Origin of the sequence: Flavobacterium hydrophilum (assembly GCF_003202405.1) — a bacterium.
Classification (GTDB): Bacteria; Bacteroidota; Bacteroidia; order Flavobacteriales; family Flavobacteriaceae; genus Flavobacterium; species Flavobacterium hydrophilum.
On the sequence record NZ_QJHL01000001.1, the window covers coordinates 57,528 to 172,870 of the forward strand.

Annotated in this window: 97 protein-coding genes (2 of these 97 cut by a window edge); 58 read left to right on the forward strand and 39 right to left on the reverse strand. The window is 33.4% G+C overall.

Annotation, left to right across the window (positions count from 1 at the left end; translation table 11 throughout):
• From DMB68_RS00320 to DMB68_RS00340, 5 genes are all read right to left on the reverse strand, one after another.
• Nucleotides 1–2,027 carry the 5' portion of a cation:proton antiporter domain-containing protein gene (locus DMB68_RS00320; RefSeq protein WP_110344707.1) on the reverse strand. It extends 211 nt beyond the left edge of the window, so the window shows 2,027 of its 2,238 coding nt (coding positions 1–2,027); the start codon lies at nt 2,025–2,027; the stop codon falls past the left edge of the window.
• A 234-nt stretch (nt 2,028–2,261) separates the two neighbouring features.
• Complete coding sequence (gene purB / locus DMB68_RS00325) at nt 2,262–3,608, reverse strand: adenylosuccinate lyase (protein WP_110344708.1); 1,347 nt, start codon at nt 3,606–3,608, stop codon at nt 2,262–2,264.
• Nucleotides 3,609–3,686: 78 nt separating this feature from the next.
• Nucleotides 3,687–4,379 (reverse strand): sterol desaturase family protein, encoded by a 693-nt coding sequence (locus tag DMB68_RS00330; protein WP_110344709.1) that lies wholly within the window; start codon nt 4,377–4,379, stop codon nt 3,687–3,689.
• Entirely contained in the window at nt 4,376–5,077 is a 702-nt protein-coding gene (locus DMB68_RS00335; protein WP_110344710.1) for an SIR2 family NAD-dependent protein deacylase, read from the reverse strand. The genes DMB68_RS00330 and DMB68_RS00335 overlap by 4 nt, the downstream gene beginning before the upstream one ends.
• A gap of 14 nt (nt 5,078–5,091) precedes the next feature.
• Nucleotides 5,092–6,402 carry a BNR repeat-containing protein gene (locus tag DMB68_RS00340; protein ID WP_231131553.1) on the reverse strand — a complete coding sequence of 437 codons (1,311 nt, stop codon included), beginning with the start codon at nt 6,400–6,402 and terminating at the stop codon, nt 5,092–5,094.
• A gap of 152 nt (nt 6,403–6,554) precedes the next feature.
• Between DMB68_RS00340 and DMB68_RS00345 the strand changes: the two genes are divergently transcribed.
• Nucleotides 6,555–7,217, forward strand: a complete 663-nt coding sequence (locus tag DMB68_RS00345; RefSeq protein WP_110344712.1) for a TrmH family RNA methyltransferase — start codon at nt 6,555–6,557, stop codon at nt 7,215–7,217.
• 87 nt (nt 7,218–7,304) lie between these two features.
• Here DMB68_RS00345 and DMB68_RS00350 read toward each other — a convergent pair whose 3' ends face one another.
• From DMB68_RS00350 to DMB68_RS00380, 7 genes are all read right to left on the reverse strand, one after another.
• Nucleotides 7,305–8,903 carry a PepSY-associated TM helix domain-containing protein gene (locus DMB68_RS00350; protein ID WP_110344713.1) on the reverse strand — a complete coding sequence of 533 codons (1,599 nt, stop codon included), beginning with the start codon at nt 8,901–8,903 and terminating at the stop codon, nt 7,305–7,307.
• Between the two features lie 93 nt (nt 8,904–8,996).
• Complete coding sequence (locus DMB68_RS00355; protein ID WP_110344714.1) at nt 8,997–11,156, reverse strand: TonB-dependent receptor; 2,160 nt, start codon at nt 11,154–11,156, stop codon at nt 8,997–8,999.
• 93 nt (nt 11,157–11,249) lie between these two features.
• Entirely contained in the window at nt 11,250–11,594 is a 345-nt protein-coding gene (locus DMB68_RS00360; RefSeq protein ID WP_110344715.1) for a hypothetical protein, read from the reverse strand.
• 160 nt (nt 11,595–11,754) lie between these two features.
• A complete protein-coding gene (gene secA, locus DMB68_RS00365; protein WP_110344716.1) occupies nt 11,755–15,096 on the reverse strand; it encodes a preprotein translocase subunit SecA in 3,342 nt (1,113 codons plus the stop codon).
• 86 nt (nt 15,097–15,182) lie between these two features.
• Nucleotides 15,183–15,404, reverse strand: coding sequence for a DUF2795 domain-containing protein (locus tag DMB68_RS00370; protein WP_007138072.1), 222 nt, complete (start codon nt 15,402–15,404; stop codon nt 15,183–15,185).
• A gap of 152 nt (nt 15,405–15,556) precedes the next feature.
• Nucleotides 15,557–16,126 carry a cob(I)yrinic acid a,c-diamide adenosyltransferase gene (locus DMB68_RS00375; protein WP_110344717.1) on the reverse strand — a complete coding sequence of 190 codons (570 nt, stop codon included), beginning with the start codon at nt 16,124–16,126 and terminating at the stop codon, nt 15,557–15,559.
• 70 nt (nt 16,127–16,196) lie between these two features.
• Nucleotides 16,197–16,883 carry an ABC transporter ATP-binding protein gene (locus DMB68_RS00380; protein ID WP_110344718.1) on the reverse strand — a complete coding sequence of 229 codons (687 nt, stop codon included), beginning with the start codon at nt 16,881–16,883 and terminating at the stop codon, nt 16,197–16,199.
• A 289-nt stretch (nt 16,884–17,172) separates the two neighbouring features.
• Here DMB68_RS00380 and DMB68_RS00385 point away from each other — a divergent pair, with 289 nt between their 5' ends.
• Nucleotides 17,173–17,829, forward strand: coding sequence for a DUF6565 domain-containing protein (locus DMB68_RS00385; RefSeq protein WP_110344719.1), 657 nt, complete (start codon nt 17,173–17,175; stop codon nt 17,827–17,829).
• 56 nt (nt 17,830–17,885) lie between these two features.
• Here DMB68_RS00385 and DMB68_RS00390 read toward each other — a convergent pair whose 3' ends face one another.
• The 3 genes from DMB68_RS00390 to DMB68_RS00400 all read right to left on the reverse strand — a co-directional run bounded on the left by DMB68_RS00390 (nt 17,886) and on the right by DMB68_RS00400 (nt 21,127).
• Nucleotides 17,886–18,665, reverse strand: coding sequence for an O-methyltransferase (locus DMB68_RS00390; protein WP_110344720.1), 780 nt, complete (start codon nt 18,663–18,665; stop codon nt 17,886–17,888).
• Nucleotides 18,666–18,689: 24 nt separating this feature from the next.
• Entirely contained in the window at nt 18,690–19,160 is a 471-nt protein-coding gene (locus tag DMB68_RS00395; RefSeq protein WP_110344721.1) for an FKBP-type peptidyl-prolyl cis-trans isomerase, read from the reverse strand.
• Between the two features lie 104 nt (nt 19,161–19,264).
• Entirely contained in the window at nt 19,265–21,127 is a 1,863-nt protein-coding gene (locus DMB68_RS00400; protein ID WP_110344722.1) for an ABC-F family ATP-binding cassette domain-containing protein, read from the reverse strand.
• A 696-nt stretch (nt 21,128–21,823) separates the two neighbouring features.
• Between DMB68_RS00400 and DMB68_RS00405 the strand changes: the two genes are divergently transcribed.
• Nucleotides 21,824–22,222, forward strand: coding sequence for a helix-turn-helix domain-containing protein (locus tag DMB68_RS00405; protein ID WP_110344723.1), 399 nt, complete (start codon nt 21,824–21,826; stop codon nt 22,220–22,222).
• Nucleotides 22,223–22,411: 189 nt separating this feature from the next.
• Here the strand turns inward: DMB68_RS00405 and DMB68_RS00410 are convergent, their stop codons facing one another.
• Complete coding sequence (locus DMB68_RS00410; RefSeq protein WP_110344724.1) at nt 22,412–23,386, reverse strand: T9SS C-terminal target domain-containing protein; 975 nt, start codon at nt 23,384–23,386, stop codon at nt 22,412–22,414.
• A gap of 516 nt (nt 23,387–23,902) precedes the next feature.
• On the opposite strand from DMB68_RS00410, the gene DMB68_RS00415 reads away from it, so the two are divergent.
• The 22 genes from DMB68_RS00415 to DMB68_RS00525 all read left to right on the forward strand — a co-directional run bounded on the left by DMB68_RS00415 (nt 23,903) and on the right by DMB68_RS00525 (nt 46,980).
• Nucleotides 23,903–24,520 carry a hypothetical protein gene (locus tag DMB68_RS00415; RefSeq protein WP_110344725.1) on the forward strand — a complete coding sequence of 206 codons (618 nt, stop codon included), beginning with the start codon at nt 23,903–23,905 and terminating at the stop codon, nt 24,518–24,520.
• A gap of 30 nt (nt 24,521–24,550) precedes the next feature.
• Nucleotides 24,551–24,976, forward strand: a complete 426-nt coding sequence (locus DMB68_RS00420) for an adenylyltransferase/cytidyltransferase family protein (protein WP_110344726.1) — start codon at nt 24,551–24,553, stop codon at nt 24,974–24,976.
• 6 nt (nt 24,977–24,982) lie between these two features.
• Nucleotides 24,983–25,933: a GDP-L-fucose synthase family protein gene (locus DMB68_RS00425; RefSeq protein WP_110344727.1), complete on the forward strand. Its 951-nt coding sequence runs from the start codon at nt 24,983–24,985 to the stop codon at nt 25,931–25,933.
• 71 nt (nt 25,934–26,004) lie between these two features.
• Entirely contained in the window at nt 26,005–27,087 is a 1,083-nt protein-coding gene (gmd, locus tag DMB68_RS00430) for a GDP-mannose 4,6-dehydratase (RefSeq protein WP_110344728.1), read from the forward strand.
• A 56-nt stretch (nt 27,088–27,143) separates the two neighbouring features.
• Nucleotides 27,144–28,172: an acyltransferase family protein gene (locus DMB68_RS00435; protein ID WP_110344729.1), complete on the forward strand. Its 1,029-nt coding sequence runs from the start codon at nt 27,144–27,146 to the stop codon at nt 28,170–28,172.
• Between the two features lie 143 nt (nt 28,173–28,315).
• Nucleotides 28,316–29,326, forward strand: a complete 1,011-nt coding sequence (locus DMB68_RS00440; RefSeq protein ID WP_110344730.1) for an acyltransferase family protein — start codon at nt 28,316–28,318, stop codon at nt 29,324–29,326.
• A gap of 27 nt (nt 29,327–29,353) precedes the next feature.
• Nucleotides 29,354–30,664: an MATE family efflux transporter gene (locus DMB68_RS00445; RefSeq protein ID WP_110344731.1), complete on the forward strand. Its 1,311-nt coding sequence runs from the start codon at nt 29,354–29,356 to the stop codon at nt 30,662–30,664.
• Nucleotides 30,657–31,256: an acyltransferase gene (locus DMB68_RS00450; protein ID WP_110344732.1), complete on the forward strand. Its 600-nt coding sequence runs from the start codon at nt 30,657–30,659 to the stop codon at nt 31,254–31,256. Before DMB68_RS00445 ends, DMB68_RS00450 begins: the two co-directional genes overlap by 8 nt.
• Nucleotides 31,257–31,263: 7 nt before the next feature.
• The gene (locus tag DMB68_RS00455) at nt 31,264–32,379 is read left to right on the forward strand and encodes a glycosyltransferase family 4 protein (RefSeq protein WP_110344733.1); all 1,116 of its coding nucleotides are present in this window, start codon (nt 31,264–31,266) and stop codon (nt 32,377–32,379) included.
• The gene (locus DMB68_RS23225) at nt 32,380–33,630 is read left to right on the forward strand and encodes a hypothetical protein (RefSeq protein WP_124019378.1); all 1,251 of its coding nucleotides are present in this window, start codon (nt 32,380–32,382) and stop codon (nt 33,628–33,630) included. It abuts the gene before it with no gap.
• 21 nt (nt 33,631–33,651) lie between these two features.
• A complete protein-coding gene (locus DMB68_RS00470) occupies nt 33,652–34,644 on the forward strand; it encodes a hypothetical protein (protein ID WP_110344736.1) in 993 nt (330 codons plus the stop codon).
• A gap of 15 nt (nt 34,645–34,659) precedes the next feature.
• The gene (locus DMB68_RS00475; protein WP_110344737.1) at nt 34,660–35,367 is read left to right on the forward strand and encodes an acyltransferase; all 708 of its coding nucleotides are present in this window, start codon (nt 34,660–34,662) and stop codon (nt 35,365–35,367) included.
• A gap of 9 nt (nt 35,368–35,376) precedes the next feature.
• Nucleotides 35,377–36,207, forward strand: coding sequence for a glycosyltransferase family 2 protein (locus tag DMB68_RS00480; RefSeq protein WP_110346301.1), 831 nt, complete (start codon nt 35,377–35,379; stop codon nt 36,205–36,207).
• A 25-nt stretch (nt 36,208–36,232) separates the two neighbouring features.
• The gene (locus tag DMB68_RS00485) at nt 36,233–37,405 is read left to right on the forward strand and encodes a glycosyltransferase (RefSeq protein ID WP_231131554.1); all 1,173 of its coding nucleotides are present in this window, start codon (nt 36,233–36,235) and stop codon (nt 37,403–37,405) included.
• A gap of 69 nt (nt 37,406–37,474) precedes the next feature.
• Nucleotides 37,475–38,047, forward strand: coding sequence for an LbetaH domain-containing protein (locus tag DMB68_RS00490; protein ID WP_110344738.1), 573 nt, complete (start codon nt 37,475–37,477; stop codon nt 38,045–38,047).
• A 3-nt stretch (nt 38,048–38,050) separates the two neighbouring features.
• Nucleotides 38,051–39,715 (forward strand): GMC oxidoreductase, encoded by a 1,665-nt coding sequence (locus tag DMB68_RS00495; protein ID WP_110344739.1) that lies wholly within the window; start codon nt 38,051–38,053, stop codon nt 39,713–39,715.
• Nucleotides 39,702–40,538 carry an aldo/keto reductase gene (locus DMB68_RS00500; RefSeq protein ID WP_110344740.1) on the forward strand — a complete coding sequence of 279 codons (837 nt, stop codon included), beginning with the start codon at nt 39,702–39,704 and terminating at the stop codon, nt 40,536–40,538. Before DMB68_RS00495 ends, DMB68_RS00500 begins: the two co-directional genes overlap by 14 nt.
• Nucleotides 40,539–40,565: 27 nt before the next feature.
• Complete coding sequence (locus DMB68_RS00505; RefSeq protein ID WP_110344741.1) at nt 40,566–41,393, forward strand: glycosyltransferase family 2 protein; 828 nt, start codon at nt 40,566–40,568, stop codon at nt 41,391–41,393.
• Between the two features lie 27 nt (nt 41,394–41,420).
• Entirely contained in the window at nt 41,421–42,167 is a 747-nt protein-coding gene (locus DMB68_RS00510) for a glycosyltransferase family 2 protein (protein ID WP_110344742.1), read from the forward strand.
• 41 nt (nt 42,168–42,208) lie between these two features.
• On the forward strand, nt 42,209–43,627 hold the full coding sequence (locus DMB68_RS00515) for an undecaprenyl-phosphate glucose phosphotransferase (protein ID WP_110344743.1): 1,419 nt from the start codon (nt 42,209–42,211) through the stop codon (nt 43,625–43,627).
• Between the two features lie 149 nt (nt 43,628–43,776).
• Nucleotides 43,777–44,568: a polysaccharide biosynthesis/export family protein gene (locus DMB68_RS00520; RefSeq protein WP_110344744.1), complete on the forward strand. Its 792-nt coding sequence runs from the start codon at nt 43,777–43,779 to the stop codon at nt 44,566–44,568.
• 18 nt (nt 44,569–44,586) lie between these two features.
• Nucleotides 44,587–46,980 (forward strand): GumC family protein, encoded by a 2,394-nt coding sequence (locus DMB68_RS00525; protein ID WP_110344745.1) that lies wholly within the window; start codon nt 44,587–44,589, stop codon nt 46,978–46,980.
• Nucleotides 46,981–47,063: 83 nt separating this feature from the next.
• Here DMB68_RS00525 and DMB68_RS00530 read toward each other — a convergent pair whose 3' ends face one another.
• Nucleotides 47,064–47,801 (reverse strand): tyrosine-protein phosphatase, encoded by a 738-nt coding sequence (locus DMB68_RS00530; protein WP_110346303.1) that lies wholly within the window; start codon nt 47,799–47,801, stop codon nt 47,064–47,066.
• Nucleotides 47,802–48,307: 506 nt separating this feature from the next.
• On the opposite strand from DMB68_RS00530, the gene DMB68_RS00535 reads away from it, so the two are divergent.
• The 12 genes from DMB68_RS00535 to DMB68_RS00585 all read left to right on the forward strand — a co-directional run bounded on the left by DMB68_RS00535 (nt 48,308) and on the right by DMB68_RS00585 (nt 57,084).
• Nucleotides 48,308–49,471: a glycosyltransferase family 2 protein gene (locus DMB68_RS00535; protein ID WP_110344746.1), complete on the forward strand. Its 1,164-nt coding sequence runs from the start codon at nt 48,308–48,310 to the stop codon at nt 49,469–49,471.
• An 83-nt stretch (nt 49,472–49,554) separates the two neighbouring features.
• Nucleotides 49,555–50,868 carry a dihydrolipoamide acetyltransferase family protein gene (locus DMB68_RS00540; RefSeq protein WP_110344747.1) on the forward strand — a complete coding sequence of 438 codons (1,314 nt, stop codon included), beginning with the start codon at nt 49,555–49,557 and terminating at the stop codon, nt 50,866–50,868.
• 168 nt (nt 50,869–51,036) lie between these two features.
• The gene (locus DMB68_RS00545; RefSeq protein ID WP_110344748.1) at nt 51,037–51,807 is read left to right on the forward strand and encodes a 3'-5' exonuclease; all 771 of its coding nucleotides are present in this window, start codon (nt 51,037–51,039) and stop codon (nt 51,805–51,807) included.
• A gap of 65 nt (nt 51,808–51,872) precedes the next feature.
• Complete coding sequence (locus tag DMB68_RS00550; protein WP_110344749.1) at nt 51,873–52,484, forward strand: fumarylacetoacetate hydrolase family protein; 612 nt, start codon at nt 51,873–51,875, stop codon at nt 52,482–52,484.
• Complete coding sequence (locus tag DMB68_RS00555) at nt 52,484–52,828, forward strand: Hpt domain-containing protein (RefSeq protein WP_031456097.1); 345 nt, start codon at nt 52,484–52,486, stop codon at nt 52,826–52,828. The genes DMB68_RS00550 and DMB68_RS00555 overlap by 1 nt, the downstream gene beginning before the upstream one ends.
• Before the next feature lie 208 nt (nt 52,829–53,036).
• Entirely contained in the window at nt 53,037–54,287 is a 1,251-nt protein-coding gene (locus DMB68_RS00560; RefSeq protein WP_110344750.1) for a CinA family nicotinamide mononucleotide deamidase-related protein, read from the forward strand.
• Between the two features lie 74 nt (nt 54,288–54,361).
• Nucleotides 54,362–54,598 (forward strand): 50S ribosomal protein L28, encoded by a 237-nt coding sequence (rpmB, locus tag DMB68_RS00565; RefSeq protein WP_007805815.1) that lies wholly within the window; start codon nt 54,362–54,364, stop codon nt 54,596–54,598.
• 27 nt (nt 54,599–54,625) lie between these two features.
• Complete coding sequence (rpmG, locus tag DMB68_RS00570; RefSeq protein WP_007805817.1) at nt 54,626–54,808, forward strand: 50S ribosomal protein L33; 183 nt, start codon at nt 54,626–54,628, stop codon at nt 54,806–54,808.
• 75 nt (nt 54,809–54,883) lie between these two features.
• Nucleotides 54,884–55,036, forward strand: a complete 153-nt coding sequence (locus DMB68_RS00575) for a DUF4295 domain-containing protein (RefSeq protein WP_072961632.1) — start codon at nt 54,884–54,886, stop codon at nt 55,034–55,036.
• A gap of 271 nt (nt 55,037–55,307) precedes the next feature.
• Nucleotides 55,308–56,261, forward strand: a complete 954-nt coding sequence (gene ftsY / locus DMB68_RS00580; protein ID WP_110344751.1) for a signal recognition particle-docking protein FtsY — start codon at nt 55,308–55,310, stop codon at nt 56,259–56,261.
• A 15-nt stretch (nt 56,262–56,276) separates the two neighbouring features.
• Nucleotides 56,277–56,441: a hypothetical protein gene (locus tag DMB68_RS23250; RefSeq protein ID WP_165830070.1), complete on the forward strand. Its 165-nt coding sequence runs from the start codon at nt 56,277–56,279 to the stop codon at nt 56,439–56,441.
• A gap of 31 nt (nt 56,442–56,472) precedes the next feature.
• Nucleotides 56,473–57,084 carry a Zn-dependent protease gene (locus DMB68_RS00585; RefSeq protein ID WP_110344752.1) on the forward strand — a complete coding sequence of 204 codons (612 nt, stop codon included), beginning with the start codon at nt 56,473–56,475 and terminating at the stop codon, nt 57,082–57,084.
• A 17-nt stretch (nt 57,085–57,101) separates the two neighbouring features.
• On the opposite strand, the gene DMB68_RS00590 is transcribed toward DMB68_RS00585, so the two are convergent.
• On the reverse strand, nt 57,102–58,166 hold the full coding sequence (locus tag DMB68_RS00590) for a serine hydrolase domain-containing protein (protein ID WP_110344753.1): 1,065 nt from the start codon (nt 58,164–58,166) through the stop codon (nt 57,102–57,104).
• A 228-nt stretch (nt 58,167–58,394) separates the two neighbouring features.
• On the opposite strand from DMB68_RS00590, the gene DMB68_RS00595 reads away from it, so the two are divergent.
• Both DMB68_RS00595 and DMB68_RS00600 read left to right on the forward strand, forming a co-directional pair.
• Nucleotides 58,395–58,835, forward strand: coding sequence for a hypothetical protein (locus DMB68_RS00595; protein ID WP_110344754.1), 441 nt, complete (start codon nt 58,395–58,397; stop codon nt 58,833–58,835).
• Complete coding sequence (locus tag DMB68_RS00600) at nt 58,816–59,112, forward strand: DUF721 domain-containing protein (RefSeq protein WP_110344755.1); 297 nt, start codon at nt 58,816–58,818, stop codon at nt 59,110–59,112. Before DMB68_RS00595 ends, DMB68_RS00600 begins: the two co-directional genes overlap by 20 nt.
• 169 nt (nt 59,113–59,281) lie before the next feature.
• Here DMB68_RS00600 and DMB68_RS00605 read toward each other — a convergent pair whose 3' ends face one another.
• The 3 genes from DMB68_RS00605 to bshC form a co-directional block, all read right to left on the reverse strand.
• Nucleotides 59,282–59,701, reverse strand: a complete 420-nt coding sequence (locus tag DMB68_RS00605) for a nucleoside-diphosphate kinase (protein ID WP_031456090.1) — start codon at nt 59,699–59,701, stop codon at nt 59,282–59,284.
• Nucleotides 59,702–59,877: 176 nt separating this feature from the next.
• On the reverse strand, nt 59,878–61,149 hold the full coding sequence (locus tag DMB68_RS00610) for an acyltransferase family protein (RefSeq protein WP_110344756.1): 1,272 nt from the start codon (nt 61,147–61,149) through the stop codon (nt 59,878–59,880).
• Between the two features lie 169 nt (nt 61,150–61,318).
• Nucleotides 61,319–62,908, reverse strand: a complete 1,590-nt coding sequence (gene bshC, locus DMB68_RS00615; RefSeq protein ID WP_110344757.1) for a bacillithiol biosynthesis cysteine-adding enzyme BshC — start codon at nt 62,906–62,908, stop codon at nt 61,319–61,321.
• A gap of 262 nt (nt 62,909–63,170) precedes the next feature.
• Between bshC and DMB68_RS00620 the strand changes: the two genes are divergently transcribed.
• The 4 genes from DMB68_RS00620 to DMB68_RS00635 all read left to right on the forward strand — a co-directional run bounded on the left by DMB68_RS00620 (nt 63,171) and on the right by DMB68_RS00635 (nt 67,684).
• The gene (locus DMB68_RS00620; protein WP_110344758.1) at nt 63,171–64,448 is read left to right on the forward strand and encodes an MFS transporter; all 1,278 of its coding nucleotides are present in this window, start codon (nt 63,171–63,173) and stop codon (nt 64,446–64,448) included.
• A 593-nt stretch (nt 64,449–65,041) separates the two neighbouring features.
• On the forward strand, nt 65,042–66,433 hold the full coding sequence (locus DMB68_RS00625; RefSeq protein ID WP_110344759.1) for an RtcB family protein: 1,392 nt from the start codon (nt 65,042–65,044) through the stop codon (nt 66,431–66,433).
• Nucleotides 66,434–66,436: 3 nt separating this feature from the next.
• Nucleotides 66,437–67,126, forward strand: coding sequence for a peptide chain release factor H (gene prfH / locus DMB68_RS00630; protein ID WP_110344760.1), 690 nt, complete (start codon nt 66,437–66,439; stop codon nt 67,124–67,126).
• A gap of 33 nt (nt 67,127–67,159) precedes the next feature.
• Complete coding sequence (locus tag DMB68_RS00635) at nt 67,160–67,684, forward strand: tetratricopeptide repeat protein (protein ID WP_110344761.1); 525 nt, start codon at nt 67,160–67,162, stop codon at nt 67,682–67,684.
• A gap of 43 nt (nt 67,685–67,727) precedes the next feature.
• Here the strand turns inward: DMB68_RS00635 and DMB68_RS00640 are convergent, their stop codons facing one another.
• Entirely contained in the window at nt 67,728–71,789 is a 4,062-nt protein-coding gene (locus tag DMB68_RS00640) for a DUF7948 domain-containing protein (protein ID WP_110344762.1), read from the reverse strand.
• A gap of 123 nt (nt 71,790–71,912) precedes the next feature.
• Here DMB68_RS00640 and DMB68_RS00645 point away from each other — a divergent pair, with 123 nt between their 5' ends.
• Nucleotides 71,913–74,117 (forward strand): B12-binding domain-containing radical SAM protein, encoded by a 2,205-nt coding sequence (locus tag DMB68_RS00645; protein WP_110344763.1) that lies wholly within the window; start codon nt 71,913–71,915, stop codon nt 74,115–74,117.
• Nucleotides 74,118–74,126: 9 nt separating this feature from the next.
• Here the strand turns inward: DMB68_RS00645 and DMB68_RS00650 are convergent, their stop codons facing one another.
• The 4 genes from DMB68_RS00650 to DMB68_RS00665 all read right to left on the reverse strand — a co-directional run bounded on the left by DMB68_RS00650 (nt 74,127) and on the right by DMB68_RS00665 (nt 77,518).
• Nucleotides 74,127–74,657 (reverse strand): hypothetical protein, encoded by a 531-nt coding sequence (locus tag DMB68_RS00650; protein ID WP_031456080.1) that lies wholly within the window; start codon nt 74,655–74,657, stop codon nt 74,127–74,129.
• 100 nt (nt 74,658–74,757) lie between these two features.
• On the reverse strand, nt 74,758–75,522 hold the full coding sequence (locus tag DMB68_RS00655) for an MBL fold metallo-hydrolase (protein WP_110344764.1): 765 nt from the start codon (nt 75,520–75,522) through the stop codon (nt 74,758–74,760).
• Between the two features lie 54 nt (nt 75,523–75,576).
• The gene (locus DMB68_RS00660) at nt 75,577–76,260 is read right to left on the reverse strand and encodes a response regulator transcription factor (protein ID WP_031456078.1); all 684 of its coding nucleotides are present in this window, start codon (nt 76,258–76,260) and stop codon (nt 75,577–75,579) included.
• Entirely contained in the window at nt 76,253–77,518 is a 1,266-nt protein-coding gene (locus tag DMB68_RS00665) for a sensor histidine kinase (protein WP_031456077.1), read from the reverse strand. Before DMB68_RS00665 ends, DMB68_RS00660 begins: the two co-directional genes overlap by 8 nt.
• 165 nt (nt 77,519–77,683) lie before the next feature.
• On the opposite strand from DMB68_RS00665, the gene DMB68_RS00670 reads away from it, so the two are divergent.
• Entirely contained in the window at nt 77,684–78,097 is a 414-nt protein-coding gene (locus DMB68_RS00670) for a DUF1573 domain-containing protein (protein ID WP_110344765.1), read from the forward strand.
• A gap of 131 nt (nt 78,098–78,228) precedes the next feature.
• The gene (locus DMB68_RS00675; protein ID WP_110344766.1) at nt 78,229–79,806 is read left to right on the forward strand and encodes a L,D-transpeptidase family protein; all 1,578 of its coding nucleotides are present in this window, start codon (nt 78,229–78,231) and stop codon (nt 79,804–79,806) included.
• Between the two features lie 146 nt (nt 79,807–79,952).
• Here DMB68_RS00675 and DMB68_RS00680 read toward each other — a convergent pair whose 3' ends face one another.
• The gene (locus tag DMB68_RS00680) at nt 79,953–80,465 is read right to left on the reverse strand and encodes a C40 family peptidase (protein ID WP_110344767.1); all 513 of its coding nucleotides are present in this window, start codon (nt 80,463–80,465) and stop codon (nt 79,953–79,955) included.
• A gap of 186 nt (nt 80,466–80,651) precedes the next feature.
• Between DMB68_RS00680 and DMB68_RS00685 the strand changes: the two genes are divergently transcribed.
• The 4 genes from DMB68_RS00685 to mgrA all read left to right on the forward strand — a co-directional run bounded on the left by DMB68_RS00685 (nt 80,652) and on the right by mgrA (nt 86,827).
• Nucleotides 80,652–81,746: an SGNH/GDSL hydrolase family protein gene (locus DMB68_RS00685; RefSeq protein ID WP_110344768.1), complete on the forward strand. Its 1,095-nt coding sequence runs from the start codon at nt 80,652–80,654 to the stop codon at nt 81,744–81,746.
• A complete protein-coding gene (locus DMB68_RS00690) occupies nt 81,736–83,112 on the forward strand; it encodes a sialate O-acetylesterase (RefSeq protein WP_110344769.1) in 1,377 nt (458 codons plus the stop codon). Before DMB68_RS00685 ends, DMB68_RS00690 begins: the two co-directional genes overlap by 11 nt.
• Before the next feature lie 322 nt (nt 83,113–83,434).
• Nucleotides 83,435–85,732: a beta-glucosidase BglX gene (gene bglX, locus DMB68_RS00695; RefSeq protein WP_110346304.1), complete on the forward strand. Its 2,298-nt coding sequence runs from the start codon at nt 83,435–83,437 to the stop codon at nt 85,730–85,732.
• Between the two features lie 138 nt (nt 85,733–85,870).
• Entirely contained in the window at nt 85,871–86,827 is a 957-nt protein-coding gene (gene mgrA / locus DMB68_RS00700) for an L-glyceraldehyde 3-phosphate reductase (protein WP_110344770.1), read from the forward strand.
• A gap of 92 nt (nt 86,828–86,919) precedes the next feature.
• Here mgrA and DMB68_RS00705 read toward each other — a convergent pair whose 3' ends face one another.
• From DMB68_RS00705 to DMB68_RS00740, 8 genes are all read right to left on the reverse strand, one after another.
• Nucleotides 86,920–88,896 (reverse strand): glycoside hydrolase family 97 protein, encoded by a 1,977-nt coding sequence (locus DMB68_RS00705; protein ID WP_110344771.1) that lies wholly within the window; start codon nt 88,894–88,896, stop codon nt 86,920–86,922.
• A 102-nt stretch (nt 88,897–88,998) separates the two neighbouring features.
• Nucleotides 88,999–90,288, reverse strand: coding sequence for a glycoside hydrolase 5 family protein (locus DMB68_RS00710; protein ID WP_110344772.1), 1,290 nt, complete (start codon nt 90,286–90,288; stop codon nt 88,999–89,001).
• Between the two features lie 136 nt (nt 90,289–90,424).
• Nucleotides 90,425–91,678, reverse strand: coding sequence for a glycoside hydrolase family 26 protein (locus tag DMB68_RS00715; protein WP_110344773.1), 1,254 nt, complete (start codon nt 91,676–91,678; stop codon nt 90,425–90,427).
• A 10-nt stretch (nt 91,679–91,688) separates the two neighbouring features.
• Entirely contained in the window at nt 91,689–92,711 is a 1,023-nt protein-coding gene (locus DMB68_RS00720) for a carbohydrate binding domain-containing protein (protein ID WP_110344774.1), read from the reverse strand.
• Between the two features lie 28 nt (nt 92,712–92,739).
• Nucleotides 92,740–93,927: an AGE family epimerase/isomerase gene (locus tag DMB68_RS00725; RefSeq protein ID WP_110344775.1), complete on the reverse strand. Its 1,188-nt coding sequence runs from the start codon at nt 93,925–93,927 to the stop codon at nt 92,740–92,742.
• Between the two features lie 7 nt (nt 93,928–93,934).
• Nucleotides 93,935–95,125: a glycoside hydrolase family 130 protein gene (locus DMB68_RS00730; protein ID WP_110344776.1), complete on the reverse strand. Its 1,191-nt coding sequence runs from the start codon at nt 95,123–95,125 to the stop codon at nt 93,935–93,937.
• 25 nt (nt 95,126–95,150) lie between these two features.
• Nucleotides 95,151–96,542, reverse strand: a complete 1,392-nt coding sequence (locus DMB68_RS00735; RefSeq protein WP_110344777.1) for an MFS transporter — start codon at nt 96,540–96,542, stop codon at nt 95,151–95,153.
• Nucleotides 96,543–96,580: 38 nt separating this feature from the next.
• On the reverse strand, nt 96,581–97,717 hold the full coding sequence (locus tag DMB68_RS00740; protein ID WP_110344778.1) for a glycoside hydrolase family 26 protein: 1,137 nt from the start codon (nt 97,715–97,717) through the stop codon (nt 96,581–96,583).
• 302 nt (nt 97,718–98,019) lie between these two features.
• Here DMB68_RS00740 and DMB68_RS00745 point away from each other — a divergent pair, with 302 nt between their 5' ends.
• The 8 genes from DMB68_RS00745 to DMB68_RS00780 all read left to right on the forward strand — a co-directional run bounded on the left by DMB68_RS00745 (nt 98,020) and on the right by DMB68_RS00780 (nt 110,271).
• Nucleotides 98,020–98,898, forward strand: coding sequence for an AraC family transcriptional regulator (locus tag DMB68_RS00745; RefSeq protein WP_110344779.1), 879 nt, complete (start codon nt 98,020–98,022; stop codon nt 98,896–98,898).
• Between the two features lie 306 nt (nt 98,899–99,204).
• Complete coding sequence (locus DMB68_RS00750; protein WP_110344780.1) at nt 99,205–102,369, forward strand: SusC/RagA family TonB-linked outer membrane protein; 3,165 nt, start codon at nt 99,205–99,207, stop codon at nt 102,367–102,369.
• A 10-nt stretch (nt 102,370–102,379) separates the two neighbouring features.
• Nucleotides 102,380–103,945, forward strand: a complete 1,566-nt coding sequence (locus DMB68_RS00755; protein WP_110344781.1) for a RagB/SusD family nutrient uptake outer membrane protein — start codon at nt 102,380–102,382, stop codon at nt 103,943–103,945.
• Nucleotides 103,946–103,965: 20 nt separating this feature from the next.
• On the forward strand, nt 103,966–105,033 hold the full coding sequence (locus tag DMB68_RS00760; protein ID WP_110344782.1) for a hypothetical protein: 1,068 nt from the start codon (nt 103,966–103,968) through the stop codon (nt 105,031–105,033).
• A 72-nt stretch (nt 105,034–105,105) separates the two neighbouring features.
• Nucleotides 105,106–106,374 (forward strand): fasciclin domain-containing protein, encoded by a 1,269-nt coding sequence (locus DMB68_RS00765; protein WP_110344783.1) that lies wholly within the window; start codon nt 105,106–105,108, stop codon nt 106,372–106,374.
• Nucleotides 106,375–106,468: 94 nt separating this feature from the next.
• The gene (locus DMB68_RS00770; RefSeq protein ID WP_110344784.1) at nt 106,469–107,701 is read left to right on the forward strand and encodes a glycoside hydrolase family 27 protein; all 1,233 of its coding nucleotides are present in this window, start codon (nt 106,469–106,471) and stop codon (nt 107,699–107,701) included.
• Nucleotides 107,702–107,711: 10 nt separating this feature from the next.
• A complete protein-coding gene (locus DMB68_RS00775) occupies nt 107,712–108,677 on the forward strand; it encodes a glycoside hydrolase family 5 protein (protein ID WP_110344785.1) in 966 nt (321 codons plus the stop codon).
• Nucleotides 108,678–109,245: 568 nt separating this feature from the next.
• Nucleotides 109,246–110,271, forward strand: coding sequence for a porin (locus DMB68_RS00780; protein WP_110344786.1), 1,026 nt, complete (start codon nt 109,246–109,248; stop codon nt 110,269–110,271).
• A 574-nt stretch (nt 110,272–110,845) separates the two neighbouring features.
• Here DMB68_RS00780 and DMB68_RS00785 read toward each other — a convergent pair.
• The 4 genes from DMB68_RS00785 to DMB68_RS00800 all read right to left on the reverse strand — a co-directional run.
• A complete protein-coding gene (locus DMB68_RS00785) occupies nt 110,846–111,757 on the reverse strand; it encodes an N-acetylmuramoyl-L-alanine amidase (RefSeq protein WP_110344787.1) in 912 nt (303 codons plus the stop codon).
• 28 nt (nt 111,758–111,785) lie between these two features.
• The gene (locus DMB68_RS00790) at nt 111,786–112,319 is read right to left on the reverse strand and encodes a hypothetical protein (RefSeq protein WP_110344788.1); all 534 of its coding nucleotides are present in this window, start codon (nt 112,317–112,319) and stop codon (nt 111,786–111,788) included.
• 45 nt (nt 112,320–112,364) lie between these two features.
• Nucleotides 112,365–113,678 (reverse strand): 30S ribosomal protein S12 methylthiotransferase RimO, encoded by a 1,314-nt coding sequence (gene rimO, locus DMB68_RS00795; protein WP_110344789.1) that lies wholly within the window; start codon nt 113,676–113,678, stop codon nt 112,365–112,367.
• 220 nt (nt 113,679–113,898) lie between these two features.
• Nucleotides 113,899–115,343: the 3' portion of an OmpP1/FadL family transporter gene (locus DMB68_RS00800; protein WP_110344790.1), read on the reverse strand. 64 nt of this gene lie beyond the right edge of the window; only the last 1,445 of its 1,509 coding nucleotides appear in the window; its start codon lies beyond the right edge, outside the window; the stop codon is at nt 113,899–113,901.

Sequence of the window (115,343 nt, forward strand, 5' to 3'; positions counted from 1 at the left end):
ACTTCAGATTCTTGTACATTTTTAGGAGCTTCAATTTCATTTTGGTTCAAATAATTATTAAACTCGGTAATTTGAGCATCGGTACCAATTACAGAAATTTCATCGCCCGGAAATAAACGTTCGGTTTTAGTCGGAATCGGAATCGTGACTTCTCCACGTCTGATGTACGCAATATTAATTCCCATTGATTCTCTAATGCGCAATTCTTCTAATGTCTTCCCGGCAAGGTTCGACTCTTTTCCAATTTCAAAAATAGACATGTGGCCATCCCAGGGCATTAAATTGGCATATCTTCTGTCTATTTTTTTGTTTTCACGATCATTTAAATTTTTCAAAAAGTGATTTTCGATTTTATGATATTGTTCATTTAGTTTTTTCGGGAATATTTGATAAGCAACTATAGCTATAATCAACGCTACAAAAGCCACTGTTGGCGAAAAGAAGATGTTTAGTAAAAATCCAACAAAAAATAATCCCAAACTCATTCGGATTAAAATAAGCATTAAAAGAGCGCCACGATACTTGCGTTCTTCCCATAAAATTTCAACTTCATCGACTTTTACACGACGCAGGGAAAGTGCCCATAAAAACGGAGCAATTATAACTAAAGTTAATAAAGCGGCTAATGTATTTCCGAATCGGGTATCGGCAACCGAAGGCGCTACAAATTTTGACGACAATAAAATGATAGCAGTAATGATTATGGTATGAAGTATAATTTGTGTTACCGAAGACCGAAGCACAATTTGCCAGGTACTTACCGATTTTATAGCCTGTGCATTAACACTATAGCGGTTGATGTTTTTAACCCATTTTTTAGGCATTTTTTGTTCTAAAACCAGTGCAAAGGATTCAGAATATTTGATTAAAAAAGGTGTTGTAAAGGTTGTAATGGCGGATACCGCAACAATTATTGGGTAAAGGAAATCACTTGTAACTTTAAGTGTCATTCCTAATGTTGCAATAATAAAAGAGAACTCCCCAATTTGTGCCAGACTCATTCCGGTTTGGACGGATTGTTTAAGGGGCTGTCCGGATAAAAGTGCACCAAAAGAAGAACTCAATGCTTTTCCAAAAATAGTTAACAATGTAATAATGGCTACTGGTAATGCATACGTAATCAGGGTATCCGGATTAATCAACATTCCTACAGACACAAAAAATACGGCTCCAAACAAATCTTTTACCGGCTGAATTAAATGTTCTATTTTCTCAGCCTGAGTAGTTTCTGCAATGATAGATCCCATTATAAAAGCGCCTAAAGCAGGAGAAAAACCAACATTTGCGGCAAAAATTACCATCATCAAACACATGGCCAGTGAAATAATCAGCAGCATTTCATCTGTCAGAAGATGTTTTGCTTTTTTGAGTATCGTAGGAATAATAAAAATGCCTCCCAGAAACCAAATGATTAAAAAGAAAATTAATTTTAAAACAGATTGCAATAATTCTGTTCCGGAAACCTGATCGCTTACGGCAATAGTAGAGAGTAATACGAGCATTAAAATCGCAACGATATCTTCAACAATCAAAGCTCCAAATACAATTCCAACAAACTTTTTTCCTTTTACTCCCAATTCATCAAATGCCCTTATGATAATCGTTGTGGAAGAAATCGAAAGTGTCGCACCAAGAAAAATACTGTCCATTTTTCCCCAGCCCATCCATTGGCCAACACAATAACCAATGAGCACCATAAATATAATTTGTGTAATGGCGGTAATAGATGATGTTCCGCCCACCTTCATCAGTTTTTTAAAACTAAATTCGAGTCCTAAACTGAAAAGCAAAAAGATTACCCCAATTTCAGCCCAGACTTCCACACTTTTCATATCGGAGATCGATGGGAAAAAGTCAAAGTGATTTCCTGCCAGAAATCCGGCAATCAGATATCCTAAAACCAAAGGCTGTTTCATTTTTTTAAAAATAAGAACAGCAATTCCGGCAGTCATCAGGATTAATCCCAGATCACTGATTAAGGGTTGTAAGTGGTGAGTAGTTTCGGCAGCGGCGTTTAAGGCAAGCATAAATGGTATTTTTTTGTTCAGGAGCTATTCCGGCTTTCCATTTCAAGCTTTTGTGCAAAAAACATATTTTTAAAGCAGTTTCAGGAGCTTCCGCTGGTCGCTCTGTCCCTGCAAAAAAATATGGTTTTTTTACAAAAGGCTTTCCATTCTAATCCGGGCTAATTCTAATAAATTCAATAAAAAAAGCTATCCCGATAAAGATAGCTTTTTTTGACAAAATATTTTAGGTTTTCTTTAAATTCCTGTGTAATTACTAGGAGTTATCGCCATTAATTCGGCTCTAACGGAATCAGAAACTTCTAAGGTTCTAATAAAATTATGAATTGCGTTTTTATCAATCGCTTCATTCGTTCTGGTTAATCCTTTCAACGCTTCATATGGGTTTGGATACGCTTCACGACGTAAAATAGTCTGAATAGCTTCTGCCACTACAGCCCAGTTTTTTTCTAAGTCTTCGGCAAATTTACTTTCGTTTAAAAGCAATTTGTTCAAACCTTTCAAAGTAGCTTCAAAAGCAATAATGGTGTGTCCAACAGGAACTCCAACATTTCTTAGGACAGTACTGTCAGTTAAATCACGCTGTAATCTTGAAATTGGTAATTTAGCTGATAAATGTTCAAAAATAGCATTTGCGATTCCTAAGTTTCCTTCCGAGTTTTCAAAGTCAATAGGGTTTACTTTATGCGGCATTGCAGATGATCCAATTTCTCCTGCTTTGATTTTTTGCTTGAAATAATCCATCGAAACATATGTCCAGATATCACGATCTAAATCGATAATGATATTGTTGATTCTTTTTAAAGCATCAAAAAATGCCGCAAAATGATCATAATGCTCGATTTGTGTTGTTGGAAATGAATGTTGTAAACCAAGATCAGTTTCAACAAATTTAGTTCCGAATTGTTTCCAGTCAATTTGCGGGTATGCTACATGATGTGCATTGAAATTTCCTGTTGCCCCGCCAAATTTACCTGCAAACGGGATATTGAATAACAAACGCATCTGTTCTTCTAAACGCTCTACGAAAACCAAAATTTCTTTTCCTAAACGGGTAGGAGAGGCCGGCTGTCCATGTGTCCGTGCCAGCATTGGAATGGCTGCCCATTCAACACTTAATTCTTTCAATTTAGAAATCAAAGAAATTAACGAAGGCATGTAAACCTTTTCAAAAGCTTCTTTTGTAGAAAGCGGAATGGCTGTGTTGTTAATATCCTGAGAGGTTAATCCGAAGTGAATGAACTCTTTATATTGAGATAAACCTAATTTTTCAAAAGCATCTTTGATAAAGTATTCAACCGCTTTTACGTCGTGGTTGGTTACTTTTTCAGTTTCTTTAATCCAAAGCGCATCTTCAGTCGAAAAATTTTTGTAGATATTACGAAGGCTTTCAAATAAATCTGAATTAATGCCTTGCAATTGCGGCAATGGAATTTCGCACAAAGCTATAAAGTATTCAACTTCAACTAATACACGATATTTTATTAAAGCTTCTTCAGAGAAGTAAGGTGCTAAATTTTGGGTTTTACTTCTATATCTTCCGTCAATTGGTGATATAGCATTCAATTCGTTTAGAGTAGTCATCGTTATGTTGTTTTTTCGAAAGGTGCAAATATAAGGTATTGTTAAAACTTCTGAAAATTACTGAAGCTATATTATGCTTTAAATTATGGTTTTGAAAATTTTATCCCAAATCGTAAAGTAAAATCCATAATTACGAGATTCATTTTTATGATGATCATTGTGGAATTTTGTGGTTGAAATCCATTTTGTAAAATAGTTTTTATACCAATAATCCGGAAAAATATCGGTCTTTAAATGCCCAAATATTCCGTATGACAAATTTAAAATGAGATAAATAACGATGCTTAAAAAGTTGAACTTTAAAAGCGTAATTAAAAACAGCCATATAAAACCAAAACCTAAAGTTTCTACAGGATGAAGCACATACAGACTGTAAACACTGGTGTCAACATGGGTATGGTGAAGTTTGTGAATAGGATTGAACCATTTTAAGCGATGCGCCAGAAAATGAAAGCAGAACATAAAAAAGTCCATTAAAAAAATCAGCAATAAAGTATCAAATAATAAAGACAGGATTGATGCTGAAAAATCTACTCTCAGGATTCCTAAACGATACAATTCAAAACCCAATACTGTTATAAACGTATTACAAATGAGGGTTGAAAACACCCATTTTTGATCAGTCTTTTTTAATACGGTATTTTCTGGTTCAATAATTTTACCGATTAAAACAGATAAATAAATCAAAACTAAATTTTCAATCAGAAAGAAAACCGACAGATAAATCAGGTTGAATTGGGATAATTGATCGAGCCAGTTTTCGAAAATCATATTGCTTTTTCTAAAATCAATAGTTTTTCTCTCAAATCAGCTACTCCTTCTGAAGCAAATTTTGCAATCGTTTCTACTTTATTTTGAATATTCGGAATCGCAATTGGTTTTGGGTCAATATAAAAAACCGGAGTAATACTATAGGTGTAACTGATTAATCCTGCAGCAGGATAAACTTGCAGAGAAGTACCGATTACGGCAAAATAATCTGCCTCTTCCACAATTTTTATTGCTTCTTCGAGAGCAGGAACTTCTTCGCCAAACCAAACAATATGTGGGCGAAGTTGATGTCCATTTTCGTCAAAATCTCCAGTGAACAGATCTTCAGTCCAATTTAAAATCAGTTTTTTGTTTTGAACGCTTCTTACTTTTAGCAATTCACCGTGCAGATGCAGGACTTTTGTGCTTCCGGCTCTTTCGTGTAAATCGTCTACATTCTGGGTGATAATATGGACATCAAAATCTTTTTCTAATTCGGCTAAAATTACGTGTCCTAAATTGGGTTCGACTTCTTTGAGCTGTTGGCGTCTTTTATTATAAAAATCTAAAACCAGTTCTTGATTTTTACGCCAGCCTTCAGGAGTTGCTACTTCCATTACGTCATGACCTTCCCATAATCCATCGCTGTCACGAAATGTTTTGATGCCGCTTTCGGCACTTATTCCGGCTCCGGTTAACACCACTAATTTCTTTTTCATTTTTTGTATTGCAATTATTTTGGTAATTGATTCACTTCTAATATTCGTACCATTGTTGGCTCTGATTTTGCCAAACCTTCTCCGTCCACCTGATTTACATTTTGAAGAAAGATATGAAGTTTTTTTTGTTTTTCCCAAAGCGAAATGTCATAATTGGGTTCCCATTGACCTATTGATGTTGTTGTTAAATCTGTTATTTTCCAATTACTGTTTTTATCTAAATTCGTGTAAGCCATTGAGACTTTGTTTTCTCTTTCGCTGTCTCTAAATAGAAGGTACAAATAGCGATTTTCCCCTTCTTCTTTAATTAATAAATCAGGTCTGGAAATTGGGATTTTTTTGGTGCCGCCGCCTCCCAAAGAAAAAGGAGTTGTTCGAAAAGCTGTGTTTGTTTTTTTCCAGACGCCATTTTCTAAATAAACAATCTGAAACTGCGGAATAGTATTTTCACTCCAATAGTTAGCAATATAAGGATTTCCATTTTCATCAGCTGTCATCGAAGTTTGGTTGATCAAATTCGATTTTTCCGGAATGTTCCATGCAATTTCTGCCGATGCGACAGTTATTGGCAAATTGTACTTTTCTCCGTTTGATTTTTCCCAACTCAAACCACCATCAGAAGAGCGGGCATAACAGATGTCATGATTCGTCGATACATCCCAGCTTTCTCTCCAAACCCATGAAAGATGTATTGTGCCTTTTTTATCTACTTTGGCTTGCCAATACGCACTTCTTTTGTCTTCGCCATTTAATAGATTGCTCTGAATTTGCGACCATTTTTTGTCTTTTACAGAATAGGAATTAATAATCATGTTACCTCTTCCGGAAGCACCTGAACGATAAAAAAACAATAAATTTCCGTTTGGTAAATTATAAAATTCAGGATAGGTTACTTTTTGCTCGGCAATGCCGGTCATTGATTCTTCATTACCCAAATCTAAACTTAAAGGTGCTTTACTCTTTGCATACCGAAGTTTAGTATCATGATGATCCCAGCTGATGTGGAAGAAACCATCTCCGTCCACAGCAATACTAATGCTGTTATGAGCATCTCTTGAATTACCGGAATAAGGTGTTTTTACGGTTTCCCAAGTGTATGTATTAAGTTTTCTTTTGCCTAAGACTACTGAGCCACTATCATCGTAATAGGCTGTAAACTGAAAGTTTTTAAAAGTAGTTACAGCATTTTTTCTGAATTTAACCGTATTAACAGAATTATTGCTCCAGCCATATCCAACAGAAATTTCTTTAGCAGGTTTTGTTGCACAGGCAAAAAGGGTGAGAAATAAAGCACACAAAATGCTTTTGTGAAAATGCTTGTTCATTAATGTCATTTTTATGAGGCAGTTAGTAATTAGTAAAAATAACCGATTTTTAGAATAGTATGAATTAAAACATACCAGTTTAGATTGGGGGCTTTTGGTTATTTTACTCGATATGAAAAATATTACTATTTTTGCCGCAAATAAACACCAAAATGATTGATTTAGATTACTTAGCTTTCTTAGAAAACATACTAACAGACAACCGCAAAGAAAGATTTCTGAATGTTCTGGGAAATCGTACCAAACATTTTACGATTGCTGTTGAAGATGTTTTTCAGATGCACAATACGAGTGCCGTAATGAGAAGCTGTGAAGTTTTTGGAATTCAGGAACTGAATGTAATTGAACAGCGTTACGGTAAAAAAATCGATAAAGAAATTGCAATGGGCGCTCAAAAATGGGTAGATATCAATCAGTTTGATTCGGTTGCCAATTGTATTTCTACTTTAAAAAATCAGGGGTATCAAATTATTGCTACAACACCTCATGAAAATGATTGTTTGCTGGAAGATTTTGACATAACCAAACCAAGTGCTTTATTTTTCGGAACAGAGCGCGACGGACTTTCGCAGGAAATATTGGATAAGGCCGATGGTTTTCTAAAAATTCCGATGGTTGGTTTTACCGAAAGTCTGAATATTTCTGTTTCGGCAGCCATCATCATTCAGAATTTAACCAACAGATTACGAAATTCAGATATCAACTGGCAATTATCAGAACAAGAAATTTTAGAAAAGCGTTTGTCATGGGCGAGAAATTCGATTAAGGATATTAAGCGAATTGAAGCGCGTTATTACGAGGAGAATCCCCGATAAATTGATTAATCTCGCAAAGGCATAGAAACGCTAAGAAATAATATTAAAACTAAACTTTGCGACTTCGCGACTTTGCGAGATTCTTTTTTACTTCTTCAAAAACAAAATAAATCCAAGAATACTAACAACTAAAATAGTCAATGCAGCCAAAACCATTGAAAGGTCACGGATGTTCTTTCCTGCCCAGTCCATGAATAAAAATTTGTGGAGAATGGCAAAAGAATACCCTTCAACTTTATCTGAATTATTGATAACCGCGGCTAATCTTGACGTTGATGTTTCAATAAAATAAGTTGTTTTTTCAGGCGTATCATAAGCCAGTTTTATTACCGGAAGCCTTTTGTTGACAAACCCATATTCCCTGCTTTCGAAATCAGTTATGATTTTTGATTCTAATAATTTTACATTTTCCAGATCAGGCTGAGGTTCGTGATCACTGCTTTCAATCATTTCACAGCAGGCTTCCTGTGGCGCACCGCCTGTAAAATAATAGGCTAAATATTCTGCATATTGTAAATCGATATTGGGAGCTATTTGATTAGTAGCCGCATTAATATAGACTGTTTCTGATTTTTTATCGCCTTTTTTATTCCATTTTGAATTCGAGTCAGATTTTGAGGTTTTATATTTTTGTTTTTGAATCAACTGACAACGATAGTAAATAGTATCGTTAAGTGTAATAATTCCCATGTTCTGAAAACGATCCCAGTCTAAATTCAGGTTGTTATTTGCAATCTGAATTTCCTTTGTTGAAAATGTCGGTTCATAAACCATTTGCGATAAGGTGTATGGCTCCCATTTTGTGGTAGCGTGATAAGCACCGCTAAAAGCAAAGGTCAAAGTAAAAAGCGAAACCCATATTCCGATTTGGCGATGGTATTTTCGAAGTCCTTTTTTAGGTTGTACAATATCAGTTTTTTTGAATTGTTTCCACAGCAAACCGTAAATTAAAATTCCGCTCAAAGCAGAAAATCCAATAATGGATAGAAGGAAAATCATCGTTATAATTCTTATACTATTGTTAGAAATAGCATCTACAAACGACCAGTTATGAAATACATCAAAAAACCAAATGAACCATTGTCTTGAAGCCGGATTGAAAGTAGCGAGTTTGCCTGATGAGGTTTCAACATAAACTTCCATAGTGTCCGGGCGATCAAAACTTAATTTGTAAACAGGTAAATAACGGTTTACGTATTTGTATTGCGAAGTAAATTCGGTTACAACTTCACTATTTTTGACTGCACTTTTTTGATCGTCCAGAAAATATCTTGAAAGCCATTCAGCATATTTCTGGTCACCGTTTTTGAGTTTTTTTGCATTTGATGTGTCAAAATACAATAAATCACCTGGAATCATTTTTACCTGATAATAGGTGGTATTATTGAATTGAACGATTCGGAAATTTTTGAAATCATTGATAAAGTTTTGTTTCAATACTTCCTGAATCGACAAATGCAGTTGACTTTTATCTATAATCTGCTGTTCCAGTTTATCATGTGCAATTTCGGGTTTAAAAAAATGCGCCATGAATGGATGCATTAAACCGGATAATGTCCAGAAAATGACAGGAATAATGGTGATTAAACCAATAACACGATGCCATTTGTACATGTGTTGTTTGATTTTTTTTATAAATTTTGAATCTTTCTTTTTAGATTTTTTGGCTGTTATTTCTTTGCTCATTGTTAGTTTTTTTAGCCCCGATCGAAGCGATATCCTTTTGTGGCGGGGTTCGCCACAAAAGATATAGCGTAGAGCGGGATTAGCTCCTGATACTTATTTTTTTAATGATAAATTATATTGAATTCCGAATACGAAAGTTCTGGGTGCTGCAGCCGTGTAAGTGGGTTGTGCGTTTGCAACATTCGATCTCGAAACATTATAGGCGTATAATTTATCGGTTAAGTTCATCACATTTCCGTAGACCTCAATTTTTCTCCATTGGTAGCCAATTCTCGCATTGAATAAATTGTAACCATCGTATTTTACGGTATTGATCTGGTCCTGATAGTAACTCCCTACAAGCTGCCACTCAACAGAAGTTCTTAAGTTGGGAAGCCACTCTGGGTAATAACTTAATTCTGAATTTCCAGACCATCTTGGAGCGGCCGGCATTTCTTTTCCGTTTAAATTCTGTACCGGATCTGATGGCTTGTCTGAAAGTTTAAAATCGATATAAGTATGCTGTGCGTAAGTCCCGCCAAGACGAATGTTCAATTGTTTTGAAGGTCGGTAAGAAGCGCCAAATTCAATTCCTTTATGTCGGGTTTCTCCAGCCGAACGATAATCGGTTGAATTATCAGGAAGTTTGATGCTTAATAATTCATTTTTACCTTCCATATAGTAAAAAGCATAATCAAAATTTAATTTATTTTGGAGGAAAGAAAGCCATCCGCCAATTTCATAGTTGTCGAAATCTGCCGGTTTTAAGTTATAATAAAATTCGGCAGGAACACCTGTTGTACCACCAGTTCCCGGTTTAGTCCTGAAAATGGAAGTAATTCCCGGAGGGGCAAAGCCTTGAGAATAATTGCCATAAAATCCAGCGAATTGTGTTGGGTTGTAATTGGCACCAGCTTTAAATGTAGCTTTATCATAAACTCTACTTCCTGAAGAAAGATCGAGAGCGTTATCATAATCAACTTTCATATTGTCATAACGGCCGCCCAATGTGATGATTAGTTTTTCAATCAGATTAAAACTCAATTGCGCATAACCTGCTGTATTGAAAATATCTGCCGAATAATCTGCCAGTTTTGAATCCGGATGTTCTGCGATAATTTCATACGAATCTACGGTTTGTTTGCCTGCTTCTCCCGGATTTAGATTGGCTTTTAAATCGATTACATACGACCAATAGGTTACAGGTGAATAATCATATAAGGCCCCGGCAACCAATTTTGTATTTAAGAAATTAAATTGTTGGGTATGCTGTCCAATTGCTCCGTAGCTTTTGAAGTTGTTTGAATTGACTTCTCCTTTAGCCGTTGTGGGATTTACAGCCTGATTCCATTTGATTCCGTATGAAGGATTTTGGCCTAATTTGTTATCACGCAAATAACCGGTAATATAACTGCTTGAATTGCTGTTCCAGTCGTGCTCTAATGTTAAGCGTGTTCTTAAGGCATCCGATTTTCTATAAGTGAAATCAGTAGTACTTTTATAGGTTCTGTTGTTAAAAGCTTCCTCATTCACACTTCCACTCATGTCTGAATAATATTTTCCGTACATGGTGTTGCTGATTAATCGGGTAGAAGGCGAGATGTTGTAATCGATTCTCGCGTTCAGATTGTCTTTATTGTAATCAGAATAGGTCATCCAGCCGTTTTCCTGTAAACTGGATATTCCGGCAATATGAAAACCAACTTTCCCGATTGTAGCACCACCAGCAGCCTGAAATCTGTGATATCCATAATTATCAGCCTGAACGCCAAATTTAAATTCCGGATCAACAGGTGGTTTTAGTGAAATTAAATTGATTGTTCCGCCAACAGCTTCCGGACCATATAAAGATGAAACGGGACCTTTTACCACTTCTATACTTTGAAGGTTGAACTGATTAATTTCTAACAAAGCATTATGATTGAAGATTCCCATTGGCCGAATTGGCAATCCGTCTTCTAAATATAAATAATAAGCATTCGTGGTCATAGGCTGGCGAATCGACATCATATGCTGTTCGTTCCCTAAATTGACCATTAAAACTCCAGGCGTTTTGTTGATGATTTCGTAAACCGCTGTAGCTTTAGCCTCGTTGATGGTTTTGGCAGTTAATTTGCTGATAGCAACAGGGGTTTCTTTGCGTAAAGTTGCGGTACGATTAGCAGTTATAAAAACATTTTCAAGTTCTTGTGATTTAGTTGTGTCTTGCTCTGTTTTATTTTGTGCAAGGACACATTGCCCAATGATGAGTAAGGTAAAGTATATTTTTTTCATTTTAAATTATATAAATTTTAAAAGTAGCATGTTATTTTCCTGACATTGAGACAAGAAAATCTTTTCAGTTTGAATTGAAAAGTGTACTAAAACTTATATAAAATAGGATGGAGGATGAAAAGTACTATTGGAAACCGAAATCGGTTTTGCATCAAAAGAAGCAAAAAGTTGTGCTGTTGATGCGATAGGTGTAACTAATTTGAAATTAGCTAAAGGAATATTTTGAATGTAAACAATCTCTGCTTTTTCTTTTAGATTGTTTTGCATTCTTTTTTCGTTATCAGCGTATTTTTTTAAACTTTTTTGAAGTTCACAACGTCCGTTACAACTATTAAAAACCATTTTGCGTTGTACACAGATGGTTTTTGAAATTTCTTCCTGATTTAATTTAAATGAAGTATAAACAAAGAAACTGCCAAAAGAGGGAACTAATAGCATGCAGGAAAGAAATATGATAAATAACCTTTTCAAGTTGTGTTTTGTTTTCGAATGCAAAAGTACAGTTTATTCGTTTTATAAAGAATAAATATTCGTTTTTTTGAAAAAAAAATCCCCAATTACAGTAATTGGGGATTTAGAATGTATTTTTTAGAAATTGTTATTTCACAAGAACCCATGTGCCATTGGCAATTAGGGTTTCTGCTTTTTTAAATTTCATTGTTTCAGTTTTACCTGTAGCAACTTCCTGAACCGTTACAGTATCATTACGATTGATTTTTGGCATATCTCTTACGATAGTTTCTGTAACCTGACGTTGTTGTGTTTCTCCGGCTTCACGATTGATATCCTCGCTGTTTGGAATTTCGTCTTTGCTTAATTTAAAGTTTTCTTTTTGACGAACTTCTCTTGCTTCGTGAATTTCAGGAACGTTTTGAGCAGGTAAATCACCTTTGAATAAGAATGAGATAACTTCCTTATTAACGTTATCCAGCATTCCTCTAAACAAATTAAAAGCTTCTAATTTGTAGATAAGCAATGGATCTTTTTGTTCGTGAACAGCTAATTGAACTGATTGTTTCAATTCGTCCATTTTACGTAAGTGCTTTTTCCAGGCTTCATCAACAATAGAAAGTGTGATGTTTTTCTCGAAATCAGCAATCAGCTGAGCACCTTCGCTTTCATAAGCTTTCTTTAAATCTGTAACAACATTCAGCGTTTTGATTCCGTCAGTAAAAGGAACTACAATGCGCTCAAAATGATTGTTTGGCTCTTCAAAAACTCCTTTAATGATTGGAAAAGCTTCTCTGGCACTTCTTTCTGTTTTTTCTGTATAGAAAGCCAAAGCTTCTTTATATACTTTTCCGGTGACTTCGATTTCGGATGATTTAGAGAAATCAGCTTCAGCAATTGGAGATGTGATTCCGAAATAACGAATCAAATCAAATTCAAAGTTTTTGAAATCGTTTGTTACTTTATTTTGGTCAACAATCACTTCGCAGGTATCATAAAGCATGTTTGCGATGTCAAGTTTCAAACGCTCACCAAATAATGCGTGACGACGACGTTTGTAAACTACTTCACGCTGCGAGTTCATAACGTCATCATATTCTAATAAACGTTTACGAACACCAAAGTTATTTTCTTCTACTTTTTTCTGAGCACGTTCTATAGATTTGGTCATCATAGAATGCTGAATAACTTCACCTTCCTGTAATCCCATTCTGTCCATAACTTTAGCAACTCTTTCAGAACCGAATAAACGCATTAAGTTGTCTTCAAGAGAAACATAAAATTGAGAACTTCCCGGATCTCCCTGACGTCCCGCACGTCCACGTAACTGTCTGTCTACACGACGGGAATCATGACGCTCAGTACCCACGATTGCTAGACCTCCGGCAGCTTTTACTTCTGGAGTTAATTTAATATCGGTACCACGACCAGCCATGTTTGTTGCAATAGTTACAACTCCGGCTTTTCCTGCTTCTTCTACAATTTGAGCCTCTTGTTTGTGCATTTTAGCATTCAAAACGTTATGGGTAACGCCTCTCATTTTCAACATTCGGCTTAATAATTCTGAAATTTCTACAGAAGTTGTTCCAATTAGAACTGGTCTTCCTGCATTTGATAGTTGGGTAACATCTTCGATTACAGCGTTGAATTTTTCACGTGTAGTTTTGTAGATATAATCTTCTTTATCTTGTCTTGCAATTCCTTTGTTGGTTGGGATTTCTACAACATCCAGTTTGTAAATCTGCCATAACTCGCCAGCTTCTGTAACAGCTGTACCGGTCATACCTCCCAATTTGCTGTACATTCTGAAATAATTCTGTAATGTAACAGTTGCAAATGTTTGTGTAGCAGCTTCAATTTTTACATTTTCTTTAGCTTCGATCGCCTGGTGAAGACCATCAGAATAACGACGTCCGTCCATGATACGACCTGTTTGCTCATCGACAATCATAATTTTGTTGTCCATGATCACGTACTCAACATCTTTTTCGAATAAAGCATACGCTTTTAAAAGTTGCGTTAAAGTATGGATTCGCTCGCTTTTTACTCCAAAATCCTGGAATAATTTTTCTCTTGCTTCCGCTTCAGCATCTTTATCCAGTTTTTGTCTTTCGATAGCAGCAATTTCAGTTCCGATGTCCGGTAAAACGAAGAAATCAGAATCAGTATCGCCAGAAAGGTATTTAATACCATTGTCTGTCAATTCTACCTGATTGTTTTTTTCTTCAATTACAAAATACAAAGCTTCATCCACTTTATGCATTTCGCGATTGTTATCCTGCATGTATTGATTTTCAGTTTTTTGAAGCAATTGTTTGATTCCTTCTTCACTCAAAAACTTAATTAATGCTTTATTTTTAGGTAAACTTCTGTAAGCTCTTAATAATAAGAATCCGCCTTCTTTAGTATTTCCCTCTTTGATTAATTTTTTAGCTTCAGCTAAGAAACCATTTGCCAACTGACGTTGTTGTGCAACTAAGTTTTCGATTTTTGGTTTCAATTCATTAAATTCATGACGATCACCCTGAGGAACCGGTCCTGAAATAATAAGCGGTGTTCTTGCATCATCAATTAATACAGAATCGACCTCATCGACAATGGCATAATTGTGTTTTCTTTGTACCAAATCGCTTGGCGAATGTGCCATATTATCTCTTAAGTAGTCAAAACCAAATTCGTTGTTGGTCCCGTAAGTGATATCGGCGTCGTATGCTTTTTTTCTTTGTTCTGTACTTGGCTGGTGATTATCGATACAGTCAACACTTAAACCGTGGAATTCGAATAAAGGTGCTTTCCAGGTACTATCACGTTTTGCCAAATAATCATTCACGGTTACTAAGTGAACTCCGTTTCCGGTTAAAGCATTTAAGTAAAGAGGAAGTGTTGCAACCAAAGTTTTACCTTCACCCGTTTGCATTTCGGCAACTTTACCTTCGTGCAAAACCATTCCGCCAATTAACTGAACATCATAATGAATCATGTCCCAGGTAATTTCTTTACCAGCTGCATTCCATTTATTTGCCCATATAGCTTTGTCGCCATCAATTTCGATATACGATTTTGTTGCAGAAAATTCGCGGTCTTTTGCAGTAGCAGTAACTTCAATATGAGAGTTGTCTTTAAAACGACGGGCTGTTTCTTTAACAACAGAAAAAGCTTCCGGAAGAATTTCCAATAAAGTTTTTTCTGAGATTTCGTAAGCTTCTTTCTCAAGAGTATCAATAGCATCATAAAGATCTTCTCTTTTGTCGATGTCTTCGATGTTTTCAACTTCCGCTTTAAGTGAAGCGATTTTAGCGTCTTTATCAGCTCTGGCTTCTTTTATTCTTTCTTTAAAATATACCGTTCTGGCTCTTAATTCGTCGTGAGACAAACTTATCAAGCTGGTTTCGAATGTTTTAATTTTGTTTAAATACGGTTGTAAAGCTTTAACATCTTTCTGTGATTTATCACCTACAAAGACTTTAATAATACTGTTTATGAAACTCATGATTTATTGTATTTCTTTATTGTATAATATGTATTTGAACCAAAAAAAAAGCCTCGTTGATGAGACTTTTTCCTTTGGTTTATTTTTTAATATTCATCCTCATTCCAAAGATAATCTTCGTCTGTTGGATAATCAGGCCAAATTTCTTCCATTGATTCATATATCTCGCCTTCGTCTTCAATCGACTGTAGGTTTTCTACTACTTCTAAAGGAGCTCCTGCTCTAATAGCGTAGTCAATAAGTTCGTCTTTGTTAGCAGGCCACGGCGCATCACTTAAATAAGATGCTAATTCTAATGTCCAATACATCTGTTGTCGATTTAGTTTGTGCAAAAATAAATTTTTTACTGAAAAAGACAAGTAAATTTTGATTTATTTTAAGAAAATTTAAGAACGTCTTGTTAATTACAGATTTTAGATTGTTGATTTTAGATTTTGGAACTGCTTAAAAATCTAAATTTTTATTTCCTCGGAATCCATTTTACTTCCTCTGCTTTTAAGTCTGAGGACAACTTCCGTGCCAAGACAAAAAGGTAGTCAGAAAGTCGGTTTAAGTACTGAATTGCGATTTCAGGGACGTGTTCATTATGACTTAAATGTACGGCGAGGCGTTCTGCGCGACGGCAAATACAGCGTGCGATATGACAATGTGACACGGTTGGGTGACCGCCAGGTAAAATAAAATGAGTCATTTGTGGAAGCGTATCTTCCATTGTATCAATTTCATTTTCCAGTAATTCAATATCCGAATCGATTATTCCGAGATTTTCTAATCTGAGTTTGCCGTTTTTTAAAACTTCTTTTTCCTGCGGAGTTGCCAAAATGGCACCAACAGTAAAAAGACGATCCTGAATTTCGATTAAAATAGTTTTATAGTGAGTATTGATTTCCTGATCACGAATTAATCCTATATAGGAATTTAATTCATCGACGGTTCCGTAACTGTCGATGCGAATATGATCTTTAGGTACACGGGTTCCTCCAAAGAGAGCGGTTGTCCCTTTATCTCCGGTTTTAGTATATACTTTCATTTTTTTTAGATTTTAGAGTTCAAATTTTAGACTTTAGATTAATCTTAACTCTAAAATCTATAATCTAAAATTATTTAGATGTGTCACTTTCAATTAATCCGTCTCTTAAACGAATAACCCGATGCGCATAAGCGGCAATATCTTCTTCGTGAGTTACCAGAATTACAGTGTTTCCCTGAGCGTGAATATCACCAAAAAGCTTCATGATTTCTACAGAAGTTTTACTGTCTAAGTTTCCGGTTGGCTCATCTGCCAGAATAATCGAAGGTTTGTTGACTAAAGCACGTGCAATAGCGACACGCTGGCGTTGTCCTCCTGAAAGCTGGTTAGGCTGATGGTCCATCCTGTCAGCAAGGTTTACTTGTTTTAATACTTCTACCGCTCTTGTGTTGCGTTCTGATTTAGAATATCCGGCATAAATCATTGGTAAAGCTACATTGTCTAAGGCCGTTGTTCGTGGTAAAAGATTGAATGTCTGAAATACAAAACCAATTTCTTTGTTTCTAATTCCGGCCAGTTCATCATCTTTCATCTGGCTGACATCTTTATTGTTTAAAACATAATGCCCGGAAGTTGGTGTATCGAGGCATCCCAGTAAGTTCATCAAGGTTGATTTTCCTGATCCTGATGGCCCCATTAAAGCTACATATTCTCCTTTGTTGATTTCTAAATTAATTCCTTTTAAAACATATACGATTTCATTACCCAGTACAAAATTTCGTTTGATGTCAGTTATTTTAATTAATGGATTTGCCATTTCGTTTTACAATTTTGGATTTAAAAGTACAAAACACTTTTCAATAAAAAGTATAAGTAGTTTAGAATCGGATTTTGTTACAAAAGCTCTTTTATAAAATGTATTAAAATTGTATGTTTTTATAAAAGAAAATTGTTATACTTTTTTTTGTTGATTTTGCATAATTATCATTATTCTGTGTCTTTTATATTTTTAATATGTTTTTATTTTTTAAAACATGATAATGATGTAATTTATTGGGAGTGGTATTAAGTAAATTTGGTTAAATAATAATTAAATAATCAAGATTATGAAAAACATACAAATTTTATCAGGAATTGTATTAATAGCATTAGGTTTTACATCGTGTAAAGACGAAAAACAAGAACAGGCAAAAAAAACAATTGATTCTTATGTATCCTATGTGGATTCAGTAAAAAATGTTGCAGCAGATGATCTGAAAGCAGATTGGGCAGCTGTAGAGGCAGAATATGACAGAAGAGCAGAAAATGCAAAATTGGCCCTTGCAGAAATTAAAGATAATGCAGCAGAAACAGAAAGAATAAATACGAGTAAGGTTAAGTATGAGGAATTTAAAAATGAGATGACTGCAAAACTTGCTCCGCCTGTAAGTTCAAAACAGCAATTGCGTAATGCATTATTCGGAGAAGGAAAAATTGGTGATGACGTGAGTTTTGCCTGGGTGAATGCTCAAAATATTCATAGCGTTTACCAACAATTTGTGCATACTGTAGAAAATAACAAAGACAGTTATTCTCGTGAAGACTGGGATGAAATTAAATTATTATATGAAGCACTTGACAGTAGAAAAAATACTGTTGAAAAAGAAGGGCTTTCATCAGAAGATAACAGAAAAATTGCAGGTTTAAAAATCAAATTTGCGCCTATGTATACTGTAAACAGAATGGGAGCAAAATCTGAAGAGAACAAAGAAGCTAAGAAATAGGTTAGTTAGGTTTAGATTTTTTTTTAAAAAAGACAATCAGAAATGGTTGTCTTTTTTTATGTCCTGATTACAAAATGTTCTTTTTTCTGTTCGTATCTGAAGAAAACAAAGCCCCATTGATAAGTGTCAATTGTTACGGTTACTTTAGCATGCTCTTTTATAATTTTCCAAGCTTCCTCCATATCCGAAGACCAGTGAATATCATCAAAAATCCACACGGAATCGTTATGAATGGTTGGTAGTAAAAGATCAAAATAAGCTAAAGTTGCTTTTTTGGAATGATTGCCGTCAAAATATATTAGATTGTAGGTTTTGGATTGTAGATTTTCTGAAATTAGAAAAGATTCAAACTCTGAAATTACATTTTCAATATTTTTACAGTTAAATTCATTCAACTGTTTTTTGGCAATACTCGCTGTATTGGAACAGCCTTCAAGTGTAATTACTTTTGCTTTCGGATTTCCTAAGGCCAAAGCAGAAGTTGCTAGGCCTAAGGATGTACCTATCTCAAGCATATTTTCAGGTTGAAAATAATTGGTTACACGAAATAATAATTCAGCCCGTTTTGGTGAAATTCCCGCCGTTTTTGCAATTTTAGAAATTTGTCTTGTATTCGATTTAAAAACTCTTGAACCGGCACCAAAGTCAGTTACTTCAATGAAATTTTTATTTTCAAGTAATGACTTCCTGTAGTTTTTCAGGATCGAATATTCAGATTTAGACTTATTGTCGTAAAAGCATTTTGTCAACAAACTAAAAACAAATGGAGAATGTACCCCGTGTTCGTTTTTGGAGTTCCAAAGGAATTTTAGATATGACTTTATTTGAAATAGCATTTCAATACAGTTTTTACCTGAAATTTAGTTGGCTACTTTAGTTAATTTGATCTCAAAGATTAAAACAGAACCAGAAGGAATATTCTGTACAGGAGTATTTCCGTATCCTAAACGCGATGGAATTAATAAGATTCCGCTTCCTCCTTCTTTAAATTTAGTTAATCCTTCCTGCCAGCCTAAAATAAATCTGTTTAGAGGATATGTTATTCCAGTAGTACTTTGGTCAAATACTGTTCCGTTAGTCAAAGTTCCTTTGTAAACAACAGTTACAGTTGATGCACTTGTCGGACTTTCTCCAGTCCCTTGTTCTTTTACAATATAACACAATCCGGTTGACGTTTTAGTGGCAGTTAAATTGTTTTTAGTCAAATAATCCTGGATTTCTTTGTCATTTTTTTCAGTATAATCTGTGGTGTCTGGTTTTTGTAAACCTGAATCGCTTGAACAGGAAATAAAAAATGTCATGACCATTAAGGCAGATAAAAATTGTTTCATTTTATTGTAGTATTTGTTTTAAGATAATAAATATAGGTAAATAAAGTTTTCATTCCCGGTCGCAGGTTGATTTCGATTTAAACCTGAAACTTTAAGCAAAAAAATTACCCTTCAATTTTAGCCGAAAGCTCAAACCAGCGTTCCTCTTTCTGGTCTATTTTATTAATGATATTTTGTAATTCATTTGCTTTTTTCTCAATATCGGCATCGGCAACTTTTCCGTCAGAGAATAACTGCTCGATTTTAGTTTTGTCGATTTCAAGATCTTTTATTTCTCTTTCCAGTTTTTGATATTCTTTTTGTTCGTTGAAACTTAAATTTCCTGTTGGGTTATTTTGTTTCCAGTCTTTCTTTTCTGCTTTGTTCTCTTCTTTCTGAGCAACATCGGCACTATCTTCGTATGCTCTGAAATCAGAATAGTTTCCTGGAAAATTTTCGATTTCACCTTGCCCTCTAAAAACAAATAAATGATCGACAATTTTGTCCATAAAATAACGGTCATGAGAAACAACCAGTAAACATCCCGGGTAATCTAAAAGGAAACTCTCTAAAACGTTTAGCGTTACAATATCTAAATCGTTTGTTGGCTCATCAAGAATCAAAAAGTTAGGATTCTGAATTAAAACCGTACATAAATACAAACGTTTTAATTCACCCCCGCTTAATTTTTCTACAAAATCATATTGTTTTTTCGCATCAAAAAGAAAACGCTCTAACAACTGTGAAGCCGAAATCATTCTTCCTTTTGCAAGTGGGATATATTCTCCGTATTCTTTAATAATGTCAATAACACGCTGACCCGGTTTCGGATTGATTCCGCTTTGCGTATAATAACCAATTTTTATAGTGTCACCTTTTACAACACGACCACTGTCTAGTGGAAGAGTTCCGGTAAGAAGATTTAAGAAAGTCGATTTTCCGGTTCCGTTTTTACCAATAATTCCGATTCGTTCACCACGCTGAAAATCAAAACTGAAATTGTCAAGAATAACATGATCTTTAAACTTCTTAGAAATTTTGTGAAGCTCGATAATCTTGCTTCCCATACGTTCCATATTAATTTCAAGTTCAACCTTATTTTCTTTTCTTCGGCTTTGGGCTTTTTCCTTTATTACATAAAAATCATCCTGACGCGATTTAGATTTTGTCGTTCTCGCTTTTGGCTGACGTCGCATCCATTCTAATTCTTTTACAAATAAGTTTTTAGCTTTGTCAACGCTGGCATTTTCAGAAGTAATTCGCTCTTCTTTTTTCTCTAAATAATACGAGTAGTTTCCTTTGTATTGGTATAATTTACCATTGTCCAATTCCAGTATTTCATTACAAACACGTTCCAAAAAGAAACGGTCATGTGTTACCATAAATAAGGTAATATTTTCCTTTGCGAAATAGCTTTCCAGCCATTCAATCATTTCAAGGTCTAAGTGGTTGGTGGGCTCATCCAAGATCAGTAAATCTGGACGATTGATCAAAATAATGGCTAATGAAAGACGTTTTTTTTGTCCTCCCGAAAGATTTTTAACTTTAAGTTTGAAATCTTCCAGTTTTAATTTGAATAAGATTTGTTTGTATTGTGTTTCAAAATCCCATGCATTGTGCTGGTCCATTCCGTCAAAAGCTTTTTGATAAGCTTCTTCGTCGTTAGGGTTTTCAAGTGCTTTTTCGTAAGCTTCAATTATTTTTAGCGTTTCATTGTCAGAAGCAAAAATACTTTCTTCGATTGTTAACTCATCTTGTAAATTGTTATCCTGAGATAAGAATGCCATTCGGATGCCTTTTCTCAAAACTACTTGTCCGGTATCTGGCTCATCCAGGCCATTAATAATACTCATGATGGTTGTTTTTCCAGAACCGTTTTTAGCGATAAAAGCAATTTTTTGGTCTTTGTTGATTCCGAATGAGATGTTGTCAAAAAGCGTTCTCTCGCCAAAAGACTTCGATATGTTTTCTACAGATAAGTAATTCACTTTATGAGATATGAGTTATAAATTATAAGTTATGAAGGTTTTACAGAACACAACTTTTTTGCAAAAGTAAACTATTATATTACGATTTACGAATTATTTATTGAGATAGGAACTTAATATTGGGCTTAAATCGAAATAATGTATTTGTTGTGAAACATTCAAGACGGGTTTTCGAATCAGGGATTGCCTGCTTCCTTTCGTTTGGTGGTATACTTTAAAAATTGCGTAAAAAAAAGAGACGTTTGTAAAGTTTTTTATTAGAAGATTTTGGAGAGCTGGGGTATGGGACTTTTCACGCACTATTCATGCACTATCTATGCTTTATCTATGCTTTATCCATGCCTTTGTGTCGTCCTTGTGCCGTCCTATGTGCCGTCCTAAAATAACTATACAGATTATTAAATTAAATAAATCCTGTTATAGCTATACAAATATAATTTTTAATCCTAAACTTACTATACAGCTGTTTTTTTTAAGTCTGGAGATTTTTTACACTACAGACGAGTACCAATTGGGTTTTCATAATTTTACTTTTTTAGTTAGTATTTATCCGAAAAATTGTATTTTTGATTCCTACACCAGCAAGTAAGCTATAGATTGTACCGTACCCAAATAATGGGAATTGTATCGCACAAATGAAGATTTGTATTTTATCAAAACAGAATTTTTTTAAAGAATTTTAAATATCTTTGAACTATGAACACAGCCACAAAACCCAAACATATTGGAAGAAATATAAGCCGCATCAGAGAGCTAAAAGGTATGAAACAAGAAGCCCTTGCTAATGCAATTGGAGTTAGTCAACAGTCTGTTTCAAATATTGAAGCAAGTGAGACAATTGAAGAAGAAAAATTGTCAGAAGTTGCAAAAGCTCTTGGAGTAAGTGTTGAGGCTATTAAAAATTTCTCCGAAGAAGCAATGATTAATTATTTCAACACCTTTAATGATACTGATTTTAGTAATAGTCAAGGTGCATTTGGTCATAACCATCAATGTACATTCAACCCACTTGACAAAGTAGTTGAGTTGTATGAACGCTTAGTTCAAGCTGAGAAAGATAAAGTTGAGTATTTGGAAAAATTACTAAAAAAATAGAATATACTTTTATTATAAAAATGACTCTTAAAAAAGCTACAAAATATTCTTGCAGCTTTTTTTTGTTTTATGTCGACTCATTGATTTGCTCACTTCGTAACGTTGTCTTGTTTTAAATAAACGAGCGCCCAATTTCATTAAGTTAAGTGACGGCTGAAAAATTGTTAACTTAATGACATTGTGTCTGCGTCATGGAAATTGTTTATGGAGATAGGGATTCAATATTATGCTCAAATCCAAATAATGGATTTGCTGCCGGATATTTAAAAAAGGTTTTCGAATTAAAGCTTCATTTGTTAAGTAATAATGTAAGCCATCGTTTGTTGCAATACCTTCAATTTGATGAAAAGAAAGTTTAAGATTAATTCTTCGTTTGTTTCCTGATAGGAAATCGTGATTTTTAAAATCATATAAAAGATACAGGAAAGGTCTTCCTTTTGTTGAATAGCCACAAAGAGCAATTAATTTTTTTGATTCTATATAAGTTGCACCTGTTATTAAACCTGCTGTGTCCAGTGTCCCTTTGAGTTGTGCGATATGATTTCCCGGAATATTGGGCAAGCTGTAAATGCTGGTTTTTGATGATTTCCATTTTTTGGTAAACAGATAAATACTGTCTTTTGCAACGATAAAAGCTTCACAGTCAAAATCGGTTGTATTTGCTTTTTTTGGAGAAAGATCTGTTTGGTCAGAGTAAGCGAAAGAAATTGTTTCAATGATTGGATCTCCTTTTAAAAATGTTTCTTTTTGAATTTTCTGAATCTTCAGGTCAGTTCTGTTTCCGGCATAATTATTTCCAAAATCCCCAATATATATATGAGAACTGTCTTGTGAAATTTCCTCCCAGTCATGATTTATAATGTTTTTTAAAATTATTTTTTTTATTATTTTGCCTAAAGAGTCTAATCCGTAAATTGTTTTATCATGATCGTCGTTGTGTGTCCATAATAAATGATCAAAATAAATAAGTCCTGATGTCTCTTTAATAGAGTCATTCAAAAGCTTTGAATATTCCGGCTTTATATTGATTGTTTTATACAAACAGTTGCCATCGTTTACCGTAGCATTCGGATTATAATTTTTTGAAAATGAATCCGTACAGCCAGAAATTTGGCTGTAACTTGTAGGAATGTAAAAAAGGAAGAAAAAGAAATATTTGTTCATAACTAAATGCAATAAACTAAAATTTTAAATGTTATGTTTTAAGATTGTTTCAAATTTATGACATTAGAAAAAAATAGAACACAAATCAAATGCAAATTAGTTGAATATAAAAACTCGTTCAGGTCAGAAATTTAACACTAAAAAAAATGATTATTTTTTTTTTATATTGTTAAATTAAATTTAAAACACTTTTTTGTTAAAATATTAAACATACAATAATTTATTCGTTACGGTATATGTTTGATAATGAGATTAGTGTATTTTTACTTAACAATTATTCTTATTAGTACGTAGTTTTTAAGTATAATTTATAAAAAATGTCAATACATTTGTGCAAATTTTATTTTTCTCTAATCCTGAAATGGGACTTTGGAATGCGAAGCTGTGTTTAGACCTGTTCTTTATATGGTTTATAAGGAAAAATAGTATTATAAAATTCTTAACTGATTATAATAGTTTTAACATAATTTTTTTAATTTTTAAATAATATAAACCCCCAAAAAAAATACCTATTTTATGAAAAAAATGTTTTTTGCTTTATTATTAATTACTACGGTTTCACAAGCACAATATAGATTTAGATACGATAAGCTTTTTATGGAAGCAGGAGTAGGACTGGCTGTTCCCTTAACTCAACTTTCCCCTTCTGGTGAAAACAGACCATTATCTCTAGTACATGGCCAGGGAGGATTCCGTTATATGTTTAGTGAAAATGTAGGTGTTATGGGTGCCTTAAGTTTTGATCAGTTTAATAAAGGAATTCAAAAGAGTGATCAATTAGTCGGAAGTTTAGAACTTTGCTATAATTTAGGTAACGCTATTGATTTGTCAAGAGCTACAGGTGGACAATTTGGATTATTGGTTCATGCCGGAGCCGGAGCCGGAGTAATGTCCAGCCAATATTTTAATCGTGATAAAATTGGTGTTTTAATGGTAGGTGCCAGACCCTATATTTTTATAAACGAAAAAGTATCCTTTTTTGCAGACCTGACTTATAAATCTACCTTATCACAAAAAATTTATTATGATGGGAATTTAATCGGAAAAGAGGTAACCGGGAGTAATATAGGTCTTACCTTTGGCTTTATGGTGGCCTTGGGACAAAACCGTTTCCATGCTGATTCCGCATATTAAGAAAAAACATTTTCATACTATAAAATTATAATGAAAATAGGAATTACTTTCAGTGCTTTCGATCTGCTTCATGCGGGGCACATCACTATGTTAGAAGAAGCCAAGCGTCAATGTGACTATTTAATTTGCGCATTACAAACGGATCCTACGCTTGATCGTCCGGAAAAAAACAGGCCTACACAAACCGTAGTAGAACGTTATATTCAGTTAAAAGGATGTAAATTCGTAGATGAAATTGTACCATATGCCACAGAACAGGATCTGGAAGATATTTTACGTTCTTTTAAAATTGATGTGCGTATTATTGGAGATGAATACCGGGAAAAAAACTTTACAGGTCGTGAATATTGCGAATCTAAAGGAATTGAACTGTATTTCAATGCCAGAGATCATCGTTTTTCAAGCAGTGGGTTAAGAAAAGTAGTGGCAGAAAAAGAAGCGTTAAAGGTAATTTAAAGAGATATGAAAATTAATACAAAAATATACATTGCAGGTCATAAAGGAATGGTGGGGAGCGCCATTTGGAGAACACTTGCTGATAAAGGATTTACCAATCTGATAGGAGTTTCCAGTAAAGAACTGGATCTTCGAAATCAACAGGCGGTTCGTGATTTTATAGCCAAGGAAAAACCGGAAGTTATTATTGATGCAGCTGCACGAGTTGGTGGAATACTGGCAAATAACGATTATCCTTATCAGTTTATTATGGAGAATATGCAAATCCAGAATAACCTGATTGATTCGGCTTTGCAAAACAATATAGAAAAATTTATTTTTTTGGGAAGCTCGTGTATTTATCCAAAATTGGCTCCGCAGCCACTAAAAGAAGATTATCTTTTAACTGATACTTTAGAACCAACAAATGAATGGTATGCAATTGCCAAAATTACGGGTGTAAAAACGTGTCAGGCAATCAGAAATCAATTTGGTAAGGATTATGTGAGCTTAATGCCAACAAATTTATATGGAACACATGATAATTTTGATTTAAATACCTCCCACGTATTGCCGGCAATGATTCGTAAGTTTCATGAAGCCAAAGAAAATAATAATGCCCCTGTGACTTTATGGGGAAGTGGAACTCCGATGCGTGAGTTTTTGTTTGTTGATGATATGGCACAGGCTGTTGTTTTTGCTCTGGAAAACAAACTCCCGGATTATTTGTATAATGTAGGAACTGGTGAAGATTTAACCATAAAGCATTTGGCAGAAACGATACAACAGATTACCGGTCATAAAGGAGAAATAATCTGGGATTCAACGAAACCTGACGGAACTCCAAGAAAACTGATGGATGTTACCAAAATGCATGATTTAGGTTGGAAGCACAAAATCGAACTTCAGGAAGGAATCCAAAAAACATACGATTGGTTTCTGGAAAATAAAGATGCTTTTAAGCAGGTAAAGATGTAGTTTTTAAGTTGAAAATGTTGTAACTTCAATCTTGGGAAATTAAATAATAAAATAAAGAAATATAAAATTATATGAGTTCACAGAAAATAGCACTTATAACGGGAATCACAGGTCAGGACGGATCCTATTTGGCTGAATTATTATTAGAAAAAGGATATCAGGTACACGGAGTAAAAAGACGTGCATCTTCTTTTAACACACAACGAATTGATCATATTTACCAGGATCAGCATGAATCACATGTAGATTTTAAGTTGCACTATGGTGATCTGACAGATTCAACCAATATCATAAGAATAATTCAGGAAGTGCAGCCGGATGAAATTTATAACTTGGGTGCTATGTCTCACGTTAAAGTATCTTTCGATTCTCCAGAATATGTGGCTAATGTGGACGGAATAGGTACTTTAAGAATATTAGAAGCTGTACGAATTTTAGGTTTATGTGAAAAAACCAGAATTTATCAGGCTTCTACTTCTGAGCTTTATGGTGGTATGGTGGAAAATAAAAATGAAAGAGGGTTTTATGACGAAAACTCTCCGTTTTACCCACGTTCTCCTTATGGTGCAGCTAAAATTTATGGTTTTTGGATCACAAAAAACTACCGTGAGGCTTATAATATGTTTGCTTGTAACGGTATTTTGTTCAATCATGAATCTCCACGAAGAGGTGAAACCTTTGTAACCAGAAAAATTACGATGGCTACAGCAGCTATCGCAAAAGGGAAACAAGAATGTCTGTATTTGGGGAACCTAAATTCACAAAGAGATTGGGGACATGCCAAAGACTATGTGGAAGCAATGTGGAGAATTTTACAGCAAGATGTACCGGAAGATTATGTAATAGCAACGGGAGTTACAACTTATATTAGGGATTTCGTGATTATGGCTTTTGGCGAAATAGGAGTAACGCTGACTTTTGAAGGAGAAAATGAAAGTGAAGTGGCTAAAGTAGCATCATGTAGCAACCCATTGTACCAATTAGAAATAGGCAAAGTCGTGGTACGTGTTGATCCTGAATATTACCGTCCTACTGAAGTAGATCTTTTAATTGGTGACCCTACAAAATCAAAAACTAAACTGGGTTGGAAACCTCAATATGATTTAGCCGCTTTGGTAAAAGAGATGATAGAAAGTGATTTGAAATTGTATTAAAAGCCTATTTTTTTATAATATTTTGTATGCAATATAAATAAGATTAAAAATAAAGATTGAAAGAACGATATATTTACATTGATAGGTTAAAAGGATTTACTATTTTTTTAGTAGTGTTAGGACATATTATTCCTGTTTTAATTGATGATAAGGCTGCACATAGCAATGAATTGTTCTTATTCATTTATTCTTTTCATATGCCATTGTTTTTTTTCTTAAGTGGTTATATTGCATTTAAAACTATTAAAATTGAATCTTTAAAAAATTATTTCCAATTTATTAAAAGTAAAAGTGTTAGCTTATTAATTCCAATGTTAACTTGGCCATTAATTAAGCAATATTGTTTTACATCAAAAATTGATTTTAGTTTTGAGACTTTTTATAGTATTATTTTAGAAGAAATTACAAATCCGGGGTTATGGTTTTTAAGAATGTTGTTCTTTTTTCTAATTGTTTATTCCATTTTTCATATTGCATCTGAACGTTTTAATAAGAAAAGGTTGTTGATTTTTGATTTAGTAATAATCATCATTGATATAGCTTTTTTTCTTTTATTTTGTTATTTAATTCAGTTAGAAGCTATTTTTCATCATTTATTTTATTTTATTTTTTTAATGATTGGTGTTTTTTTATCAAAATATGATTTTCTAAAAACAATAATTACAAATAAGGTAGTTGTTTCATTATCACTGCTTTTTTTTATTGTTAGTGTTGGACATTATAATGATTTAATATATCTAATAGACTCTTCACAGAATAAAATTTTAAAGTTTTTTATATCTGTTTTTGCAATAATTATTTTTTATCATATTGCAAAAAAGATTAGTTTGTCTAACTGGTTAGACAATTCTATTTGTTTCTTAGGAAGAAAATCGCTAGTGATATATGTAACTCATTTTTTGTTTCTTAGCATTTTATCCAAGTCTATGTTACTTCCTTTTGATATAAGTTTTTTCTTTTTAGCATTGATCGCAGTTCCTCTCAGTTTAATAATGATTTATTTTTGTATTTTAATTAGTAAAGTAATTGAATTGTTCCCAATTTTTAATTTTTTACTTTATGGAGTAAGAATAAAAAATAAGTGACAGTTAATTAAAAAAATCTAAAGAATACTAAAGTTGATTAATTTGTTTACCCATAATATTTTTTTTCTAAGTTTAATCAAACATAATAGAATTACGAAGGAATATTATGAAAAAAGAAATACAAAAATAATTCAAAATATTTTATGAGTAAAAGAGCAAGATATCAAGAGCTTGATTGTCTAAGAGGATTGGCTGCCATAGCAGTTGTACTCTTTCATTTTACATTTGGATATGACAATGGATTACATATCTTATCCGAAGATAAATTTTATTTTAGATATGGCAATTTTGGAGTCTATTTATTTTTTATTATAAGCGGATTTGTAATTTTCATGACATTAGAAAATACTGCAAAAGTAAAAGATTTTGTAATATCCAGATTTTCAAGATTATATCCGGCTTATTGGGCAGCAATTTTTTTATCTGTAACTATTACAACATTATTAGGAGCACCTTTTCAAAGAGGAATTTTTTCGTTAAAACAGATTTTGGTTAACCTGACAATGTTTCAACATTGGTTTAAAGTTAAAGATGTTGATGGCGCATTTTGGACATTGGCAATAGAATTAGCTTTTTATTTTATCATGGCTTTTGTTTTTTTTCTTGGGAAACAAAAGCAAATCATTATCATCTGTATATCATGGATACTTTTGTCAATTGTATTTACTGTTTTTGATATACCATTTGAACGATATATAACGGCAATTTTAATATTAAAATTTGCTCCTTTCTTTATAGCAGGTATTTTCTTTTATTTAATTAAACACAGACCGGAAAATAAATTTCATCATTTATTGATATTGTTTAGTTTATTTTCTGAACTAATTATATTTTATCAAGTTGATTCTTCTATAATAGAATACGTGATTGTGATTTCTCTTTATATTATTTTTTATTTGTTTATATATAACTATCTAAGATTTTTGACTCATAAAATTTTAGTTTTTTTTGGAACAATTTCTTATTCTTTGTATCTGATACATGAGAATATCGGTTATGGAATAATATATTGGTTGAAAAAAGTTAATGACAATCAATTTTTTTATATAAGCATAACTTTTTTTATAGTTATTTTACTCGCTATTTTTATTACTTTTTGCATTGAAAGACCAGCAATGAAATACCTTCGAAATCATCTTAATGAAAAAAGATAATAAATATGATATTATGAATTACGTTCTATGAAAAATAAGTTAACTCGACTGAAAAGGCATCCAAAGTATAATAATTGGATGCATTGGGGAAAGTTGATAAGTATTACTGGTGGGGCTCAGGTTTTAATTCAGATTATTGGTTTTGGTTGTGGTATTTTTATAATTAGAAATTTTTCGATTGCTGAATATGCTATTTATACACTTGCTAATACTATGTTAGGAGCTATGAATATATTAGCAGATGGAGGTATTGTTTCTGGAGTAATTGCAGAAGGCGGAAAAGTTTGGCAGGATAAAGAAAAATTAGGCGCGGTTATTTCTACGGGAATGAACCTAAGAAAAAAATTTGCTATTGGAAGTATTTTAATCGCAGGTTCGGTGATGATTTATTTATTGATGCATAATAATGCTAGTTGGTATTACTCTATTTTAATATTACTCTCATTAATTCCTGTTTTTTATGCCAATCTTTCAGATTCTTTACTCGAGGTTGCTCCTAAATTACATCAGGATATAAAGCCTTTACAAAAAAACCTGGTAATGGCTAACATAGGAAGATTATTGTTGACAATTCCTTCTGTTTTTTTTATTGCATTTACACCAATTGCAATAATTGCTACTGGCATACCTCGAATAATAGCAAATTTTAAGCTAAAAAAAATTTCTAATAAGTTTGCTACTTTAAACCAAAAAGAGGATGCTCAAATCAAAAAGAATATTTTGCATATGGTCAGGCGTATTTTGCCTGTAGAGGTATATAATATTTTTTCAACTAATATAACTGTCTGGATTTTGTCAATTATTGGCGCAACTAGTTCTATAGCACAGGTAGGGGCTTTATTTAGAATTGGAGCCGTTTTATCATTGTTTACTATTGTCTTTAATACTATAATAGTACCTCGATATTCAAGATTGAATGAAGTAAAAAAAGAATTGCAAGAAAAAATGATAAAAATTCAATTGCTTTTATTTAGTGTCAGCTTCGTTATTGTATTTTTTACATGGTTTTTTTCAGCTCAAATTATTTGGCTTTTAGGTAACAATTATGAAAATTTAGATTCTGAATTAGTTTTAACAGTAATTATTTTTTGTCTCAACATAATATCAACTGTAATCTATACACTTTGTAGGGGTAGAGGTTGGGTAATAAGCCCTGTTTTAAATATAAGTATTAATTTGTTATCAATAGTTTTTGGTGCTTTTATTTTTGACATTACAAGTTTAAAAGGAATTTTAATATTTAATATCGTTACATCAGCAGTTTTGGTAGTAATGCATGGAGGATATTCTTATTTTAGATTATATCAGCTAAAAAATATGGAAAACATTTATGAGTAGAACAAAATATGAATTAGATATTCAAAATAGATCTTTGTTTCGTTATTATTTAGGGATAGGAGCAAGGTTGAAAAGATATTTTTATTATTCGTATTCCAGATATGTTGCAAGGAAAAAAGGAGCAATTATAGGAGAGAACGTGGTTTTGCCGCTTTCATTAGCAAAAAAGGCAAATAAGAATCTTATAATTGGTGAGAATAGTTCTATACAGACAGATTTAATAGATTTAAGAGCAAAAGTTACTATTGGTAGTAATGTAATAATAGGTTCTGGAGTTGAAATTCTAACTTGCAGTCATCTGATTGACTCCCCTGACTGGGAATTTAAGTCGTATGGAATAATAATTGAAGACTATGTTTGGGTAGCAACACGTGCATTTGTTCTGCCAAGCTGTAGAAAAATAGGCTATGGTGCAGTTTGTGCAGCAGGTGCTTTAGTGACTAAAGATGTAGAGGGAATGAGTGTTATTAGCGGTAGTCCAGCATTACATTTAAAAACAAGAGGGCAAGTTCATTCCAATTTAATTGTACCATCTCTTTTAGGAGGAGATTTAAAGATTTATATTAAAACTTGGAATAAAAGAAAAAAATAAAAATTTGATGAGAATAAACATAGGAGCATCACATCGATTTCATTTATTAGATTTAGCTAAAGAATTAGAGACATTAGGACATGACGTCCGTTTTTATTCATATGTACCTACAAAAAGGGCTATTAAATATGGCTTAAAAAAGGAATCAAGTTTTTCATTGTTTTTTATAATGTTACCTTTTTTAGGATTAATAAAATTATCAAAAAAACCTTCGTTTTCGTTAAAATTAATTAATTGGGCATTAGATAGTTATTTGTCCTTTTTTATGAAGCCATGTGATGTATATATTGCTTTAGGTACTGTTTATAAAAAATCATTTGTAAGTGCTAAAAAAAAATATAATGCTGTTACCATATTAGAATGGGGAAGCAAGCATATTGAAGAACAACAAAGAATTTTATCGCTTATTCCTAACGTAGTGCAACAGGATAAGTATTTTATAAATCGTTCTTTGACAGGCTATAAACTTGCTGATTATATAGCTATAGCATCTGACCATGTTAAACAAAGCTTTATTGAACGAGGTATTTCTGAACATAAACTAATTCAAAATCCATATGGTGTAGATTTGTCAATGTTTGCCCCTACAGAATTATCGTCTGAAAAAAATTACGATATTATTATGGTAGGAGGTTGGAGTTATCGAAAAGGATGTGACTTATTGATAGAGTATTTTAAAGAGACTGAATTGACTTTTCTGCATGTTGGACCTATTGTTGACTTGTCATTTCCTGATCGTAATAATATGACACATGTTGATAGTGTTGACCAAAAAAAATTAATAGATTACTATAAAAAAGCTAAGATATTTGTTCTGGTTTCAAGAGAGGAAGGACTGGCTATGGTTCAGTCACAAGCTTTAGTTTGCGGTTTGCCAATAGTTTGTACAAAAGATACTGGGGGAAGAGATTTAAGAAATATATTAAAAGATAAAAAATGGATTATTGAGATGGAAAATTTTACATTTCAAGATTTAGACAAAGGTATAAAAGAGGCATTATCCTTAGCACAAAATCAAACGGGATTTAGATCATATTCTACAGGTGTAAGTAGCTATTTGAACTGGAAAGCATATGGAGAGCGCTATAATAAAAATTTAGAGCAAATTTTAAAATTAAATTAAATGAACTTTTCCAAATTAGGAAAATATACCGTTATCTTATCAACAATTCCTGCATTGTATGTTAGTATTTATCCAGGTAAAATTGTATTAATTACTATGTTATGTTCATATATTCTTTTAATAGGAATGCTGATTATAGTAGCAAAACTGCAGGTAATAAATGAAAAAATAAATATAAACTTTGATAGCGTACTGTATGTAAAGTTTTTTCTATTTTATAATCTTTTAGTATTAATGAGAGGAATATATGATGCAAAATCTGATCAAGATTGGATAGTTATGTTTTCAGCAACAATCCCTTTATTTTTAGTAATTCATTTTTCTATTTATTTGGCAGCATATAATACATCAATTAATAGTCTTATTAAATCATTTATGACCTATGGGGTTGTTTTATCAATCTTTATTTTTTTCTTTGAACCCCCTTTGTCAATTGATTTTACTAAATCTATATCGCCAATATACTTAATGATATTTTTGATACCTTTTGTTAATAAAATGAATCGTATTTTTATTATTTTTTTGACGTTAATATCATTTTTTAGTGATTTTTCAAATCGCTCAAATCTTATTAATATTTGTATAGCATCCGTTATAACACTTAGCTTTTTTTGGAAAAAAAGAATGTGGGTATTAAGCTTAATAAAGGGCGCGAGAATTTTCTTGCTATCATCTCCAATTGTTTTTTTAATACTAGGTTTGTCAGGAGTATTTAATGTTTTTTTAATTGGAGACATGATGCAAACTTATAGTATTGAAACTAGTAACGGTAATAAACAAGATCTTTTAATAGATTCCAGAACATCCATTTATTCAGATGTTTTTTCTGAATTAAAGAAGCAAGAAGCTTTTGTTTTTGGACTTGGAGCATCAGGAAAAACAAAAACATCACTAACGGAAGTATCATATGCCGATTTTGATAAAATATATAAAGAGGGGCGTAGAAGAACAGAATCAGGAATGCTTAATTATATTCAATGGGGAGGAATGATTGGTGGATTGGTTTATTTTTTACTTTTTGTTAAGGCATCTTTTTTAGGGATTTATAGATCACGAAATTGGTTTTGTGTAATGTTGGGAATTTGGGTAGCATTTAAAGGCCTTTTTTCATTTATAGAAGATGCAACATATTTTTCAGTAAGTTCAATATTTATTTTTTTTGCGATTGGAATTTGCATGAGTAAAAAAATTCGACAGTTAGATGATTTGGAAATAAAAGTGTTCTTTAAAAAAACTTTAAAATTTAATTAAAATCTATTTAAACAAAATTGAATGAATATAAAAGATATAAGTGTTAGAGTTCTTAAAAAAGCATATAGGTTTTTTTTAATTAAAAAATTTGAAAACCCATATTGTGACATAAATAGGCAATCAGCAAATGATCAAATTTATGATTTATTAAACGATAATAAACCTTGTATGATTGCAAGATTTGGCACAACAGAGTTAATTGCGGTAAATAACTACTTATGCATCACTAGTAACGAAAAATATTATAAAAAGATATGGAATTATATTTCAGATAAAACACATTTACCATGGTGGGATGAAAAACATTTTAAGTTTATGGATGTGTTTTCAGGTATTTTTCCTCCCACAAAAGAAACTGCAGAAGAATTTTCTAAACTCTATCTCTCAGATACACCTCAAATAGATTTATTAGGATCATTTCAATATTATGAAAAATTCATGCCATTGCGTTCTGATGTAAAATATGTTCATTTAGAATGTCTATATCCTTTTTTTGTAGAAAAACCATGGACAAGAGCTTTAAAAGGAAAAAAAGTATTGGTTGTTCATCCTTTCGAAGAAACGATACAGGAACAATATAAATTAAAGAATAAACTTTTTGAAAATCCTGATCTACTTCCTGAATTTGAATTAATAACCTACAAAGCGATACAGTCTGCTGCTGGTATTGAAGTCCCCTATAGAGATTGGTTTGAAGCATTAAAATTGATGCAGGACCAAATTTCAGAAATTGATTTTGATATTTGTATTTTAGGTTGTGGAGCTTATGGTTTACCATTAGCAGCTCATATAAAAAGGATAGGTAAAAAAGCTTTTCATATGGGTGGAGGGGTTCAGTTACTATTTGGCATCAAAGGTAAACGATGGGATACTCCTAGTTATGGACGCGAATATGGAATACCTGAACTATTTGTAGAGCCGTATTGCAATTTATATAATGAGTATTGGACAAAACCATTAAAAATTAACACACCAGATAAAGCTTCCGCTATTGATGGTGCTACCTATTGGTAGTTAGATTGTTTATATATGGATAGTATAAATAAAATTTTTGCGCATAATTTTTTAGCCATCATCTATTTTAATTTTAAAATGCTCCCTTTTTCACAGGCTATTAAGCTTCCTTTTGATTTTTATTATAAAATAAGATTTGAAAATTTATCAGGTAAAGTTTTTTTAAATAGTGATAAAATAACTAGAGGAATGATTAAAATTGGTGGTAGAGGTTCAGAAATGTTTTCACGTACTACAACTATTATAGATTTAAAAGGCATTTTTAAAATAAATGGTTCTCTGGAAATTGGTCATGGCTGTTTAATACGAGTTGAAAAAAAAGGCGTTTTCTCTACAGGCAAGAGTGTGCGTATTGGAGCTTTAAGTAAGGTATTTTGCGAAAATAATATTTTGCTTAAGGATGAAATTGATTTTAGTTGGGAATGTCAAATCTTTGATACTAATTTCCATTATATTAGAAATGTTTTAGATAATTCAATAGATGATAAGGTTGGTTCTGTTGAAATAGGATCTTATAACTGGTTTGGTAATAGAATAACTGTTATGAAAGGAACTAAAACACCTGATTTTTTTATAGTAGCTTCTAATAGTTTATGTAATAAAAACTACTATAATTTTCCTCAAAACTCAGTAGTTGGTGGTTTCCCTGCAAAACTAATAGGTGAAAATAAAAAAAGAATATTTGAGAATTTAGAAGATACTTCAAAATTTGATCATGAATAAATGGATTCAATGTATAATATAGCTGTTTTATTAACCTGTTTCAATAGAAAACAAAAAACAATAAATTGTTTAAATCATCTTTTTAAATTAAAAAGTGATTTAGATGTATATTTAGTGGATGATGGTTCAACAGATGGGACTAGTGAATCAATAGTAAAAGATTTTCCACAAGTAAATTTGATTAAAGGTTCAGGGAATTTATTTTGGAATAAAGGCATGCATTTAGCTTGGGATTATGCAGCTAAAAATGATTATGATTATTATTTATGGCTTAATGATGATGTTATTATATATGAAAATTGTTTTGATGAACTTTTTTCCTGTGCTAAACTGACAGAAAGCAAAGCTATCATATCAGGAATAATTGAAACTTCAGATAAAAAAGATATTTTATATGGAGGATATGATTCTAATAAAAAACTAATAAAACCAACAGGGGAATTAAATTCTATTAGAAATATGAATGGTAATGTAGTAATGGTTCCTAAGGAAGTTTATAAGATTTTAGGCAATTTAGATATTCATTATCATCATGATTTAGGTGATGTTGATTATGGATTACGTGCACAAAACAAAGGTATTGGTGTTTTTACTACAAGAGTTGCTATTGCAAGTGGTGAAAAAAATGATATTTGCAGGGTAAGGCAAAATAATACTACGATTTCCAAAAGATTCAAAAAATTATATTCGCCTTTAGGAGCAAATCCTAAAATTATATTTTATTATAGAAACAAATATTTTGGTTTTATAAATGCTGTGTCTTATTTTGCTTTTTTGCATTTCATAAATATTATTCCGGACAAGTTGAACAAATTAATTTTTGGAAACCGTTACGTTTAGTTCATTAAAATAAACAATAAATACAATGAAAATTCTTCGTGTCATTTCATCAATGCATCCAAGTAATGGTGGACCTTGCCAGGGAATTCGTAATGCCATACCTTATTTTCAAAAAGCCGGAATAACAACTGAAGTTGTGTGTATGGATGATAAGAGAAGTAATTATCCAGTAACTGATGATTTTACTATTTATAAAGTGGGTAGTGGAAAAACTTCTTATCAATATCAGCCAGAGTTATTAAAATGGTTAAAAAACAATATTTTAAATTATGATTTTGTAATTGTTCATGGTCTTTGGCAGTATCATAATTATGCAGTATACAAAACAATAAAATTACTGAAGAAGCAAAATCTAAAAATTCCAAAAGTAATTATTATGCCTCATGGCATGTTAGATCCTTATTTTCAAAAAGCAACAGACAGAAAATGGAAGGCTTTGAGAAATGAATTGGTTTGGTCATTAATAGAAAAAAAATGTATCAGTCAGGCTAATGTAGTTTTTTATACTTGTGAGGAAGAAATGCGATTAGCAGCTACCACTTTTAAAAGTTATAGCCCTAAAAAAGTATTTAATGTAGGATACGGTGTTCAAATACCTCCTGAAAACAAAGAAAGTCTGAAAGAGGATTTTTATAAAATATACCCGGAAATTAAGAATAAAAAATATCTTCTTTTTTTGAGTCGTATACATGAAAAAAAAGGTGTTGATTTATTAATAAATGCTTACAATGAATTGTTTCAGAAAAACAAAGATTTGCCTGATTTAGTTATAGCAGGCCCGACAACTTCAGATTACGCTCAGCAAATGATCTTATTAGCTTCAAATAACCCAAAAATACATTTTTCAGGAATGCTGACGGGGAATGCAAAGTGGGGGGCATTTTATAATTGTGAAGCTTATTTATTACCGAGTCATCAGGAAAATTTTGGTATTGCTATAGTTGAAGCTATGGCTTGTAAAAAGCCCGTTTTAATAACTAAGAATGTAAATATTTGGAGTGAAATTTATGAAGGAGGTGGAGGTTGGATTGTTAATTTAGAAGAAAAAAATGAACTAAAAAACACTCTTTTAAAAATAATTAACCAATCTGAAGATGAATTAACAGATAAAGGACTGAATGCTTTTAAAACCTATCAAAATAAATTTGACATTGAAACTTGTGCAAACAAATTTATTGAAACTTTAAACAATATTTAATTAACACTTTAATTTTAAATTATTTTCTATATGAAAATATTGATATAATTATTAGTAAAAAAATAAATTATGATAAGTCATAATAAAAATGATAAAGACGCTTATAAAAGACCAATTTTTTCCAAATGGAATAAAATTAAAAGATTAATATGGCAGATATCATGGTTCGTTTTATGTAGATATACACCTGCTCCTTTTCATAGTTGGAGGAGTTTTGTCTTAAAGATATTTGGCGCTAAACTGGGAAAAAATAATTTTATATATCCTACTTGTAAAATTTGGGCCCCCTGGCTTTTAGAAACAGAAGAAGTAGTTACAATTGGTCCGGGAGTAGAAATTTATAATCCCGAAAAAGTTTTTCTGGGGCATCATTCCATCTTGTCTCAGGAATCTTATTTATGTGGTGCGACACACGATTATAACACCATTATGTTCACTTACTTGAAAAAAGAAATCATTGTTGAACCTTATGTTTGGATTTGTGCTAAAGCTGTTGTTTTGCCAGGGGTTATATGTCATGAAGGAAGTGTTTTGGGGGCGTTCTCTATTACTTCCAAAAATCTAGAGCCTTGGTCTGTGTACGCTGGTAATCCCTGTAAATTGATAAAAAAGCGTGATAATTTTCTTGTTGAAAAAAAATAATAAATGGAAATTAAAAATATAACTGAAACTCTTTATGATTTATGTATTGTAGGCAGTGGTCCAGCTGGTCTAATTGTAGCAATAGAATACGCTAAATTAAATCCTGAGAGAAAAGTTTTATTGATAGAATATGGTACAAAAGATCAAATGTTTAAAAAAAATAATTTGGACGAAACCATAATAAACACAAATCCCATTAATCATCATAATCCTTATGAATGTACCAACAAAGGTCTTGGTGGTTCTTCTGCGACCTGGGGCGGCCGTTGCGTTATGTTTGATGAGATAGATTTTATGCAACGTCCGGTTTTAAAAGGACAATGTACTTGGGATTTAGCTTTGTTTAATGAGGTAAAACATTTTCTTTCTAATGCAGCGGAATATTTTGAGTGTGGTGAACCAATGTTTGATTTAAGTAATTCAATAGATTATAAGGCTACCTCTATTTCAGAAAAATTTAAAAAAGGCATAGTTACGGATTCAGTTTTGGAACGTTATAGTATGCCAACCCGATTTGGACAACGCTTTGCTAATGATATACAAGTCTTAAAAAACCTTAAAGTAATTGAAGGTTATGAAGCAAGAGATTTTCAGACTCCTGATGATAATGGAAACATTAATTCTTTAAAAATTAGATGTGTCGCAAGTTTAGAAAATTTCACAATAAAAGCAAAATCTTTTGTTTTAGCGGCAGGAACTCAAGAAACAACAAGGGTTTTACTTCGTAATAAACAATTATTTAATTTACTTAAAAAGGTTCCTCAGGCATTAGGTAAATATTATCAAGGACATTTATCAGGTAAAATTGCTTCGGTTCATTTTATTGGAGACCCAAAAAAGACAGATTATGGTTTTTTAAAAGATAAGGATAGTATTTATACTCGTAGGCGATTTCAGTTTACAAAGGATTTACTTTTGGAAAAAGACCTTTTAAATACTGCAATATGGCTTGATAATCCTTTATATTTTGATCCAAAACATCGCAGTGGTGCAATGTCTGTCATGTATTTAATGATGTTGCTGCCAGTTATAGGAAAAAAACTTGCTCCCCCTGCTATTGCACATTCAATAACAAAAGGGAAAGTCACAGGAGTCAAAAAGCATATTTGGAATATAATAAAAGATTTGCCGGGTTCCTTAATAATTCCAGGATCTATTTTTGTTAAGCGTTACTTAATGAAACGTAAACTTCCGGGAGTTTTTCTTTATAGTCCTAAAAATCAGTATGCGCTTCATTTTCATACTGAACAAATTCCATTTGAGGAAAATAGAATGGAATTAGAAGCTGATGGGGAAACTCTAAAAATATATTATAAATTAACGGATATAGATGTTGATTCCATAATAAAAACTCATCAAATATTAGATGATTGGCTCAAAGAAACTGGAGCCGGGAAATTAGAATATTGGTATGAACAAAAAGAATTACAAGAGAGAATAAAGGAAATGTCATGTGATGGCATTCATCAGTCGGGAACTACAAGAATTGCCAATAATAGTGAGGAAGGTGTTGTAGATAGAGATTTGAAACTGTGGGGTACACAAAACGTTTTTATCTGTAGCAGTTCTGTTTTTCCAACATCAAGTCAGGCAAATCCAACATTTTTTTTAGGAGCTTTTGCAGTTCGTTTGGCAAATCATTTAACAAAAAAATATGAGAAAAGTTGAATTGATAAAAGGCATTGAGTCTTCTGCTCTAGGTTTTGGATGTGCTCCAATAATGGGTTCTGTAGATTCGAAAAAAGCCAAATATGCAATAGAATGTGCATTAGATAATGGTATAAATCATTTTGATTTAGCTCGCTCATATGGATATGGGGATGCTGAAAGATTTGTTGGTAAAATTGTCAAAAATAAACGTGATAAAGTTGTTCTGGCAAGTAAGTTTGGTATTTATGCCAATTGGAAAGCTAATTTACTTAAGCCTGTTAAACCTTTGGTTAGATATGCTCGTGAAAATTTAAAAAAAGAACACAATAAAGAAACTAAAAATAATCACATTCCTAAAATTGCTGATCATTTTCATAATCGTTTAGTGCTTCGTAAAACTGAAATGCTTAAAAGTGTAGAAAAAAGTCTTCGGGAGCTAAATACGGATTATCTAGATTACCTATTTATTCATGAGCCAATTGATACTTTAACCTATTTTGATGAATTGGCTGAATTAGCTGAAGTTTTCAAGAAAGAAGGTAAAATTAGAGGATGGGGTTTAGCTTATATGCAATCACAGCAATCTTTACATGAGACTTATTTAAACAAATTCGATGTTTTACAATTTAATAATTCATCAGGAACTTTTGAATATGACGATGTAGTTAAAAGCAGAGGATTAATGTCAAATATAATTTTTTCACCATTAAATGGAGGTGATAAAAATAAGAGTCCAAAAGAAAAATTTAATAAAATTTTTGAAGATTTTCCAAATAGTGTTGTTTTATGTTCGATGTTTGACGAAAAACATATTATTGAAAATGTTAAATTAGTTTATTAAAAATTATTTTTTTAATTTATACAATATATGATTTCAATATTAATACTCACTAAAAACGAAGAACAAGATTTGCCAGGTTGTTTGGCATCGGTAACATGGAGTGATGACATTCATGTATTTGATTCTTTTAGTGATGATCGAACTGTAGCAATCGCTGAAAATGCTGGGGCAACTATTACACAACGGGTTTTTGATAATTGGTCAGCACATCAAAACTGGGGTTTGGCTAATATAAAATTTAAATATCCGTGGGTACTTTATATTGATGCAGATGAAAGAGTTTCTGTATCTTTATTAAATGCAATAAAGGCACTCAGACCTAATGTTGATACTGAGTTTGTTGCCTATGAACTTAGAAGAAGGGATTTTGCATGGAATGGGAAATGGCTAAAACATGCCCAAATGTCCCCGTTTTATTTAAGACTGTTTCGCCCGGATAAAATGCGCTATGAAAGATTAGTAAATCCGGTTTCTATTCCTGATGGTCCAATTGATAAAATAGATGGTTTTTTAGATCATTACCCTTTTAGTAAAGGATTTAAATTTTGGATACAGCGTCATTTAAGTTATGCCGATATGGAAGCTTTAACAAGAGTGAAGGATTTGGATAGTGGTGTCACTTTTTCTTTTAGAAAAGCTTTGTTTGGTAAAGATTTTACAGAAAAAAGATACCATCAAAAAGGTTTATTTTACAAATTACCGGGACGCCCCTTAATAAAATGGTTTTACATGGTAATAGTAAGAAGAGCCTTTTTAGATGGAAGTGCCGGTTTGACTTACGCCACTTTACAATCGATCTATGAGTATTTTATTGTTCTGAAAAGCAAAGAATTACTAAGTCAAAAAAAGAAATAAAATAATTTTATTAGCTAATCATAATTTATGAAGGTTTCCGTTATTACAGTTTGCTACAATAGAAAAGCAACTATTGAACAATCAATAAAGAGTGTTTTAGATCAGGACTATCCGGATATTGAATATATAATTGTTGATGGTAATTCATCAGATGGGACTCAGGAAATTATTAGGCCATATTTGGATAAAATTGCCAAATATATTTCAGAACCTGATAAAGGGATGTATGATGCTATCAATAAAGGTTTGGGTTTAGCTACAGGCGATATAGTAGGTTTAATGCATTCTGACGATGTTTTTTATGATACAGCTGTAGTTTCTAAAATAGTAGAAAAATTTAAAAATAATTCTAATATAGACGCTATATATGGAGATGGTATCTATGTTACCAATGATGAGGAGCAGAAAATAGTACGTAACAGAATTGGGGGTGATTATGATTATAAAAGATTGAAATCGGGTTGGCTGCCATTGCATCCTACCGTTTATATCAAAAAGTCTGTTATAGATAAGTATGGAAATTATAATTTAGATTTTAAAATTGCTTCAGATACAGAATTTTTATTACGTTATCTTTTCAAACACAAAATAAGTATAGCTTATCTTAATGCCTATATTGTAAAAATGAGAATGGGAGGTTTAAGCACCAATTATAAAAGAGCTTTTGAAGTATTGCGTGAAGATTATAAGATATATAAGTTCCATCAGTTATCAGGAGCAAGAGCAGTTTTTCAAAAAAAAATGATTGCACTAATGCAATATGTAAAAAAATAAAGAATAAGAATGATGAATAATAAAAAGATTTTTTCAAGTTTATGAAGATTTTAGATGCCTTATCACGTCATCGTTTTTCCCGCTATTTTAAACTTTTGTTTGTAGTCTGGGATGTGATACTTTTGAATTTTTCTATTGTTCTATCGGCATGGGTACGATTTGGAAATTTAGATAAACTTTTTTTAAAGGAAGTGCAAACGGTTTCTTTTTTATCGAATTTGATCTGGATTGCTTTGTTATTACGTAATGATTCTTATCGTATAGTAAGAATAGAGCCTTTAGAATCTATTTTAAAGCGGACAACAAAAAAATTTATTTTTCATATTGCCCTAATTGCTTTTTTTGTACTTTTTTTAAAATACTCGCAGATTTCCAGGCTTAGACTACTTTATTTTTATGCCTTTTTCTTTTGTTTGTTGATGCTTTCCCGATTTTTATCAATGGAACTTTTAAAATATATTCGGGCAAAAGGGTATAATTTTAAAAATGTTATTATTGTAGGAGCCAATGATGCAGGTGAGAGAATTCGAAAAACATTGTCAAAAGATTTAACATACGGTTATCGTTTTTTGGGCTTTTTTGACGAAAAAGTAGATCCTTTTGCTTTTATTTCATCTCCAGTATTAGGAGGATTTGAGGATATAGAAAAATATTTAATTACAAATCAAATTGATGAAATGTATGTAGCATTGCATATTGATAATGTGAGTGTAATTAATAATTTGATTAAAATTTGCGAACACCACATGGTTCGGATTAAGTTTATTCCTGATTTTCAATTGTACACTAAGTCCAGCAAAGTCGAAATTTCATTTTACGAAAATACTCCTGTATTAATGTTTCGAACAGAGCCTTTAGAGTATACAGTGAATAGATTGTCAAAAAAAGCATTTGATATTGTCTTTTCTCTTGGCGTAATTGTTTTAATCTTTCCTTGGTTGTTTCCGATAATAATGATATTGATTAAAATAGAATCGCCAGGACCGGTTTTTTTTAAGCAAGAGCGCTCAGGCCGCGACAATGAGTCTTTTTTTTGCTGGAAATTTAGAAGCATGCGTGTTAATAAACAAGCGGATAAATTACAAGCCGGAAAAGGAGATGAACGTATTACGAAATTTGGAGCATTTATGCGTAAAACCAGTATAGACGAATTGCCTCAGTTTTTTAATGTTTTTTTGGGTGATATGTCTGTTGTAGGCCCTCGCCCGCATATGGTTAATCACACAAAACAATACACTGATTTGATTGGGAATTATTTGGTACGCCAATATACCAAACCGGGTATTACGGGGTGGGCTCAGGTTAATGGCTACAGAGGTGAAACCAGAGAATTAATAGATATGCAAAACAGAGTAGAATATGATATTTGGTATATCGAAAATTGGAGTATTTTATTAGATATTAAAATTATTATTAAAACTGTTATTAATGTTGTTAAAGGAGAAGAAAATGCTTACTAAGTTTGTTTTTTAGTTTGCAATTTTATTTTAAAAGTAGTAATTTAACGTTACAAATAATTAAAAATCAGTTTAGTTCTCTATCTGAATCAATTAAATGAATAAAAATTAAAGCTATTGCTTTATATTTGCTACATAAATCCACAATTCTAATGAGTTTAAATCTTTCCAATTTTTCAAATAAAAGCATACTTTTTATACTTTTATTTTTATTTTTCTCCTGTGCCTCTAAAAAAGATATTGTTTACTATCAAAATATTGATAGAATTAATGCCTCACAAAATATAACTTCCTATGAAGTGAAAATTCAGCCTGATGATTTATTGATGATAATAGTTTCTGCAGAAGATCCGGAAATTGCAATTCCCTTTAACTTAACATCCGTTTCAATGCCCAATGCAACTAATTTACTGGCAACAACAGGTCAGCAAACTATTCAGTCTTATTTAGTAGATAGAAGTGGAAATATTGAATTTCCAGTTTTAGGGAAATTACAGGTTGGCGGTTTAACCAGGACAGAAGTACTACAGTCATTAAAAGATAAGATTGGCATTTATATAAAAAATCCGATTATTAATCTGCGAATTATGAATTTTAAGGTTTCTTTACAAGGTGAAGTGAATTTGCCTGGTACCTATACTGTTGCTTCTGAGCGAATTACATTGATTGAGGCTTTGAGTATGGCAAAAGATTTAACTATTTATGGCAAAAGAGATAATATTTTGGTCATTCGTGAAATTAATGGGGTAAAATCCTATAATAGAGTGAATATTACTGAAGCAGATTTTATCAATTCGCCTTTTTATTATTTGACACAAAACGATGTGATATATGTCGAACCTAATAAAACCAAAATAAATGCAGCTGCGGTAGGACCTAATACTTCTGTTATTATATCAGCGATTTCAATTTTAATATCGCTTTCTGTTCTGCTTTTTAAATAAACCGATAAACAAAAACAAATGCAAGATTTTTATAATGAGGCTGTTGAAGATGAGATTAATGAAGTAAATCTTCGTGAACAGCTTGATAAATATTTAGTCCACTGGAAATGGTTTATTTTAAGTGCTTTACTTTGTTTGATTTTAGCATTTTTATATTTGCGATACACTACGCCAAGTTATGAAGCCAGTACTTCTATATTGGTTAAGGATGAAAAAAAAGGAGGAATGCTTTCTGAATTGTCAGCTTTTTCTGATTTAGGGCTAGGAGGTGGTTCTGTAAATAATGTTGATAACGAAATTGAGATTTTGAAATCAAGGACGTTAGTCGAATCTACCGTAAAAAAACTCAATTTGAATATCAATTTATTGGTTGAAGGAAATGTTGTGGATCGTGATATTTATGGAGGTTATCCTATTAGCGTTTATTTTCTGAATAAAACGGAGTTATTTGATGAGGCTAATATAACTTTAAAATTAGATTTATTATCTAATGATAGTTTCTCTTTAGAAAATGCTCTTATTGATGAAGATGTGGTAGAAAACGTTATTTTATCGTCTAAAAAACAATTTAGATTTGGTGAAAAAATACCTACAAGTATAGGGGTGTTAAGTATTGGAAAGACTGCATTTTATAAACAAAATAATATTGGAAAAAATAAGTCAATTCGAATTATAATTAGCCCTCTTGAAGCTGTGACAGCAAGTTTTAGAGGAAGATTAAAGGTTGAGCCTATAAGTAAAACAAGTAGTGTAGTTAGTGTTTCTATAACTGATCCTGTTCAAAAAAAGGCCGAAGATTTTCTGGATAATATGATTCAGATCTACAATGAAGATGCAGCTGAAGATAAAAATTTTATTTCTGAAAATACTTCTAAATTTATCGCTGAACGTCTGGCATTAATTACACAGGAGTTAGATGGGGTTGAGCAGGATGTAGAAAGTTTTAAAAAATCAAACCAATTAACTGATATAGAATCAGAAGCCAAGCTTTTTATTGAAGGGTCTAATGAATATGATAAAAAGGGAATTGAAACCGAAATTCAATTGAATGTAGTTTCGTCCTTACTGGATTTTATAAAAAAAAGTACTAATGCTGATTTGTTGCCAACTAATATTATAACAGATAATGGAGATGCAGGTGGAATGATTACTTCTTACAATCAGTTGGTTTTAGACCGTAACCGAATTTTAAAATCGGCTACTACAGAAAATCCTTCCGTGATAAAATTAGATGCTCAAATTTCATCCCTTAAAGCAAATGTAGCGGCAAGCTTGAAAAGAATGCAATCCAGTCTCCAGATTCAAAACAGGGATTTGAAAAGTCAGGAAAGAATTTTGAATAGTAAAATTGGTAAAATTCCGGTGCAGGAACGTCAGTTCAGGGTAATTGCAAGGCAGCAAAAGGTAAAAGAAGAATTGTATTTGTATTTGTTACAAAAACGTGAAGAAACCGCTATTTCATTAGCTGCTACTGAGCCTAACGCCCGTATAATTGATGCGGCAAAGGCAAATAAAATTCCGGTTAGTCCAAAGAAAAAAATTATTTATCTTGCCGGATTGCTAATAGGACTTTTAATCCCTTTTGGAATTATTTATGGGTATGATTTATTGGATACCAAAATCAAAAGCAGGCTGGATTTGGAAGGAAAGACCCAAATACCTTTTATTGGAGATATTCCGACTTCGGAAGATGCTAATGCATTGATCAAAACAGATAGCAGGACAAGTTCTGCAGAGGCAATACGGATCGTAAGAACGAACCTTGAATTTATGTTGACAAATGTCCCGGAAGGCAGGGCGAAAACCATTTTTGTGACCTCTACTTTTCCTGCAGAAGGGAAAACCCTGGTGTCTGTAAATCTTGCCGCTACATTTGCGTTGTCAGGAAGGAAAGTTTTATTAATAGGAATGGATATCAGAAATCCAAAATTTATGGATTATTTTGCGATGCCAAATTTTGGTTTAACGAATTATCTGTCGTCAAATGACACCGATATAAGCAAATATATCATTAAGCATAATGATTATGAAAATTTCTACATATTGCCTTCTGGTGTAATTCCTCCAAACCCTGCCGAATTATTAATGGGTAAAAACGTAGATACCCTTTTTGAAACATTAAAAAAAGAATATGATTATATTATTGTAGATACAGCTCCAGTAAGTTTAGTAGCAGATACATTATTAGTAGCCAAAAATGCAGATACTTTTGTATATGTAATGCGTGCCAATGTTTTAGAAAAACGTATGCTGTCTATTGCCAATACTTTTTACAGAGAAAAGAAATTACCAAATATGTGTTTGGTACTTAATGATACTGATTCTACTAAAGGGTATGGGTATGGATATGGTTATGGAGTTAAAGTACAGAAAAAAACGTGGTTTAATAGAATTAAAAAAGATATAAGTTAAATTAAATCAGTTTTTTATAAAAAAATGAAAAGGTCCAAAGTTATATTTGGGCCTTTTTTATTATTTGTAGAAAAAATTAAGTGTTAGAATTTAAAAAACTGATTATTGGATATAATTTCTTTTAATCCATCAACTGTATTTATTTTTATTTTTTGTCCAAATGCAGCTATGTGGTTGTCATGATGTACATCGGTACCTGCAAAATCATACATTCCGTTTTTTAATAACTGTTCAGAGACTTTTGTGATCTCTTCACCATAATATCCTACAACGGCTAATAGGTTTAATTGAAACAAACAACCTGCTTTTTTTAATCTTTCGTATTCAGTGAAGTTTTTATGGTAAAATAAATATCGTTCCGGATGTGCTAAAACTGGTATATATCCTGCCACCTGCAAATCGAATAAAATTTTATAAAGTTGTATTGGAGCATTCATATAGGACATTTCTACTAATACGTAATTGTCTTTTAAAGTAAGAAGCTTTTCACTTTTAAAATGCTTTTCAAACCAATCGTCCATGAAATATTCTGCCGCTGCCGAAAATGGTTTTGTAATATTACTTTCAGTTAATAATTTCTTTGTTTCAGTATGATTATCCTGAATTGCCTCTGGAGAATTATTCCATATATAATGGCTAATATGAGGTGTGGTTATAAATTGTGAAACTCCAATGTTTTCTAGTGATTTTATTAACCTCACAGTGTCAGATATTGTTTTAGCTCCATCGTCTATGCCTGGCAATAAATGCGAGTGGATATCAATATAATCACCTGATAAAAGATCCTTTAAGTATGGTTTTTGTTTGAAGAATGATAACATAGGAGCAAAAGTAGAAAAAATGACAGGAATATAAGGCTGAATTAGGGAAAGATTAGTCATATATTTTTTTAAGGAAAAATTCATTAGAAATTAAATGTTAGTTTAGAAGTAATTTCTTTATTGAAAGCTAATATTATGATTAATGATGTTAAATTTGTAAGAATAAGTTTTTCACAGGGGTATGGAGCCAATTTATAAATTTTACAAAATTTGGATTTTTTTATTTCTAATGCCTTTTGTTATGCTCAAAATGATACTCTTCTACACAAGGAAAAGATGTTGATAAATATTTTTTTTAGGTGTATTTTTTTTAGTATTCATCAGTTTCTAAGTTTGAAATTGATCAATAGAATCAGGCTTTTGGAACTGGTCTGTGGGGCAAATGGAATGAGAACAACAACAGTAATTTAGCATTAGATTACGGCGTGAGTAAAAACGACTGGTTTTTTACGTTTGGGTTTGGTTGAAAATTTTTAACTTTCCCAAATATTCAATTTAAATTTTTCATGCAATTATCGGTTATTATTCTTAATTATAATGTACGTTATTTTCTGGAACTGTGTGTGCTAAGTGTCCGGGAAGCACTTTCTGCAATCGATGGGGAAATTATTGTAGTTGACAATAATTCTGATGATGATAGCTGTTTAATGATGAAAAGCAGATTTCCTGAGGTAATTCTAATTGAAAATAAAGAAAATTCAGGGTTTCCAAAAGGAAATAATATTGGAGTAGAAAAGGCTAAAGGTAAATATATTTGTATTCTTAATCCTGATACAGTAGTTGCTGAAGATACGTTTGTAAAAATTTTGGCTTTTGCAGAAAAACAAATAAACCTTGGTATAGTTGGTTGTAAACTTATTGATGGAACAGGAACATTTCTGCCAGAAAGTAAACGCGGGACTCCAACACCGTGGGTCGCTTTTACAAAAATTTTCGGATTGTATAAGATTTTTCCAAATCAAAATCTTTTTAATCAGTATTATGCACAGCATCTGTCAGAAAATCAAACAGGAAAAGTTGATATTTTAGTAGGGGCTTTTATGGTAATGGAAAGAGAATTGTATCTGCAAACGGGAGGTTTTGATGAAGATTGTTTCATGTATGCAGACGACATAGATTTGTCCTATTCTGTTTTGCAAAAACAAAGAAATAATTACTATTTTCATGAAACATCAGTCATACATTATAAAGGAGAAAGTACTGTAAAAGACGAAAAATATATGAAAAGATTTCAGGAAGCAATGGAGTTTTTTTATCAAAAACATTTTAGGAAGTCCTTGTTTTTTTCAAGTTTTATCAAAATTGGAATTTTTCTTTTCTCGTTTGTAAAAATGTTTCAGGGGAAGCCTAAGCCAAATCAATTACCTGAAAGCTATGTTTTCTTTTCTTCAAATGAAATTTTGTGTAGTCGATTGTCTTCGGTTTTAAAAAATAAAGTTATTTTTTTGGATTTCAAAAAGGAAAAAATGGTAAATTCGTGCCTCGTTTCAAGGGGGAAAAGAATTGAAATTATTTTGGATAATCAATACGTTTCTTTTAAAAAATGTATCGAAATCTTAGAAACTTTTAAACAGAAGAGTATTACTTTTAAAATTTTACCCAAAAAGGCTAATTTTATTATTGGAAGTAATTCTAAAAATGAACGAGGTGAAATGATGAAGATTGAGTAAAAATTATATTTTACATAATTTATATTTAAAATATTTAGTAATTTCGCAATATGAAAATCAAAATCACCTTTTAGGTTAATAATATGGCAAGATTTGAATTGAGACTTCCAAAAATGGGAGAAAGTGTAGCTGAAGCTACCATCACAAGCTGGTTGAAACAGGTGGGAGATAAAATTGAAGCTGATGAAGCGGTACTTGAAATTGCAACAGACAAAGTTGATAGTGAAGTGCCAAGTGAAGTATCAGGGATTTTGGTTGAGCAATTATTTAGCAAGGATGATTTGGTTCAGGTTGGGCAAGTTATAGCAATTATTGAAATAGAAGGAGACAGTGTATCAATAGTTGAACCTGTTGAGGAGGCTATTATTACAGATGAAGCTGTTGAAATTGAAAAAACAATCGAAGTTGCCAGAGAAACTGTTTCAGTTCCTGAGGATTTCTCCGGTTCGGATAAATTCTATTCCCCGTTAGTAAAAAATATAGCCAAAGAAGAAGGTATTTCTCTTTCTGAATTAGAAAATATTGTGGGGTCAGGAAAAGATGGCCGGGTTACAAAAGAAGATATTTTAAAATATATTGAGGATCGTAAATTGGAAGGTGAAGAAGTAAAAGAAGTTGTAGCTTCTCCAAAATTAGTAGAACCAATACCTCAAAAAACTCAACAAGCAGTTCCGGTTTCTGTAAATGGGGAGGATGAAATTGTTGAAATGGACAGAATGCGCAAGCTGATTTCGGGTTATATGGTAGCGTCGCTTCAGACTTCTGCACACGTTCAGTCTTTTATTGAGGTAGATGTGACAAATATTGTCAAATGGAGAGACAAGGTTAAAACAGCTTTTGAAAAAAGAGAAGGCGAAAAACTTACCTATACGCCCATTTTTATGGAAGCTGTTGCCAAAGCAATAAAAGATTTTCCAGGAATCAATATTTCGGTTGAAGGAGATTACATCATTAAAAAGAAGAACATAAATTTAGGTATGGCAGCTGCTTTGTCAAACGGAAACTTAATTGTACCTGTAATTAAAAATGCAGACCAGCTAAATCTTGTCGGAATGGCAAAAGCTGTAAATGACCTGGCAAATCGTGCCAAAACCGGAAAACTCAAACCGGATGATACTCAGGGAGGAACTTACACTGTGACAAATGTTGGTACTTTTGGAAGTGTTTTTGGTACTCCAATTATCAATCAGCCGCAAGTTGGAATTTTGGCTTTAGGGGCAATTCGTAAAGTGCCAGCAGTTATAGAAACTCCTGAAGGTGATTTTATAGGGATTCGTCAGAAGATGTTTTTATCGCACTCTTACGATCACAGAGTTGTAGATGGTGCTTTAGGCGGAAGTTTTGTAAAACGTGTAGCTGAATATTTAGAAGCTTTTGATATTGATAGGGATTTCTAAAATAATATATTAATACTATTAAATCCGACAGAATTCTGAATTTTGTCGGATTTTTTATTTTTACAAATGAGAATTTTTAAAAAATAATTTTAACAGTTGTTTACCATAAATAGATGCATGATAATTCGTCTTTAAAAATTACATTTGTAAATATTCAAAAACAACAAAATGGAACTCAAACTCAGCAGACCAATCTGCTTTTTCGATTTAGAAACTACTGGAATAGATATCGGAAAAGACAGAATTGTAGAAATTTCAATATTTAAAGTTTTTCCAAACGGAAATAAAGAAAGTAAAACCTGGTTAGTGAATCCAACAATTCCAATTCCTCCACAAACAACAGAGGTGCATGGTATAACAGATGAAAAAGTGGCAAATGAGCCAACATTTAATGAATTGGCGCCACAAGTATACAATATGATTAAAGATAGCGATTTAGGAGGTTTTAATTCAGATCGTTTTGATATTCCTTTATTGGCTGAAGAATTGCTTCGTGCAGGTGTTGATTTTGATATGAAAAATAAGGTATCTGTAGATGTGCAGACTATTTTTCATAAAATGGAAGAACGTACTTTAAGTGCAGCTTTGAAATTTTATTGCGGAAAAAGTCTTGAAAATGCGCATTCAGCAGAGGCTGATACAATGGCGACTTATGAGATTTTAAAAGCACAATTAGACCGTTATCCTGAATTAGAAAATGATATGAAATCTTTATCGGAGTTTACAACGCGCAAAAAAATTGCTGATTTTGCCGGAATGATAGCTTTTGATAAAGACAACGAAGAAATTTTTACCTTCGGAAAACATAAAGGGGCGAAAGTTGAAAAAGTTTTAGAATCTGAACCAGGGTATTTTAGCTGGATTCAAAATGCTGATTTTCCTTTGTATACTAAAAAAGTATTGACGGCCATAAAATTAAGAAAGTTAAATACCAAGTAAGTTAATAGTTGTTTGTTGCTGGTTTTTAACTAACAACCCGCAACTGGCAACCAACAATAATTGATATGAAAATAATCTGTATCGGTAGGAATTATACCAATCATATTGAAGAATTAAAAAATGAAAGGCCATCGGAGCCTGTTATTTTTATGAAACCGGATTCAGCGGTTTTGTTAAAGCAGCATCCCTTTGTAATCCCCGAATTTTCAGAAGATATTCATCATGAAATAGAGATTGTTGTAAAAATTAATAAGGTAGGAAAGTATATTGAACCTAAGTTTGCACATAAATATTACGATGAAATAAGTGTAGGTATTGATTTTACAGCACGTGATTTACAGACTAAGCTAAAAGAGAAAGGCTTGCCATGGGAAAAAGCCAAAGCTTTTGACGGATCGGCAGTAATTGGGGATTTTTTATCAAAGACACTTTTTAATTCTGTTGAAAATATTAATTTTGAACTCACAAATAATAATAAAACAGTTCAAAAAGGCAATACAAGTCTCATGCTATGGAAAATTGATGAGCTTATTTCATATGTGTCACAGTATTTTACACTAAAAATAGGTGATGTTATATTTACAGGAACGCCTGCAGGAGTTGCTGCAGTAAAGCCAAATGATGTTTTAGAAGGATTTTTAGAAGATAAAAAATTATTCAGAATACAAGTAAAATAATGGCATTAAAATATAATTTATCAAAAGTATACGCACTTTCAGACAATGATTCGGAATTTGTAAATGAGATTCTAAAGTTGTTTGTTACTGAAGTTCCGGAAGATTTAAAGCAAATTAAAGAGGGTATTAAGAAGAAAGATCATAAACATGCCTATTCTTATGCGCATAAAATAAAACCGACGCTTGATTTGATGGGATTAAATGTTGCTTTTGAAGAGATTTTGCAAGTAGAAGCCTGGACAAAGGCAGAAGGCAAAAAGAAAGAAATTATCGAGACTTTTAAAAGTATCAAAAAGCAGGTAAATGATGCTATTAAAGAAATCAATAAAGATTTCGATTTGTGATTTTTGGGCGTGTCCTGATTTTTGACCTTTCAAATGGGGCAAAAATCAGGCCGGGTTATCTACTATATCTTTTGTTCCGGAAATTTTCGGAAGCCGGTCGTTTTCTTTTTTATAAAAGGATGCCGTTTCTACCCCTCACGCAAATTAAGGCGATAATAGCCTCTTCCTAAATAATGACTTACTTTTGTGAGCGAAATATTCTATAAATATGAAAGCAACTATAATAACAATTGGAGATGAAATTTTAATTGGTCAGATTGTAGATACAAATTCGGGTTTTATTGCAAAATCACTTGATAAGATCGGAGTCGAAATTACCGAGATGATTTCTATCAGCGATAATAAAAAACATATTTTAGATACTTTTGCAAAATTGCAAAATAAGGTTGATGTGGTTATTGTTACCGGAGGATTAGGTCCAACAAAGGACGATGTGACTAAGAAAACTTTTTGTGAATATTTTGATGATGAGTTGGTTGTTAATCCGGAAGTTTTAGCACATGTAACACAATTGATTGAAGGTTATTTTAAACGGCCAATCACTCAAATGAATAAAGATCAGGCTTTAGTGCCGTCAACCTGTACGATACTTCATAATCAGGTTGGAACTGCGCCGGGAATGTGGATGAAAAAAGAAAATACTGTTTTTGTTTCATTGCCGGGTGTCCCTTATGAAATGAAATATCTGGTCGAAGAAGAAATAATTCCAAAAATAGTTCGTGAATACAAGCGTCCTTATATCATTCATAAAACCATTTTGACTTATGGGCAGGGTGAAAGTTTAGTCGCAGAACGTATCGAAAACTGGGAGAATAATTTACCTGAATTTATCAAATTGGCGTATTTGCCAAATCCCGGACGCGTACGTTTGCGTTTAACAGCGAGAGGAGCTGATAAAGAACAACTTGAAAAAGCAATTGAAGAAAATGTAGCATCTTTAGATGCTATAATTCATGATATAATAGTTGGTTATGAAGAGAATGAAACAATAGAAACGGTAATTGGTAAATTGCTTTCGAAACAAAATAAAACTATTGCAACTGCCGAGAGTTTTACGGGCGGAAAAGTAGCTTCTCTTTTGTCTGCGGTTCCGGGTGCGTCGGCTTATTTTAAAGGAAGTGTCGTTTCTTATGCAACCGAAACTAAAATAAATGTTTTGGGAGTTTCAGAAGAATTAGTAGAGAAATATTCGGTGGTAAGTGCAGAGGTAGCATCTGCTATGGCTTTGAATGTTAAAAAGTTACTGAAAACCGACTACGCAATAGCAACGACGGGCAATGCGGGTCCTTCAAAGGGTGATTCTGATGCCGAAATTGGCGCTGTTTTTATTGCTTTGGCCACGTCAAATGAAGTAATTGTTGAAGAATTTAACTTCGGACAACCTCGTGAAAAAGTGATAGATAGGGCAACAGTTAAGAGTTTAGAAATATTGCAGAAAGAAATTTTAAAAATTGTGTAATATTTTTTTGCTACAATGGTTTATTTTTCTTTTCTTTGCACCCTGATTTTGAATAACGATAAAAGATAAGTATAATGTCAAGAGTTTGTGACCTTACAGGTAAAAGAGCGATGGTAGGAAATAACGTTTCTCACGCTATGAACAAAACTAAGAGAAAGTTTTCTGTAAACTTAGTTAAAAAGCGTTTTTATCTTCCAGAAGAAGATAGATGGATTACTCTTAGAGTAGCAGCATCTACGATAAAAACAATTAATAAAAATGGAATTTCTGCTGTTTTGAAAAAAGCGCAGTCAGAAGGATTTATCAAATAATCTTTTCCTAAATAAATATATAGCAAGATGGCAAAGAAAGGTAATAGAATCCAGGTAATTTTAGAATGTACTGAGCACAAGACTACTGGTGTTGCAGGAACTTCAAGATACATCACTACAAAGAACAAAAAAAATACTCCGGACAGATTAGAGATTAAAAAATTTAATCCTATCTTGAAAAGAGTAACAGTTCACAAAGAAATTAAGTAATAATTAGAGATTTTGTAAATCTTGATTGGTTTGGCCATGAGAGTTTTATAAAAACTTCAAAATAACATTTGAATCATGGCAAAGAAAACCGTAGCATCGTTACAAACAGCTTCTAAGAGATTGTCAAAAGCCATCAAAATGGTAAAATCTCCTAAAACTGGTGCATATACATTCGTAGAATCTATTATGGCTCCTGAAGAAGTTGATACTTTCTTGAAAAAGAAATAATTACAATCACATTATATAGAAAAGCTACTTTCATTCGGAAGTAGCTTTTTTATTTTTTATATTTGTGTGAATTTTTACAGAAGCCAAACATTTACCTTTGTTTTAATTATGGTTTCCCGTCATTCACTATATCTTTGCCTGCCTAAAGAAGGCAGACAAAGGATGCCGTTTCTGCCGGGGCTAAATATAATCAATGGGTCTTCTTTAAAGATTTGGATTTCAGATTATCTAAAAATCAGAAAGTCCTAACATCTTAAAACCTACAAAACAAATGAGTTTTTTTAAAAAATTATTCTCTACTGATAAAAAAGAGACTTTAGATAAAGGTCTTGAAAAATCTAAAACAACTTTTTTCTCAAAGTTAAGCAAAGCTGTTGCCGGAAAATCTAAAGTAGACGACGACGTTTTAGACAATCTGGAAGAAATTCTTGTAGCTTCTGATGTTGGAGTAAATACCACTTTGAAAATCATTGAAAGAATCGAGAAGCGTGTTGCCGAAGATAAATATTTGGGAACAGACGAATTAAACCAGATTCTTCGTGATGAAATCGGAGCTTTGTTATCTGAAACCAATACAGGAGAAGCAACAGAGTTCGAAATTCCGAAAGACAAAAAGCCGTATGTTTTAATGGTTGTTGGTGTTAATGGTGTAGGGAAAACAACTACAATCGGTAAACTGGCATATCAATTTAAAAAAGCCGGATATAAGGTAGTTTTAGGTGCTGCTGATACGTTTCGTGCTGCTGCTATCGATCAGTTGCAAATTTGGGCTGATCGGGTTGATGTCCCAATTGTAAGACAAAATATGGGGAGTGATCCTGCTTCTGTAGCTTTTGATACTTTGCAGTCTGCAGTGGCTCAAAATGCAGATATTGTTATTATTGATACTGCGGGACGTTTGCATAATAAAATCAACTTGATGAACGAACTTTCAAAAGTAAAACGCGTTATGCAGAAGGTGGTTGCCGATGCGCCCCATGATGTACTTTTAGTTTTAGACGGTTCTACAGGTCAAAATGCTTTTGAACAGGCAAAACAATTTACAGCTGCAACAGAAGTAACTTCTCTGGCTGTTACAAAATTAGACGGAACTGCAAAAGGTGGTGTTGTAATTGGTATTTCAGATCAGTTTCAAATTCCGGTAAAATATATTGGTGTCGGCGAAGGAATTGAAGATTTGCAAGTCTTTAATAAATATGAATTCGTAGATAGTTTCTTTAAATAATTTTTTAAGCATAAAATGAAAAATATACCTCCTATTGCATTTTATTTTGTAAGTGTTCTGTCTTTTGTTTTTGCAAATGTTTCAAAAGATAAAAGTTTGTCTTTTTATTATATTCTATTGGTATTGGGGCTCGTTTTCTTTTTTGCAGGAATGTTGAAAAGAATCCGTACCAAACGATAGTTTCTTTATAATAACTTTCTCTATTGATTTTATGAAATATTATACCTTCATTTTGCTGTTTAGTCTGCTTTCCTGCACAAACAAGAAAAATGATAGAGATGATAAAGAATTTCAAGAAGAACGGCAAAAAGTAATTGTTATTCAGCCTTTAGGAAACTTTAAGCTAAATCAGGCTGAAAAGGTTTTCAAGCAAATCAAGGCTATCAATTCGAATGTGTTTTTAAGGCAAAATATTTCTTTTCCTGAAAATTCATTTTACAAACCCAGAAACCGATACCGTGCTGACAGTATTATTAAAAATCTTAAAAATAATATTGGTGTAGATTCTGTAATTGTAGGATTAACACATACTGATATCAGTACAACCAAAAACGGAATTAAAGACTGGGGTGTAATGGGTTTAGGATATAAGCCCGGAAAAGCCTGTGTCGTTTCTGATTTCAGATTGTCAGTAAAAAATAAAAACGAACAATTTTATAAATTGGTTTTGCATGAATTGGGTCATACAGCAGGTTTGCCTCATTGTAAAATCAAAACTTGTCTGATGCGGGATGCTGAAGGTGGCAATCCTTTTGATCAGGAAAAAAGCTTCTGCAGAGAATGCAAAAGCTTTTTAAAAAGTAAAGGCTGGCAATTAATTTAAATTGTTGATTCTGTATTTTACTGATACAAAGCATTAATTTTCTGCCATAAAACTTTATCAAAATCAGATAAGGCAAGATTTTCGTCATCTGCAGCATCTCCCATTCTGATGACAACCATTTTCTTGCTCGGTATTACATATATTTTTTGATCGTTTTTTCCTAGAGCCATAAACATATCGTTTGGTGCTGTTGGGATTACGCTTCCCTGAAAAGTAAGCTGTGATTGGGGAAGATGATAATTCGCTTTTCCGTTTAGCCACCATAAATAGCCATATCCTAAATTAATGTTTTGAGATGTAGTGGTAGCTTCATTGAAATAAGCCTCATTCAAAATGGTAGTATTCTCCCATTTTCCTTTGTTTAACATTAATAAACCAAAACGTGCCATACTTCTGGTGTTGCTGGTATAAACGCTGTTTACATCTATTTGAACCCACGTGCCATTCATTCCGATTTTATCTCTCAATTTTGTATTGAAATAGGTTGACCAGTTTTGTCCGCTTGCAGCTGCAACAACATCCTGCAGTTTTACATATACATTATGATACGCCCAGCGTGTACCTGCATCGGCTTTGTAAATTAAATTTGTGGGTTCAACTTCATCTGTGCTGTCGTCAAGACCGGATGTCATAGTAAGGAGATGTTTACAGGAAATTAAATTCTCTTTCGGAAGTGTTTCGCTTGTCCAGTTGGTACCAAGATATTTAGAAACTTTATCATTGATGTTGAGTAAGCCTTCCTGTTGTGCAATTCCTGTAACGGTAGCCGTTAGTGTTTTTCCTGCGCTTGCCCAATACCAGGGTTTGGTTGCAGAATGGTCGCCGAAATAATTTTCTAAAACGATTCGGCCATTTACCAATATGATAAATGATTTGGAATGTTTAAGTTCTAAATAATCTAATAATGGCTGAACGGCATTCTGATTCCATTTTAGGTCTGAAATTGATGTTGTCTCCCATGTATTTCCGGTTATGGGAGGAAAGTACATGGTTTGTGTTGGAGTGGTTTCAGAATTGTTATCATCTTTACTGCAACTTATACACAATAATAAGATGATTAATTTGCAAATTGTTTTGGTCATGGTTTAGGTTTTTGGTTTGGGGTTTGACCAAAAATATGTAAAATAGTTTAATTGGTTTTGCTGATTTTAATTTCTTTTTCATCTTATAAGATTATCTTTGTAGTCTAATAGAATTTCTTTTGAATACCGAAGCCCTAGCCCTGATGGAAGCGGCATCCTTTTATGGCAGGTTTTGCCATAAAAGATACAGCGGACAGCAGGAAACAGCTTCTTATTAAATAATATAATATGAAAAACACTTTTATGATTTTGGTTGTATCGCTTTTGTTTGTAAGCTGCAAACAGGAAATAAAACCCGCAGATATTTCAAAACTGAATGGTTACTGGGAAATTGAAAAAGTGGTTTTTGATAAAGGTGAAGAGAAGGCTTACGGAATGAATGAGAATTTTGATTATTTTCAGATTAAAGGAACTAAAGGAACCCGAACCAAGGTAATGGCACAACTGGACGGGACTTTCCTGACTACTGATACTTTTGAAAATGTATCGGTTCGGTTTACAGACAAAGGAACTTTTTTGGACTATAAAACGGATTACGCAAAATGGAGTGAGGAGTTAATTTCGATTTCGGATGAAGTTTTTGTGGTAAAAAACGATCAGAATAAGGAATATCATTATAAAAAATCAGGACCAGTAAATTTATTAAACGATGGCAAAAAGACTAAATAACGAAAGTACAATTGGGGCTGTTTTGCAACAGATTATCCAGGTAAATAAATTACAACCGGGAATGGACCAGATTGATGTTCGGGATGCCTGGAAGGAATTGATGGGGAGCGGTGTGAATACGTATACTAAAAATGTAATTTTGAAAGGAAGTACACTGTATGTTGAACTGGGATCTGCTGTTTTAAGGGAAGAACTGAGTCACGGTAAATCTAAAATTGTAAAAATGATAAATGAAGAGTTAGGTCGTGATGTTGTTAAGGATGTGATTTTACGATAGACTTGCTTAGACATCTTAGATTTTTAGACTGGCTTAGATTTTTAGATTTTAGATTGATAAAAAAAAGATAAAATAATTAAACAACAAAACCCACTTCAATTGAAGTGGGTTTTGTTGTTTATCAAGAAATCTAAGTTAGTTTAAAAATCTAACAATTAAGATGTCTAAATTAAAATTGCTCTCTTCCGGCAAAGTGGAATGCACCTTCTATAGCAGCATTTTCATCGCTGTCTGAACCGTGAACTGCATTTTCTCCAATAGAAGTTGCGTATGCTTTACGGATAGTTCCTTCAGCAGCCTCAGCAGGGTTTGTAGCACCGATTAAAGTTCTGAAATCTTCTACAGCATTGTCTTTTTCTAAAATAGCTGCAACGATTGGTCCGCGTGACATAAATTCTACCAATTCTCCGTAGAAAGGTCTTTCTGCGTGAACTGCGTAAAAAGCTTTTGCATCAGCTACAGTCAATTGCGTTAATTTTAATGAAACGATTTTGAAACCTCCGTTTGTAATCATTGCCAGGATATTTCCGATGTGTCCGTTTGCAACTGCATCAGGTTTAATCATGGTAAAAGTTCTATTTGTAGCCATTTTTTGTGTTTTTTAAATTTGGTGCAAAAATAGAACTTTTTTGTGAATTGATTTTAATATATTCATAATTAAAATAGGTCAGAATGATGTTTTGAATAATAAAAATATAAATTATGAATCAGATACAAAAAAAGAGACGCACAACAGTGCGTCTCTACAAATACGTCGAAATGTTTTTAAACTTTAAATATTAATTTATTTCTGTAGAATATCCACAAAATAAATGTCCAGATGCAAACATAAACTAATGCACCAGCTAATGAGGCTGTCATTGGGTTACTGAAGAACGGCGCAATCCAGAAGTGGTATAAGAAATCTAAAAGATTGGTCTGCTCTTCGGGATTTTTGGGATTTTGAAACTGAATCATTACTAAAGCCTGTGGTATAATTTGAGAGCTAAAAAATACAATCATTGGATTTACACCCCAGATCAGGAAGGGTTTAAATCCTTTTTTGTAGTTGGCAATATCAATAAGATAATACAATATGGTAAAAAATACGGTTGCTAATCCTGTTGTAAATAAAACATAACTGCTTGTCCAAAGCGATTTGTTGATTGGAAAAATCAAATCCCAAAGTAATCCTAAAATGATAAGTACAGCGCCAATCCTGCCCATTTTTAGTGCTTTTTTAATTTTAGAACTATCACTTTGTAAAAACTGTCCAATTAATAATCCTATAATTCCATTTACAATTGATGGAATTGTGCTTAAAATTCCTTCCGGATCCCATGTGACAGTACCGCTGTACATATGACCTTTTAGCAAAATACTATCAAACCATGATGCCAGATTGGTTCCTTTTTCAAGATTTGCTTCTCCAATTCCGGGAACGGGAATTAGTGTCATTATTCCCCAATATCCTAATAATAAAACTGTTCCGGTTATAATTTGTGTTTTTAAAGTCGTTTTTAGATATAAAAGTGAGACTACGAAATATACAATGGCAATTCGTTGTAAAACTCCCGGAAGTCTTACATCATGATATGCTTCAATACCACTGTAAGCCAGAACCAGATAAATAAGCAGAATTGAAAAAGCTAAAATGTTTTTTACTTTAGAACTAAAACTTCCCATTAAGGCATAACCAACAGCAATAGTTATGGCTAAACGACCAATAAGAAGTGGAATTCCATCAAGCCCAAATAATTGAATTTTACCAAAAAAGTTGAAGAAAATCCCCAGACACAACATTCGCAACGAACGAATCAGGATTTTACTGAAAGTAGTATTGTCATAAAATTTGTCAGGCATTGCAAGCGGAACAGCAACTCCCATAATAAAAACAAAAAAAGGGAATACCAAATCGGTTGGCGTGCATCCGTGCCAGTCGGCATGTAACAGAGGAGGATAAACATTGCCCCAGTCTCCGGGATTGTTGACAATTGTCATTAATAAAATAGTGAGTCCACGAAAGACATCTAGCGAAATTAAGCGTTCTTTTACCATTGGTTTTGGGTAAATTGGTTAATTAATAATTTTTAAAAATCGCTATTTGGTTTAGGGAATAATAATTTTGAGAAGAGAGGTGGTTATTTGTTTCTCAAGATTATTACAAAATTATTTTTGCTGCAAATTAATCTTTTTTTGATGAGTAATTCAGTAATATATGCTCTGTTTATATTGTTATGATATCGAAATTGTGTTCTAATGGTTTTAGTTTCTGAATTAAAAGCGGAATCAGTTGTTCTCCTTTCTCTAAATAAAATTCAGAAAAATTAGCCTGACGTTCCTGTAAACTCTTATTTGGGAATAACTCAAATTGTAAATCAGTTACGCGTTGTAATTCGTCATCTAATTTTCTTTTTTGAGCTTTCAGTAAACGTTTTTCCAGATTTTCCAACCCTTTTTTCTGTTTGGCTTCCTGTGCTTTTACAGCTCCCGAAAATGATTTATCCGTTTGATCTGCTAATTCGTAAAGATATTTAAATTGTTGTTCTAATGTTTCTTTTTGAACAGATAAATCAATTGGAAATGCAGATAATTTATGTGTGATTGTATTCACTAAATCAGCAGGTTTAGTAAACAAATCAGCCCAGCTTAAATTTAAATTATCAGCTTTTCTTGCTTGTTTTTCAGTTGCTAAAAGAACGGAATTTCGAACTAAAAGTATTGGGAAAGAAATATTTACGGAATCAAAAAATGACTTCAATTCAAGCCAGTAAGCGATTTCCCCGCCTCCGCCAATGTAACAAAGATTGGGTAAAATAATTTCCTGATAAAGCGGACGCATGATCACGTTTGGGCTGAATTTTTCAGGATTGCTTTCCAGTAATTTCAGAATTTCGTCTTTTGAAAATGAAATTCGGGTATTGTTTACGTAATATTGATCTTTTTCAAAAATGATTCTTTCTCGCAGATTATCTTCGATATAAAACAAATTGATTTCGCGCGGATTTACCTGAACGCTGTAATCTCCAAGCTTTTCAATGGTTTTTTGAACTGTTTTGAAAGAAGTCTGCTTTTCTAATTCTTCTTCTGCATATGGAATAAAAGCACGTTTTAAATCTGCATCATCACCGTCTAAAATAATTAAGCCATAATTAGCAAATAAATTATTGGCTAAAAAACGTGTTGCATCAGCAAGATTATCATGTTTCAGATAAGCATCTTCAAACAGTTTTTTCAGAGTATTGGCATTCGTGCTTGATCCTAATTCCAAAGCATAAATTTCCAAAAATTCGGCTAAACCTTCAGTTGAAAGTCTCCCAACAGGTCCTGTACTTTCTTTGTTCCAACGGAATTTTTTCCCTTTGAAATTGAAATAATTGATCTCTTCAAAGTCATGATCTTCAGTTGCCATCCAGTAAATCGGAATAAAATTATTCGATGGGTATTTCGACTTTAATTCTTTGGTAAGATTAATAGTTGAAATAATTTTATAAAGAAAATATAATGGACCGCTGAATAAATTTAGCTGATGTCCTGTGGTAATTGTAAATGTATTTTCGAGCGCTAAAAGTTCAATATTTTGTTTAGTCGAATCTGAGATTTCGATATTTTGATATTGTTTTTTTAACGTATTTACTAGCGGAATTCGGTTTGCATTATCAAAATTTGATTGCTTTTCGACGATTTGTTTTTCGAAATTTTCAAGTGTTGGAAAATGATTGTACAGCGGTTTTAATTCTGGTTTCTGATCTAAATAGTCTTGCATCAATTTAGAGAAATACCCTGAGTTTTGATAGCTGATACAGTCGGTTGGCATAATTTTGAATTTATTTTTGACAGCTGTAAATTTAATGAAAATATGCAGTTAAAAATGGTTTTAACGATTGCTTATGATTTGACTTTTGATTTTTGTTTTAAAAACTTTGTAATCAGGTTTTTAGTTTTTAAGAAGTTGTGTAAAATTGAAAATTTATAAAATTTGTTAAAAAACGCGAGTGTTGTGAAACTAATTTTTCTAAAACTGAATTATTTACAATGAAACTCTATTTTTGCAAGTAAAAAAGTTATATCACAGTAATATGAAAAGTAATCCCAATCAAAAGAACTCCTTAAAGCATGTTCTGTTTGGAAGCCTTATTGGCACCACAATTGAATTTTTTGATTTTTATATTTATGCCAATGCAGCCGTATTGGTTTTTCCTCAATTATTTTTTCCCGGTTCAGATGCTACCATGGCAACTTTAGAATCATTAGCCACTTTTTCAATTGCCTTTTTATCCCGCCCGTTAGGTTCCGCTTTTTTTGGACATTATGGAGATAAAATTGGTCGAAAATTCACCTTAGTTGCAGCCTTATTAACTATGGGAATCTCGACAGTTACCATAGGATTTTTGCCTGGTTATGCCAGTATTGGTGTTGCCGCTCCTTTATTATTGATGCTCTGCCGATTCGGGCAAGGTGTTGGTTTAGGAGGAGAATGGGGAGGAGCCGTTTTATTGGCCATTGAAAACGCACCACCGCATAAACGTGCCTGGTACGGAATGTTTCCGCAATTGGGAGCGCCAATTGGATTACTGCTTTCCGGAGGGACTTTTTTAGTATTGACAGATTCAATGAGTAATGAAGATTTCATGAATTATGGCTGGAGAATTCCTTTTATAGCCAGTTCACTTTTGGTTATAGTTGGTTTTTATATTCGAACTAAAATCTCTGAAACGCCATCTTTTGAAAATTCTAAAAATGCTCATGAAGAAGTAAAAGTTCCGTTTTTAACTTTGGTGAAATCATATAAAAATCAATTGATTTTTGGAACATTAGGAGCTGTAACAACCTTCCTGGTATTTTATTTAATGACTGTATTTACCCTGAGCTGGGTTACTTCAGATTTAGGTTATGTAAAGAGAGATGCTTTGCTGATTCAATTGTTTTCGGTATTGTTTTTCGCTCTTTTTATTCCCATTTCAGCTTTGGTTGCCGATAAAATTGGCCGTCGTAAAATATTAATTTTCACTACAATTGCTATTGCTGCTTTTGGATTTTTCTTTTCGTTATTCCTTAATTCCGGAAGTCCGTTTTTAGTAACGGCTTTTGTTTGTATCGGAATGTCTCTCATGGGCTTTACTTATGGGCCTCTGGGAACATTTTTATCAGAGTTGTTTCCTACCACTGTTCGTTATTCCGGAGCTTCGTTAACTTTTAATTTGGCTGGAATTCTAGGAGCAGCATTTGCTCCCATGATTGCCATTTGGCTTGCAAGTACATATGGTTTGAATTATGTTGGTTTTTACCTGACAATTGCAGCTATTATTTCTTTAGTTTCCTTTTTAGTAATTTCTAAAAAAGTACATCAGTTTTAATATTCCTAAAAACTAATTTATAGGGAGGTAACGAGTCATTCGTTACCTCTTTTTTTTTGGAAAAATCTTAAAATAGTTGATTAATTTATGTTTCTTGAAATTTTATTTATGTATTAAGTGTTTGTATTTTAATACTTTGAAAATATTTTTAAGAAAATTTTGTGATTTGATTTGTTTATTAAAAAAATAATTCACAAAATTTGCATCAGAAAATAAGTAATTAACTATTAATAAACGAAGACAATGTTTGTATTAAACCTTACCTCTCAAAACATCGCATCAGGATCAGATTCTGTTGGCATGTGTCTTCGTGGCTTTTCTCAATCATAGCAAATCAATTTAGAGATATGAATAAGCCCGAAGGAAAATAACTTTCGGGCTTTTTTTATTCTAGACACTTCAAAAATTCCCGAATATCAGAACTGAATTTATCTGTTTCAGATAAAATGTTTATCAAAATCTATTTGCTCAGATTTTGCTTGATGTTTTGCGCGTATTCTTATGCCTTAAATGTTTTAAGATAAAGCATTTCATTTTGCGAAAAAGAAACAGACAATATTGATTTTGAAAGAATTTCAATAGTAAAAAAACAAATGGGAAATAAATTATCCGGAAAAGACCTGATTAAAATAGGCTTTCCAAAAAATAATAGTATCAATATTGCCTTGGGGCAAATCAACCGATACAGAAAAAGAGAAAAAAAAGAAAGTATATTAACCGAAGCCAAAGAAGTTTTACTGTTTCCGGAAAAATTTACCGGACACGGAACCTGGGGAAAAGTTGCCGAAGGATTGGTAAATCCGGTACAAGTGAGAATGCATCAGCTTAACAATACAAGAGCGCCTTTCTCAATTTTCGGAGAAAATGAAATTGATGAACAGGCGAAATATCAATTGTATGATGCCTTAAAATTACCAGTTTCAGTAGCAGGAGCTTTAATGCCCGATGCGCATTCAGGCTACGGACTGCCAATTGGCGGAGTTTTGGCAACAGATAATGCCGTGATTCCGTATGGAGTTGGAGTAGATATCGGCTGTAGAATGAGTTTGTCAATTTTTGATATTCCGGCTTCTTTCTTTAAAGGAAAGGAACATCAGCTGGAAGCTATTTTAAAAGACAATACCAAGTTTGGAATGTATGAAACCCACACCATTCGGGCAGATCACGAAGTGTTTAGCCGAAGTGAATTTCAGGATATTCCGCTTTTGAAAAACCTTTTAAATAAAGCATATAAGCAATTGGGAACATCTGGAGGAGGAAATCACTTTGTTGAATTCGGAATTGCAAAAATTACTAATCCGCTCAACGAATGGAAGATTGGAGTTGGGGAATATTTTGCACTGCTTTCGCATAGCGGCTCCCGGGGATTGGGTGCTAATATAGCAAAACATTACACCTATCTGGCAACTAAACAATGTCCGTTGCCTAAAAATGTGCAGCATCTGGCATGGCTCGATCTCAATACGCATGACGGTCAGGAATACTGGCTGGCTATGAATTTAGCAGGTGATTATGCAAAAGCCTGTCATGATGATATTCACCGCCGAATTGCAAAAGCGATTGGTAAACGTGTTGTTGTAACCATTGAAAACCATCACAATTTTGCATGGAAAGAAATCGTAAATGGCAAAGAAGCTATTGTACATCGAAAAGGAGCAACTCCTGCAAACGTTGGTGAACTGGGCATTATTCCGGGTTCGATGACTGCTTCGGGATTTATTGTTCAGGGAAAAGGAAATCCGGAGAGTTTAAATTCAGCTTCTCATGGTGCAGGGCGATTGTTTTCTCGTAAAAAATGCAAGGAATCATTTACCCAAAGCGAGATTAAAAAAGTCCTGAAAGCAAATGATGTGACTTTAATTGGAGGTAATATAGATGAAGCGCCAATGGCGTATAAAGACATTAATAAAGTAATGGCTAACCAAACGGAACTGGTGGATGTGTTAGGAACATTTACACCAAAAATCGTTAGAATGGACAGATAAATTATGGAAAAAATAATTCAAATAACATCAGGGCGCGGCCCGGCTGAATGCAGCTGGGTTGTGGCTCAGGTGCTGAAAACTTTTCTGGAAGAAGCAAATGACAATAAAATAAAAACAACTTTGCTTCAGCGGGAAAAAGGAATCGAAAACGGAACGGTAGAAACGGCAACAATTTTACTCGAAAGTGATAATCTAAATGAATTTGTAAACTCATGGAAAGGAACCATTCAGTGGATTGGGCAGAGTCAGTTTAGAAAATTTCACAAACGTAAAAACTGGTTTATCGGAATTTTTGAAGTTGATAAAGAAACAACGACCGAAATTGGAGAAAAAGATATTCAGTATCAGGCGATGCGCAGTTCCGGTGCCGGCGGACAACATGTAAACAAAGTAAGTTCGGCAGTACGGGCGACTCATGTTCCAACAGGAATTAGCGTAGTGGCTATGGATTTTCGATCTCAGCATCAGAATAAAAAACTGGCAACCGAAAGATTGCTTCAGAAGTTTAAGGACGAAACGGTAAAACAATTCAAAGCCGAATTTCAGGCACAGTGGATGAACCAATTGCAGATTCAGCGTGGGAATCCGATTCGGATTTTTGAGGGTTCAGATTTTAAGAAACAAAAACAAGTTAAAAATTACAAACAGGAACGGCAACGATTAAAACGGGAAGATTATTTCGACCGGGATTAATGATAGAATTTGCATTTCCAAATAGAAAAAATTATGAAAACAGTAGATAAATATCTTTTTCAGGCATTAGACAATTATCCATATTGGTTGGAAGGAACCATCGAATCTTTGGATTACGCCTTATCTTACGATGATAAAAATACTATGGCCTTGTGTTTATACGGTCAGGTTTTCTCAGATCAGTTATTGAAATATGAAGAGGCAAAAGAATATTTTCAAAAAGCACTTTCGATTAATATTTATGCTTTAGAGGTGTATCCTTTTTATATTCATACTTTAATTTTAAATGAAGATTATGAAGAAGCAATGAAACTGATTGATTTTGCATTGACTGTCAAGGGAATCAATAAAACAGAAATTCTTTTGAAGAGAATCATACTTTTAGAACGTCAGCAGGAATTTAAAAAAGCATTGAAAGTGATTAAAAAGGTAAAACTTACCACAATCAATACTTGTTATGATTATGCGATTGAAGAATCTGAAAAAAGGCTGAATAAAAAATTGAATGGTGATTCTAAAAAGGATAAGTCGGCCAAGAAGAAAAAGAAGAATAAGTAAATAAAAAAGGATGTCAACTGACATCCTTTTTTGCTTACTATTTTTATCGTTTAAGGCTAAAATGTCCTCTGTATTCTGTCCCATTAAATCTTGTAACCGTAAACCAGTAATCAGAAGCTGGCATATCCTGCCCTGTATAAGTTCCGTCCCATTCGCTATTTGGTCTTAATTCTTTCAGGAATTTGCCATATCTGTCAAAAATCCGGATTCCGGTATTGGGTTTTAAATAGGCAAAATCAATTGTCCAGGTATCATTGTGATAATCGTTGTTTGGAGTGAAAAATTTAGGGTAGGGAAGTTCCTCTGTAAAATTGATACAGTCAGCTGTTATAGCTCCAAGAATATTTATTAAAACAGGTATTCTTTCGCTTTCGCAATTATTTACGGTTTGGGAAGCGTAATAGGTAATTCCGTTTTCGAGTAAAGTTGATTCAGATAAAGAAACAGAAGACGAAATACTTTCAAACCATTGTATATTTTGTCCCTCTATATCAATATTACTAATTTTTGCATTTTTTTGGATGCAGAATGTTTGTGGGGAATCAGCAATTGGAACTTGAGTATCCTGAATTTTTACATTCACAGCCAATCTTTCGCTTTCGCAGTTGTTCAATGTTTGTGTAACGTAATATGCCTTATTCTGAAGTGAAGTTGTTTGCGTTAAAATATTTCCATTTTCTGCCGAATCGTACCATTTTAGAGCTGTTCCGGTTATGTTCAAATTAGCAATGGTTGCATTTTGATCGATACAAAATTGTTGGTTACGATTTCCGGTTGGTAATGCTGTATCGTAAACTTTAACCGAAATCGCTGTTCTGTCACTTTCACATCCTACCGTTTGAGAAGCGTAATAAGTTCTGTTGTTTTCCAGTAAAGTTGTATTTGGTAAAGCAGCCGTTGTCGTGTTTGTATCATACCACTTTATGTTTTGTCCTGCTATTTGAATATTGCCCAGTGTTGCATTTTCTTTTTTACAGAAAGATTGATTTAGATTTCCTGCGGGAGCAGAAGGCGTATTTACAATTGAAACTGTAACTCCAAATCTTGGGCTTTCGCAGCTATTTACAGTTTGCGATGCATAATAGGTTTTGCCATTTTGAAGATTTGTAGTTTCGGCTAATAAGGAACCATTATTTAATGCATCATACCATTTTATTTGAGTTCCTGTAATTTGAATATTGGCAATTGTTGGATTTTGTCCTGTGCAAAACGGCTGATTTATATTTCCTGTTGGCGGAAGAGTATTTTGAATATTTATTGTAACCGGAATCCTTGCGCTTTCACAACCATTAATAGTTTGCGAAGCATAATAGACAATGTTGTTTTGTAGTAATGTTGTATTAAGCAAAAGTGATCCTGCTGTTTGGTGATCATACCATTTTATGTTTTGTCCTGTAATTGCGATATCATCTAAAGTGGCATTTTCTTCTATACAGAATGCCTGTGAAGTATTAGCAACAGGAAGCGGTTGACTTGTTATAGTAACAGTTTGATTTTGAGAAAAATTATTTCCGTTTCCGTCATTGTAATTCCAAACAATAGTATAGGTTCCCGGAAGTGTGTATGATAATGGATTCGTAGTTACTCCTGTAATTATCCCTGCACAGGCGTCTGTGGCCGTTGGGATTGTGGTTATGCTTGTATGGCAATCGCCAGTTATTGTTGGCAGTGTTGCTAAATCTGGAATTGGTTTTTCGATATCGCCAATTAAAACATTTATTTTTATTGTGTTGTCACAGCCTACTGATCCAGTAATTAAACAGCTATATTCTCCGCTATTATTTGCTGTTGCATTTGGTATGGTTGGATTTTGGTCTGTAGATGTAAATCTATTTGGACCTGTCCACAAATAATTTGTTCCTCCAGAAGCTTTTAGCTCTAATGTTTTGCCAATGCATACAGGAGAATTGCTTTTTGCGTCAGGAAAGTTGTTTATAGCCGATTCTTCAAATTTCATTAGAAAATAATTGCTAAAATCTCCAAGCACAACAGATTGGTATGAACTTGCATCTGCAATACCATTATTTGCAGATGATATTCCGCTAACAAAAATCATATTAGTATTGTCTAGCGCTATTCTTGTAGTTTTAAATGTACTGTCTCCGCCTACATATGTTCCCCATATTAAATTCACTTCTTTGGAAAATTTTCCAATATATCCTTGAAAATCACCATTAGGCTTGTAAGAACAAGAATTTGTTAATTTAGAGTAAGATAAGCCAAAATTCGTACCTCCTATGTAAAGCGAATTGTTTTTAAAAATAATTGAATAAGGATAGACTTCTCCTAAATATGTCCCCCAAATTCTTTGGCCATTTGTATTTAATTTAGCAAAAAAACCTTTATACATAAAACGATTAGAGCTTTCGAAGCTTTGTGGACTTGTCATATTGACATCACTTGCTGTCTGACCTCCAATATAAACATTATCTTCGTCATCAATTTCTACCGAGTAAATATCATCAACTTTTTCTCCTCCATAAAAAGTAGACCATAATCTTTCTCCATTAATAGAAAATTTATAAACAAATCCATCTGGATGACCACTTTCATTATGTGCTTCTTGAAATACACCGCTTGTTGTGATGTTATTATAACTATATGTTGAACCAGCAATCGCAATATGATTGTTTCTTATGGCTATCGCTTTTATATCATCGCTGTTTTCACCTCCAACATAGGTACTCCAAATCAAATTTCCTCCAGAATTAAATTTGGCTAAAAAACCGTCAGTACTTGAAGTTTGTGGATTATTTGATTGCGTTTGAAAATTACTATTGAAACTGATACCTGTTTTACTGGTTGTTCCACCAGTTATATAAATGTTATTATCATTATCTATAGCTAAAGCATTAGAAACATCAGTAAGCTCTCCTCCAAAATAGGTTCCCCAAATCCTAACGCCCAAATTGCTAAATTTAACTAAAAAAGCATCTGTAGGTCCACTTAAATTAGGTTTGAATGATCCTGTTGTACTTATATTAGTTTGAGATTGAGTACCACCAGTTATGATAACATTATTTTGAAGATCTATTTTTATACCCGTTATATCATTAAAATCCTGTCCTCCATAATAGGTTCCCCACAAACGATTTCCGTTTTGACCAAATTTTTCAATTATTCCATTCATGGTCAAATATGCAGACTGCGGAATTGAAGTCTGGTGTGCACCTGTAGTTGCGTAGGACGAATTTGTAACAGTTGAGCTTCCTGATACATACACATTTCCAGAAGTATCAGTACTAACATTTGACGGGTTAAGAGAGATATGTATATTTCGTTCATCTCCATAAAAAGTACCCCAAAGTCTGGTTGGTACAGGATCAATAATCACAGTTTTTCCATCTACAGCATCTAATGTATCAAACCCATAAACATCTTTTTTAATCTTCCTGTATCCAACAGCAATTTCTTTTTTACAAGTGTTTTCTTCAACCCAGCTAGCAGGAAGCGTTTCTTCCATTTTTCCGAAACGAACATTCATTTGGATTTTATTATCAACCAAATCTGTTTCGGCACCATTAAATTTTAATTGAATGTCTGATATCTTTCCTTTTGGATGAACGATAAAATTATACTCAACCACTTTTTTAGGATCAGCAGGAATCGTAAAAACAATATCAATATTTGGATAAATGTTTTTATAAGTAATTTGTTTGTATTGATGAATACCAACAATTCCTTCTGGCTTGCTTGGAATATTGTAGTAATTGTCAAAATCTTTTGATTCCTGATCTGTAATTAACGCAACTTTAGAATTTGAATTAACAAAGTCAATGTCAACTCTGTGGAATTTATATTCCAGACTATATTCAGGTTCTTTGTCTTTATCTTTTTCCGGAATCTGATATGGAAGTGTTTTCGATGTTTTTGAAGGAGAAACAGGAATCTTTTTTACTTCATAAATGTCATAAGAAAATCCGTTTTTCTTTAACTGAACATTTAATCCGTTAGAGTTCAATAAATATTTTACAGCAGTATTTGGTTTTCCTTTTTGATCCATAATCTGACCTTTATTTTCTTTAAATCCAATGGACTGATTTTTGTTTTGAGAAAATAATGTAAAAGTGCTTATAAAGAAAAATAAAAGTAGCGTATGTTTCATCCCGATAATTTGAATCGCCGCAAATGTAATTAAATATCTACAAAATAAAACCAAAACAAGCTGTTGAATCTTTTCCTGAAAACAAAATAAATATCCCGTATTTTTGCAGAAAAATAACTCCTTTTGAAAACAAAACTTTTTGTAATCACTCCGCCATTTACCCAACTGAATACTCCGTATCCGGCAACGGCGTATATAAAAGGTTTTCTGAATACCAAAAATATAGAATCGGTTCAGGCTGATTTGGGTATTGATGTGATTTTGGAATTGTTTTCGAAGAAAGGATTAATTGATTTGTTTCAAGTTTCAAGTTTCAGGTTTGAAGTTGTTGAAAATGAAATTTCAGATAATTCTAAACGTATCTTTGCATTACAGGACGAATACATCAAAACCATAGTTCCTGTAATCCAGTTTTTACAGGGAAAAAATCCAACTTTAGCACTGCAGATTTGTCAGGAAGAATTTCTACCGGAAGCTTCCCGTTTTGCACAGTTAGAAGAACTTGACTGGGCTTTTGGAACCATGGGAACTCAGGACAAAGCAAAACATCTGGCGACTTTATATCTCGAAGATATTTCGGATTTCATTGTCGAATGTGTCGATGAAAACTTTGGTTTCAGCCGGTATGCAGAACGTTTAGGGCGAAGCGCCAATTCTTTTGATGAATTGTACGAAGCTTTACAACAGGAACCGACTTATATTGATTCGATTTTAATTTCACTTTTGAAAGAAAGAATAGAAGCTGTAAAGCCGACATTATTTTTAATTTCTGTTCCCTTTCCGGGGAATTTATACAGCGCTTTTCGATCTGCGCAATGGGTGAAACAAAACCATCCCGAAATTAAAATTTCGATGGGAGGCGGTTTCCCGAATACTGAATTACGTTCACTTTCAGACAAGCGCGTTTTTGAATTTTTCGACTTTATTACTTTGGATGATGGCGAAGTTCCGATTGAAGAATTAATATTCAATTTAGAAAACCCGGATTACAATTCATACAAAAGAACTTTTTTACTGGAAAACGGAGAAGTTGTTTACAAAAACAATTCTCTAAAACACGATTATAAACAAGCATTTGTAGGAACTCCTGATTATTCTGATCTGCCTTTAGATAAATACATTTCAGTTATCGAAATTGTAAATCCGATGCACCGAATGTGGAGTGACGGACGCTGGAACAAACTCACTATGGCTCATGGCTGTTATTGGGGAAAATGTACTTTTTGCGATATTTCTTTAGATTATATAAAAGTTTACGAACCCGTTGCGGCAAATTTACTTTGTGACCGAATAGAAGAATTAATTGAAAAAACAGGTCAAAATGGTTTTCATTTTGTAGACGAAGCCGCTCCGCCTGCCTTGATGCGTGCTTTGGCGCTTGAAATCTTAAGGAGAAAACTGGCCGTAACCTGGTGGACAAACATTCGATTCGAAAAAAGCTTTTCAAAAGATTTATGTTTATTGTTGAAAGCTTCCGGCTGTATTGCTGTTTCCGGCGGTTTGGAAGTGGCTTCGGACCGATTGTTAAAATTGATCGATAAAGGCGTAACAGTAGAGCAGGTTGCTAAAGTAACCCGAAATTTTACCGAAGCAGGAATCATGGTGCATGCCTATTTAATGTACGGATATCCAACACAAACGATTCAGGAAACCGTTGACAGTCTCGAAATGGTGCGTCAATTGTTTGAAGCCGGAGTTTTGCAATCGGGATTTTGGCATCAGTTTGCACTTACGGCACATAGTCCTGTAGGATTGTATCCAGAGCAATTTGGCGTGACCAAAAAAACAGAGGCTATCGGAACTTTTGCGAATAATGATATTGATTATACCGATTCAACAGGAATCAATCATGATAAATTCAGTTTCGGGTTAAAGAAATCACTTTTTAATTTCATGCACGGAATCTGTTTTGATTATGAATTACAGGATTGGTTCGATTTTAAAATTCCGAAGACAAAAATTCATCCTGATTTTATTTATAATGCTTTAGAAGAGCAAAGCGATTTCAATACCAAGCCAAATGCAAAAGTAGTCTGGCTGGGCGGGAAACCTTCGACAGAAAGTTTTACAAAATCAAAAAAAGGAAGAAGCTGGGAAATGATGTCGCTGACTTTTCATGATAAAAAAGAAAGTTTTACTATACAGACGAGTAAAGGCGAAGGCGAGTGGCTGGTCGAAATCCTAAAGAAAATCACAGTTTCAAACAGTAAAAATTATACTTTTCAGGAAGTCAAAAATGATTTCGAAATCACATTAGAAGATTTTGAATTATTTTGGTATTCTAAACCAATAAATACTTTAAGAGAATTTGGATTGCTAGTGCTTTAAAATCTGAATTTAATTTTTGGTTACCCAATAATGAAGATCTCTTTCTAAATCGTAAATCATTCTTTTTACACTTCTTCTAATAACGAAATAAGGAATTCCTAACATTACAGACATGTGGAATAAAAGAAAAGGTACAAGAAAAAAAGGGACAGCATTATCAGCAGATGAAAAAATAGTAGCGAAAATAAATATAGAATAAAACAAAATTGCTATTCCTAAAAAGAAAAACATTCTATTTCTAAAGCCATTAATCTCTGCATTTATATTTAATTGATTATGGTCTTCTGTAAATTCACCAGTTACTTTTGCAAATGAATAATTAGTGTCAAATAACTTTCTTCTTTTTCTTAAGTGAAAAACATGGTTAGTAATGTTTCCTTTATATTCATTTCTGCTCGATTGAAAAACTTCAAAAGGAACAAAACTTAAATCAGATTCATCGACATTATTTCTAAATTTTTGAATAAAATCTATTTTTGAAACCGGAAGCTGTATCTTAATATCTTTAACTAATTGTATTTTTCTTAAAAAATCGTTCATTTATATTGATTTGGTTAGCGAACCAAATATAATATTTATATGAGAAAGACGAAATAAACAATACCAAAATGATGTTCTTATTTTGGGAATTATTTCTAAACTAATATTCCACACATTCACCATCATTAGGTACAGCGGTTTTGGATAAAAGATTATTTTCAGCCAAAGCTCTTTTTAATTCATCCCTTGTTGTCGGACAATGGTTTAAAGACTCTAAATGATTGGCAAAAACTTTCCAGGGTGCCAGCGCGGTAAATTTCAGAATATCATTCATTCTCATTAATAACGGCTGTCCAAAATCTAATCTTGCAGTACCGCAGGCAACAGTTGCAATGTCAGGTTTTAATTCGGTCAAAACTTTTTCGGTATCTTTTGTGAAAATGGTATCAGAACTGATGTAAATCGTTTTTTCATTCAGAAGTTCTATAAAAAAGCCCATCACATTTCCCATTAATTTGGCGATAAAACCATATCCGTGAACGGCCGGAATACCCGTTATTTTTCCGTCAAGAAAGTTTTCAGGCTTCCAGTAGTCCAAAGTTTGCAAGACGGTTAAACCTCTTTGGGTTATCTTTTTTTCATCTTTTATACTGCAGATTACCGGAATTGATTTTCTTTTTAGAAAAACTTCACCCGCTTTATCAAGATGATCCGGATGCAAATGTGTTATCAGACAATGTGTAACTTTACTCAAAATTTCCCTGCTGTTTTTTGGAAGCGCAGTCAGCGGATTTCTTTTTGGCTGGTAACGAAAAAGGGTAAAAGGAGCTATAGTTTTCCTTTTTCCTAACATGGGGTCAATTAAAAGCACATGCTTTTCTGTTTCAATGACTAAAGTCGCATTTCGCAAATGATGCAGTTTCATATCTAAAAGTTTACTATTAAAAATACGAAATTTTTTATAATCATAATCTGTAAATTACATCACAAACCGAAACCCAATCCCATGCAGGTTTTCAATAGAAATACCTTTTTCATTTGCTAAAATTTTACGCAGACGCGAAATAAAAACATCCAGGCTTCGTCCCATAAAATAATCATCGGTTCCCCAGAGAGCGGTTAAAATTTCTTCTCTTTTTAAAACACTATTCTTGTTGTCCAGAAATAATTTCAGCAATTCGGCTTCACGTTGTGTAAGACCAATTTTTTCATCAGCATTAAAAAGAATAAAATTTTTAGTATCAAATTGATATTTGCCTATTTCATAAATAGATTTTTGGGGTTTATTATTTTTTTGTGAACGCTTTAAAAACACTTCAATTTTCAGTATTAATTCCTCAATGCTGAAAGGCTTGACAAGATAATCATCTGCACCTAAGCGCAATCCTTTGATTCGGTCTTCTTTTAAAGTTTTAGCCGAAAGAAAAATAATCGGAACATCTGTATTTAGTTTTCTAATTTCTGTTGCCAATTCAAATCCATCCATCTTTGGCATCATGATATCAAAAATGCAAATGTCGAAATCCTCATTTTTAAAACTTTCTAAACCTGATTTTCCGTCACAACAATGAATTACCTCATAATCATTTTGTTCGAGATTATCTTTGGTTAAAAACGCTAAGGTTTCATCGTCTTCGGTATAAAGAATTTTAAAATTACTCATTTTTGTATGGGATTGACAAAGTTATGGTGATGCCGTTTTCAGGGTTTTGGGTTGCCGAAATTTTCCAGTACTGCAGGTTGCAAATCTTTTTCACATAATACAAGCCTAATCCAAAACCGTTTACTTCATTACTTTTTTCGTTTTGGATTCGGTAAAATTTATCAAAAATAAACGAAATGTTTTTAGATGAAATTCCGATTCCATTATCTTCAAAAGCCAGCTTTAAAAGTTGATTTTCTGTAAAAATACGAATTGTAATTTCGGGTTTTTCATTGCAGTACTTTACAGCATTATCAAGTAAATTATAAATCAGATTCGTAAAATGAAAAGCATCCGTTTCTATTTTATATTTTTCTGAATCAGCTTTAATTTTAATAGAAACTTCCGGGTATTTTAACTGAATATTTTCGATAGTTTCTTCAATTGCAGGAATAATGAAAAGAGTTTCTTTTTTTAATTCCAGTGGAGTATAATCAGATTTGGCAATATTTAAAATCTGCTCAATATGATTATTTAGTTTGTGGCTTTGGTTGATGATAATGTCAGTGTAGGTGTAGAGTTTTTTGTCTTCTTTTATTTTATCCTGTCCGATAAGGTATTTTGAAGCAATTAAAATCGAAGATAAAGGTGTTTTAAATTCATGTGTCATATTATTAATGAAATCACGCTGCAGCTCTGAATATTTTTTTTGTTGCAAAAGAGTTAAAATAGAATAAACATAAATCAGCAAAATAAAAATCAAAACAATAGACAAAACAAACCAAAAGCGCATGGAACTGAATAAATAACTGGTTTCATGAGGAAAACGAACGGCAAAATAATAAACCAGATTTTTATGTTTCGGAAAATAAACCGATTGTTTCGCTCTTCCTTTATCCGATAATGAGATGTAATTTCCGTAGATCATTTCGTCACTCTGGCAATTGTACATAGCATATTCAAAATCGGTTGTGATATTCATTTTTTTGAATTCCGATTTCAAATAAAATTCCAGAATATCGGGTTCAAAATCATTATCAATGTTGACAATATAATAATCATTGGCAATTTTTTGAATCGGATTCTGAGCCGGCAATTCATGATTGGTGCCTTCGTATAATTTTTTTGCCACTTCTAATAAAGCGATATGCGTTTTCTGACTCAGCTTTTTTTGTTCTAAAGTAAAGGCTTCTTTTGTCCACAGCAATTGTGCAACCAATATGCCGATAATGGCAATTAATCCCAAAATAATGATGCCGTTAAGTTTGTTTATTTTCAAGAAAACGAGATTTTAGAAAGTGTAATATTAATCAAATTTAAAATTAAAAATACCACTTAACAAGTCATTAACAAACATTTGAAACCGCTTAACAGCGAATTGATTTTATGTAAAGTACATTTGAAATATAAAATTTAACTATAAACCATTTTAAATATAATAACTATGAAAAGTATCAAAATTTCTATGCTGGCTTTGGCCTTAGGATTAATGTCTTTTTCAGCAATTACACCTATAAAAGTAATCGCTTCAAAGGTTGAAACTAAGTTTGACGCTTCTACAATTGTGTGGAAAGCGGAAACAATTGATGTGGGACAAATTCCACAGGGAACACCAAAAGCAATTGTTTATGAATTTAAAAATACAGGAAAAACAGCTGTTGTAATTACAAATGTGCAGGGTTCATGCGGATGTACAGCGACAGATTATACTAAAGAACCAATTCTTCCGGGAAAATCTGCAAAAGTAACGGCTACATACAATGCAGCAAACAAAGGAGGTTTTACCAAAACAGTTACGGTTACAACAAGTGCCGAAACGACTCCAAAAATCCTTACTTTAAAAGGTACGGTTATTTAAAAAAAGGTTGATTATATAAAGGTGAAAACTCCGGACGTGTCATATGTCCGGAGTTTTTTTTATGTTCAAAATTATTTTTGGAATGAATTTGTTTTTACCAAAACTTTTCTAATTTTATTCAAAAAAATATTATGAAAATTTGGTTCCGCTTTGCTGTTATTATCCTTCTTTTTATTGCTGTTTCCTGTAATTCAAAAGCAGATAAAAAAGAAGAAAATTCAAAGGAAGCAAAAGTTGTTATTCCGGAATTAAGACTTACCATAGACAGTTTGGCGATTGCCGGATTTTATGAAACTTATCCAAAACTTAAAAATTTTCAGAATGAGGTTTTTTCTTTATACAGTAAAAAACAATCTACACAATTATGGCTTGATAATAAGGGAGTTGTTGAGTTTGGAAACACGTTGTATGACAAATACAAAGGTTTGGAAAATGAAGGGTTAAAAGCCAATTTTCCGTACAAGGAAATCAGTTCGATTTTTGAAAACAATTCGGTAAACAAACTTTCAAAAGTGAATACCGATTTGATGATTACCAATTTGTATTTCTATTATGCTGAAAAAGTATACAGAGGTTTTGACGAAAAAACATCTATTTCATTAGAGTGGCTGCTGCCAAGAAAAAAACTGAACTATCAGGTTCTGACCGATTCACTTTTTGAAAAATCCACAATTAGTGATGATAAGAAGAGTAAAATGTTTAGTCAGTATTACAAGCTCCGGGATGCACTTCATCAATACAGAGATATTGAAAAAATGGGCGGCTGGAAAACAATAGAAGCTGGTGAAGATTATAAAAATTTAAAATTAGGAGATTCTTCCGTAATTATTTCGCAAATCAGGGAAAGGCTTTTTATAACTGGAGATATTAAGGAAGATAATAAAAGTGTTGTTTGTGATACGATTTTGATGAAAGCCATTAAAAATTACGAATTGCGTCATGGCTATGTGCCAAAGAATACCATTTTATTAGAACATATAAATGATTTGAATATTCCGGTTTCAGACCGAATTAAAACCATAATTGCCAATATGGAGCGTTGTCGATGGATAGATCCTGAACTGGAAAAAGGCAAAAAATACATTGAAGTCAATATTCCTGAATTCAAATTGTACATAATAGAAGATGGGAAAATTGCTTTTACATCTCCAGTTGTTGTAGGAAGGGCTATGACCAAAACGGTTATTTTCAGCGGAATGATGAATAATATTGTTTTTAGTCCGTATTGGAATGTTCCGCCAAGTATTATCAAAAGCGAAATCAAGCCCGGAATGGCAAAAGACAAAAACTATCTGGCTAAGAAAAACCTGGAGTGGAACAATGGAGCGGTTCGTCAGCTTCCGGGAAAAAATAATTCATTAGGATTGGTTAAGTTTTTATTTCCAAACTCCAATAATATCTATTTGCATGATACACCTGCAAAAAGTTTGTTCGAAAGAGAAAGCAGGGCTTTTAGCCATGGCTGTGTCCGTGTAGCAAAACCGCGCGAACTGGCCATCGAATTGTTGAAAGTAGATCCGAAATGGACTCCGGAACGAATCGATAAGGCGATGCATGCCGGAAAAGAAAGCTGGTATACTCTGAAGAAAAAAGTTCCAGTTTATATTGGTTATTTTACGGCGTGGGTAGATCGTGATGGACAGTTGAATTTCTATAAAGATATCTATCAAAGAGATGAAAGCCTGATTAAATTATTGACGGAAGAGTAGAATACAAAGCAAACTCTTTGAGTATAATTAAAAAGTGAGTGTCAGGCTGAGCGGAGTCGAAGCCCTTTAGTTGTAAAAATCTTCGACTTCGCTCAGGATGACATTGATTTAATAATGTTTTTTAATAAATCATGGTGATTCCTGTTTTATTCAGACAAAACATCCACACATTTATAAAAACGTTTTGTGTAATGCTCTTCATCAAGTCCCGTGATCGTAACTTTTTGTGCTTTTCCGGAGGATGCGTGTATAAATTTCGATTGCATTCCGTTGGCTTCGCAGATGATGCCAACGTGTCCTATCACACTTTTGTCCTTATAACCATAAAATACTAAAACATCTCCGACCTTAAATTCTTCAGGTTTTAAGGTCTTACCTATATTCTTATAACCGCTTGAACTTCTGGGTAAGGTCAAATCAAAATTGTTGAAAACATAATAAACAAAACCAGAACAATCAAATCCTTTGTTGGGATTGCTGCTGGCATATAAATATCGTGTTCCTAAATATTGTTTTGCATACGAAATAATAGAATCCCGTTCAATTTTAGTCTGAATTTCCGTAATTGGTTGTGATACAATTTTGTTGTCTTTTTTTGAGGTAAAAGAAGATAATAAAATAGTAAGCAGAAATAATAGGGTAATAGCTGTAGTTTTCATTTCAAAAGTAGGTAAGGGGATATTAATTTCTAAAGGTAATGTCTTCAATTTTGATAATCAAAGAAAAGCTAAATTAGGTAAACGTTTTTTGGTGTTTTTTTATTGCTTTTTGACATTTTAGTATCTTTTTGCAAAATGTAATTCGGATATATTTGTGAAATGTATTTATATTTTAACAAATAAATTATGTTTATCAAAAAAATACCACTTTTAATTTTGTTTTTATTGGTTTCGACAATGTCGATTTCTCAGACAGCAGAAAAGACCTTTTTATATGCCGGAAGAGTAGATGTGTTGAGTGATAATAAAGCTGTATTAATAGGTACAGCATCTTCTGTATCGTTTAATTTTACAGGAAATGAATGCGGGGTTTCGTTACAAAGTATTGATTCGTGGGAACATCATAATTATGTTGTTCTGGAACTGGACGGAAAATATGTTGGAAAATACACAGTTCAGAAAGGTGATCCGCAGTCTTTTCCGGTGAAAGTGACTTCGAATAAAAAAGTGCATACTTTAACCATTTATAAAGGTACGGAAGCTACAATGGGAAATGTTTTATTTGTGGGAACTACTGCTAAATTAACTTCCATAACCTCCAAAAAGAAAAAGAAAATCGAGTTTATTGGAGATTCTATTACCAGTGGAGCAGCAAATGACCCATCCACAATTCCGTGTGATCAGGGCGAATATTTTGATCATCACAATGGCTTTTATGCTTACGGACCAATTTTGTCCAGAAATATAGATGCCGATTATTTATTGAGTTCTGTTTCCGGAATCGGGATTTACCGCAACTGGAACGACGAAGGTTCGGAAGTACCAATTATGCCAGCCGTTTATGAAAATTTGTATCTAACAAAAGAAGGTTCAAAACCTAAATATGATTTCACTTTTCAGCCTGAAATTATCAGTATTGCTTTAGGAACAAATGATTTTTCAAATGGTGACGGTACAAAAGAACGTTCGCCTTTTAGTCCTGAAAAATATGTTTCGAATTACATCAACTTTATAAAGATGCTATATAAACACAATCCAAATACACAGTTGGTTTTGACAAACAGTCCTATGGTTAATGGAGAAAAAGCAGTAATATTTGAAAACTGCCTGAATAAAATAAAAGCCGAATTTGATGCAGATAAAACACACAAACCAATTCTGATTTTCAAATTTAAACCGATGAATCCAAGCGGATGTTCAGGACATCCAAATATTGCTGAACATAAAATTATGGCTGCTGAATACGGACCATTTTTAAAAAAACTGCTAAATGAAAAATAATATATTTAAGTTTGTTTTCTTTCTGATTTCCGGCACTATGATGGCAAATGTTTCTCTTCCGAATATTTTTGGTGATAATATGGTATTACAGCGCAACTCTGAAGTGAAAATTTGGGGTTGGGCAAATCCAAAAGAGGAAATCAAACTCGTTTCCAGCTGGAACCATCAGGAATATAAAGTTACCGCAAATAATCAGGCCGAATGGGAGCTGGAAATCAAAACGCCTGAAGCCGGAGGCCCTTACACGATTTCTATAAAAGGTTATAATGAGGTTGTACTAAAGAATATTTTAATTGGCGAAGTCTGGGTTTGTTCCGGTCAGTCCAATATGGAAATGTCTGTAAGCTGGGGAATCGATAATGGCGAGGAAGAAGCTAAAAATGCAACCAATCCCAATATTCGTTTTTTTACCGTTCCAAAATTAACGGCAACAACACCTCAAAATAACTTACTCGGAAACTGGACAGAATCAACTCCTGAAACCATGAAATACTTCAGTGCGGTTGGCTACTTCTTTGCCAAACGCTTAAGAGAAGATTTAAAAAATGTTCCTATCGGGTTAATTTCTTCCAACTGGGGCGGAACCCCTGCAGAAATCTGGATGCCCGAAGAAGTCGTTCAGAACGATGCTGTTTTATTAGAAAATGCCAAAAAACTAAACGAGCAGGAATATGGTCCACGTCAGCCAGGTCGTGCATATAATGCTATGATTTATCCATTTGTTGGTTTTAAAATTGCCGGTACTCTTTGGTATCAGGGAGAATCGAATGTAGGTTCAGCAGTTTATGATAAAACATTGTCGGGATTGATTACTTCGTGGCGAAAAGGCTGGCAGGATGATTTTCCATTTTATTACGTGCAGATTGCACCTTTTAAAAACGGCAGTAACAATTTCTCAAATGTTATTGTAAGGGATTCCCAAAGAAAATTACTGAAAGAAGTCAACAACACCGGAATGGTCGTTATCAGTGATGTTTCGGATACGATTGATATTCACCCTAAGGATAAAAAATCAGTAGGGATTCGATTAGCAAATTTAGCATTGGCGAATACTTATAAAACCAATTCTAATATGGTAAACGGGCCACTTTTTAAAGACATCAAAATTGAGAAAAACAAAGCAATTGTTTCTTTTGATTATGGTGACGGATTATATTTTAAAAACAAAGTGACTAAACAATTTGAAGTTGCAGGAACCGATGGAACTTTTTATCCTGCAGAAGCTTCGATAAAAAATAATCAGGTGATTGTAACGAGTAAAAAAGTGATTAACCCTGTAAAAGTGAGATTTGCATGGGGAAATACAATTCAGTCTGATTTGTTTAACAAGGTTAATTTACCGGCTTCCTGTTTTATTTCGGAGTAAAAGTTTACACGCTTTTTTGTCATTTCGACGAAGGAGAAATCACACTAGTAATTCCACAATGAGAATCGCCAATCTTTGTCGAGCTACTTACGAAGATTGCTTCACCAGTTCGCTATCGCTTGGGTTCTCGTTCCTCGGAATGACAAGATTGTGGATAACAGGGATTCCTTAAAAAAACCGAAAAAGTTCTCGTTTACCCGTCGCGTGAGGGATAGAGACGGTATCCTTTTGTGAAGAGAAACGGAACAAAAGATAAAGCCGAAAGCCCGACACTTGCCTTTTTTCGGGCAAGGGACACGCCCAAAATATGAAACTAATTATCATGAAAAATAAAAAAATACTAATTATTGGGGTTTTGACCCTGTTTACTGCTGGAAATATGAATGCACAGAAGAAACCGCATCTGGATAAAAATAAAACGATCGAACAACGAATTGACCTGCTTTTGCCATTAATGACTTTGGAAGAAAAAGTGGGACAAATGAACCAATATAACGGTTTTTGGGATGTCACCGGACCGGCTCCGAAAGGCGGAAATGCCGAATTGAAATACGAACATCTGAGAAAAGGATGGGTTGGAAGTATGCTGACGGTTCGTGGGGTGAAAGAGGTTCGTGCGGTTCAGAAAATTGCTGTCGAAGAAACCCGTTTGGGGATTCCGCTTATTATTGGTTTTGATGTAATTCATGGTTACAAAACGTTAAGTCCTATTCCACTGGCAGAAGCATCAAGCTGGGATTTGGAGGCAATTAAAAAATCGGCAGCCATTGCAGCTGATGAAGCTTCGGCATCTGGAATTAACTGGACGTTTGGACCAAATGTCGATATTTCAAATGATGCACGCTGGGGACGTGTGATGGAAGGAGCAGGAGAAGATCCGTATCTGGGAAGTAAAATTGCAGTGGCAAGAGTAACAGGTTTTCAGGGAGATTCTAAAGAAGATTTGGCAAAAATAAATACTATTGCAGCTTGTGCGAAACACTTTGCGGCTTATGGTTATGTAGAATCGGGGCGTGATTATAATTTGGTTGACATCAGTAATTCTAAATTGTTTAATACCGTTTTGCCTCCGTTTGAAGCTGCCACCAAAGCAGGAGTTAGAACGTTTATGAATTCGTTTAATCTGGTAAATGGCATTCCGGCAACAGGGAATGTTTTCTTGCAAAGGGATATTTTAAAAGGCAAATGGAAGTTTGATGGTTTTGTAGTTTCGGATTGGGCTTCGGTTCGTGAAATGATTCCGCATGGTTATGCGAAAGATGGTGAAGATGCAGCATTGAAAGCAGTTACTGCAGGTTCTGATATGGATATGGAATCACATTTGTATATTGCCGAATTAGCAAAATTAGTTAAGGATGGAAAAGTAAAAGAAGCTTTGGTTGACGATGCTGTGAGAAGGATTTTGCGTGTGAAATTTGAATTGGGATTATTTGATGATCCTTACAAATATTGTGATGAAAAACGTGAAAAAGCAACTATCGGAAATAAAGCTAATAATGAAGGTGTTTTGGACATTGCGAAAAAGTCAATTGTATTGTTGAAAAACGATAAAAATTTGCTTCCGCTAAAGAAATCCGGACAAAAAATTGCTTTAATCGGCGCTTTGGCAAATGATAAGAACAGTCCGTTGGGAAGCTGGAGAATCGCTGCAGATGATAATACTGCGGTTTCAGTTTTAGAAGGAATGCAGCAATACAAAGACAATCAGCTGGTTTTTGAAAAAGGTGCTGATTTGATTGTTGGAAAAGCGACTTTTTTGGATGAGGTCGTTTTTAATACAACCGATAAAAGCGGATTTGAAGGTGCGAAAACAGCAGCCAAAAACGCAGATGTAGTGGTAATGGTTTTAGGCGAACACGGTTTCCAGAGTGGTGAAGGACGCAGCAGAACAAACCTTGATTTACCGGGATTGCAACAGGAATTACTGGAAGAAATTTATAAAGTGAATCCAAATATCGTTTTGGTTTTAAATAATGGCCGTCCGTTGACTATTCCGTGGGCGGCAGAATATATTCCGACTATTGTGGAAGCCTGGCATTTGGGAACACAAGCCGGAAATGCTGTAGCGCAGGTTTTATACGGAGATTATAACCCAAGTGGAAAACTGCCAATTTCTTTCCCGAGAAACGTAGGACAGGTTCCAATTTATTACAACAATTACAGTACAGGAAGACCTGTAAATGCAGATGGTAATGTATTTTGGTCGCACTTTTCAGATGTAGAGAAAACGCCTCAGTTTCCTTTTGGTTTTGGTTTGAGCTATACCACTTTCGAATATAAAAATTTGAAACTAAATAAGACAACTTTTGCTAAAGGAGAGCCTGTACAGATAAATGTTGAGGTTTCTAACACAGGAAATTATGACGGAAAAGAAGTCGTTCAATTGTATATTCATGACGATTTTGCCAGTATTGCCAGGCCGGTTGAGGAATTAAAAGGTTTTGAATTAGTGAATTTGAAAAAAGGAGAAACTAAAACAGTAACTTTTACTTTAACTGATGCTGAACTTGGTTTTTATGATAACAACGGAAACTATCTGGTAGAATCAGGAACTTTTAAGATTAAAGTAGGAGGAAGTTCTGATACAGGTTTGGAAAGTAGTTTTGAAATAAAGGAATAGTTTAAGATTAAGAAAAAACATTTTCTCTCGCAGATTTTGCAGATCAGGCAGATTTTTTTATCTCCTAAATCTGCAAAATCTGCGAGAGTTTTTTCTATCTTTAAAACCTAAAAAAAACTAAACGACTAAATTTTAATAATGAAATATAACAGATGTGGAAAAAGCGGGTTATTATTACCTGAAATTTCTTTAGGATTGTGGCATAATTTCGGATCGGTAGATAATTTTGAAAACGCAGAAAGTATAGCTGTGGAAGCTTTTGATAAAGGAATAACTCATTTTGATCTTGCGAACAATTACGGACCGGTTCCCGGATCAGCTGAGACCAATTTCGGAAAAATATTATGGCATAATTTTCAGGGAAATCTTCGTGATGAAATCATCATTTCAACAAAAGCGGGTTACACCATGTGGGACGGACCTTATGGGGATTGGGGGTCTCGTAAATATCTTTTATCCAGTTTAGATCAGAGTTTGAAAAGAATGAAAGTTGATTATGTCGATATTTTTTATTCACATCGCCCGGATCCGGAAACTCCAATTGAAGAGACAATGATGGCACTTGATTATGCTGTTAGAAGTGGAAAAGCATTATATGTTGGAATCAGTAATTATTCGGCAGAACAAACAAGAGTTGCAGTTGATGTTTTAAAACAATTAGGAACGCCATGTTTGATTCATCAGGCTAAATATTCAATGCTGCAACGCTGGGTTGAAGACGGGTTATTAGATGTTCTGGAAGAAAAAGGAGTAGGCTGTATTGCATTTTCGCCTCTGGCACAAGGACTTCTGACCGATAAATATTTAAACGGTATTCCGGAAAATTCCCGGGCTCATAATCCAAACGGACATTTAAAAGAAGATGAGGTTACAGTTGAAAGAATTCAGAAATTAATTCAGTTAAATGAAATTGCTCAAAACCGTAATCAATCTTTAGCACAAATGGCGCTGGCCTGGCTGCAGAAAGACAAACGAATTACATCGGTTTTGATTGGAGCAAGTTCAGTAAGGCAGCTGAATAATAATATTGAGTGTTTGCAGAATCTGGAATTTACAGCAGATGAACTGAATGCGATTGAGAGGATCTTATCGTGAAATGTATTTTGTAAAATGTAAAATGTAGAGGTGCACAGTAGTGTGTCTTTTATTTGTGTAAATAAAAAAATGGGACAATTTTGTCCCATTTTTTATTTTATAATCATCGCGATTCCACCACCGCTTGCCAATCTGTATTTTGATTTGGTAGTTGAATCAACAGTAATAACTTCTCTTTTATAATCATTAGCCGCTTTATCAGCATTCAATCCATCAGAGAAAATTTCAGCCTCGAATTTTTTACCTTTTTCCAAAAAAGAGAAATCTATTGTAATTTCTCTGGAATCCCAATTGGTAATGGCTCCTAAATACCAGATGTTTGATTTTTTGCGGGCAATCGAAATGTATTTACCAACTTCTCCGTCTAAGGCTACAGTTTCATCAAAAACGGTTGGAATCTTAGCAATGAAATCAGTGCTTTCCTGCTCTTTCATATAAGCTGTCGGACTGTCGGCCATCATTTGCAGAGGTGCTTCAAAAATCGTATATAATGCTAATTGATGAGATCTTGTTCCCTGACTCACTGGATTGGAATGGCTTGGTTTGAACTCACTTTTGGTTGCATTTCGCATTGCACCAGGTGTATAATCCATTGGTCCTGCCATCATACGGATAAATGGAATTGTAGTGTCATATAATGGTACATCATCATTTGGCGTCCATTTGTTGTTTTCCAATCCTTTTACTCCTTCAAAATTTAGAATGTTTGGAAAAGTTCTCTGAATTCCGGTTGGTTTGTACATACCGTGAAAATCCAAAAGCAATTTGTAATCAGCTGCTTTTTGTGCAATATCATAAACTGAATTTACCATTTTGGCATCATCACGATCTAAGAAATCAACTTTAAAACCCTTGATTCCCAAATCGGCATAATTTTTAAGAATACCTGCTGTGTTTTTTGTCAAAGCCATCCAGGAACTCCATAAAATAATTCCAACGTTTCGTTTCTTTCCGTAAGCAATCAGAGCTTCCAAATCAACATTCGGATTGTGTTTCATGATATCGTCTTCCAGACTCCAGCCTTCGTCGAGAACCACATATTCCACTTTGTTTTTAGAAGCAAAATCAATGTAATATTTATACGTCTGTGTGTTGATTCCAGCTTTAAAATCGATGTTGTAAATATTCCAGTCGTTCCACCAGTCCCAGGCTACTTTTCCGGGTTTGATCCATGAAAGATCTTTAATTTTGGTTGGTTCGGATAATTTTTGAACCATGTCATTATTCGCTAGTTCAGTATCGTTTTCAGAAATCACAATCGCCCTCCATGGAAAAGTTCTTGTTCCTTTGGTTTTAACCAAATGATCTGCTCTCTCCGTAATCAATCTGTTGATGTTGTTAAATCCACCGTTGGTTTCCTGCAGTGGATATTTAGAAAAACGCGCTTCATAACCGGATTTCGATTTATTATTGGTAACAAACAATCCCGGGTAATCTTCCAGATTGGCTTCCAGAAAAACAGCTTTTTTATGATTCTTGAAATCAATTAAAAAAGGTAGAAATGCTAAAGTATCTTTAGCAAATTCACTTATTTTTTTGTTTTCATACTGCGCTTCAAATGAAGAAATATAAGGGTCTTTTGGATTTCTTAAATCACGAACATAAGGTATCAATGTATGGTAGTCCTGATCAAAATTCAAAGAAACTTCTTCTGTTTTTACCGTAATGTCTTTTTTCTTTTTGGTGATAAAACGATACGCAACACCATCGTCAAAAGCACGATATTCAATACTGAAATCATTTTTGAAATTTAAAACCAAAAGGTTGTATTGGTTTTTAACAACACTCTTTTTGTAAAACGGAGATTCAAATGTCTGGTTTACTTTTTCCCTTTTTGAATTCAAAAGCAAAGCATTTTTTCCTAAAGTCTCATTATCTAATGTCAATGAAACTGCTGATGGAGCGAGAATCAAATCTTTTTGATGTAAAACTGACCATATTATTTTTTCACCAATTTCAATATTGACCTTTATCTTTCCGTTTGGAGATGCCAAAGTGAAGTCCTGTTTCTGCTGAGAAAAAGTCAGATTAACAAAAACTATGTAAAAAAAGAAAAGTGTTTTTTTCATGATACAGCTGTGTGTTTTTCAATCATATAAGTTATAGAAGAACACATAAAAAACACTTTCTTAAATGAACTTACATAACTTATATGGTTTTAAGATAAGAATTTATTGTTTCTTCAGTTCTTTATTATATTTCTTTACAATTTCTAATGTTGATTTATCGCCATTAAAAACTGAGTTTAATCCCTGAGGTTCCTGTGGAGGATCTGTTGTTAAAGGTTCTCCCGGATTCCATTTTCCGGTTTCATTTATTGCTTTTCCTTCACCGCCAAATCCCCAGAAATTAGCTGCCTGTAACGGACCTTTACTGGCAACACTTTCGGCAACTCTTCCAAAAATATAGCTATAAAACTGATCACGGTAAACTGAAGATGTCCCTGCATTTAGATTTTCGTTTTCCCTTGGTAATCCAAATTCCTCTATAATAATCGGACGTTTCAAATTATTGGCAACTTTAATATGATCGTCAATGTATTTACCAGCATTTTCAATAGTAGCAGGAATCGTGGCTTCAGCATTATCAGCTTTAAACCAATTCCAGTTTTTTGGCCAAATATGCATCGTTAGGTAATCTATATTCGGGTTTAGATGTGTGCGCTCAAACATTTCCATGCTGTCATTGGAACTGTTTTTGCCTTCAGAACCTGTCGAAATTAAGTGGTTTTTGTCAAGACTATCCATCAAATCGACGATGTTATTTAGCCAAACTGTGAATTTTGCTTCGTTTTCCGGTGTAAAAGTTCGTGGCTCGTTTCCAACCTGCCACGACATTATGGTATTATCTTCGGTATATTTCTTTTTCGAATATTTATTAGTCCTTCCCATAATAAATTTCACATGATCTTCTAATGCTTTCATGCAGGGCTCACAACTGTGAAATTGCTCTGTATACGACATAAACTGAGGCCACGTATTCGGAGCGATATTCGGAACCGGAATCGTACCTTTGCCATTCCACTCCAGATATTGCGACATTCCGCCTGACCATTCCCAGTTATTAGTTAAGTACAAAACAGCATACATTTTGCGTTTTCTCATTTCATTCATCAGGAAATCCAGTCCGTCAAGTAAATCCTCATCATATTTTCCCTGCTCATACTGCAACGCCGGACGTACGGTGAAATCATATTTTCCGCCATCGGCACCCACTAAGATTCTTAAGTTGTCGATTCCGTTTTTCTGCATAAAATCCAGTTCCCGACGAAGTCTTTTTCGGTCGCCTACTTTTTTGGATGCGAGCAAACTTCCGTACCAATAATTCGTTCCAATGTAAGAGTAAGGTTTGTTTCCCTTATAAAATTGGGTTCCTTTTACCGTAATTCTTTCCTGCGTCTGACACGCCATTGTTGAAACTAATAATGCTAGTCCGAGTGTTTTAAAAAATCTGTTTTTCATGCTTGGTATTTTTTAGAAGCTAATCCTGCTATCCGCTGTATTCCCGATTAACCAAAACGACGGCTAAAAAAGCCTTGTTTTTCTAAATCGGGAGATGCCGCTTCTATCAGGGCTAGGGCTTTACGTTTTTAATAAGCTATTTGGGCATTACATACATCTTAGGTAATGAATTTAATAATGCCGATTTTGATTTTAGACTAAATGTTTTAAAGTCAGCATCATTTGAAACCGAACCATTCGGAACATAATAACCATTTTCATCATTATTCCAGAACATCACATAACTTACTTCGATACTGTTTGATGTTAAAGCACTATATAAGTAATTAGAAAACCAATCGTTTATTGGTGCGTTTGAACTTGTAACCTGATATCCTGTTTCTGTTAAAGCTGCGATTTTTACTTTGGCTACAGCCAAATCAGATATGATTTTTAATTTAGAATTCGCTGTATTGGCTCCCGTTGTACCCTGATTGTCAAAATCTCCATAATTATCCATTCCTAAAACATCAACATATTTATCGCCGGGATATCGGCTTAAATAATCGGTTGAAGTTGAGTAGGTTCTGTCAGGAGAAAAAGCATACAAAATATTGTGAACGCCTTTAGTATTTTTTAAATAATCTACGGTAAATTTATAAGCAGTTTTATATTCTTCCGGAGTACAGAAATCGGCTCCCCACCAAAACCAGCTTCCGTCAAATTCATGAAAAGGCCTGAAAATTATCGGAATCAATTCACCTTTTGTGCCTTTTAGTTTTGAAGAGAAAGCAGCGACCTGATCTAATTTTCCTTTAAACCATTCGTGTCTGCTGCCTCCAGGTAAAATGCTTCTGAAGAAAATGCTTTTATCGGCTTCAAACATTGAACTGCTGTTAAAAGTATATTCTTCATTATCTGTTAGGTAATTCTTGTTTTTTGGCCCTCTCAAATGCCATGATACGGTGTTGATTATTCCTTTTGCATAAGCTTTTTTTATTTGCGTAGCAATTTTAACTTCTTGCTGGTAAAACCAGTTGCTGCTTGTACCATCGTTTCGGATATCGGTGACAAAGGATAAATCTGATCCTATAATTGCAGGGTCGTTGTCTGTTGCTTTTTTTATGTCAGATTCACCAGCGGTATTTTTATAAAAAGAAAGGAAAGCATCTTGTTGTCCAATTGCAATTTTAGTTTTAGCCAGTCTTTTTAAATTATAAAATAAAGCAATAGTTTCTTTGGTAGCATTTGCATCAACCATGTAATTTGCTGCATTTTGTGTTGTTAAAGGATCATCTTGTGTAGGTGGATCAACTATCACTTCTTCATTTGATTCTTTATCAGAAGAACAACTTGCCAGCGCTAAAAAAGTAAAACTTAAAAAAGCTGTTTTTAGAAAGATATTTTTCATTTAGATTTTTTTATTTTGAAAGCTTAACTTCAATATTGTCAGCTAATAAGGTTCCGGTACAAACGCTCATAGCGATCATAATTCGGTATTTTTTTGCTCCTTCAGGGATTTGAAAAGACTTTTTAAAATGAGTCCAGTCAGTAGTCCCGGTTACAGTTCCGATAAGCTGGTCTTCTGAAGCTTTATTGTTTTCGTCTTTTTTAAATTCAATGATAAACATCCCGTTATTCCACGGATCTTTTCCTTGCTGAATGTCTTTAGCTTTTAGCCAGCCGGAAATTTCTATTGTTTTATCACCTTCATTAATATTGGATATCTGATCAATCGCTTTCCATTCGGCAGTTTTTGAAGTGATTTCTGCAGCTGCATTTCCTTCTTTTTTATCTGTAACAGAAATTATTCCTGAACCATTCCATGAATTTAGACTGTCTTCAAAATTTCCGTTAGAAAATTCTTTTGGAGCAGCAATTGTTTTCTGTCCTTCCGGGATTGTCGTTATTGGGTTTAGTTTAAAATACTCTTCTTCAGAAAGTGCTATTGCATTTACATCATCAAAAAAAACACTTCCGTTTGTTTGTGCCAATGCGAGCATAACTCTGATTTTTTTAGCATCAGTTGGGATTTTTATGGTCTTTTTATAATTTGTCCAGTTGGTGGTTTCTTTGGCGCGACCAATTGTTTCGGTAGCAATTTGTTTTCCGCCAGCATTTGTAAACTCTAAAATTACTGCTCCTGCCTTGTATTCTTCTTTTTGGTTTTCGACACCATCGGTTTTCATCCAAACACTGCATTCTATAGCAAAAGTGTTTTTCGGAATCGTAACAGTCTGATCTAAAGCTTTCCATTCTGCACCTACAAACTGATTAATGACAATGCTGTTTTTACCGACTTTTTTGTCATAAGGAGAAACAGTAGCGGCATCGCCATTCCAATTTTGAGTTTCTAATTCGAAACCACCATTTTTTATCAGATTGGTTTGTGCAAAGTTTGATATAGAAATTAAAAAAAAACTAAAGATAAAAAGTGGTTTCATAATCAGTATTGTTAGCGTTATTGATTTTTTACGGAATTCTACTAATAAGTTCTAAACAGGCTCTTCCGTTATGATAAGGACATTTCCAAAAACCTGCTTTGTCTTTTTGAATCAGGCTGTAATCTTTATAAATTCCCCAAAACCATTCTCCGTTTTGTTGGTCTAAAATGTGTTTTTTTATGAATTCCCAGTTTTTTAGAACAATGTCCAAATAGATTTCATTTCCGGATAATTGATAGGCGTTATAAAAACCAATTAAGGCTTCGGCCTGAACCCACCAGTGTTTTTCAGTAATTAATTCATTCTTTTCCGGATCAAATTCATACCATAAACCACCATCAGCATCTAAGCCTTCACGCGTAACTTCAGCTATTTGAATCGCATGTTTTTTGTAATTGGCAATTAAATTTTCATCTTCTGAAATTTCTGCACATTGCAATAACAGCCAGGCAGCTTCAATGTCATGCCCATAGGAGATAACATCCGGTTTTTCTATCCAGTTTTCATCAAAAAACAAATGCAAATGCCCCGTTTTAGTATTGATGAAATGTTTTTCTATGGTTTGCAATAATTCGATAATATCATTTTGTAACTTCGGATCTTTCCAGACCTTAAATAGATTTGCATACGCCTCAACGATATGCAAATGGGTATTCATCGTTTTCTTTTCATTGGCATCTTTGCTGCTTAAACGCAAATCTTCAATAGGCTGCCAGTCCTGAGTGAAAGCTTCTAAATATCCTTTGTTGACAGAATCATAGCTGTGCTTCTGTATTCTTAAGTATAAATTGATTGCTAGAGCTAAGGCTTTTTCGTCTTTTGAAATAACATAATATTCAGACAATCCATAAATAGCAAAGGCTAAAGCATAAATTTGATTTTTTGTGTCTTTTGGTGTTGTATCTGCATTGATGCTCCAAAATAAACCTCCGAATTCAGGATCATAAAAATATTCTGAAAGAAATTCGAAAGCTCTTTTTGCAATTTCTTTATGGGATTCTTCTTTTGTAACCTGATAACTGGCAGAAAATGACCATAATATCCGGGCATTTAAAACGGAGCCTTTGTCGGCATCTGAAATTGTTTCTTCATTAGAATTTATTTGACCAATAAAGCCACCATTTGGATTATCAATTGTGTTTTTTGACCAATACGCTAAAATAGCATTCAGTTCGTTAGATAATTCGATTTTAAGCTGCTGTAATTTTAATGACACGATAAACTTATATTGCGTTGTTTTTTTCGATCTGACTGATTATGGTTTCTACGGAACCAGCAGAAATAAAGGTGTCAGCGGGTGTGTTTGTAACATAGTCAACTAATTTTGCTACTGATGAAACCGCAACATGCATTCTTGTATCAGATGAAGCGTAATAGACATACACAGTACCGTCAGTATCTTCGATCCATCCGTTAGAAAACAATACATTCGAAACATCTCCAACTCTTTCAATCCCTTCCGGGCCCATAAAATGCCCTGCCGGAACGTGGGTTACTTTCGAAATATCATTTAAATCTGTCATGAACATGTATAAGGTGTAACGCAATCCGGCAGCGGTATTCCGAACTCCGTGTGCCAAATGCAGCCATCCTTTTTCAGTTTTAATAGGAGCAGGACCAAGACCATTTTTCAATTCGTAAATAGTGTGATAATGTTTCCCGAAAATAATTTTTTCTTCTTTTACAACTGGATTTTCCATATTATCAACATAACCTAAACCAATTCCGCCACCGGCTCCAACATCAATAAATCCATCTTGCGGGCGGGTGTATAAAGCATATTTTCCGTTTACAAATTCAGGATGTAAAACAACATTTCGCTGCTGACCGGTATTCGAAATTAAATCAGGAAGTCTTTCCCAATTTACTAAATCTTTTGAACGCACGATTCCGGCATTGGCTACAGCAGAGCTTGTATCGCCTTTTGGAGCTTTTGGATCTTTTCTTTCTGTACAAAAAATTCCGTAAACCCAGCCGTCTTCATGGTTAATCAGACGCATATCGTACACGTTGGTGTCCGGTTCTTCGGTTTGTGGAATTACGCATGGTTTTTCCCAAAACTTGAAATTATCGATCCCGTTTGGACTTTCCGCAATAGCGAAAAATGATTTTCTATCAATTCCCTCTACGCGGACTGCCAGTAAATATTTGCCATTCCATTTGATTGCACCGGCATTAAAGGCAGCATTCATTCCGATACGCTCCTGTAAAAATGGATTTGTTTTTTCGTTTAAATCAAAACGCCAGTTCAATGGTACATGTGCAGCAGTCACTACTGGATTTTTGTAACGCTGGTAAATACCGTTTCCTACTGTATTTTGAAGTTCGTTTTTTTGCTCTGTAAGCGTTTTATGTTCTTTTTCTAGTGCTACTTTTCTATCCTGAAATGTAGTTGAAGTCGCTATTGTTGTCATATTAATCGATTTCTAAATCTCTATTTTATTTTGTATGATCTCTTTTTTCGTTTAAATCCTGTTCTATTATTTGTAATTTTTCTTCAGACAAAGGATAGAATGCAATAAAAGCTACTGATATTGCCGCAGCAATTGCAGGAAGTATGCTTAACATCAATTGAATTCCGTTTTGAGTTGTGGCAGTCTGCTCGACATTTGCCTGAAAACCGTAATACCCCAAAAGCCATCCCGCTCCGGCTCCGCCAATTGTCCATCCGAATTTTTGTGACATGGATGAGGCTGAGAAAACCAATCCTGTAGCTCTGCGTCCCTGTTTCCATTCAGAGTAATCGGCGCTGTCAGCATACATGGACCAGATTAAAGGGAAGATACAGCCGGCACAGATACTAATTAATACCTGAAAACTCATAATTAGGAAAACATCTTCTTTTCCGAAGAAATAGAAAATTAAACTCAGGATTGCTGCCAGTGCCATTGCGCCAAAAAAGGTTTTCTTTTTTCCGAATTTATTAGCAAGTGGTGTTGCAGCGATAACTCCAATGATGTTTGCAGCTTGTCCTAATACTAAATAGATAGAAGTTGGTGTCATGTGAAAATCTGTTCCAAAAAGTGAAAAATCAAAATTTACACTGCTGCTTACATAATATTTAAAATAATAAACCGCTGCCCCGTCACGTATAGAATTGAATACTAATGCGCCAATTCCGGCTCCCAGTAAAATCCACCACGGTCTGTTCTTTACTAAATCTTTTAAATCTTCTTTTAGATTTGTTTGCTCCTCATCAATTGGTTTTATTCTTTCTTTTGTCCAGAAAAAACAAGCCCAGAAAAACGCTGTAGTTATAATTCCGAATATGGCAATTGTCGCCAGCCAGCCTGTTTTTGAATTAAGGTTTCCTCCAAAATAATTTACTAAAGGTTCAATTAGCCAAAGTGCCAGAAGACTTCCTCCAAAGGCAAAAACCATTCGGTAAGAAGATAAACTGTTTCTGTCTTTTCGATCAGAAGACATTACACCTAAAAGTGAAGCATACGGGACATTGATTAATGAATAAATCATCATCATTAATGAGTACGTTACATACGCATATATTATTTTCCCTTTTTCATCGAAATCAGGAGTGTAAAAAGTTAAAACGCCAATCACAGCAAAAGGAATAGCTACCCAAAGCAAGTAGGGTCTGAATTTTCCCCATTTGCTTTTGGTTCTGTCAGCAATAATTCCAACGATTGGATCAAAGCAGGAATCCCAGATTCGGGTAATTAAAAACATGGTTCCTACTACTGCAGGAGCAAGTCCGAAAACGTCGGTATAAAAAAACAGGAGATACATACTGAATATTTTCCAGAACATAGAAGAAGCTGCGTCTCCAAGTCCATAGCCTATTTTTTCTTTCAAACTGATTTTGTCGTGCATTTGGTTTCTTTATTAAAGGTTGTAGTTAGGTTAGTTAGTTATTTTAATACTTTTTTAATGTCTTTTTCGAATAATGTTTTGTCAAGGTTATAAAAATCAACAAAATCTTTCTCACTTATTTGACCGGAATAAGGAACATAATAATGCATTTTGTGTTCTTTTTCCTGCCAGCCGTGATTTCTCCAAAGTAAGACATAAGATATTTTATAATCTCCGATTGCTTTTGAAAAAGTACCCGTCCACCATTTGGCATCCGGAACTGCTTCATATCCTGCTTCCGCCACAGCGGTTAATTTATGCTTTTCAATGCCAATTTTGTTTATGATTTTAAGCTGGCTCTGAACTTCGGTTATAAATTTTTCGCCACTTTTATCTTCGCCATTTTGATAGGAATCAAAACTCAAAATATCCACATAGTTATCACCTGGATAATTCGCTAAATAATCTTCTTTCGAACTGAAACTACTGGTATTATAGACATAAATTAAATTATGAACTCCTTTTTTTTGCAGGTATTCAAAGGTAAACTTCCAGGCAGCTTTAAATTCTTCAGACGTACAATTTCCTTTTCCCCACCAGAACCAGCCTCCGGTAAGTTCATGATAAGGTCTGAAAAGAATTGGAATGTGTTTTCCTTTTTTATCCTTTAATGATAAAAAGAAAGTAGCCGCTTTGTCAATCCAGGACGTGAATTTTTTATGATTTTCGCCATCAGGCAAAATAGTTTTTAATGAATTTGGAGTGTTGTCCCATGCATTTTTTCCGGTAGCAGGATTGTCAAAATGCCAGCTAATTGTTGAAATTCCGCCTCTTTCATGGGCTTCTTTAATATATTCCTTCATTTTATTAAAAGGAACTCCGTCGATATTGTTGCTGTCATCTTTTTCTAAACCGGCAATATCCCATCCGTAAACAGCAGGATAGTCACCAACAACCTCTTTTACATCGCTGCGATGATCTTCATATTTCCAGTTTACACCATATGCCAAATCATCCTGATGACCGAAAAGGCATCCTTTTTGGGCGAGCATATTCAGTTTTTTATAAAGAGAAACAGTTTCAGGTGTCGCTTTTTTATCTGAAATTGACAAATTAGTATTATTGATAAATCCCTGAGAAGAACAAGAAACTCCTGTAAATGCTGTTATTATTAGGATTATTATATTTTTTTTCATTTAGAATGCTTGCTTATTTTAATAAATAATAATTATTAACTGTTCGAATAATGCATTATAATTTCTTTGTTTTTTCGAATAGGAATTGAATACTTTATTTTCTTTAAAATTATTAAAACTATAAAAAAATATTAGGTTAAAAATGATTAATATTTATTATTGGTGTTCTTTTAAAGAAAACGGCAATTCTATTTTTCAAAGATAATCGGATGTTTATAGTAGAATTAATATTATTTTATCAATTATATATCATATTATTGCAATTGAATTTATTGTTTCATCTTTTGATAATTTATTATAAAATGAGTACTACTAAGAATTTTTACAGAGAAATCGCGCCTCTTTCAAGTGGGGACAGTTTTTTAGTTTTTGACAGGATTAAAGATAGTTTTGATTTTCCGGTACATTATCATCCGGAATTTGAAATTAATTTTATTCTAAACGGGAAAGGAGTTAAACGTGTTGTGGGAGATAATATTGAAGAAATTGACAGTGTTGAATTAGTTTTAATTGGTCCCAATTTATATCATGGTTGGGAATTGAATAAGTGTACAAGTAAAAAAATACATGAAATTACGATACAATTTCATAATGATTTATTTCATGAATCGTTGCTTTCAAGACGTATTATGAATCCGATACGGGATATGTTTAATCGTTCGATTCATGGTATTTTGTTCTCTAAAAAAGTAGCTGAAGAATTAACACCAAGATTGATAAAGCTCTCTAAATTAGATGGTATGGATTATTTTCTGGAAATTACGTCGTTATTGTATGATTTGGCTAATTCCAGAAATCAAAGATTGCTTTCTACTTATACGGTAGATTACGATACTTTTGATGATTATGATAAAATGAAGCTGGTGTATGAATATGTGCAAAAACATTTTGCAGATAAAATTACCTTAGAGGATGCAGCTAATATTGCAAGTATGTCAATAATTTCGTTTAATAGATTTATAAAAAAACGCACGGGAAAAACTTTTGTAAATTACATTAACGATATCCGAATTGGTTATGCTGCCCGTTGGTTAGTTGAAAAAGACATGAGTGTTTCTGAAGTAGCTTTTAAATCAGGGTTTAATAATATAGCAAATTTCAATCGTAGTTTTAAGGCTATTAAAAACTGTACGCCTAGTCAATATAGGGAGGATTTTTCTGGACTAAAGCGTATTTTATAATGATACTTTTTTTTCATAAGTAAATATTATTTTTAACGAAATCGTTTTAATTTTTGCTTATTTACTAATTAATGTTTACTTCTGATAGTGTTTTTGTGTTCTTTAATTGTGAAAAATTCAAAAAACACATGTTTTTATTTCACTATATGTTTTTTTAAATTGATTAAGTAAAAATATTATCATTAAATGATATAATACTATTAACATCACATTAACTTCTGTTATAGATTTGTTAAAAATAAATCAGTTAAAATCTTACTTCTTTTTTACTGCTTTATTAAACTTTAAACTAACCAAACATTTATTATGAAAAAACTAATGACTAATTTTATTCATTGGAATGCTAACCACAGAGCAATTCCATTGATTTTATTTTTGTTGCTGACATGTAATTTTATTACGGCTCAGGTTAAGGTGACAGGGATAATAACAGATGATAAGGGGCTTTCCATTCCCGGAGCTAATATTTCTGTTGTTGGTACAAAAAAAACAGTTTCAACAGATTTTGACGGTAAGTACTCTATTGATGTGCCTGCAAACAGCTCTATTTCAGTTTCTTTTATTGGATATGTTGCTCAGACAATTAATGTTAAAAACGGAGGGACAATTAATGTTGTACTAAAACTAAGTGCTGAAGATTTGCGTGAGGTTATGGTAAATGTTGGATATAGAAGCCAGAAAAGAAAAGATGTAACTGGTGCAATTTCTTCAGTTACGGCAAAGGATTTTGCTGATTCTCCTCAAGTGTCTATGGACCAGATGCTTCAAGGACGAGCTGCCGGGGTTCAGGTAACGAATAACTCAGGTCAGCCCGGAGCTAGTGCTTCTGTTAGAATCCGTGGAATAAGTTCGTTATCCGGAACAAATGAGCCTCTATATATTATTGATGGAATTCCTGTTTCCGGTGATGCAACTAATCAGGCTACAGGTGGAAATATAGTAAGCGGTTATTTGGGCGCTAATACCGGAAATGTTTCTACGAGCCCGCTATCTTTAATTAACCCTAATGATATAGAAACTTATGATATTTTAAAGGACGCTTCAGCGACTGCTATTTATGGTTCGAGAGCAGCAAATGGGGTTATAATCGTTACCACAAAAAGAGGGAAAAAAGGTACAGGAAAATTAGCTTATGATACTTTTTATTCTACACAAAAGGTTACAAGTTTGTTAGATACAATGAATTTGAGTCAATATGCTATACAGCAAAATGCCTTGGCAGAATATTATGGAGTTGGACCAAGAGATGAGTTTGCAGTTCCTTCTGTTTTAGGATCAGGAACTAATTGGCAGGACGAAATTTATAAAACGGCTATTATGGTAAATCACCAATTGTCATTTTCAGGTTCAAAAGATGGTACCAGTTACTACATATCAGGAGGTTATGCTGATCAACAGGGTATAGTTATTGGGTCTGCTTTTAAGAGATATACTTTTAAGACTAATGTGGATTCAAAAGTTAAAAATTGGCTTAGTGTTGGAGTTTCAATCGGGGCTGGTGTTACTAATGAAGATATTACTATTAATGGATCTAGCAATGGTATTATCAGTACAACAATTTTATCTACTCCGGATGTTGCTGTCAGAAATTTAGATGGCAGTTATGCAGGTCCGCCTAAAGAGGCGCTAAATGTATGGATTAATCCAGTCGCATCTGCTTTGATGAACACTAATAATTTGATTAAAAAGAACTTTTCCGGAAATTTTTATAGCATTTTTAAGTTAGCAAAAGGATTGGAATATCGTTTTGATTTAGGAGGTTCAACTGATATTTCGAATTTTGAAGGTTTTCAGCCTACATACGTTTGGGGAACTGCAGTTAGAGATATTAATCAGCTTCAGGAAAGAAGTAGCACTTGGTATGGTATTAATATAAAAAATGTTTTGACTTATAAGTTGTCGTTAGGGAAACATGGTTTTAATATCTTGGCAGGGCAGGAAGCTAATGATAGTCACTGGTTTGGAAACGCTCAATCTGTTTCAAAATTATTAAGTAATGATGTTCGCTCTATTAATTTAGGAGATCAGGATACTTTGGTTGCCAGTGAATATAAAGGAAGTTCTGGTTTGTATTCATTCTTTGGTACTTTTAATTATGACTTTAGTGATAGATATAGCTTACAGGCTACTATGAGAGCTGACGGAAGTTCAAATTTTGGGCCGGGAAAAAGATGGGGATATTTTCCGTCTATTTCGGGAGCATGGAAATTATCTAACGAGCCTTTCATGGAAGGAACAAAAGATTATATCGATAATATCAAATTTAGAATTGGGTATGGAGAAACAGGGAATCAAAATATTGGAGGAGGAGCTTATTTGAGTAATATTAATTCAATTAAGTCTGCGATGGGGAATTTTTTCACAGCGGCTAATATTGCCAATCCGGATTTAACATGGGAAACAGGTGAGCAGACAAATATTGGATTAGATTTTACACTTTTCCATTCTAAATTATCCGCCAGTTTTGATGTTTACAGAAAACAATCAGCAGGGTTCTTATTTACACTTCCATTACCTTATTATGTTACAGGCTTAGAATCTTATCAAGGAGGATTAGGGGCTCCAAGAGTAAATCTGGGAAGCTTGAGAAACGAAGGTTTCGAGATGTCTCTGGGGTATGATAATAAATTTGGAAAAGATTTTACCTGGACTTCTAAAGTTATTTTTTCATTAAACAGAAATGAATTATTGAGTTTGCAAGACAATTTTGATTTAACAAAAGATGTAATGCTTAATGATTACACAAATAAAGCAGTTACTAAAACAGTAGTTGGTCAGCCAATTGGTCAGTTTTATGGTTATGAAACGGTTGGAATTATTAGGACAAATGAGCAATTAGCAAATGCACCGATACCATTTACGGGAAATAAAGCGGTGAAAAGTCAATTAGGAGATGTGGAGTATGTTGATCAAAATAAAGATGGTCTGATTGATGAAAAAGATTTGACTTTTATAGGAAATCCACAACCTAAATTTACTTATGGATTTAATAACACATTTAAATATAAAAACATTGATCTTGGTGTAATGCTGCAGGGTTCTTATGGGAATAAAGTAATGAACCTGACCAGACGTGCCGGAACAAAGAATCAACGTTTGTATGAGAATCAATTAGCTGAGGCTGTTGATTTTTGGACACCAGAAAATACAGATGCAAAATATCCGAGACCTGATGGCTCTGACGGACACCCAAATATCGCTATTTCAGACCGATATGTAGAGGATGGGTCGTACTTAAGAATCCAACAAGTTACACTTGGTTACGGTTTGCCTTCTGATATTCTTTCTAAAGCAGGTTTAAGTAAATTAAGATTTTACCTTGGGATACAAAACCTATATACTTTTACAAAATATACAGGTTATGATCCTGAAGTTGGATCGTACAATCAGGATGCATTGTTATCGGGAATTGATTCAGGACGTTATCCAACAAATCGCAGCTTTACTTTAGGAATGAACATAGAATTTTAATACTACAATTATGAAAAAATATATAATCAATATAAAGACCCTAGTATTGTTTTTTACACTAGGTTTAGGTTTTGCTTCATGTAGCGATGAATTTTTAGATCGCCCTTCTGAAGATGGCTATGTTAGTGATCAGTTCTATAGTACTGATGAGCAGGTTCAAAGAACTACTTATGGAATGTATGGAAAAATGTGGGCGCCATTTTATACAAAATGTTTTTATGCATTGTCTGAATTATCATCAGGGAATTGTTTGGCATATGCAGATGGTCCGGAGTTAATTCAATTTAAACTAACTTCTGACAGTTTTATATTGTCAGACCCATGGAGATCTTGTTTTGGGGTTATTGCGCAATCTAATAATTTAATTAATACTCTTGAAAGTAGTGCAGGTCCAAATGTAAGTTCGGCTGTTATTAAAAACACCATTGCCGAAGCACATTTCTTCAGAGCCATTTCTTATTTTTATTTAGTGCGTTTATTTGGACCTGTGCCAATTATTGAGGATAATTTGGCATTGGCAAAAAATCCTATGGTAAATACAAACAGAGTTGAGGATGTTTATAAATTTATTGAAAACGATTTGAAATATGCAGCAGCAAATTTAAAATCAAAAGTTAGATCAAGAACTGCAGGCAATGAAAATATTTTTGTTACTCAGGGTTCTGCAGAATCGTTTCTGGCTAAAGTCTATTTATATCAAAAAAAATATCCTGATGCTAAACAAATGGCTGAAAAGGTAATTGCTTCAGGAGAATTTGATTTATTGCCAAACTTTGCTGATTTGTTTTTGACTAGTAAAAACAACAATCATGAGTCTATTTATTCCTGGCAATGGTCTGGTGCTATAGGAGAATATCAGGGAGGGAATTTTTCAAACGTACAGTATGGGTTGGATATACTTAACGATGGGGTTTCTTATGGAGCAACTTATGTGCCGTCAAATGATATTCAGGATGCTTTTGAAGTTGGAGATGTAAGAAGAAAAGAATCTTATTTGATTTATGGAGATGAATACCCTAATATTAAAGCTGATGGTGTAGTTGGATTTAAGGTAGATAAAGTTAAATATCCAAGTCTTTTAGATAATACTGGAGCCGCAGTAAAAAAGTATGTGGTAGGACAGGTAACAGGAGAAACCGGACCAGTAGATAACTGGGGAGGTATGAATAACTGTAATTATATTATGCGTTATGCGGATCTTTTATTAATTCACGCCGAAGCTGTTATGGCAGGAGCCAACGAAACCACAAATGCTGCTGCAAAAGAATCTTACAATAAAGTGAGAAGAAGAGCAGGTCTTGGAGAGTTGGGTCTTAATGTTCCTTTGACAAAGACTGCTTTGTTTCAGGAAAGACGTGTTGAATTCGCTTTTGAGGGTGAGTTTTGGTATGATTTAGGAAGATTGCCACGTGCAGAAGCTATTGAAATCGTATCTAAACAAGATAGAGGTTTTGATTCGCAGGGGGTTAAACATTATATTCCTGTTGAAACAGATTTTATTTTTCCTAAACCGGAAATTGATGTTAGAAAAAATCCAAAATTAAAAGAGGCTCCGGTTCCTTATGTTTTTAAATAAACTTTAAAGAAAAAACAATTATGAAAAATATAAAAAAAATAATGTTGTTGAAGTTTTCTTTTCTTGCTTCAATTTTTCTGCTCGCTTCTTGTTCTAATGATGATGGTGGCAGTGGTAGTGCTCCTGTAATTACAAGTATTAGTAGGTCAGTAGTTGATGATCCTTTAGTGGAAGGAGATAGAGAAGTAGATGTGCTGACAGATGAGGTAAATGCAGGAAACACCTATATTATTAGAGGTTCGGGTTTTTCAACTCTTAAGTCAATATCATTTAATGGTTTGGAGACCGTATTTAATTCAACTTTGGTGACAGAGAATGTTATTGTAATAAGTATTGATAAGGATACTCCTTATTATAATGAGATGGACGAATTAAAAATGGTAACCAAAGGAGGTACTTTGGTATATTCTGTAAAGGTAAGACCTCCTTCTCCTAGTATTACAGGATTTCCAATTAATCCTAATCCAGGGGATGTTATAACTATTAAAGGAGACTTTTTTCTACGCCCTGTAGTGAATTTTGGTACTACTCGTGTAGAACCAATTGAATCAACATTAACTGAAATAAAAGTACAAGTACCGAATGAGAATCTTCAATACAAAAGACTTTCTATAACCAATGTATCAGGAACTACAGTTGCGGGCCAGTCCTTTGGAAGTGCTATTTACGACGATGCTTTTACTTCGCTTTGTGGTGATCCTGCTTTTGGTTTGTGGGACAATACGAATCCTTTTAATGCTGCTTATGATAAAGATCCGAAGCAAGGTTCAAAATGTATTTCATGGGCGGCCAAGCAATGGAACGGATTAGAATTTAATATTGTGAGTGCTAATGTTGATATGTCTAAATATAAAGGGATAAGAGCTACTCTAAAGGGGCAGAATGCGGGTAAAATAGGTGTTTTTATAAATGGTAGTGATGCTGTTAAGCCATCTTATGAATTTTCGGGAGATTGGACCTATATTGAGATTCCCTTTAGTGCTCTTAATAATCCATCAGAATTAAATAAAATTGCTTTTCAGGAATTTGGAGGTAAGGCAGGAGGAAACACAATTTATATTGATGATTTGGGGCTAATATTAAAATAGTAAAGAATATCAAAAGAATCATTAATTACTGATTCTTTATATCTTTTAGATAATTATTAAAAAGAAAATTTTATGAAAATAATATATAAATTAAAACAGATAGCTTTGTGTGCTTTTTTGGCAGCAATGACTTCTTCCTGTGATAATGCTATTCAGGATGTTGGAGGAGCAAAACAAAATTACAATAATGTTTATGGATTGATAGAAGCCAATACTAATTTAAGTCTTTATGCAAAAGCTATAGAATTAGCAGATTTGAAATCGACATTAAATACAACAGATGATTATACCTATTTTATACCAAATGATGTAGCTATTAATGCTTATTTGGTTGCTAATGGATATGTTAACAATTTAGGGTATCCGGATATTAATTTGGTACCAATTCCTGATTTGAAACAGCTTGTTTTGAGTCATGTAGTCAAAGGAGCTAAAAAGAGGGTGGGTAAATTAACCGGTATTGAAGCGGATTATTTAGAAACTGGAGAATTGTCTACGATGGCTAATGTTGTTAATCCGGATTTGTATTTGTTAACAGTAAATGTAAGTATTGTTGACAATGTATATACTTTGAAAGTAAATGGTTCTGATAAAGCTGCGCCAGGTTTGGATTATTACGGGACAAATGGTTTTGTACATGTTTTAGATAATGTAATTGAGTTAACTCCTCCAGACCCGGTAATTAGCACTCTGTCACAAGTATTGGCTTCCGCTGGAGATGTTATTACAATTACGGGTCAAAATTTTGTAAAAGTTAAGAGTGTAAAGTTTGGTTCTACTGCTGCTGTATTTACGTCTGTATCTAAAACAGAAATAAAAGTAACCATTCCGGCTAATTTTGATTCGTATGCTCTTATTGTTGTAGAAACTGAATTCGGTGTGTCTGCTCCAAGTGGTATAGGTCTTAAATATTTACTTTACGAAGATTCATTGAAAGGATCTGGTTGGGGATGGGATGCTCAGCCTGAATTTCAAAGTACCGAAAATGTGAGCAGGGGAACATATTCAATCAAAAAGGAGGCACTTTCATGGAATGGACTTTATATGGGGTCTAATATAGTCTTAGATACTGCAGACTATCAATTCCTTAAAATGTCTATATTCCCTACTGAAACCACTAAGATTATGGTTACCATAAATAACGATAGAAATGACTCTAGTAAAGGTACGACAGTTACTTTGGAGCCAGGTAAATGGAATAATATTTCAATTCCTATCTCAAATTTGCATCCAAATCTTTTACCTGAAGGAAAATTTGATAATGTATTTATTCAGGAATTTTCAGGAGGTACAATTACGCCTGCTAGTGTTATTTATTTAGACGATATTGGGTTTCTATAAAATATGATTTGTTTAATTTTGAGTTAGTCTAAAATGTTCCCTGATTGAAAAATTAGGGAACATTTTTTATAATGTGTTTTAAAATATAAAAAAAATGAAAAAAATAATTTTAATATTGGCTTTGTGTATTTCAGTATCGGGTTTTGGTCAGGGAAATACACACAATCAAGCAGGAGGAAAATTTGAAGGTCTGGCAATGACTCCACCAATGGGATGGAACTCGTGGAATACTTTTGCAACCAATATCGATGAAAAACTAGTAAAAGAAACTGCAGATATTATGGTTTCATCAGGACTGGCTGCAGCAGGTTATAATTATATAGTTTTAGACGATGGCTGGATGGCTAAAGAACGGGATGCAAATGGAGATTTAATACCGGATCCGGTTAAATTTCCTAACGGAATGAAAGCTGTAATTGATTATGTACACAGCAAAGGCCTAAAGTTTGGATTATACAATTGTGCCGGAACACAAACCTGTGCCGGATATCCCGGAACTCGTGGTTACGAATATCAGGATGCCCGTTTTTATGCTAAACTCGGAATTGATTTTCTAAAATACGATTGGTGCAACACAAAAGGGATTACTGCCCCCGAAGCTTATACAACAATGAGTAATGCATTAAAAACTGCCGGAAGACCTATAATGTTTAGTCTTTGCGAATGGGGCGATAATCAGCCATGGGAGTGGGGTAAACCTGTTGGGAACCTTTGGAGGATTTCAGGAGATATTTACCCGTGTTTTGATTGCGAATTTAAACACCCTGAAAATTGGTCATCCTGGGGATTCATGAAAATAGCAGACATGCGTAAAGACATTCGCAAATATTCAGGTCCTGATCATTGGAATGATTTTGATATGATGGAAGTAGGTAATGAGATGAATGATATTGAGGATAAAGCGCATTTTAGTTTATGGTGTATGCTGTCGTCACCTTTGTTTAGCGGAAATGATTACAGAAAAATGTCTAAAGAAACATTAGCAATTTTAACTAATAAGGAATTGATTGCTGTAAATCAGGATAAATTAGGTATTCAGGGTTTTAAATATTTAGCAGAGGATGGATTGGAAGTTTGGGTAAAACCATTGTCTGATGGGAATTGGGCAGTTACTTTTTTAAACAGAAGTGAAGCAACTAAAAAAATCAATTTTGATTGGAAAAAACATGTAATCAAAGATGTAGATTTTGGTTATGAAGCAGACTTTAATAAAACAGTTTTTAAAGTAAAGGATCTTTGGAAAAATAAAGAAATTGGTAATACTAAAAAGAATTTTACAGCAGATATTGCTTCTCACGATGTTATCACACTCAGATTAATTCCATAAACCCTTTATTATGAAATCAAAAATTAAGCTTTTTGTCGCTACCTTATTATTAATGTTTTGTTCTGCAAATGCCCAATTTGTAAAAAAGCATGGGCAGTTAAGTGTTCGAGGAACTCAATTGGTTGATAAAAATAATGACCCAGTGGTTTTGAGGGGAATGAGTTTTGGCTGGCATAGCATGTGGCCAAGATTTTACAATGAAAAAGCGGTTAATTGGCTGAAAAAAGATTTTCATTGCAATGTAGTTCGTGCCGCTATGGGAATCGAATTAGGAGATATGTCTTATATAAAGGATCCGCGGTTTTCGAAAAATAAAATTGAGGTAGTCATAAAAGGGGCTATTAAATCTGATATTTATGTAATTATAGATTGGCATAGCCATAATATAAATTTAGAAGAAGCAAAGGCTTTTTTTGCTGAGATGTCTAAGAAGTATGCTGAATATCCAAATATCATTTACGAGATTTTCAATGAGCCTGATGATGAAACATGGCCACAAATTAAGTCGTATGCTGAAGAAGTTATTAAGGTAATAAGAAGTAATGATCCTGAAAATATTATTCTGGTCGGATCTCCGCACTGGGATCAGGACGTTAATCTTCCGGCAGCTGATCCTGTTTTAGGATATAATAATATAATGTATACGATGCATTTTTATGCTGCAACCCATGGAAAAGAATTGAGAGATACAACTGATGAAGCAATCAAAAGCGGACTTCCAATTTTTATTTCAGAATCAGCGGGTATGGAAGCTACAGGAGACGGACCTCTCAATATGAAAGCATGGCAGGAATATATTGATTGGATGGAAGCCCAAAAATTAAGCTGGATTACCTGGTCAGTCTCTGATAAAGATGAAACTTGTTCGATTTTGCAAAAATCAGCTAAATCTGAAGGTCGCTGGAAAGAAAAAGATTTGAAAGAGTCCGGAATTAAAGTTCGTGAATTTTTAATAAAATATAATAGTCAGGAGTAATATCAATTCGTTACTCATGCATAAAGAAAGCCTGTTCAAAACGAACAGGCTTTCTTTGTTTTTAAAAGGTTTTATGGCTTTTCGTTAAGAACTAATCTTTGTTTTTTTGTAAGAATTTTAACTGTTTGTTTTTTGTGTTAGCAATGAAGGTGTTTAGTGATGGTGTTTTTTTGTTTTTTAATTAATGCCCCTATTTTTTATAGGGGTTATGGTTTTTTAAAACTATAAATTAATTAAAAATGTAGTATTTTTTATGTTTTTAAATTCGTTAACCCTATTTTTTTAAATTAAAACTAAAAAATACTGTTGATGTATTTTTAAAAACATATCCTTATAAATGTGAAAAAACGATTATTTTTAATTTAATTTTTGTAATCCGTAAATCTTCATCTAAAACGTCAAAAAAATAGATTTCGATTATTCTACTCATACAAAAGTTAATAAATTCGCTGAAGAAAATGATGATGATTTAGACGGATTTGAAGTTCAAAAAGTGCAATCGTATTATATAATAGAGATAAAAATTTAACTAACCAGAATCAATTAATAACTAAAAACAATTTTACACATGAAAAAAGTATTATGTATTTTATCATTAGCCTTAACAACAAGTTTTGCATTTGCACAAGAGGATGCACCAGAAACTACTCCTTTAGAAATCACAGGTTCCGGGGATATATATTATAAATATGATTTTGCCAAAGTTCCTAATATCCCAACAAGTTTCGCAACAGATCAGAATTCTGTTTCTTTAGGAATGTTAGATATTGCTTTGAAGAAGAAAATAAAGAACATTTCTTTCGTAGGTGAAATTTCTTTTGGACCAAGAGGTCAATACCAATCATTACCAAATGGTGATGGAAGTAGTTCAAATGCGGACAATTCATTCCATATCCAAAATTTGTACGCTAGTTATGCAGTTACTGATAAACTTAGCCTTACTGCAGGTTATATGGGGACATTTATTGGGTATGAAGTAATCTCTCCTGTAGCTAATTTTCACTACTCTACTTCTTATTTGTTTTCATACGGACCATTCCAAAATGCAGGTGTTAAAGCAAATTATGCCATAACTGAAAAATTTGGCGCAATGGTAGGGGTGTTTAATGACTCCTGGAATACATACAAAGCAGATTCTCAAAAAGGATTAAATGCCGTTGGAGGTCAATTGTCTTATGTAACGGATAAAGCGAGTGCTTATGTGAATTTTTTGGATGGTTCGGTAAGTGGAACTATTGTTGATTTGACTGCCACATTTCAATTAACTGAAAAATTCAAATTAGGCTTAAATGGCGCTGATTTTTCTAACGAAGGTGATGTAGGTTATTCAGGAGCGGCTTTATATCCATCTTATGCAATCAGTGATGCTTTTTCTTTAGGCTTACGTGGTGAATATTTTAAATTTAAAGAAGGATCTGGAGATACTAATGTTACTGCTTTTACTTTATCAGGAAATTACAAAATAAACGGTTTAACTATTATCCCGGAGTTTAGACTTGATTCTAACTCAGATGAAGTTCTGTTTGTAGACTCTGATTTGGCTCCTGCTAAATCTGCTTCTCAAGTACTTATAGCTTTAGTTTACGGATTCTAAGAACTAATTGCAACAATATACTCTTTATAGAGGTAAAGATTGATATTTTTTTTTTTTTTGGAAGCTGTCAAAATTGTAAAATTTTGGCAGCTTTTTTAATTAGTTACAATTTGAGATTAATTCTGTTTTACAATTAAGTATATTTTTAGTTAAAGAATCAATTTATTAATACAATAGATATTGTACAGATGCTTCTGTTTTTTTTGTTTTATACCTTTTCTAAAATTAAGATTTAATAGCCTAAAAAATATAAGGAAGGTCATTCTTTGAAGACTGGCACAGCCATAATATAAATTTAGAAGAAGAAATTCTAATGTGATTTATAAAGTATATGACTATTTTAAATTCATTTAAAATGGTCTAAAAAAGTATAAATTGGATTGTAAAATAAGTTTGAGTCCCTACATAGTATGGTTTTGGGTTCTTGCTAATTTGAAAGATAAATGTTTTTAGATATGACATTTGTAATTGTAGTTAAATTTGGTATAGATAAAGAGGTTGCAGGAAGATTTTAAATATAAAAAAATGCGTTCTGAATAGTCCAAAACGCATTTTTTATAAAGTTATTTATATATTATTGAAGTTGCTTCTTGTAAATCGAATAAATGGTGTCTATTGTTTTTCGATCTAAAGTAACTGTAGTGTCTGTTTGGATATAATGTAATTTAAAAGCCATTATTGCTGCCGAAAGATTTTTGGTGTTATAGCCAATAATTCGCAATGCAGGTTCAATTTTAAAATCAAAAGGGGCTTCTTCTAAAACTTCGTCAGGCCATATTCCAAATCCTTTTTCTGCCAACGTTTTCCATGGAAATAAAGCGCTAGGGTCTTGCTTTCTTCCTGGAGCGATATCAGCATGACCTAATATATTTTGTGTCGGAATGTTGTAGTCTTTTTTTAATTTGGTTAAAAGAGCTACTAAACTGCTTATTTGAGCTTCAGTAAAAGGTTTAAAACCATTATTGTCAAGTTCGATACCTATTGAAGAAGAATTTAAGTCAGTATTTTTGCCCCAGCTAGAAGCTCCGGCGTGCCAGGCTCTTAAATAATCATTGAGCATCTGAACAACTTTTCCGTTTTCAGAAATGATATAATGAGCGCTTACCTGTGTTCTGGTTTTTGTAAATGTACTTATAGTTTGTTGTAAAGAATCCTGAGCAGTATGGTGAATAATGACGAAGCTCGGTTTTCTCAAATTAAAATTGACAGTTCCAACCCATTCCGTGTTGATGCCATTTAATAAAGCTGTAGATCCTGTTTTTGAAAGTGTATCCTTTACGATGCCCAATTGAGAAGCATAAGTAGTATCAATAACTACAGGTGGAACTACGGGCATTATAGGCTGAACTTCTTTACTTGTTATTTGGTTTTCTAACGTTTTAAGCTGTTGATCATAAACTTTCTCAGTAGTTTTATAGGGGTTTTTTGTCCCGCAGGAAGTAATAATAATGGCTATAATCAGATAGCAAAAATGTTTTTTTAACATGTTTTAATTACATTTTAGATTGAGATGTTTATTCTGCAGGTTTTATTTCTTCAGTATCTTCTTTAACTTCTTTTTTATCTTTCTTCTTTTTTGACTTAGTTTTTTTGATTTCTTTAAAATTAGCCATAAAAGCAGTATATTTCTCTACTTGGCCAGGATTTAAAAAAGCGGTTATTTTTTTGTTTGTAACTTCTCTTAATGCATTTATCTGCTCAACTTTCTGATCCTGACTACTGCTTTCGTTTTTCAACAGAACACCTTGCTCTCTCATGCTGTCAGCTAAAACATTTGTAATGGCAATAACCTGCAATTCATCAAGATTTACTTCCGGTTTCATTTGTTCTACAATTTTAGCAGCTGTTTCTTCTACAGGAACTTCTTTTGGCTTGCTTGGGCTGCTTTGCGGGCCCTGCATCATGCTTCTGTCCATTCCCATTCCGCCGCCTCTTCCGCCATAGCCATTACCATAGCCATTATTGTATCCGTTTCCATATTGAGCCGAAACCGAATTAAGGCTTAATAAAGTAAAAACTAATAGAAAAAAAGATTGTATAAGTTTCATAAAAGTATTTTCTAAGTTGAAATTTAAAAATCGGTTACGGTAAATTTAAGCAGGTTCTCCGTATAAATCAAATTCTGTAGCTTCTATTATCTTGATATTAACAAATTCACCAGTTTTTACGTAATGTTTTGAGGCATCTATTAAAACCTCATTGTCAACATCTGGACTGTCAAATTCTGTTCTTCCTACAAAATGAGCGCCTTCTTTTCTGTCAATAATACATTTATAGGTTTGTCCAACTTTTTCCTGATTCAAATCCCATGAAATCTGAGATTGTAATTCCATAATTTCATTTGCTCTTGCTTGTTTTACATCGGCAGGAACGTCGTCTTCCAATAGATAAGCGTGGGTGTTTTCTTCATGAGAATAAGCAAAACAGCCCATTCTGTCAAATTTCATTTCCTGAACGAAGTCTTTTAAGATCTCAAAATCTTCCTGAGTTTCGCCTGGATAACCGACAATTAATGTGGTTCTGATTGCCATTCCCGGAACTGCAGCACGGAAATCTTTTAATAATTGAGTTGTTTTGGCCTGAGTTGTTCCTCGACGCATCGATTTTAAAATATTGTCAGATATATGTTGCAACGGAATGTCAATATAATTACAAATTTTCGGTTCGTGTTTCATTAATTCCAAAACATCCATCGGGAAGCCAGTAGGGTAGGCGTAATGCAGACGAATCCATTCAATTCCTTCAACAGCTGCTAATGCTTCTAATAATTCAGCAAGATTTCTCTTTTTGTAAAGGTCCAGGCCATAGTAAGTTAAGTCCTGAGCAATTAAAATCAATTCTTTAACACCGTTTTTAGCTAAGCCTTGTGCTTCTTTTACTAATTTTTCAATAGGCTGCGAAACGTGTGAACCACGCATAAGCGGAATAGCACAGAAGCTGCAGGGTCTGTCGCAACCTTCTGCAATTTTTAAATAAGCATAATTTTTTGGAGTCGTAGTTAAACGTTCTCCTAATAACTCATGTTTATAGTCGGCCCCCAGAGCTTTTAAAAGTTGAGGTAATTCTGTAGTGCCAAAATATTGATCTACATTCGGAATTTCTTTTTCTAAATCCGGTCTGTAGCGTTCAGATAAACATCCTGTTACAAAAACTTTATCAACTAAGCCTCTGTCTTTTTTATAAGCATATTCCAAAATCATGTTTACTGATTCTGCTTTCGCATTGTCAATAAAACCACAAGTGTTGATTACGATAATGTTCCCTTCTTCTTTTTCAGGAGCTTCATGTTGTACTTCTTTACCGTTGGCACGAAGTTGTCCCATAAGCACTTCACTGTCATATACATTTTTCGAACACCCAAGAGTGATTACGTTAATTTTGTTCTTTTTTAAAGACTTGGTTCTCATACTTTTATAAATTGGAGTGCAAAATTACACTTTTTTATTCAAACACCGCTTGTTTAGAGTTGTTTTAGGTGTTTTTTCAGGAGCTATTTCCTGCTATCTGTTACAATCTTTTGCTTTTTAAGAAAAAAAGCAAAAGGATTTTCACTTCTATCAGGGCTAAAAAAAATCCGTCGGGTAAAGAACCAGACGGAAATCTTCATTCATCTATTTTGATTTCTAATTACAATTCAAATAATAAGGTAAGCGTAACATTGTTAAGTTTAGAATTAATTTTTGCCGGGTCAGTTAATCCGGTCGCAAAAAATCCCTGATTGGATTCTCTTTCAGTATAGGAATATGCTAAATCTAATTTTGTTGATCCAAAATTATACCCCAAGCCACCAGAATAACTGTTTAGATCTCCAATTGTAGATTCGTTTTTATAAGGGCTTCCTTCAAAACGATATCCTCCGCGTAAGCTTAGTCGTTTGATTTTGTATTCGCCTCCAATTCTTAATTCACCATTTGAGGTTAACTCATTGTTCATTGTGTTATTTAGTCCTCTGAATCCTGAATCGTTTGTGGGTTTGAATTTGGTATTTCCGTAATCTTTAATAGAGTAATCAATGCTAATTAAGCCTGATTTCCCAAATATATAAGCGCCGCTAAAAGTAAATTTTCCTGGAGTTTGCAAAGTATATGAGTCATAAACGTTTGTTATATTAGGATTTACGTCATAGTCAATAGCTTGATTTGCGTTATTTTCTGTTGTTGAGTATAAACTTTGTGAAATTTCATCGTATAATTCATACCAGGTATTTGATTCGTAAGCTAAGCCTAATCTAAATGATTCTGTAACTTTTGCAATGGCGCCTAATTGAAAAGAAAATCCATTTCCATAGGTGTACAAGTCATTGTTAAAACGCACATTGGATATAGTTTGAGTTGGTTCCAGTTCGCTCGTGTTTCTTTCGAAAAAACTGCTGGATCTTCTGTAGTCGGTAACATGAACGTTTAAATTGGCTCCCAGATAAATCCTGTCTTGATAGGATGTTGCGATATTGAAACTTAATTTGCTATTGTATCCCCGCGCATAAATTTCATTTTCCTGTATATAATTTCCACCAGTAGGAATGTTAGTGTTGTATTGTGTGTTGTTAGTATCGTTTGGGTTAGCTGGGAGTATTACTTTTCCATAAAATCCAAAATAAGCTTGCTGTTCATCATAAAACAAATCTGTGTAGTCGAAACCAGTAATATCTCCTAAAGGTATTCCATTCGCATAATTTAAAAAATAGCGGTCAATTGAATTTTTGTTTTTATTTGTGCCTCTTGAAAAGACATTATTGTTGAAATTATTGGTGTTCTCATATGTAGCACCAATTGCAATTTTTTTCCAGTTACTATTCGGATTATGATCATTAAAAACAAAAACAGCCCCGACTTGGTTTAAAATAAAAGAGTTTTCCTTGTCGCTGGTCTGTTCGCCAAAATAATCAGAATTATTTTTGATACTTTGATTGCTAAAAGTAACTCCAACCTGATTGTTTATAAATATAGCAGATCCGGCTGGGTTAACGGATAAAGATGAAAGATCTCCTCCAAGTGCTCCAAAGGCGCCACCCATTGCTCTAAAGCGGGCGGTTCCGGTTATATTGTCTTGTGCATATCGCATAGCGTCGGAAA

What these genes read in the sequence shown, in the direction of transcription:
- DMB68_RS00720 (WP_110344774.1), bottom strand. Translation starts at nt 92,711, where the DNA reads ATGAAACCACTTTTTATCTTTAGTTTTTTTTTAATTTCTATATCAAAC.
- DMB68_RS00340 (WP_231131553.1), bottom strand. Translation starts at nt 6,402, where the DNA reads ATGAACAAGCATTTTCACAAAAGCATTTTGTGTGCTTTATTTCTCACC.
- DMB68_RS00760 (WP_110344782.1), top strand. Translation starts at nt 103,966, where the DNA reads ATGAAAAATATAAAAAAAATAATGTTGTTGAAGTTTTCTTTTCTTGCT.
- DMB68_RS00330 (WP_110344709.1), bottom strand. Translation starts at nt 4,379, where the DNA reads ATGATTTTCGAAAACTGGCTCGATCAATTATCCCAATTCAACCTGATT.
- DMB68_RS00585 (WP_110344752.1), top strand. Translation starts at nt 56,473, where the DNA reads ATGAAATATTATACCTTCATTTTGCTGTTTAGTCTGCTTTCCTGCACA.
- DMB68_RS23250 (WP_165830070.1), top strand. Translation starts at nt 56,277, where the DNA reads ATGAAAAATATACCTCCTATTGCATTTTATTTTGTAAGTGTTCTGTCT.
- DMB68_RS00420 (WP_110344726.1), top strand. Translation starts at nt 24,551, where the DNA reads ATGAAAATAGGAATTACTTTCAGTGCTTTCGATCTGCTTCATGCGGGG.
- DMB68_RS00545 (WP_110344748.1), top strand. Translation starts at nt 51,037, where the DNA reads ATGGAACTCAAACTCAGCAGACCAATCTGCTTTTTCGATTTAGAAACT.
- DMB68_RS00395 (WP_110344721.1), bottom strand. Translation starts at nt 19,160, where the DNA reads ATGAAACAATTTTTATCTGCCTTAATGGTCATGACATTTTTTATTTCC.
- DMB68_RS00590 (WP_110344753.1), bottom strand. Translation starts at nt 58,166, where the DNA reads ATGACCAAAACAATTTGCAAATTAATCATCTTATTATTGTGTATAAGT.
- rpmB (WP_007805815.1), top strand. Translation starts at nt 54,362, where the DNA reads ATGTCAAGAGTTTGTGACCTTACAGGTAAAAGAGCGATGGTAGGAAAT.
- secA (WP_110344716.1), bottom strand. Translation starts at nt 15,096, where the DNA reads ATGAGTTTCATAAACAGTATTATTAAAGTCTTTGTAGGTGATAAATCA.
- DMB68_RS00455 (WP_110344733.1), top strand. Translation starts at nt 31,264, where the DNA reads ATGAGAATAAACATAGGAGCATCACATCGATTTCATTTATTAGATTTA.
- DMB68_RS00680 (WP_110344767.1), bottom strand. Translation starts at nt 80,465, where the DNA reads ATGAAAACTACAGCTATTACCCTATTATTTCTGCTTACTATTTTATTA.
- DMB68_RS00525 (WP_110344745.1), top strand. Translation starts at nt 44,587, where the DNA reads ATGCAAGATTTTTATAATGAGGCTGTTGAAGATGAGATTAATGAAGTA.
- DMB68_RS00425 (WP_110344727.1), top strand. Translation starts at nt 24,983, where the DNA reads ATGAAAATTAATACAAAAATATACATTGCAGGTCATAAAGGAATGGTG.
- DMB68_RS00775 (WP_110344785.1), top strand. Translation starts at nt 107,712, where the DNA reads ATGAAATCAAAAATTAAGCTTTTTGTCGCTACCTTATTATTAATGTTT.
- DMB68_RS00650 (WP_031456080.1), bottom strand. Translation starts at nt 74,657, where the DNA reads ATGAACGATTTTTTAAGAAAAATACAATTAGTTAAAGATATTAAGATA.
- DMB68_RS00495 (WP_110344739.1), top strand. Translation starts at nt 38,051, where the DNA reads ATGGAAATTAAAAATATAACTGAAACTCTTTATGATTTATGTATTGTA.
- DMB68_RS00345 (WP_110344712.1), top strand. Translation starts at nt 6,555, where the DNA reads ATGATTGATTTAGATTACTTAGCTTTCTTAGAAAACATACTAACAGAC.
- DMB68_RS00640 (WP_110344762.1), bottom strand. Translation starts at nt 71,789, where the DNA reads ATGAAACATACGCTACTTTTATTTTTCTTTATAAGCACTTTTACATTA.
- DMB68_RS00385 (WP_110344719.1), top strand. Translation starts at nt 17,173, where the DNA reads ATGAAAAACATACAAATTTTATCAGGAATTGTATTAATAGCATTAGGT.
- DMB68_RS00745 (WP_110344779.1), top strand. Translation starts at nt 98,020, where the DNA reads ATGAGTACTACTAAGAATTTTTACAGAGAAATCGCGCCTCTTTCAAGT.
- DMB68_RS23225 (WP_124019378.1), top strand. Translation starts at nt 32,380, where the DNA reads ATGAACTTTTCCAAATTAGGAAAATATACCGTTATCTTATCAACAATT.
- bshC (WP_110344757.1), bottom strand. Translation starts at nt 62,908, where the DNA reads ATGCCAACCGACTGTATCAGCTATCAAAACTCAGGGTATTTCTCTAAA.
- DMB68_RS00555 (WP_031456097.1), top strand. Translation starts at nt 52,484, where the DNA reads ATGGCATTAAAATATAATTTATCAAAAGTATACGCACTTTCAGACAAT.
- DMB68_RS00415 (WP_110344725.1), top strand. Translation starts at nt 23,903, where the DNA reads ATGAAAAAAATGTTTTTTGCTTTATTATTAATTACTACGGTTTCACAA.
- DMB68_RS00655 (WP_110344764.1), bottom strand. Translation starts at nt 75,522, where the DNA reads ATGAAACTGCATCATTTGCGAAATGCGACTTTAGTCATTGAAACAGAA.
- DMB68_RS00490 (WP_110344738.1), top strand. Translation starts at nt 37,475, where the DNA reads ATGATAAGTCATAATAAAAATGATAAAGACGCTTATAAAAGACCAATT.
- DMB68_RS00660 (WP_031456078.1), bottom strand. Translation starts at nt 76,260, where the DNA reads ATGAGTAATTTTAAAATTCTTTATACCGAAGACGATGAAACCTTAGCG.
- DMB68_RS00560 (WP_110344750.1), top strand. Translation starts at nt 53,037, where the DNA reads ATGAAAGCAACTATAATAACAATTGGAGATGAAATTTTAATTGGTCAG.
- DMB68_RS00790 (WP_110344788.1), bottom strand. Translation starts at nt 112,319, where the DNA reads ATGAAACTTATACAATCTTTTTTTCTATTAGTTTTTACTTTATTAAGC.
- DMB68_RS00470 (WP_110344736.1), top strand. Translation starts at nt 33,652, where the DNA reads ATGAATATAAAAGATATAAGTGTTAGAGTTCTTAAAAAAGCATATAGG.
- DMB68_RS00520 (WP_110344744.1), top strand. Translation starts at nt 43,777, where the DNA reads ATGAGTTTAAATCTTTCCAATTTTTCAAATAAAAGCATACTTTTTATA.
- DMB68_RS00405 (WP_110344723.1), top strand. Translation starts at nt 21,824, where the DNA reads ATGAACACAGCCACAAAACCCAAACATATTGGAAGAAATATAAGCCGC.
- ftsY (WP_110344751.1), top strand. Translation starts at nt 55,308, where the DNA reads ATGAGTTTTTTTAAAAAATTATTCTCTACTGATAAAAAAGAGACTTTA.
- DMB68_RS00380 (WP_110344718.1), bottom strand. Translation starts at nt 16,883, where the DNA reads ATGGCAAATCCATTAATTAAAATAACTGACATCAAACGAAATTTTGTA.
- DMB68_RS00575 (WP_072961632.1), top strand. Translation starts at nt 54,884, where the DNA reads ATGGCAAAGAAAACCGTAGCATCGTTACAAACAGCTTCTAAGAGATTG.
- DMB68_RS00510 (WP_110344742.1), top strand. Translation starts at nt 41,421, where the DNA reads ATGAAGGTTTCCGTTATTACAGTTTGCTACAATAGAAAAGCAACTATT.
- DMB68_RS00755 (WP_110344781.1), top strand. Translation starts at nt 102,380, where the DNA reads ATGAAAAAATATATAATCAATATAAAGACCCTAGTATTGTTTTTTACA.
- purB (WP_110344708.1), bottom strand. Translation starts at nt 3,608, where the DNA reads ATGACTACTCTAAACGAATTGAATGCTATATCACCAATTGACGGAAGA.
- DMB68_RS00515 (WP_110344743.1), top strand. Translation starts at nt 42,209, where the DNA reads ATGAAGATTTTAGATGCCTTATCACGTCATCGTTTTTCCCGCTATTTT.
- DMB68_RS00785 (WP_110344787.1), bottom strand. Translation starts at nt 111,757, where the DNA reads ATGTTAAAAAAACATTTTTGCTATCTGATTATAGCCATTATTATTACT.
- DMB68_RS00765 (WP_110344783.1), top strand. Translation starts at nt 105,106, where the DNA reads ATGAAAATAATATATAAATTAAAACAGATAGCTTTGTGTGCTTTTTTG.
- DMB68_RS00475 (WP_110344737.1), top strand. Translation starts at nt 34,660, where the DNA reads ATGGATAGTATAAATAAAATTTTTGCGCATAATTTTTTAGCCATCATC.
- DMB68_RS00750 (WP_110344780.1), top strand. Translation starts at nt 99,205, where the DNA reads ATGAAAAAACTAATGACTAATTTTATTCATTGGAATGCTAACCACAGA.
- DMB68_RS00620 (WP_110344758.1), top strand. Translation starts at nt 63,171, where the DNA reads ATGAAAAGTAATCCCAATCAAAAGAACTCCTTAAAGCATGTTCTGTTT.
- DMB68_RS00485 (WP_231131554.1), top strand. Translation starts at nt 36,233, where the DNA reads ATGAAAATTCTTCGTGTCATTTCATCAATGCATCCAAGTAATGGTGGA.
- DMB68_RS00705 (WP_110344771.1), bottom strand. Translation starts at nt 88,896, where the DNA reads ATGAAAAAAACACTTTTCTTTTTTTACATAGTTTTTGTTAATCTGACT.
- DMB68_RS00610 (WP_110344756.1), bottom strand. Translation starts at nt 61,149, where the DNA reads ATGGTAAAAGAACGCTTAATTTCGCTAGATGTCTTTCGTGGACTCACT.
- bglX (WP_110346304.1), top strand. Translation starts at nt 83,435, where the DNA reads ATGAAAAATAAAAAAATACTAATTATTGGGGTTTTGACCCTGTTTACT.
- DMB68_RS00505 (WP_110344741.1), top strand. Translation starts at nt 40,566, where the DNA reads ATGATTTCAATATTAATACTCACTAAAAACGAAGAACAAGATTTGCCA.
- DMB68_RS00390 (WP_110344720.1), bottom strand. Translation starts at nt 18,665, where the DNA reads ATGCTATTTCAAATAAAGTCATATCTAAAATTCCTTTGGAACTCCAAA.
- DMB68_RS00675 (WP_110344766.1), top strand. Translation starts at nt 78,229, where the DNA reads ATGAAAATTTGGTTCCGCTTTGCTGTTATTATCCTTCTTTTTATTGCT.
- DMB68_RS00670 (WP_110344765.1), top strand. Translation starts at nt 77,684, where the DNA reads ATGAAAAGTATCAAAATTTCTATGCTGGCTTTGGCCTTAGGATTAATG.
- DMB68_RS00355 (WP_110344714.1), bottom strand. Translation starts at nt 11,156, where the DNA reads ATGAAAAAAATATACTTTACCTTACTCATCATTGGGCAATGTGTCCTT.
- DMB68_RS00550 (WP_110344749.1), top strand. Translation starts at nt 51,873, where the DNA reads ATGAAAATAATCTGTATCGGTAGGAATTATACCAATCATATTGAAGAA.
- rpmG (WP_007805817.1), top strand. Translation starts at nt 54,626, where the DNA reads ATGGCAAAGAAAGGTAATAGAATCCAGGTAATTTTAGAATGTACTGAG.
- DMB68_RS00710 (WP_110344772.1), bottom strand. Translation starts at nt 90,288, where the DNA reads ATGAAAAACAGATTTTTTAAAACACTCGGACTAGCATTATTAGTTTCA.
- DMB68_RS00480 (WP_110346301.1), top strand. Translation starts at nt 35,377, where the DNA reads ATGTATAATATAGCTGTTTTATTAACCTGTTTCAATAGAAAACAAAAA.
- mgrA (WP_110344770.1), top strand. Translation starts at nt 85,871, where the DNA reads ATGAAATATAACAGATGTGGAAAAAGCGGGTTATTATTACCTGAAATT.
- DMB68_RS00685 (WP_110344768.1), top strand. Translation starts at nt 80,652, where the DNA reads ATGTTTATCAAAAAAATACCACTTTTAATTTTGTTTTTATTGGTTTCG.
- DMB68_RS00350 (WP_110344713.1), bottom strand. Translation starts at nt 8,903, where the DNA reads ATGAGCAAAGAAATAACAGCCAAAAAATCTAAAAAGAAAGATTCAAAA.
- DMB68_RS00360 (WP_110344715.1), bottom strand. Translation starts at nt 11,594, where the DNA reads ATGCTATTAGTTCCCTCTTTTGGCAGTTTCTTTGTTTATACTTCATTT.
- DMB68_RS00410 (WP_110344724.1), bottom strand. Translation starts at nt 23,386, where the DNA reads ATGAACAAATATTTCTTTTTCTTCCTTTTTTACATTCCTACAAGTTAC.
- DMB68_RS00600 (WP_110344755.1), top strand. Translation starts at nt 58,816, where the DNA reads ATGGCAAAAAGACTAAATAACGAAAGTACAATTGGGGCTGTTTTGCAA.
- DMB68_RS00445 (WP_110344731.1), top strand. Translation starts at nt 29,354, where the DNA reads ATGAAAAATAAGTTAACTCGACTGAAAAGGCATCCAAAGTATAATAAT.
- DMB68_RS00375 (WP_110344717.1), bottom strand. Translation starts at nt 16,126, where the DNA reads ATGAAAGTATATACTAAAACCGGAGATAAAGGGACAACCGCTCTCTTT.
- DMB68_RS00780 (WP_110344786.1), top strand. Translation starts at nt 109,246, where the DNA reads ATGAAAAAAGTATTATGTATTTTATCATTAGCCTTAACAACAAGTTTT.
- DMB68_RS00625 (WP_110344759.1), top strand. Translation starts at nt 65,042, where the DNA reads ATGGGAAATAAATTATCCGGAAAAGACCTGATTAAAATAGGCTTTCCA.
- DMB68_RS00690 (WP_110344769.1), top strand. Translation starts at nt 81,736, where the DNA reads ATGAAAAATAATATATTTAAGTTTGTTTTCTTTCTGATTTCCGGCACT.
- DMB68_RS00595 (WP_110344754.1), top strand. Translation starts at nt 58,395, where the DNA reads ATGAAAAACACTTTTATGATTTTGGTTGTATCGCTTTTGTTTGTAAGC.
- gmd (WP_110344728.1), top strand. Translation starts at nt 26,005, where the DNA reads ATGAGTTCACAGAAAATAGCACTTATAACGGGAATCACAGGTCAGGAC.
- DMB68_RS00740 (WP_110344778.1), bottom strand. Translation starts at nt 97,717, where the DNA reads ATGAAAAAAAATATAATAATCCTAATAATAACAGCATTTACAGGAGTT.
- DMB68_RS00500 (WP_110344740.1), top strand. Translation starts at nt 39,702, where the DNA reads ATGAGAAAAGTTGAATTGATAAAAGGCATTGAGTCTTCTGCTCTAGGT.
- DMB68_RS00770 (WP_110344784.1), top strand. Translation starts at nt 106,469, where the DNA reads ATGAAAAAAATAATTTTAATATTGGCTTTGTGTATTTCAGTATCGGGT.
- DMB68_RS00605 (WP_031456090.1), bottom strand. Translation starts at nt 59,701, where the DNA reads ATGGCTACAAATAGAACTTTTACCATGATTAAACCTGATGCAGTTGCA.
- DMB68_RS00735 (WP_110344777.1), bottom strand. Translation starts at nt 96,542, where the DNA reads ATGCACGACAAAATCAGTTTGAAAGAAAAAATAGGCTATGGACTTGGA.
- DMB68_RS00530 (WP_110346303.1), bottom strand. Translation starts at nt 47,801, where the DNA reads ATGTTATCATTCTTCAAACAAAAACCATACTTAAAGGATCTTTTATCA.
- DMB68_RS00370 (WP_007138072.1), bottom strand. Translation starts at nt 15,404, where the DNA reads ATGTATTGGACATTAGAATTAGCATCTTATTTAAGTGATGCGCCGTGG.
- rimO (WP_110344789.1), bottom strand. Translation starts at nt 113,678, where the DNA reads ATGAGAACCAAGTCTTTAAAAAAGAACAAAATTAACGTAATCACTCTT.
- DMB68_RS00450 (WP_110344732.1), top strand. Translation starts at nt 30,657, where the DNA reads ATGAGTAGAACAAAATATGAATTAGATATTCAAAATAGATCTTTGTTT.
- DMB68_RS00715 (WP_110344773.1), bottom strand. Translation starts at nt 91,678, where the DNA reads ATGAAAAATATCTTTCTAAAAACAGCTTTTTTAAGTTTTACTTTTTTA.
- DMB68_RS00730 (WP_110344776.1), bottom strand. Translation starts at nt 95,125, where the DNA reads ATGACAACAATAGCGACTTCAACTACATTTCAGGATAGAAAAGTAGCA.
- DMB68_RS00440 (WP_110344730.1), top strand. Translation starts at nt 28,316, where the DNA reads ATGAGTAAAAGAGCAAGATATCAAGAGCTTGATTGTCTAAGAGGATTG.
- DMB68_RS00535 (WP_110344746.1), top strand. Translation starts at nt 48,308, where the DNA reads ATGCAATTATCGGTTATTATTCTTAATTATAATGTACGTTATTTTCTG.
- DMB68_RS00540 (WP_110344747.1), top strand. Translation starts at nt 49,555, where the DNA reads ATGGCAAGATTTGAATTGAGACTTCCAAAAATGGGAGAAAGTGTAGCT.
- prfH (WP_110344760.1), top strand. Translation starts at nt 66,437, where the DNA reads ATGGAAAAAATAATTCAAATAACATCAGGGCGCGGCCCGGCTGAATGC.
- DMB68_RS00335 (WP_110344710.1), bottom strand. Translation starts at nt 5,077, where the DNA reads ATGAAAAAGAAATTAGTGGTGTTAACCGGAGCCGGAATAAGTGCCGAA.
- DMB68_RS00635 (WP_110344761.1), top strand. Translation starts at nt 67,160, where the DNA reads ATGAAAACAGTAGATAAATATCTTTTTCAGGCATTAGACAATTATCCA.